Here is a 108,004-nt window from a genome sequence, read left to right as displayed (position 1 = left end):
CGCTGCGCAAGGCACCCCATCGACGTGTGCGTCATACGCGCTGGTCGTTGATCAGCGGTGCACCAGCAGCGTGCCCCAGTGCACAGGGCATCGGGTGCTCCGCGCAGCGAAATAAAGGAGGAGGCTGCAGGCCGGGGGACATTCGCGGAGGGGAGTACCCGGTGGCCTTTGCACTCGCCCAGGACGCAACTGACAAAATCACAAGATGACCTCACAAATGACAGCCCTGACCGATGCGCTCGTTGCAGCCCGCCGAAGCAACGCCCCCCTCGATGCCGCCCCCTGGACCGACGCGCTGCAAGACGCAACTCAGTCCTACGAAGTCCAGGACGCAGTAGCGGCTGCGCTCGGCTGGTTTGGTGACCGTGCCGTTCCGGCCCATTGGAAATCCGGCGGCGCCTCCAGAAGCGCGACGCTCACGCATGCGCCGCTGCCGCCACACGGCGTGCGCACGAGCCCGGCGGACTTCAGCGACTTGGTTTTTCACGCGCCCGGCATCGAAGCTGAGATCGCCCTGCGGCTCGGACAGGACGTGACACCCGCCATGGCCGCGAAGCTCGACCACCAAGACGCGGCTTCGCTGATCGATGCCATGGCGGTCTCGGTGGAAATCGTCGATTCGCGTTGGCAAGACCTGGCCGCTACGCCTCCATTGCTTCGCCTTGCCGACTCGCAAGTGCACGGCGCACTGGTTCTCGGCGAATGGCAGCCTTATGCGGCCGTCGATTGGGCTTCGCAACGCTGTGAAACCAAAGTCGGCAATGCGGAAACCGTGGTGCGCGAAGGCACCCATCCGCTGGGCGATCCCGCATGGTTGCTGCCCATCTGGCTGCGCCACATCACGCGCCATGGGCAAAGCGCGCCGGCCGGCACTGTGGTTACTACGGGTTCGTGGGTCGGCATCGTGCCTTGCCGTCGCGGCGATCAGGTAACCGCGGAATTTGCGGGCATCGGCTCGGTTCGCTTGATCGTGTAGCGCCCTCCTCCCACGCCCGAGCACGCCACCAGAAAGTCGAGCACCGCGCGCACGCGTGCTGGCAAGGTGCCGGCCTTGCCGATGTACACCGCGTGGATCGGCTCCACCTCGGCGGGGTTGAATTCCTGCAGCAGCGGCACCAGCCGGCCCGCATCGATGTCGTGCTGGATGTGATACAGCGACAGCCGCGCCACGCCCGCGCCCGCAATCGCCAACTGCCGCAAGGTTTCGCCGTCGCCCGCGCGCACCGGCCCGGCCACGGGCAGCGAGATCATTCGCCCATCGACACGCAACGGCCAATCAGGCGTATTGCGCCGGTAGCTCCAGCCCAACCTGTTGTGCGCTTCCAGTTCCTGCGGCGTGTGCGGTGTGCCGTACTTTGCAAGATAGTCGGGCGAGGCCACGATGGCCTGGCTGGTTTCGCCGAGGCGCCGCGCCACCAGGTCTGAGGGCGGCAACTGCCCCCAGCGGATCGCGATGTCCGCGCGCTCGTCCATCAGGTCGACGATGCGGTCGGTCAGTGCAATGTCCAGCGTGATTTGCGGATGCAGCTCGAGCAGCCTGGGCACCAGCGGCACCAGCTTGTGGTGCCCGAAAGACACGCTCGCGTTGATGCTCACCCGCCCGCGCGGCGCGGCGCCCGCGGCGGCGCAGCGCTCGGCCTCATCCATGTCAGCCAGCACGCGCGTGCTGCGCTCGTAGAAATGCAGGCCTTCGGGCGTAAGCTGCAGTTTGCGCGTGGAGCGGTGCACCAGCTGAATGCCAAGCCGCAGTTCGAGCCGCGCGACGAGCTTGCTTACCGCGGAAGGTGTCATGTCGAGCAGGCGCGCCGCGGCGGAAAAGCCGCCGGATTCGACCACCTGTACGAAGGCCTCCATTTCACCGGAGCGGTTCACATCGATACGCGGCATGGCGGCTCCTCGGCTTTCAGCTGTGACTTCAATTCACAAGTCTATGTACAGCCGGCATTCTAGTCATCCATGGGGATAACCCGCACAGTAGAGCCATCATGCCAATTGCTCTACTCGCCCTTACCGCCGGTGCCTTCGGAATAGGCACCACCGAATTCGTCATCATGGGCCTGCTCATGCAGGTCTCGGCGGATCTTCATGTCTCCATCACCGCCGCCGGCTTGCTGATCTCGGGCTATGCGCTCGGCGTTGCGGTCGGCGCGCCCATGCTCACCATTGCCACCCGCAAGCTGCCGCGCAAGACCGTGCTGCTGGCGCTGATGGCGATCTTCACGCTCGGCAACCTGGCCTGCGCGCTCGCGCCCAACTACGAGCTGTTGATGGCCGCGCGCGTCGTCACCTCGCTCGCGCATGGCACCTTCTTCGGCGTGGGCTCGGTGGTGGCCACGGGCCTTGTGGCGCCGGAGCGCCGCGCCTCGGCCATTGCCATCATGTTCACCGGCCTTACGGCCGCCACGCTGCTTGGCGTGCCGGCGGGTGCATGGCTCGGCCTGCAGTACGGATGGCGCGCCACCTTCTGGGCCGTGACGCTGATTGGCGTGCTGGCGTTTGCGGTGCTCTCGATCTTCGTGCCCCGCGTCAAGGGCGAGGCCAAGCCGGCGCCGCTGCGCGACGAGCTTGCGGTGCTCGCAAGGCCCCAAGTGCTGCTGGGGCTGGCGATGACGGTGCTCGGCTTTGCGGGCGTGTTCGTGGTGTTCACCTACATCCAGCCCTTGCTGACGCAAGTCACCGGCCTGCCGGAATCGGCCGTGTCGCCAATCCTGCTGGTGTTCGGCGGCGGCCTTGCGGTGGGCAACATCCTGGGCGGCAAGCTGGCCGACCGCGCAACGATGCCTGCCGTGATTGGCACGCTGGTGGCACTGGCCGCGGTGCTCGGTGCGATGCAGTTCACCATTGGCACGCCATTCACCGCCGTGGTGTTCGTCGGCCTGCTCGGCATCGCTTCTTTCGCGACGGTGGCGCCGATGCAGCTGCGCGTACTCGAGAAGGCCTCGGGCGCAGGCCAGAACCTGGCGTCGAGCCTGAACATCGCGGCCTTCAACCTGGGCAATGCGCTCGGCGCATGGGCGGGCGGCGCAGTCATCGACCACGGCCCTGGCCTGCGCTCTCTCGGCTGGGTGGCTGCGCTGCTCACGCTGGTGGGCCTGGCGATCGCGCTCTGGAGCCGGTCGCTCGACCGGCGCGAGAGCAACAACAGCGCTCCGGCCGACTGCGCCTCGTCGGCACAAGCCTGAAAACACTACTCAACAACAAATCCAAGGACACCATCATGGAACAACGCTTTCTCGGCCGCTCCGGCTTCAAGGTCCCGGCACTCGGCTTCGGCGCCGGCACTTTCGGCGGACAAGGCCCGCTTTTCAGCGCCTGGGGCAACACCGACGTGGAAGGCGCGCGCGGCATCGTCGACCTGGCGCTCGATGCGGGCGTGACGCTGTTCGACACGGCCGACGTGTATTCGAACGGCGCGTCCGAATCGATACTCGGTGCCGCACTCAAGGGCCGGCGCGACAAGGCGATCATCTCGACCAAGCTCTCGCTGCGCGTAGGCGACGGGCCGAACGACGTCGGCGCCTCGCGCCACCACCTGATCGCCGCAACGGAGGCCGCGCTCAAGCGCCTGGACACCGACTACATCGACATCCTGCAGCTGCACGCTTTCGATGCGATGACGCCGGTCGAGATGGTGCTCGACACGCTCGACGACCTGGTGCGCGCGGGCAAGGTGCGGCTCATCGGCGCATCGAACTTCTCGGGCTGGCAGCTGATGAAATCGCTCTCGGCCTCCGACCGACTGGGGCTGCAGCGCTTCGTGGCCAACCAGACCTACTACTCGCTGATCGGCCGCGACTACGAATTCGAGCTGATGCCGCTCGGCATCGATCAGGGCCTGGGCGCCATCGTCTGGAGCCCGCTGGGTTGGGGCCGCCTCACGGGCAAGGTGCGGCGCGGCCAGCCGCTACCCGTTGGCAGCCGCCTGCATGAAACCGCCGGCTTCGCGCCGCCCGTGGACGACGAGCGCCTGTACCGCGTGGTCGATGCAATGGACCAGGTGGCCGAGGAAACCGGCAAGACCGTGCCGCAGATCGCGCTCAACTGGCTGCTGCAGCGGCCCACCGTGTCGAGCGTGCTGATCGGTGCTCGCAACGCAGAGCAGTTCAACCAGAACCTTGGCGCACTTGGCTGGCAGCTCAGCGCGGAGCAGATCAAGCGGCTCGATGCGGCCAGCGCCGTGACGCCGCCCTACCCTTACTACCCGTACTGGAACGGGCAGTTTGCAGAGCGCAGCCCTGTGGCGGTATGAGCCGGCCGAGGTAGATGAACGCCTAGACCAGCGCGGCGTCGGCAGAGCGCTCGCTCGCCAGAGCTCCGCCAAGTTGGTCCACCAGCCGGTCGACTTCCTGCTCGGCCTTGCGAAGCGATTGCGCGAGCTCCTCGCCGCCGAATTCGTCGGACTCCACCGCCGCCTCGTACACATCGGTAATGCCGATGTAGCCGAACACGGAACGCACCGAGCTCTCGGTATGGTTCAGGTGCGCGATGCGTCCGCCCGGGCCATAGCCGTGATCGCCGCGCGCACCGAGCAGCACCATGCGCTTGCCCGCATCCGCGAGCATCGGCCAGTACGGCACGGCGCCGCGCGCACGGTCGAAACCAAAGGTGCGGCCCACACGCACGATGTTGTCGATGTAGGCCTTGAACTGCGCGGGCACGCTGAAGTTGTACATCGGCAAGCCCACAACAATCACGTCGGCGGCAATCAGCTGGTCGACGAGCCGGTCGCTCTCTGCCAGTGCCTCGGCCATCCAGGGCTCGCGCTCGGCGGGCGGTGTGAACGCTGCATGAATCCAGCGGCCGTTGACGTGTGCCGGCGGATGCTGGCCCACGTCGAGGTAGTCGATGCGGTCGCCCGGGCGGGCCTGGCGCCAACGCTCGACAAAGCGCGCGGAGAGCCGGCGCGTGTGCGAGCCGTGAGGGTCGATGCCGGAAAGCCCGGGACGGGCGCTGGTGTCGATATGGAGAAGATTCATGGTCGTCAATGAGTGAGTTGATCTGTTCTGTCTGGTGCGTTCAAAATGACTGCACGGGCCTCTAATCTAGAGACGAAACCAGACTCCTACAAACGATCATTTCTCCATCGATGAACGAAATCAGCTCACCTGTTCGCCGGCCGCGCAGCCTGCCGCCGCTGCTCTCGCTGCGCGCATTCGAAGCGGCGGCCGCGCATTTGAGCTTTCAGCGCGCGGCGCACGAGCTTTCCGTAACGCCTTCGGCCATCAGCCACCAGGTGCGCGCGCTCGAAGACACGCTCGGCCGGCCGCTGTTTCGCCGGCTCACGCGGCAGCTGGCTTTGACACTCGCGGGCCAGCGGCTTTTCGACGACTTGCGCACGGGCTTCGACGCGCTTGAAGCCGGAATCGAAAGACTGCGCCAGCCTGCGGCAATGCAGGCCGTCACGCTCACCACCAACACCGCGTTCGCCGCCCGCTGGGTGCTGCCGCGCATGGCCGGCTTTCGCAAGGCATGCCCCGGTATCGAACTGCGGCTGCACGCCAGCGATACGCTCGTCGACCTGGCGCGTGGCGATGCCGACATTGCCGTGCGTTCGGGCAGCGGCAATTGGCCCGGCCTCGTGGTGAGCGAATTGATGGCCGAGCAATACGCGCCGCTGTGCAGCCCGATGCTCGGCCTGAAGCGCGTGAGCGATTTGCCGAAGCACCAGCTGATTCACGCCGATTGGCAGCCCGGCGCCGCTGCGCCCGCAACCTGGCCCAGATGGTTTCGCGAGGCCGGCATTGCGCCGCCCCGTGGCCGATCGATGAAGGCTGCGGGCCTCTCTTTCTCCGACGAAACCCACGCCATCCTCGCCGCACTCGCAGGCCATGGCGTGGCGTTGCTCAGCCTCACGCTAGCGGCCGAAGAGCTGCGCAGCGGCGCGTTGGTGCAGCCCTTCGGGCCGGCGCTGGACACCGGAAGCTACTTTCTCGCGACGGCGCAGGGACGCGAAAATGAACCGGCGATTCGCGGCGTCTGGGACTGGATCGCATCGCAGCCCGCGACCGCTGCTTGATGCAGCCTCACATACCTGAAAGGCACCCAAGTTGAAGAACATGAACGTCGCACTGGCACGCCTTCTTCACGGCGTTGTCGCACTCGCCGCGCTGGCGGGCATCGGCCTCGAACTCGCAGCAGCAATCACCGGTGGCGCGGGAGCCGCCCCGACGCACCTCGAGCGCTTCGTGCGGCTCTTCAGCTACTTCACCATCGACGCAAACATCCTCATCGGCGGCGTGAGCGCCCTGCTCGCTTTTCGTCCCGCGCACGATGGCCGACTGTTCCGTCCGCTGCGGTTGACCGCCGTCTTGAGCATTGCCGTGACGGGCATCGTCTTCCACACCGTGCTCACCGGGCTGCGCGAGTTGACGCCGTCCGGGCAGCTGGCCAACTTTCTGCTGCACACCGTGACACCGGTCGTCGCGGTGCTCGGCTGGTTGCTCGTCGGCCCGCGGCCGCGCATCGACGGCGGCACCATCGGTCTTTCGGTACTGCTGCCGCTGGCATGGATCGTCTACACCTTTGCGCGCGGTGCGTTCGTCAGCTGGTATCCGTATCCGTTCATGGATGTCGGTGCGCTGGGGTTCGGGCGCGCGGTGCTCAACTCGGCGGTGGTTGCCGTGATCTTCCTGGCCATGGCATTCGGCTTGCGGCTGCTGGAGAAGCAGCTTCCTTCAGCGCCGGCGGCCTGAAAGCTTTCAGCGCAGCGGCAGCTCGATGCAGCCTGCAAGCGGCACCGCGGTGACGCGCTCGCTGCTCGCAACGACCACGGCTCGGCCGGGCTGCGCAGCGCGCCGGACCAGCGCATTCCACAGGTGATGAATCGATCGGGCATCGAGTGCACCCGTAGGCTCGTCGAGCAGCACCAGCGGACGTCCCGATGCCAGTGCTGCCGCCAGCCACACCTTGCGCTTCGAGCCGGTCGAGAGCATGTACATCGGTTTCTCGAGATGCGGGGTCAGTGCAAAGCCTTCGACGAGGGCTTGCCATGAAGCCTCATCGAAACCCGCATCACCTTCGCTGAGCGTTGCCGTGCATGCGTGGGCGGTGACCTGGTCGAAGGCTTCCGTCGTTGGGTCGCAGAAGAAGACGTTCTGGCGATAGGCATGGGGTGCGAGGTCGAGCCGCGCGCCCACTGCCGTCAGCCGCCCGGTCGCAGCCAGCGCGCCGGCCATCACGCGAAGCAAGGTGGACTTTCCGGTGCCGGTGTCGCCATACAGCAGCGTGACGCCCTCCCCAATGGCCACGGACCAACCGGACGCCAGCGCGGGCTGGTCCGGATATGCGAAGCCCAGGTCCTGAAGTTGAAGGATCGAGAGAGAAGTCGAAGGATTCATGCCCCGGTTGTAGCCGCAAACGATCAAGCCGCCCGCAACTGCTCCCGCAGCTTCTGCCCGATCTCGGGCCGCTCGAGAAACGGATCCGCCGGATTCTTGACGGCGACGATGTTCTCCATGCGGCTGCGCACATTGCCCAGCGCCTTCGGATGGCTGAACACGTAGAACTGGTTGTCGCTGATGGCCTCGAACACCTTCGCCGCCACCTCGGCCGCCGTGATCTTGCCGCTGCTCACCGCCTTGTTGCTCATGGCCTGGCCGATGAGTTGGCTCTTGGTGAGCTCGGTTTCCTTGGGAGCATTCGGGCGGTTGCGCTCGCTGCTCGTGATGCCCGTGGGCACGAAATACGGGCACAGCAGGCTCGCGCCGATCTGGTCGGTGACCAGGTTCAGGTCTTGGTAGAGCGTTTCGGTCAGGCTCACCACAGCCGCCTTGGCGGCGTTGTAAATGCCCATGTTGGGCGGCGTGAGCAACCCCGCCATGCTGGCCGTATTGGTGATGTGGCCGCGGTAGCCCGGGTCCTTGGCGGCGGCTTCGAGCATCATCGGCGTGAACAGGCGCACGCCGTGAATCACGCCCCACAAGTCGACGCCCAGCACCCACTCCCAGTCGGCCACGGTGTTTTCCCACACCAGGCCGCCCGCGCCCACGCCCGCGTTGTTGAACACGAAGTGCGGCGCACCGAAGCGCTCTTTCACCGCAAGGGCGAGCGCCTCCATCTGCGCGGCATCAGACACGTCGACCTTGCGGGCCAGCACCTGCGCGCCGGCAGCTTCCATCTCGGCCTGGGCCTTGTCGAGCGCATCTTGTTGCACGTCGACCAACACCAGGTTCATGCCGCGCGCGGCCCCGATGCGTGCGCACTCCAGCCCGAAGCCCGAACCCGCGCCGGTGAGTACGGCCGTCTTGCCCTTGAAGTCCTGAATCATTTGCCGCTGTCCTTCTTGCGTTGAAAGTTTGTCTCTGACTGACGTTGGTGCAGCAATTGAAATACGAAAAGCGCCGCGGCGCAGTCACGAAGGTGCCCCGCGCGAGAAGCTTTCAGGCTTCGGCTTGCTTCAGCACGTAGCCGATGCGCGGAAAATGCACGTGCACCGTGCCTACGCGCTCGTGGCTGCGCTCCAGCGTGTAGTGCGTGCGCGTGGCGGCCACCAGCGTGCCGGGTGTTTCCTCGAGGCCGAAGCTCTCGGCGCGGACCGTGACGGCGCTTCCCAGCGGAATACCGTGGTCGTCCTGAAAGGTGCTGTCAGTCAGCAGCGTGTGCGGCGTTGCGGCCTTGGCGACGGCAATGGCTTCGTCCGGGTTCGACTTTTCGGGCGCGCCGTGGCCGATGGCTGCCATGCGGTCCATCCAGTCGACCACCGCGGGCGTGAGGTCGAGAATGCCCCGCACCGAGTCGATGCGGCGCGTGTACCAGAGCGGGTGGTACGCCGAAAAGTCGGCAATGCACGGCGCTTCGCCCAGCAGGTAGGGCTTGTCGTCGAGCATGTCGGAAAGGCGGCGCAGGTAAGACTTGTACGCACTCGTCGCGTCGGCCGGGCGCAGCCGCGTCATGTTGCCCGTGCTCATCTTCGCGCGGTCTTCGCCGAAGGCCTTGGCGGCTTCGGGCGGCGCCTTGGCAAACACCTCGGCCACGCCGCGTGGCTGCAGGTTCCAGGCCATTGCGGCCCAGAACAGCGTGGTGTCGGCCCACTGCGAGAGGATGCGCGACATGCCCTTTTCGGGCTCCGGGTAGAGCGTCGCCTCGGGCTGGAGATGTTCCAGCACATCGGCGATGAGTGCGCTGTCGCAGTAGATGTCGGCGCCGATCTGCAGGAACGGCGTCTTGCGATAACCGCCGGTGAGTATTCCCACCTCGGGCTTGGGCATGATGGCCGGAATGAGGACGGACTTCCACGGCAGCTTCTTGGCGCCGAGGATGAGCCGCACCTTCTCGGAAAACGGCGAAGTGTTGAAGTGGTGCAGGATGAGTTCGGCCATCGGCGTCCTTGTGTTCTTTCTTTGAATTGTTCGGGGGATCTGCGATCAACGAGGGCTGGCGCGCTCGATGATCGAATCGAAATCGGTGCCCGCGCCCAGCGTGCCGAATGCGTTGCCCCAATCGCCGCCCAGGCGCGATGCGCAGAACGCGCCTACAACCGCGGGCGGCGCGGTCTGCGCAAGCAACGCAGCTTGCACCGCCAGGGCCACGTCCTGTGCCAGACGGCGCGCCTCGGTTTCGGAGGCCATTGCCTCGATGCGTGCAGGCAGCGCTTCGGCCAGCCGGTCGAGCGCGGCGTGCTGGCCGCGTGCGGGCGCCAGCTCTTTGGCGAGAGCCGCCACCGCATCGCCCTTGCGCAGGCCGCGCAGCATGTCGAGCGCCATGATGTTGCCCGCGCCTTCCCAGATCGAGTTGAGCGGCATCTCGCGGTAGATGCGGGCCATGGTGCCTTCGCCGCCCTCCTCCACATAGCCGTTGCCGCCCAGGCATTCCATGGTCTCTTGCGCAAAGTGGCTGCCGCGCTTGCAGATCCAGAACTTGGCGACCGGTGTGAGCAGCCGCGCCATCAGGCGTTCGTGTTCGTCGTCCTGCCGGTCGAATGCGCGGGCGAGGCGGATGGCGAGCGCGGTAGAGGCTTCGCTTTCGAGTGCAAGATCCGCCAGCACATTCTTCATGAGCGGCTGCTCCACAAGCGGCTTGCCGAAGGCGTTGCGCTGCACGGTGTGGTTGATGGCCAGGCTCAGCGCCTGGCGCATGAGGCCGCTGGTGCCCAGTGCGCAGTCGAGCCGCGTCATGGTGCCCATCTCGAGGATCTGCGGAATGCCGCGCCCCTCTTCGCCTACCAGCCATGCACTGGCGCCATGGAACTCGACCTCCGAGCTCGCATTGGCCTTGTTGCCGAGCTTGTCCTTCAGGCGCTGGATGTGAATGGCGTTGCGGGCGCCATCCCCCATCCATTTCGGCAACACGCGAGGCAGGAAGAAGCAGCTCAGCCCGGCAGGCGCCTGCGCCAGCACCAGGAAGGCATCGCACATCGGCGCCGAGAAGAACCATTTGTGGCCGGTGATCGCATAGCGCTCGCCCCAGGCATCGCTGCCCTCGCGCACGGCACTTGTGGTGTTGGCCCGCACGTCCGAGCCGCCCTGCTTCTCGGTCATGCCCATGCCCATGGTCACGCCGGGCTTGTCCTTGAACGACTTGAGCGCGGGGTCGTACCAAAGGCTGCCGAGCTTGGGCCCCCAGTCGGCATACACCTCCGCATTGCTGCGCAGTGCGGGCGTTGCGGCGTAGGTCATCGAAATGGGGCAAAGAACCGACGATTCCAGCTCGGTGAAGAGCATGAAGCCCGCCGCCCGCTGCACGTGCGGCGAGGCGGAAGTGCCGGTCCACGGCGTGCCGTGCAGGCCCGCGCCGACGGCGGCCTTCATCAGCGCGTGGTAGCTGGGGTGAAACTCCACCTCGTCGATGCGCCGGCCGAAGCGGTCGTGCGTATGCAGCTCGGGCGTATGGGTGTTGGCAAGACGGGCATGCGTCTGCATGTCGGCCGAGCCGACGGCGGCGCCCAGTTCATGCAGCTGCGCCAGCTGGAGCGCAGGCGCGTTGAACTGCAACGCATCGCGCAGGGGCCTGTTGGTTTCGAAGAGGTTGCAGTCCACCAGCGGCGCGGGCTGGTTGAACACCTCGTGCGTTCCAGCATTCTTCATACAGAACCTCCGAGAAGTCAGTTCCAGAAAAACCGCGGCACCGGGTTTGCCGGGCCGCTGGCGTGGCCCCGGCAGCCTAGATCAACTTGACCAGTTGCTTGCCGAAATTCTTGCCCTTGAGCAAACCCAGGAAGGCCTCAGGGGCGGATTCGATGCCCTGCGCCACCGACTCGCGTGGCTTGAGCTTGCCGGTGGCCACCAGCGTGCCGAGCTCGGTCAATGCCTCCGGCCACACTTCCATGTGCTCGCTCACGATGAAGCCTTCGATCTTCATGCGGTTGATGAGGATGAGCGCCGGGTTGGCCAGCGGCAGCGGCTGGCCGTCGTAGCCCGCGATCATTCCGCACAGCGCAACGCGAGAGAAGGCATTCGCGCGCAGCAGCACGGCGTCGAAGATATAGCCGCCCACGTTCTCGAAGTAGCCGTCGATGCCGTTCGGGCAGGCTTCCTTGAGCGCGGCGCTCATGCTCTTCACATCAGGGTGCTGGCGGTAGTCGATGCAGGCGTCGAAGCCCAGCTCTTCGGTCACGTACTTGCACTTGTCGGGGCCGCCCGCAATGCCGACCACCCGGCAGCCGCGCGCCTTGGCTAGCGCGCCGAATGCGCTGCCCACCGCGCCGCTGGCCGCGGTAACCACCATCGTCTCGCCGGCCTTTGGGGCAATGATCTTCACCAACCCATACCAGGCCGTGACGCCCGGCATGCCAACCGCGCCGAGGTAGTGCGACAGCGGCACGTGCGTGGTGTCGACCTTCTTCAGCGCGCCGGGCTGCGATGCATCGACCACGCTGTATTCCTGCCAGCCGCCAAAGCCCACCACCTTGTCGCCGGGGGCGAACTTGGGGTGCTTGCTTTCCACCACTTCACCGGCGGTGCCGCCCTGCATCACCTGGCCGAGCGGCTGCGGCTGCGCATAGCTCTTGGAGTCGTTCATGCGGCCGCGCATGTACGGGTCCAGGCTCATGTAGTGGTGGCGCACCAGCACCTGGTTCTCGGCCAGCGCAGGCGTTTCGGCGGTCACGAGCTTGAAGTTGCTGGCAACGGCTTCGCCATCGGGGCGGTTGTCGAGGTGGATCTGCTTGTTGGTGGGCATGTATGGCTCCTGGAGATTCGTTTCGGTGGTCGGTCAGTCGGTCGAGGGCGGGCGCATCGCGTTCGCGCTGGCGGGCCCTGTGGGCAGGCGTCGCTTCACGTACTTGAAGGTGCCGGTGGCATGGGCGCACACGCGCTCCTGCTCGTCGTAGATCTTGGCCTCGGTAAAAGCCAGCGTCGCGGTGCGATGAATGAGCGTGCCGCGCGCGTGCAAGGGGCCGACCGAAGGCTGCATGAAGCTGGTCTTCATCTCGATGGTGACCACGCCAGTCTCGGGTGCCACGCTGCGCGCCGCGGCCGCCATGGTGATGTCGAGCAGCGTCATGCAGGCGCCGCCATGGGTCACGTCGAAGGTGTTCAGGTGCTCGGGCTTGGCGGTGTAGACGATCTCGGATTCGCCGCCTTCGAACTTGGTGAGCTCGAAGCCCAGGTGGCGCGCGAAGGGAATCTGGCTCGTGTACGAGCGGATGTTGATGTCGGTGGAGTCTTCAGTCATTGCGTACCAAGCTTACGCACCCAGCACCACGCTCACACCGCCGTCCACCGCGAGCCACTGCCCGGTGATGTGCTTGCCGGCATCGCTCGCGTACAGCAGCGTCAGGCCCTTCAGGTCTTCTTCGTCGCCCAGCCGGCCAAGCGGCGCATGCGAGGCCATCTTTTCCTCGCCTAGCGATTTGATCAGCCCGGCGGCCATCTTCGTCATGAAGAAGCCGGGGCAGATCGCGTTCACGTTGATGTTGTACTTGCCCCATTCGGCGGCCAGCGTGCGCGTGAAGCCGATCACCGCCGTCTTCGAGGTGTTGTAGGCCAGCGTCTGCATCTCGGGCGGGTTGCCGTTCAGGCCGGCGATGGATGCAATGTTGATGATGCGGCCCGTTTTCTTGGGGATCATGTAGCCGTTGGCGACATGCTGCGACAGGATGAAATAGCCGCGCACGTTGAGGTTCATCACCTTGTCCCACGCCTCGACCGGATGGCTCTCGGCCGGCGCGCCCCAGCTGGCACCCGCGTTGTTCACGAGGATGTCGATGGCGCCCATGCGCTGCAGCGTTTCGTCCGCCAGGCGGCGCGTGTCTTCTTCCTTGGAACAATCGGCGGCAATCCAGCGCGCATCGATGCCAGCGGATTGCAGCTCGGCCGCGGCCTGCTCCAGGTCTTCGGCCTTGCGGGAGCTGAGCATGATCTTCGCGCCCGCCTCGCCCAGCGCATGCGCCATTTGCAGGCCAAGGCCGCGCGAGCCGCCGGTAATGAGGGCGGTCTTGCCGGTGAGGTCGAACAGCTGCTTGGTGGTGCGAGGGGTCATTGGGTGTCTCCGATATTCAGGATGTTCAGAAGAGATGCGTGCTACTTGTCGCCCAGGCGCGAGCGCACGTAGATGAGCACGACGCCCATAAGCGCGACCACCCCGCCAGGAATGGCCATCGACCAGCCGAGCGCGGGCTCGGTGCGGCCGGTGGCAATGCCCAGAATCACGAGAAACAGGCCGCCGTAGATCAGGATCCATATCCACTTTTCCAGCCGCGCGTGCGGCTTGGGTGGCTTGGCGGGGTTGGGGGTGTTGTTGTTTGGGGCGGCGTTGGCCATTATCAAAAAGCTTCCTCTGGCAATGCTGTACAGGTGGGATCGCGGCTTTCGACCACGTTGAGCCAGGCGCCGATTTTCGGCAGCTCGTAGTGGAAGAAATAGTCCGTGGCTCCAATCTTGCCAGCTGTTACCGCCCTCGCCTTTTGCGCGTCGATCTCGAGTGCCCGCTGCGCCACGTCCAGCCAGATCCAGGCCAGCACGGTGTGGCCGAACGCCTGCATGTATGGCACCGCATTGGCCAGCGCATCGGCCGGGTCGCCGGTGGACCAGGCAGCCTCGGTCGCGCTGCCGATGCGCTGCAAGGCCACCTTCAGGGTCTTGGCATGCGCCGCGAGCGCCGGCACCTCGGCCGCGCGGCCGATGGTGTCGGTGATGCGGCCGGCCAGCAGCTGCAGGCCACGGCCTTTTTCCATCAGCACCTTGCGGCCCAGCAGGTCGGCCGCCTGGATGCCGTGCGTGCCCTCGTGGATCATGTTCAGACGGTTGTCGCGCCAGTATTGCTCCACCGGAAAGTCGCGCGTGTATCCGTAGCCGCCGTGCACCTGAATGGCCAGCGAGTTGGCCTCAAGGCACCATTCGCTGGGCCAGCTCTTGGCAATGGGCGTGAGCACCTCGAGCAACAGGCGCGCGTCGTCCGCGGCCTGCGCGTTGCCTGTTTTCTGCTCGTCGACCAGACGGGCGCAGTACAGCTCCAGCGCCAGGGCGCCTTCGCAATACGCCTTCTGCGCGAGCAGCATGCGGCGCACGTCGGCGTGCTCGATGATGCGCACCTGCGGGCTGGCCGAATCTTTTGCGACTGCGGTGCCGGGCTGTTCGGCTTTTTTCACGAGCCGGCCCTGCGGCCGGGTCTTCGCATATTCGAGCGAGGCGTAGTAACCGGCCATGCCGAGCATGGTGGCCGCAGTGCCGACACCGATGCGCGCCTCGTTCATCATGTGGAACATGCAGTGCAGGCCCTTGCCGGGCTCGCCGACCAGGTAACCCACCGCACCCGCCTTGCCGCCGACGGGGTACTTGCCCTCGCCGAAGTTCAGCAGCGTGTTGGTGGTGCCGCGCCAGCCCAGCTTGTGGTTGAGGCCTGCGAGAGCCACGTCGTTGCGCTCGCCGGTCAGCTCGCCCTTTGTGTTCACCATGCGCTTGGGCACGATGAACAGCGAGATGCCGCGCGTGCCCGGCACCAGCTTGCCGTTGGCATCCGGAATCTTGGCAAGCACGATGTGCACGATGTTCTCGGTCAGCTCGTGGTCGCCGGCGGAGATCCACATCTTGTTGCCCGTGAGCCGGTAGCGTGGCCCCAGCGGATCGTTCTGGTAGTCATCGCCATCGGGCACGGCGCGCGTGGCCACGTCGCTCAGCGAAGAACCGGCCTGCGGCTCCGACAGGCACATGGTGCCCGCCCAGCGGCCCGAAAATTCGTTCTTGGCGAACACCTCTTTCTGCATCTCGGTGCCGTGCACCATCAGCAGGTTGGCGTTGCCGCTCGTGAGCATGTTGGAGCCGATGCTCACCGATGCCATTGCGAAAAAACTGTTGGCCGCGGCCTGCAGCGTGTAGGGCAGCTGCATGCCGCCGATATCGTAGTCCTGCGCCGCGCTCATCATTCCGGATTCGACAAAAGCCTTGTGCGCATCGTGCGTGGCCTGCGGCAAGACGACCTTCTCGCCGTCGAAGTGCGGCTCCTGCGTGTCGACGATGCGATTGGCCGGCGCGTACTTTTCGCGCGCGATGCGTTCGCAGGTGTCGAGCACCGCGTCGAAGGTTTCGCGCGAATGGTCTGAAAAGCGCTCGCGCTGGCTCAGCGATTCCGCGTCGAGCCAGTCGTAGAGCAGGAAGTCGAGGGTGGGACGCAGGCTCATGATCGATCTCGGTGTGAATGGATGCGCGGGTTCGGTGCCAGGAACACCGCTGAACCGGCTCAGCCGGGCCGCCGGTGTCGCCCCCTGAGCGGGGCTGGCAAAGGCGGCGACGCGCTATGCGCCGCCGGCCAGAGGAGAGTCAGAGAACTTCAAACACGCCCGCGGCGCCCATGCCGCCGCCGATGCACATCGTGACCAGCACCTTCTTCGCGCCGCGGCGCTTGCCTTCGATGAGTGCGTGGCCCGTCAGGCGCTGTCCGCTCACGCCGTAGGGGTGGCCCACGGCGATGGCGCCGCCGTCCACGTTCAGGCGGTCGCCCGGAATGCCGAGCTTGTCGCGGCAGTAGATCACCTGCACGGCGAAGGCTTCGTTCAGTTCCCACAGGTCGATGTCGTTGACCGTGAGGCCCAGGCGCTTGAGCACCTTCGGAATGGCGAAGACGGGGCCGATGCCCATTTCGTCGGGTTCGCAGCCGGCCACGGCAAAGCCGAGGAAGCGGCCCAAGGGCTTCAGGCCCTTTTGCTGGGCGTACTTCTCGTCGACCACCACGCAGGCGCCGCCACCGTCGGAGAACTGGCTGGCGTTGCCGGCCGAGATGAGGCCGCCGGGCAGTGCCGGGCGGATGCCGCTGATGCCTTCCTTGGTGGTACCGGGGCGAATGCCTTCGTCGTTCTCGACCGTGACTTCCTTGGTGCGCAGGCCCAGCACGGGGTCGGCCACGCCGGCCAGCACGGTGATGGGCGCGATCTCGTCCTTGAAGCGGCCGGCTTCGAGCGCGGCGGTGGCCTTCTGCTGGCTGGCGGCGCCGTATTCGTCCATGGCGTCGCGGCCGATGTTGTAGCGCTTGGCAACCTGCTCGGCAGTCTGCAGCATGTTCCAGTAGATCTCGGGCTTGTGCTTTACCAGCCAGGGGTCGGCCAGCATGTGCTTGTTGGCTTCGTTCTGCACGCACGAAATGCTCTCGACGCCGCCGGCCACGTACACGTCGCCCTCGCCCGCAATGATGCGCTGGGCGGCGGTGGCAATGGTCTGCAGGCCCGACGAGCAGAAGCGGTTGATGGTCATGCCCGAGGTGGTCACGGGGCAGCCGGCGCGCAGCGCGATCTGGCGCGCAATGTTGGAGCCGGTGGCGCCTTCGGGCGTTGCGCAGCCCATGATCACGTCGTCGACTTCGGCGGCTTCGATACCGGCGCGCGAGATGGCGTGCTGCACCGCATGGCCGCCGAGCGTGGCGCCGTGCGTCATGTTGAAGGCACCCTTCCAGCTCTTGGCGAGCGGCGTGCGGGCAGTGGAAACGATGACGGCGCTGGTCATGGTGAGGTCCTTTGAAGATGGAAGGGAAAAGAAGTCGTGGTCGTCATTGCGCCGGCGCAGCGTTGGTGTTGCGCAGGAGCTGGTGATAGAAGCCGATCATCTCGCCGTAGTTGGAGATGGCGAGGCGTTCGTTGTTGCCGTGGAAGCGCGCCAGGTCTTCGCTCTTCATGCGGAACGGCGAAAAACGGTAGACGGCGTCGCTCACCAGGCTGAAGTGGCGCGAATCGGTGGCGGCCGTCATGAGGCCGGGCGCCACCACCACGTCGGGGAACGACTGTCGCACCGCCTGCTGGATGGCACGGTAGCCGGTGCTGTCGGTCGGCGACACGGGCGAAGGCTCGGAGTTGCCCGGGTAGCGCTTGATCTTGATCTCGTCGTTGCCGAGCGCCTTGCGCAAGTGCGCTTCCACGCTGTCGATCGTGTCGCCCGGCAGGATGCGGAAGTTGACCGCCGCCTCGGCCCGGCCGGGCAGCACGTTGTCCTTGTTGCCGGCGCGCACGATGGTGAGCGCAGTGGTCGTGCGCAGCATCGCGTTGCTGCTCGGGCTCTTCTGGAGCTGGCTGCGCACCAGCGGCTCTGTGAGCCACAGGTTGGAAAGCATCACGCGGTTGACGCCGCCCATCTCGGGCGCGAGCGCGCCGAACATCTGCGCCGCCACGCCCTGGATCGCGCCGGGCATCGGGTTGGCTTCGAGCCGGGCGAGCGCTGCGCTCATGCTGCCGATGGCGCTGTGCTGCGGCGGCATCGACGAATGGCCGGGGGCCGTGTCGAGCGAAAGAAAGAATGTGCCGTAGCCCTTCTCGGCCAGGCCGATGAGCGCAGCCGGCTTCGAAAGGCCGGGCAGCACGCCGTCAAGGATGAGCAAGCCTTCGTCGAGCACCCAATCGAGGCGCACATTGCGCGACTTGAGCAGTTCGGCAATCGGCCGCGCACCGCGCAGGCCGCTCACCTCTTCGTCGTCGCCCATCACGAGGTAGACGGTTTGCCTGGGCTTGAAGCCGCTAGCAATCAGCAGCTCGATGGCTTCCATCTGAGCGAACAGGTTGCTCTTGTTGTCGAGCGTGCCACGGCCCCAGACGAAGCCGTCCTTGATCTCGCCGGCGAAGGGGTCCACGGACCATGCCTTCTCGGTGCCCGGTGCGATCGGCACCATGTCCTGGTGCGCCATCAGCGCGATGGGTTTGGCCGCCGCGTCGGTGCCGGCCCATGTGTAGAGCAGCGCCTTCTGGCCCACCACTTCCTTCTTCAGGGTGGCGTGGACCTTGGGAAACTGCTGCTCCAGGTAGGCGTGCAGCTTGTCGAACTCGGCCAGGTTGGCAGCCGGATCGTCAAGGCTGGAAATGGTCCGGATCGGAATCGCGCCGGCCAGCCGCCTGGCGGCGGCCTGCAGGTCCATCTCGAGCTTGGGTGCGGGCGCCACCGCCAGCTGCTGCGATGGCGTGGTCCAGGTCTTGACCGCCACGGCTGCCACCAGCACCACAAGCACCAGCAGCAATCCGGCAAAGATGCGTTTCAACATGGGCGGCCAGGCTTCCCGTATCAGCTGAAGGACTTGCCTTCGGCCACCAGCTTCTGGATCAGCGGCGCGGGCTGCCAGAACTCGGCGTCGTCGCGCGGGTTCTTGGCAAAGCGCTTCATGGTTTCGGCCACGTTGTAGAGGCCGACCTGCGACGCGTAGTGCATCGGGCCGCCGCGCCAGATTGGGAAGCCATAGCCGGTGAGGTACACCATGTCGATGTCGCCCGCCTTCGAGGCAATGCCGTCCTCGAGGATGTGTGCGCCTTCATTGACCAGCGCATACACCAGGCGCTGCACGATTTCTTCATCCGAAATCTTGCGCGGCGTGATGCCCAGTTCCTTGCGGTGGTCTTCGATCATCTTGTTGACCAGGTCCGAAGGAATCGCATCGCGCTTGCCGGCCTGGTAGTCGTACCACCCTGCCCCGGTCTTCTGGCCGAAGCGGCCCAGTTCGCACAGCTTGTCTGCCGTGCGGCTGTACTTCATGTTCGGATGCTCCACGGCGCGGCGCTTGCGAATGGCCCAGCCGATGTCGTTGCCGGCCAGGTCGCCCATGCGGAACGGGCCCATGGCAAAGCCGAACTTCTCGATGGCCTTGTCGACCTGCTGCGGCGTGGCGCCTTCGTCGAGCAGAAAGCCCGCCTGGCGCGAGTACTGCTCGATCATGCGGTTGCCGATGAAGCCGTCGCACACGCCCGAGACCACGGCCGTCTTCTTGATCTTCTTGCCGATGTCCATGACGGTGGCCAGAACATCCTTGCCCGTTTGCTTGCCGCGCACCACTTCGAGCAGCTTCATCACGTTGGCGGGGCTGAAGAAGTGCATGCCGACCACGTCCTGCGGACGCTCGGTGAACGATGCGATCTTGTCGACGTCGAGCGTGGAGGTGTTCGAAGCCAGGATCGCGCCCTTCTTGGCGACGCGGTCGAGCTCCTTGAACACCTTCTCCTTCACGCCGAGTTCTTCGAACACGGCTTCGATGATCAGGTCGGCGTCCTTCAGGTCGTCGTAGCTCAGCGTGGTGCTCAGGAGCGCCATGCGCTGCTCGTACTTGTCCTGCTTGAGCTTGCCCTTCTTGATCTGCGATTCGTAGTTCTTCTTGATGGTGGCAATGCCGCGGTCGAGCGCTTCCTGCTTCATCTCGAGAATCTTGACGGGGATGCCCGCGTTCAAAAAGTTCATCGAAATGCCGCCGCCCATGGTGCCGGCGCCGATCACGCCGACCGACTTGATCTCGCGCTTGGGCGTGTCGTCGGCCACGTCGGGAATCTTGGAGGCTGCACGCTCAGCCATGAACAGGTGGCGCAGCGCGAGCGACTCGGGCGTGAACATCAGCGACGTGAAGATGCGGCGCTCTTCAGCCATGCCCGCGTCGAACTTCATCTTGGTGGCGGCCTGCACGGCCTCCACGCACTGCAGCGGCGCGGGGTAGTTCTTCGACATGCCGCCCACCATGTTCTTGGCGAACTGAAAGTACGCATCGCCTTGCGGATGCTTGCACGGCAGGTTGCGCACCAGCGGCAATGCGTCGCCGGTCTTGCCGGCCACGCTCTTGGCAAAGGCCACGGCTTCTTCGAACACCGATTCGGGCGAAGCTGCGAGCTTGTCGAACAGCTTCTGGCCCGGCAGGCTGGCGAGCAGTTCGCTCTTGACCGGCTCGCCGCTCACGATCATGTTGAGCGCGGTTTCCACACCCAGCACGCGCGGCAGGCGCTGCGTGCCGCCGGCGCCCGGAATGAGGCCCAGCTTGACTTCGGGCAGCGCAATGCTGGTGCCGGGAGCCGCCACGCGATAGTGGCAACCCAGGGCCAGCTCGAGGCCGCCGCCCATGCACACCGAATGAATGGCAGCGACGATGGGCTTGGGCGAAGCCTCGAGCGAGAGGATCACGCTCAGCAGGTTGGGCTCTTGCAGCGCCTTGGGCGTGCCGAACTCCTTGATGTCCGCGCCGCCCGAGAAGGCCTTGCCGGCGCCGGTGATGACGATGGCCTTGACGGCGTCGTCGGCATTGGCTTTCGACAGGCCATCGGTGATGCCGATGCGGGTCGAGAAACCGAGACCGTTGACCGGCGGGTTGGTCAGTGTGATCACGGCGACATCGCCGAGCACTTTGTATTCAGCCGTCATGCTGCGTTCCTTGGTGTGTGAAGAAAAAGAAGAAAAAGCACGAGTGTTCTTTTTCGAGGGATTCTAGGCGTTTCGCGTGGCTCAACAATGGCACGCAGTCGCTGTTGGGACAAGAGGATCCGGGGCGCGGCCCGGATCCTCGGAGGGCTTCTTCAGACCTCGAGCCACTCTTTGCGAGTGGTGGCGTCGGCCCTGAGGCTATCGGGTGTGCCGTCGAACACGATGCTGCCGTGGCCCATGACCAGCGCACGGTCGGAGATCTGCATGGCAATGGTGAGCTTCTGCTCGATCAGCAGCACCGAAATGCCCTTGTCCTTGAGCGTCTTGAGGTACTGCCCCACCAGCTCGACGATCTTCGGCGCAAGGCCTTCGGTCGGCTCGTCGATGATGATGAGGTCGGGGTCGCCCATGAGCGTGCGGCACAGCGTGAGCATCTGCTGCTCGCCGCCCGAAAGCACGCCGGCCTCGGTGTGCTGGCGTTCCTTCAGCCGGGGGAACATGCTGTACATGTCGTCGAAGGACCAGCGGCTGCCCTTGCCCGAACCCTTTTGCCCGAGCAGCAGGTTCTGGTGCACCGTGAGCTTGGGAAAGATGTCGCGGTTCTCGGGCACGTAGCCAATACCCAGGTGGGCAATTTCGTAGGCCTTCTTGCGAAGGACGTCCTGGTCCTTCCAGCGCAGCGTGCCTTCGGCATGCACCAGGCCCATGATGGCCTTGGCGGTGGTCGAGCGGCCCGAGCCGTTGCGCCCCAGCAGCGCGACGATTTCGCCGGCGCCAACCTCGAAGGAAACGCCATGCAGCACATGGCTCTTGCCGTAGTAGGCGTGAATGTCGTGAAGCTTCAGCATGTGTCAGTGTCCCTGGCCCTGGCTTTGCGCATCGGCAACGGCCGAGCCAAGGTAAGCCTCTTGCACGCGCGCATTGGCGCGAACGGCAGCGGGCGTGTCGAAGGCGATGACTTCGCCGTACACCACCACCGCAATCTTGTCGGCAAGGCCGAAGACCACGCCCATGTCGTGCTCGACCGTCAGCAGCGTCTTGCCGACGGTGACGTGCTTGATGAGCGAGATGAAATGCGAGGTCTCGGTCTTGCTCATGCCCGCCGTGGGCTCGTCCAGCAGAATGACGTTGGCGCCGCCCGCAATGGTCACGCCGATTTCAAGTGCGCGCTGTTCGGCGTAGGTGAGGTTCACCGCCTGCACGTCGCGCTTGCGCTCCAGGCCGATCTGCTTGATGAGCTCTTCAGTGCGCGCATTGGCATCGTCCAGGTTGGAGAGAAAGCGCAGAAAGGTGTACTTGTAGCCCAGGCTCCACAGCACGCCGCAGCGCAGGTTCTCGAACACGCTCAGCTTCGGGAAGATGTTGGTGATCTGGAAGCTGCGCGAAAGGCCCAGCCGGTTGATCTCGTAAGGCTTCTTGCCGTCGATGCGCTGGCCGTTCAGCAGCACTTCGCCGCTGGTGGGCGCAAGGCGGCCGCTGATGAGGTTGAACAGCGTCGACTTGCCCGCTCCGTTGGGGCCGATGATGGCCACGCGCTCGCCGGCGTTCACCGCGAGGTCGACGCCGCGGATGATCTCGGTCTTGCCGAAATTCTTGCGCAGCGACTTCAGTTCCAGTGCATGTTGCGCGCTCATTACGCCGCCTCCCGACGCTTGATTTCTGCTTCGATCTCTTCCTGCGCACGCCCCCAGACGCGCACAAAGCGGCGCCGCGCCACCTCCAGCGCACCCAGGCCGACGGCCAAGATGGCCAGGGCGCCGAGCCAGCTGCCCACGCCCGCGGTGTCGAGCGCCACGCCGAAGAAGTTGAGCGTGGGCCCCATCGCTGCGTTCAGCTGGATGTGATAGATCATTTCGATGAGCGCAGCCGCGCCGATGACCACAGGCACCAGGGCCACTGCAAGCGCAAGGTACAGCAGCCAGAAGCGGTCGAACTTGCCGAACTTGGCAACGCGCAGGTTCATCATCACCAGGCTTGCAATGCCGCCGGGCGCGAACATGACCATGAACACGAACACCAGGCCGAAGTACAGCTGCCAGGCCTTCGAAAGTTCGGACAAAAGGATCGACGCGAACACCAGTAGCACCGCACCGATGATCGGTCCGAAGAAGAACACCGCGCCGCCGAGGAAGGTGAACAGCAGGTAGCCGCCCGAGCGGATGGCGTTGAGGCTGTCGGCCGCGTTCACGATCTCGAAGTTGATCGAAGCCAGGCCGCCGCCGATGCCGGCGAAGAAGCCCGCGATGATGAATGCGAAGTAGCGCACGCGCTGCGTGTTGTAGCCGATGAACTCGACGCGCTCCGGGTTGTCGCGCACCGCATTCAGCATGCGGCCGAGCGGGGTGCCGGTAAAGGCATACATCAGCGCGGTGCAAACGAAGCAATACGCGGCGATCAGGTAGTACACCTGGATCTGCGGACCGAAGTTGAAACCGAAGAAGGTCGGGCCGTAGACGCGGTCGGTGGTGATGCCGCCCTCGCCGCCGAAGAAGCTCGGGAACATCAGCGCCATGGAGGCCACGAGCTCGCCGATGCCCATGGTGATCATCGCGAAGGTGGTGCCCGACTTCTTGGTGGTCACAAACCCGAAGATCACGGCGAAGAACATGCCGGCCAGGCCGCCCACCAGCGGGATGAGCACTAGCGGAATCTGCAGGCCACCCTTGCCGCCCATGTTCATTGCGTGGATGGCAAGGAACGAGCCCAGGCCGACATAGACCGCGTGGCCGAAGCTCAGCATGCCGCCCTGCCCCAGCAGAATGTTGTAGCTCAGGCAGATGATGATGAGATAGCCCATCTGCGAGAGCATCGTGAGTGCCAGGCTGCTCTTGAACAGGAGCGGCGAGACGATCAGCACGATGGCAAAAAGCGTCCAGACCAGGTAGCGGCCGATGTTCCAGGGCTTGAAGCGGTAGTACTGCATTTTTTGCGTACCCTGTGTGCTCTGCACGCCCTGCTCGTTCTGGGTGGTGGATGTGGTTGCTGCGGTCATGGCGTCAGTCCTCCCGGGTTCCAAGAAGACCCTTGGGCCTGAAGATGAGGATCAGCACCAGGAACAGGTACGGCAGGATCGGCGCAACCTGCGAGATCGTGAGCTTGAGCAGCTCGTAGCCGAAGGTCTGGTCTGTCACGGCAACGCCGATGGCGCGCAGGCCCGTGGCCAGCGACTGGTCCATGGCCACCGCAAAGGTCTGGATGATGCCGATGAGGAGCGACGCGAGGAAAGCCCCCGCCAGCGACCCCATGCCGCCGACCACCACCACCACGAAGATGATCGAGCCGACCGAGGCGGCCATTGCCGGCTCGGTCACGTAGGTGTTGCCGCCGACCACGCCCGCCAGGCCCGCGAGCGCGGCGCCGCCGCCGAACACCAGCATGAACACGCGCGGCACGTTGTGGCCCAGCGCCTCGACCATGTCGGGGTGCTTGAGCGCCGCCTGGATGACCAGGCCGATGCGGGTGCGCGTGAGCAGCAGCCACACCGAGATGAGCATGAGCACCGCCACCAGCATGATGAACGAGCGGGACTTCGGAAATTGCGTGCCGTACAGCGAAAAGAGCGGCCCCTGCAGTTGCGGCGGCAGGCCGTAGGGCACGGTCGAGCGGCCCCAGGCCAGCTGCACCACTTCGAGGATGAGGTAAGACAGGCCGAAGGTCACCAAAAGCTCGGGCACGTGGCCGAACTTGTGGACCCGGCGCAGGCTGTAGCGCTCGAATGCGGCGCCCAGAAGGCCCACCAGCAGCGGCGCAATGAACAGCGCCGGCCAGAAGCCGATGATGCCCGACAGCGTGTAGGCGATGTAGGCGCCAAGCATGTAGAAGCTGGCGTGCGCAAAATTGAGCACGCCCATCATGCTGAAGATCAGCGTAAGGCCAGAGCTCAGCATGAACAACAGCAGGCCGTAGCTGACGCCGTTGAGCAGCGAGATGACGAAGAATTCGACGTTCATCGGTCTTTCGGATGCGTGAAAAAAGAAAGAGGCCCGAGTGTTGAAGTCGGGCCTCGACCGGTCAGGCGACCGAAGCGGTCACGAGGCGCCGCCGGGCCGCTTCATCTGGCACGACGTGGGCGTGCTCGAGACATAGGCCTCGTAGTACTTCACCGGTGCCAGCGTGTAGCCAGTGTTTTCCGGGCTGTACGGGTTCTTGGCGTCGGCCTTCTGCCAGCGCGTGATCCACAGGCCCTGCTGCAGCTGGTGGTCTGCCTTGCGCATTTCGACGTCGCCGTTGAAGCTCTTGAACTTCATGCCTTCCATTGCGGCCGCCACCTTGACGGGCTCGGTCGACTTGGTGCGCACGAAGGCTTCGCTCAGCATGGCGTACACCGTGTAGATGTCGGTGGTGTACATGTCGTCGTTGAAGCGCTTCTTGAACTCGTTCATGAGCGGCTGAACCGGGCCCGGCGCGTTGTAGTGGCTGTAGCCCACCTGGTAGACCTTGCCGTCGGAGGCCGCGCCCATGGCGGTCGGCGTGCCGTTGGTCACCGCGTAGTAGGTGTAGAACTTGACGTTCAGGCCCGAGTCATTGGCCGACTTGATGAGCAGCGCCAGGTCGGAGCCCCAGTTGCCGGTAATGACGGTGTCGGCACCCGAAGCCTTGATCTTGGCGATGTAGGGCGAGAAGTCGCGCACCTGGGCCAGCGGGTGCAGGTCGTCGCCGACCACTTCGACGTCGGGGCGCTTAGCCTTGAGGTTGTCCTTTGCGAACTTGGACACCTGCTGGCCGTGCGAGTAGTTCTGGTTGATGAGGTAGACCTTCTTGATGTCCGGCTGGTCCTTCATGAAGGTGGTCAGCGCTTCCATCTTCATGGAGGTGTCGGCATCGAGGCGGAAGTGCCAGTAGCTGCACTTGCTGTTGGTGAGGTCAGGGTCGACGGCCGCGTAGTTGATGTACAGCACTTCCTTGCCCGGGTTGCGGGCGTTGTGCTTTTCGAGCGCGTCGATGATGGCGAGCGCGGGGCCCGAGCCGTTGCCCTGCACCACGTAGCGCGCGCCCTGGTCCATGGCGGAGCGCAGCGCGGCGGTGGTTTCTTGCGGGCTGAGCTTGTTGTCGATGCCGATGATCTCGAACTTCACGCCGGCCGCGTTCTTCTTGTTGAATTCTTCGGCGAGGAACTGGAAGGTCTTGAGCTGGTTGGTGCCGACCGCGGCCATCAGGCCCGAGAGCGGGTCGAGCCACGCGATTTTGACGGTTTCACCCTTCTGGGCCAGGGCGCCGGTGGCGCTTGCGGCAAGGATGGCTGCGGTAGCGATTTTCAGAGCGAACTTCACGATCTATATCTCCTGGTCAAACCGAATCAAAAAGCCTTGCACGAGCGTACAAGCGTTCACTGACCCTCCCCTCAGGGAATGCCCGGAGGGGGCGGCCGCAAAGGCCCGTTTCTATCGCACAGGCGACAGCGCATTTCTCCAATTGCTACCCACGGGTAGATGTCTTCTACCCACGAGTAGGAAATGCGTTCACAAAGACGCTCAAGGGCGCTTCATCTGGCAGGTCGTCGGCGTGCTGGCCACATACGACTCGTAGTACTTCACGGGAACATTGGTGTAGCCGGTGTTCTCGGCGTCATAAGGGAACTTGGCGCTGGCTTTCTCCCAGCGCGAGATGTAGAGGCCCTGCTGCAGCTGGTGGTCGGCCTTGCGCATCTCGACCTCGCCGTTGAAGCTCTTGATCTTCATGCCCTCGAGCGCGGCCGCCACCTTGACCGGATCGGTCGACTTGGTCTGCACGAAGGCGGCATCGAGCAGCGCGAACGTGTGATAGATCGACGATTGCGTCAGGTCGTCGTTCATCTTCTTCTTGTAGCCGGCGAGCAGCTTCTGGATCTCGCCGCCCATGTTGTAGTGGCCATAGGCCACCGTGTAGATCTTGCCGGCCGAGGTGGCGCCCATGGCCGTCGGGGTGCCGGTGCCGAATGCGTAGTAGGTGAGGAACTTGACGTCCAGGCCGGAGTCGTTCGCCGCCTTGATGAGCAGCGACAGGTCGGAGCCCCAGTTGCCGGTAATGACGGTGTCCGCGCCCGAGGCCTTGATCTTGGCGATGTACGGCGAGAAGTCGCGCACCTGCGCGAGCGGATGCAGGTCGTCGCCCACGATCTGAATGTCGGGGCGCTTGGTCTTGAGGTTCTCCTTGGCGAACTTGGACACCTGCACGCCGTGCGCGTAGTTCTGGCCGAGGATGTAGACCTTCTTGATGTCGGTCTGGTCCTTCATCCAGGTGGTCAGCGCCTCCATCTTCATGGAGGTGTCGGCGTCCAGGCGAAAGTGCCAGTAGCTGCACTTGCTGTTGGTGAGGTCGGGGTCGACCGCCGCATAGTTCAGGTAGAGCAGTTCCTTGCCCGGGTTGCGTGCGTTGTTCTTCTCGATGGCGTCGATGATTGCCAGCGCCGGCCCTGAGCCGTTGCCCTGGGTGATGTAGCGCGCGCCCTGGTCCTGCGCGGAGCGCAACGCGGCGGTGGTCTCCTGCGGGCTCAGTTTGTTGTCGATGGCAATGATCTCGAACTTCACGCCCGAGGCATTCTTCTTGTTGAACTCTTCAGCCAGGAACTGCGTGGTCTTGAGCTGGTTGGTGCCAACCGCGGCCATCAGCCCCGAGAGCGGGTCCAGCCAGGCGATCTTGACCGTCTCGCCCTTCTGGGCGAATGCGGCCGCGGCGCTCACCAGCATGGCGCAAGCAGCTACGGACTTGATGGCAAATTGCATGAAGAGTCTCCTGGATGAATGGCGGGTATGAGGCGGGATGCCAGCGTACAAGCGCCCTTTTCTTCGCCGCACAGGGATTGCCCGGAAGGAAGGCCGCCGAAGCGGCCTTGCTATCGCGTGCGCGACAGTGCGGTGGGTCCAGGGCGGTGCGTCAGGCGGTCGGCAGCTTGTAGTCCTTCAGCATTTCGCGCAGACGGGTCTTGAGGATCTTTCCGGTGGCACCGAGCGGAATGGCGTCGACGAACACCACGTCGTCCGGCACCTGCCACTTGGCAGTCTTGCCTTCGTAGAACTTCAGCAGCTCTTCGCGCGCGACCTCCGCGTTGGGCTTCTTGACCACCGCGATGATCGGCCGCTCGTCCCACTTGGGGTGATACACGCCGATGCAGGCCGCCATGGCCACAGCCGGATGCGCAACGGCGATGTTCTCGATCTCGATGGAGCTGATCCATTCGCCGCCGGACTTGATCACGTCCTTGCTGCGGTCGGTGATCTGCAGGTAGCCCTCGGCGTCGATGGTGGCAACGTCGCCGGTGGGGAACCAGCCGCGGCCCTGCTCGTCGCGAACGAGCGGGTCGCCGCCTTCGCCCTTGAAGTACTCCTTCACGATCCACGGCCCCTTGACCAGCAGATCGCCGAAGGCCTTGCCGTCCCAGGGCAGCTCCTTGCCATTGCCGTCGACGATCTTCATGTCGACGCCGAAGATGGCGCGGCCTTGCTTCATGCGGATTTGCAGCTGTGCATCGGGCGGCAGCGACAGGTGCTTGTTCTTGAGCGTGCACAGCGTGCCGAGCGGGCTCATCTCGGTCATGCCCCAGGCATGCAGCACCTCGACGTTGTACTTCTCCTGGAACGCCGTGATCATGGCCGGCGGGCAGGCCGAGCCGCCGATGACGGTGCGGTTGAGCTTGCTGAACTTCAGGCTGTTGGCCTGCATGTGGCCCAGCATCATCTGCCACACGGTAGGCACGCCGGCCGCGAAGGTCACGCCTTCGGATTCGATCAACTCGAACACCGACTTGCCGTCCAGCGCCGGGCCAGGGAACACCACCTTGCAGCCCACCAGCGCGGCCGAGTACGGAATGCCCCACGCATTGACGTGGAACATGGGCACCACCGGCAGCACGGAGTCTTGCGCCGAAAGGCGCATCACGTCGGGCAGCGCCGCGGCGTAGGCGTGCAGCATGGTCGAACGGTGGCTGTAGAGCGCGGCCTTGGGGTTGCCCGTGGTGCCGCTCGTGTAGCACATGCTCGAGGCCGAGTTCTCGTCGAAGGTGGGCCAGTCGTACGCGGTGGGCTGCTCGCCCATCCAGCCTTCGTAGCTCACGAGGTTGGGAATGCCGCTGTCTGCGGGGAGCTTGTCGGCATCACACAGTGCAATCCATTTCCGGATGGTGGTGCACTTGGCATGCACAGCCTGCACCAGCGGCAGAAAGCTCAGGTCGAAGCACAGGATCTGGTCTTCGGCGTGGTTGGCGATCCATGCGATCTGGTCGGGGTGCAGGCGCGGGTTGATGGTGTGCAGCACGCGGCCGCTGCCGCTCACCCCGTAGTACAGCTCCAGGTGGCGGTAGCCGTTCCAGGCCAGCGTGGCGATGCGGTCGCTGAACAGCAGCTGCTCGCCGTCCAGCGCGTTGGCCACCTGCCGCGCACGCGATGCGATGCCGCCCCACGTCGTGCGGTGGATGTCGCCCTCTACCCGGCGCGAGACGATCTCGCCATCGCCGTTGTGGCGCTCGACGAACTCGATCAGCGACGAGATCAAAAGCGGTTGGTCTTGCATCAAACCCAGCATCTACGGACTCCTAAAGGAAATGACTTCATGAAAGCTTGCAAAGCACAGATTCACGCAAGCTTCGGCCGCTTCCACAATGACACAAACCCGCACTGCTGAATGGAACGAAGCGCCTCATCAAGGTGCGTTCACCGGCGTGATTCTGGCGGCCGTGGGCGTTGCGTCGAGCAACAGCTGCGAAGGCCATGTCCCCCACGTGACGCCGAGTTCGGGTGTGTTCGGATCGCCCTTGCGTAGGAAGGCACCCACGCTCGCCATCACGGCGCTGGAAAGCGCGAGCCGGCCGGGCTGGTTGGCCCTGCCGCCCATCACGTTGCTGAGCAGCGAGCCGCTGAAGTTGCCGAAGACGAATGGCAGGTCGAATGCGTGCGCCGCGCCGTACACGTCGTTCCACGGCGGTGCCTCCTGCGCCCAGTCAAGGCGGTAGTGCCAGATGTTCGACTGGCGCGTCTTCATCGTGTTGAGCAGGTTGTCGCGGCTCGCGCCGAAAAGCCCTTGGGTGATGACGTCGGTGGCCGCGTTGTAGCCCGTGCCCGGCTTGTCTACCGGAAGGTAGGACGCATCGATGATGTCGGCCACGGTGAGCGCGGACGGCGCGTCGGGGTCGAAACTGAACATCATCGAGAAGCGCTGCGCGTCGGTCACGATCCAGCCCGGCTTCGGAAAGCCGATGGTGCCCAGCAGCGAAGCGAAGAGCTTGCCCTCGTCGCGCGTGTTGCCCGCGAGCATGGGCACCTTGTTGTACTGGTCGGCCGCAATGGCGCCGATCGGATCGACCGGCAGCACCGTGCCGTCCGGAATGGGGGCGACCGAGCCCAGCCCGGCGGCAACCACCTTGGTGAGCAGTGCCCCGCCCTCCTGCGCCCTCATGTAGTCGGCAATTTGCGCCGGCGTGCGGGTGGCGATGTAGGTCTTGGCCGCGGCGGCATCAGCCACGGTGCCGTCGGCGACGAGCAGCCTCTCCAGGATCGCCTGGCCCTGCGCGAGCGAGGCCGACGCAGGCGCCAGCGTCGGGAGCGTCTGCGCAGGCAGGTTGCTCGCAAGCGAAATGCCACCGCTCATCTCGAAGGCCTTGTGGAACAGCCCCTTGGCCATGGGCGAGGTCATGACCGCCAGCAGGTTGGTGGCGCCGGCCGACTCGCCCGAGAGCGTGACGTTGGCCGCGTCGCCGCCAAAGCTCGCGGCATTGCCCCGGATGAAGCGCAGCGCCGCCATGATGTCCAGCAGCGCAAAGTTGCCCGAATCGTCGCCCGCCGTGCCGCCCGGGCGCAATTGCGGCATGTTGATGAAGCCGAGGATGCCCAGGCGGTAGCTGGTGGTGATGACCACCGCGTTGGCAGCCTTCGCCAGCGCCGCGCCGTCGTACAGCGGATCGGCCGTGTAGCCCGAGATGTTGCTTCCGCCGTGCACGAACAGCAGCACGGGCAGGTTCTTCTCTTCGGTGGCCGGGCGCCAGATGTTGACGAACAGGCAGTCTTCGCTGCCGACCGGCTTGCCCAGGTTGGTGCCGACAGTCGCGTCGAAGGTGTTGTTGGTGCCAGGGCTGAAGAGCCGGCCGATCTGCAGGCACGAATTGCCGAATTGGGTGGCCGGGCGGATGCCGCTCCAGGCTTCAGGCTCGACCGGCGCGCGCCAGCGCAGCGCGCCGACCGGCGGCTGGGCGAACGGAACGCCCTTCCAGAACCAGGTGCCCGTCCTGGCGCTGTCATCCACGCCCTCGATCTTGCCGGCGGTGGTCGTACGCACCATGGGTCCATCTGCGGGCGGCGGAGGCGGCGGCGCCGCGGGAGCGGTCGGGATGAACGAGAAACCGCCACCGGAGCCCCCGCCGCAGGCGGAAAGCGCGATGCAGGCTGTGACCGCTACCGCAACCGCTTGCGCCGCGGTTCTTGCCGCGTTCTGCAGGGTTGCGCCGCGGACTTCCGTTGTCTCTGCCGTGTTCATTGTTTGTCTCCACACCGGGTTAATCGGAATGACTCCATCGGTGTCCGCCCGCCATACTTCGCCGGGCTGGATCCGCCAGAAAATTCTAGGAACCGGCCGCCTTTTCCCCGCTATCGCAAGCGAGCCAATTCAATGACTTCAGGAGCCTCCATGCCGCATGCCCAGCGCCGCCCGCAACGTCGGCCGGGCTGCGCAGCGCAGCCGGAACTTCGAACCAGCTCTGCCGCGTGGCTCGAAGGCGTGCTCTCGATGTTTGCGGCCGAGGGCCTGGACGTGGTCTCGCTGCTGCGCGAAGCCGGCTTCGACCCCGATTCGCTGCACCGGCAGAACGCGCGCATCCCGGTCGACGAAGTCTCCGTGCTGTGGCAGCTGGCCGTGGCGCGTGCCGGCAAGCCCACGCTGGGCCTGCACCGCGACCTTGCGGCGACGCACAGCAAGCTCGGCACGGTGGGCCACGCCATGTCGTGCAGTGCCGATTTGAGCGAGGCACTCAACCGGCTCACGCGCTACATGGCCGTGATTTCGGATGCGACCGCCTTCTCGATGCAGCCCGACGCACGCGGCTCCTGGATGGTGATGGAGCACACCGGCGGCAGCCTGCCGATTCCGCGCCAGCGCGTCGAGTACGCACTGCTCACCGTTTTCATGCAGTGCCAGTGGCTCACCCGGCGCGAGCTGCAACCGTTGGCCCTCGAGTTCGTCTACCCACCGCCCGCCGACGACCGCCTGCACCGCGAGGCCTTCGGCTGCCCGATTCGCTACAACGCGCCGGCCAACCGCCTGCTGCTGTCAACGGCTGACTTGTCCATGCCGCTGCCTACCTACCACCCCACCTTGGGGGAGATGCAGGAGCACCTGCTCGACGAGCAATTGAACCTGCTGGGCCAGACCACCACCAGCACCCTGGTGTGCGCCGAGATCGCGCGACGCTTGCCGCATGGCGAGCCGCGCCGGCAGGACGTGGCCGCGGGCCTTGGGCTGGCGGAGCGCACGCTGCAGCGGCGGCTGCAGGAAGAGTCGGTGTCCTTCCAGTCGCTGCTCGACCGCACCCGCCGCGAGCTGGCTCAGCAGTACCTGGCCGAAGACCGCCACACGCTCACCGACGTGGCGGACATGCTCGGCTTTGTCGACAGCAGCAACTTCTTTCGCGCCTGCAAGCGCTGGTTCGGGCTGCCGCCCGCGCAGTACCGGGCGCGCATCTGGGACACGCCGGCACTTGCCCACTGAATAGGGTGGGGAGGGCGCGGCTTCTCCGATGGCCCGCGCCGCAAGGGGTCTCATGCTCTGCCGGACAATCCGGGCATGAGCTTGCTTGCTGAAGACACGGCCGCCGCCGACCTGGGGGTGCCCTGGAAAACCGGGTTCCGGGCGCTGGGCCCCGCCTTTCTTACCGAACTGCGGCCGACGCCGCTGCCCGATCCCTACTGGGTCGGCCACAGCGACGCAGTGGCCGGCTTGCTGGGTTTGCCCGCCGATTGGCGGCAATCGGACAGCACGCTGGCGGCCCTGACCGGCAGCCTGCCCGTGGCGGGCACCCAGCCCTTCGCCACCGTTTATAGCGGCCACCAGTTCGGCGTGTGGGCCGGGCAGCTTGGCGATGGCCGCGCGATCATGCTCGGCGAAACCGAGGGCGGCCTCGAGGTGCAACTCAAGGGCGCGGGCCGCACGCCCTACTCGCGCGGCGGCGACGGACGCGCCGTGCTGCGCTCCAGCATTCGCGAATTCCTTTGCAGCGAGGCGATGCACGGCCTTGGCATTCCCACGACGCGCGCTCTGTGCGTCACGGGCTCCGACGCGCGCGTGTACCGCGAGGAACCAGAGAGCGCGGCCGTCGTGACCCGCGTGGCGCCCAGCTTCATCCGCTTTGGCCATTTCGAGCACTTTGCGGCCAACCAGCGCGATGCTGAACTGCGTGCGCTGGCCGATTACGTCATCGACCGCTACTACCCGGCGTGCCGCACGACCGACCGCTTCGGCGGCAATGCCTACGCGGCTTTCCTGGAAGCCGTGAGCGAGCGCACCGCCACGCTGCTGGCGCAGTGGCAGGCCGTCGGTTTTTGCCATGGCGTGATGAACACCGACAACATGAGCATCCTGGGGCTCACCATCGACTACGGCCCGTTCCAGTTTCTGGACGGCTTCGATCCGCGCCATATCTGCAACCACAGCGACACCAGCGGGCGCTACGCATTCAACCAGCAGCCCAACGTGGCCTACTGGAACCTGTTCTGCCTGGCGCAGGCGCTGCTGCCGCTGATCGTCGACCAGGAGGTTGCCGTGGCCGCGCTGGAGTCCTACAAGACAGTGTTCCCGCGCGAGTTCGAGGGGCGCATGCGTGCCAAGCTCGGGCTCGGCGATTCGGCCGACGGTGACCGTGCGCTCATCGAGGGCGTGCTGAAGCTGCTGGCCGCGGAAAAGGTCGACTACACGATCTTCTGGCGCCGCCTTTCGCAGCACATGGCGGACGGCAACGCCGAACCCGTCCGCGACCTCTTCCTGGACCGCGCCGGTTTCGATGCGTGGCTGCTATCTTTTTCGGAGCGGCATGCAAAGGTGCCATCGCCGGGCCAACGCTCGGAGGCTGCCGATTTGATGCTCAAATCCAACCCCAGATTCGTGCTGCGGAACCACCTGGGCCAGCAAGCCATCGAAGCGGCTGCGCAGAAGGACTTCTCGGGTGTGGCAACCTTGCTCAACCTGCTCGAAACCCCATTTGAAGAACATCCCGGTGCCGACGCTTACGCCGGCTTCCCGCCCGACTGGGCTTCCACGATCGAAATCAGCTGCTCATCATGACCGCACCCATCCACAAAACCGATGCCGAATGGAAAGCCTTGCTCGCTGAAAAAGGTGCCGAGCCCGCGGCCTTCGAAGTGACGCGCCATGCGGCCACCGAGCGCCCCTTCACCGGCAAGTACGAGGCGCACTGGGAAGACGGCACCTACCACTGCATCTGCTGCGGCGCCAAGCTGTTCGAGGCCTCCGCCAAATTCGACGCGGGCTGCGGCTGGCCCAGCTTCTCGGAAGAAGCCGTGCCGGGCGCCATCAAGAACATCGTCGACCGTTCGCACGGCATGGTGCGCACCGAAAACGTCTGCGCGAATTGCGGCGCCCACCTGGGCCATGTGTTCCCCGACGGCCCGACCGAAACCGGCTTGCGCTACTGCATGAACTCGGCTTCGCTCGATTTCCAGAAGAAATAACCGAACAAACCACCACAGGCTCCCGCCCAGCGCATGAAACTGCTCCTCGACTTTTTTCCGATCCTGCTGTTCTTCGGCGCCTACAAGCTGGGCGACATCTACACCGCCACCGCCGTGCTGATGGGCGCCACCGTGGTGCAGATGGGCATCATCTATGCCACCGAGCGCAAGCTGCAGGCCATGCAGAAGGCCACGCTGGTGCTGATCCTGCTGTTCGGCACGCTCACGCTGGTGCTGCATGACGACCGCTTCATCAAGTGGAAGCCCACGGTGCTCTACGGCGCTATGGCCGTGGCGCTGGCGGTGGCGCTCTGGGCGCTGAAGAAGAACTTCCTGAAAATGCTGCTGGGCTCGCAGTTGCAGTTGCCCGACCGCATCTGGAGCCGCCTGAACGTGGCGTGGATCGGCTACTGCCTTTTCATGGCACTCATCAATGCCTACGTGGCGGCGTACTTCACCACCGAGGCCTGGGTCAACTTCAAGCTCTGGGGCTATGTGTTCCCCATCGTCTTCCTGGTGGCGCAGGGCCTGTACATCTCGCCGCACCTCAAGAGCGACGAGCCCACGGCATGAGCACCGCCGCGACCCACCCGCTGCCGACGGCAAATGCGCTGGAGGCGGTGCTGCGCCAGAAGCTGCAGCCCACCGTGCTGGAGGTGATCGACGAGAGCAGCGCCCACGCCGGCCATGCGGGCGCCAACGCCGAGGGCTACGGCACCCATTTCCGGGTTCGCATTGCCTCCCCACTGTTCGAAGGGAAGCCCCGCGTGGCGCGCCATCGCCTTGTGTATGATGCCCTCCAAGTTTTTATCGCGCAGGGTCTGCACGCCATCGCCATCGAGGTGCTCTGAGTCGTTCGGTCGACCAACGGGTCGATCAAGTGCCACGCGGTTTTCGCCGCGGCGGCTCCGCCCTCCTCATTTCCCTTTTTCGTTCTTTCGCCTTTCCCGCTTTTTCCACGCGCTTTTTTCTACACGCGCATTTCCCATCCAGCCTGATATTCATTCCATGAAAAAACAACTCTTGACGGCCGTTGCGGCCGCAGCGCTGCTCGGTGCGATTCCCCTGGCGGCAGTGGCGCAGAACGCAGCCATCGTCAACGGCAAGCCCGTGCCCAAGGCGCGCATGGACGTGCTGGCGCAGCAACTGGCGGCAGCCGGCCGGCCGGTCACGCCGGAAATGCAGGGCCAGCTGCGCGAGGAAGTCGTTGCGCGCGAAGTGTTCATGCAGGAAGCGCAAAAGCAGGGTCTCGACGCCACCGACGACTACAAGAACCAGCTCGAGCTCGCCCGCCAGGCCATCCTGATCCGTGCGCTGTTCGAGAACTACCGCAAGACCAACGCCGTGTCGGAAGCCGACGTCAAGGCCGAGTACGACAAGTTCGTGGCGGCCAATGGCGGCAAGGAATTCAAGGCCCGCCACATCCTGGTCGAGACCGAAGACCAGGCCAAGAAGATCATGGCCGACCTGAAGAAGGGCGCCAAGTTCGAAGACATCGCCAAGAAGCAGAGCAAGGACCCGGGTTCGGGCGCCAACGGCGGCGACCTCGACTGGGCCAACCCGTCCAGCTTCGTGCCCGAGTTCTCGGAGGCGATGATCAAGCTCAAGAAGGGCGAGACCACGGCAACGCCCGTCAAGACGCAGTTCGGCTATCACATCATCCGCGTGGACGATATCCGCCAGGCGCAACTGCCGAAGATGGAAGAAGTGCAGCCGCAGATCACGCAGCAGCTGCAGCAGCAACGCCTGCAGAAGTACCAGGAAGAGCTGCGCGCGAAGGCCAAGATCGAGTAAGCCTTCGGCCATCGCATCAGAAAAAAAGCCCCGCGGTCGCGGGGCTTTTTTTATTGCGGCGTGATGTCGAAGTCTTTCACGAACCGGGCGTAGTCGTCCGACTCCTTGCGCACGAAGCCCGTGAAGTCCGGCGCCGAGCCACCGATGACTTCGAGGCTGAGATCGGCGAGCTGCTTCTGCGTGTCGGCATTCTTGAGCAGCGCCTGCACTTGTTCGTTGAGCTTGGCGATGATCGGTGCCGGGGTTCCGGCCGGCGCCACCAGGCCGACCCAGCCCATGAACCTGTAGCCCGGCACGCCGGACTCGGCCACCGTCGGCACCTCGGGCAAGGTCGGAACGCGCTTGTCGCCCGTGACCGCCAGCGCCTTCAGCTTGCCGCTCTTGGCATAGGGCACCGCGGTGGGCGAGGTTTCGAACATCAGGTCGATCTGGCCGCCGATCAGGTCGGACAGCGCGGGCGCCCCGCCCTTGTAGGCGACGTTGAGCAGATCGGTGCCGGTCATGCGCATGAAGCGGCGCGCGGCCACGTCCTGCGGGCCGCCCACGCCCGAGGTGCCGACGCTGAGCTTGCCGGGGTTGGCCTTGGCGTAGGCCACCAGCTCGCTGACATTCTTGAACGACCACTTGGGATTCATGATGAGCACGTTGGGCTGGTCGGCCACGCGGATCACGGGCGCCAGGTCCTTGATCGGGTCGTAGGCCAGCTTGGCGAACATGTGCGCGTTGGAAGCCAGGCCGGTGTGCACCATCAACAAGGTGTAGCCGTCCTTGGGCGCCTTGGCGACGTAGTCCATGCCGATGTTGCCGCTGGCACCGGGACGGTTGTCCACCAGCACGGGCTGGCCCAGGGCCGTCGAGAGCTTCTGGCCAACCAGGCGCGCCGTCATGTCGATGCTGCCGCCCGGCGGGAACGGCACCACCATGCGGATCGGCTTGGACGGATAAGCGTCCTGCGCATGGGCCGCAGGCACGATGCCCGCCAAGCCGGCGGCAAGGCACGCGAACGAGACGAATGAGCCGAACGGGAAACGAAAACGCTTGTTCATGGAGTTCTCCGGGGTTTCTTGAGGGTTGGCAGACGGGTCAATCGGCGGTGGCGCGCAGGGCGCGTTCGATGTCGGCGGCCCAGGCGAGCAATGCGGCATCGCGCATCGGCAGGCCTGCAAGGCTCAGGCCCACGGGCGCTTCGCCGGTCGAATGGCAGGGCAAGGAGATGGCGCAGCCATCCATGAAGTTGACGATGGAGGGATTGCGCAGCATCGCTGCGTTGGCGGCGAAGTACTGCGTCTCGTCGGCTTCGAGCGCCTCGATGCGCGGCGCCACCAGCGGCACGGTCGGCATGAGCCAGCCGTCGAATTCGCCCAGGTGCACCGCTACGCGGCGCTGCCAGTCGGCCCGCTGCGCCTGCAGAGCGAGGTAGGTCCGCGCCGTGAAGTCCTTGCCGCGCAGGATGCGGCTGATCACGCGCGGGTCGTAGGCGCTGCCGCTGCGTTCGATCAGCTCGGCATGCCATGCCCATGACTCGGCGGCGCTGAAACCGCCCGCGGCGTTGATGGCTGCGAGCTCGTCGAACTCGGGCACCGCCAGCTCGACCAGCTGTGCGCCGGCGGCCGAGAGGCACTGCAGCGCACACCGGAACGTTGCCGCGACGTGGGCGTCCATGCCGTCTTGCACCAAGGTGGTCGGCACCGCGAAGCGCGCTTGCCGCAGGCGCTGCGGTCGGGGCAACTCAGACACACCGGACAGCACCGCATCCATTGCCGCGCAGCCGGCCACGTCGAGGGCCATCACGCCCACCGCGTCGAGGCTGTGCGACAGCGGCACGAGCCCGGTACTCGGCATGCGCCGCGCCGTCGGCTTGAAGCCGGTGATGCCGCACAGTGCCGCCGGAATGCGTGCCGAGCCACCGGTGTCGCTGCCCACGCTCGCGACGCACATGCCGTCAGCCACAGCCACGGCGGCGCCCGAAGACGAGCCGCCCGGAATGCGCCGTTCGCCGCGCTGCCACGGGTTGGCCGGCGTTCCGTAGTGCGGGTTGAGGCCGAGGCCGGAGTACGCGAACTCCGTCATGTTGGTCTTGCCGACCAGCACCGCACCCGCCGACAGCAGGCGCTGCACGGCCTCGGCGTCCTGCGCCGCGGGCGGTGTATCGCGCAGCACGACGGAGCCGGCAGTCGTCGTTTCGCCGGCCACGTCGAACAAGTCCTTGACCGACACCGGCAGGCCTTCGAGCGGCGAGCGCACGACGCCGGCCTTGCGCAGGCTGTCGGAGGCGCACGCTAGGTGCCCGGCGCGGTCTGCGAGCACACGGGTGAAGGTGCGCGAGCCTTCGCCGAAAGGGTCGGCGATGCGTTGCAGCGCCGATGCAGTCAGCTCGACGGAGGTGGTGCGGCCGGCTGCCAGTTCGGCGCGGGCAGCTTCGAGGGAGATCGCGGCAGGCATGTGCGGCCCCTTTACGTGTCAGGCGACAACCGGCAGCGAAACCGCCCGGTACTCGTGCGCAATGCGGCGGCCTGTGTGCTCGTCGGCCAGCTCCATGCGAAAGCGCGCGGCCGGTCGAATGCCGCCGATGGCACCGACGGTGCCGCAGGTCATTGCGAAACCGTCCGACGGCTCGCCATCGGCCGCTGCGCAGCGCGCCAGCAGATCGGCTGGCGGGCGCAGCGCGGCCAGCGTGCCTTCTTGGTACAGGCGCCATTCACCGCTCTCCTCGATCCACGAACGCAGCACCAGCGTGTCCCAGCGGTCCTGCACGTCCGCCAGCCGCCAAGCACTGCGTGCCACCGGCTTGGCGCAGATCTGCTTGGAGAGCGCCACACTGTGCGCTTCCAGCGCGCGGTCGGTGTGGTCCGAGCCGATGGAGACGAAGAACTCGCCCCGGTGCAGGAACAGCAGCGGCTCGACCTCGCCCGAGGTGTCGGCTCCCACCACTTGCACCGCGTCGGCCTGGCTCAGCTGCTGGGTGGCCACCCGGTAGAACAGCGGCACGGCGCTGGGTGCCGGCACGCCGAGTTCCGCAAGTTCCTCGATGTGATGCTCGATGGCGGCGGTGTCGCGCCCGGTCCAGCCGGCGACGACAAGGTGCCGGGCTTCGAAGTCGAGCGTTTGCGGGGCGCTTCCTTCGGGAAGTTCGAAAGACAGTTTCATGCGTGCTTTGTTGAAGTTTCAGTGAAATTTCACAACCATATTACAGCGAGTTCACAAAAACTTCAAAGAGAGTTGCCACAGGTACCATCAGCAACCCCAACCATGAGCACCGCGCGCCGATGAAAGCAGCCACGCCCGCCCGCAAAAGCCCCGCCCGGCGGCCCGAAGCAGCCATTTCCCTCAACGAGACCGCCTACCTGCGCCTGAAGGAAGCCCTGGTGACCCTGGCCTACAAGCCCGGGGAGTACCTGAACACCGCCCAAGTGATGGAGCGGCTGGGTGTGGGCCGCACGCCGGTCAACCAGGCGCTGCACCGCCTTTCGGCCGAGGGCCTGGTCCACATCATTCCGCGCAAGGGCGCGATGGCCTCGCCGCTGTCGATCAACGACGCGCTGGAACTCATCGAGGTCCGGCTGGTGAACGAGGTGCTGTGCATGCGCCTGGCCGCGGCGGCCATCACGGAGGCCGAGTTGGCCGAACTGCAGGCCATCGCCGAGCAGTTCGAGGCCGCAGCACAGCGGCGCGATGCAATGTCGGTCATGAACCTCGACCGGCTTTTCCACGAAAAAATTGCGGCGGCGGCGCGCAACGCGATGCTGCAGGACATCCTGAGCGTGCTGCATGCGCGCTCGCAGCGCTTCTGGGCGATTTCACTGGCTGCTGAGGGGCACTTGGCGGAGGTGATCGAAGAGCACCGCACCATCGTCGCTGCGCTGCAGCGGCGCGATGCTGAAGCGGCGGCCGAAGCGGCAAGGACGCATGTGCTGTCGTTCAAGGCGTCGATGCTGAACAGCCAGCGCTGACCGGCAGCGCTTCAGGCGCCATTCCCCATGAAAAATGCCCTCCAGACCCAGGTCTGGAGGGCATTTCTTTTGACTCGATTCAGGCCGTCAGCACGGCCTGACTGCGGCCGTGCCGACCGATCACCCCACCCACTTGCGCGCGTTGCGCCAGATCTCCATCCAGGGGCTGAGCTCGCTCCGGTCGCCCGGCGTCCAGCTCATCTGGATGTTGCGGAACACGCGTTCCGGGTGCGGCATCACGGCGGTAAAGCGGCCGTCTGGCGTGGTCACTGACGTCAGGCCACCGGCGCTGCCGTTCGGGTTGAACGGGTACTGCTCGGTAGGCTTGCCGTGGTTGTCCACGAAACGCATCGCCGCAATGGCCTTTGCCGCATCGCCGCGGTGCTTGAAGTTGGCATAGCCCTCGCCATGCGCCACGGCAATCGGCAAGCGGCTGCCGGCCATGCCCGAGAAGAAGATGCTGGGGGACTCGAGCACTTCGACCATCGACAAGCGCGCTTCGAAGCGTTCGCTCTGGTTGGTGGTGAAGCGCGGCCAGGCTTCGGCGCCCGGGATGATGTCGGCGAGTTCGGCAAACATCTGGCAGCCGTTGCACACGCCCAGGCCGAAGGTGTCTTCGCGGCCGAAGAAGGCCTTGAACTGTTCGGCGAGCTTCGGGTTGAAGGTGATGCTGCGCGCCCAGCCGATGCCGGCGCCCAGGGTGTCGCCGTAGCTGAAGCCGCCGCAGGCGACCACGCCCTTGAAGTTGGCGAGGTCCGCCCTGCCCGTCTGCAGGTCGGTCATGTGGACGTCGTAGGCCTCGAAACCCGCTTCGGTGAAGGCATAGGCCATTTCGACGTGCGAGTTGACGCCCTGCTCGCGCAGGATGGCGACCTTGGGGCGGTGCTGAAGGATGGCGGGGGCGTTGATGCTGCCGCCCTCACCCCTGCCCTCTCCCAGAGGGAGAGGGAGAAATACGTGCATGCCGGGGTCCGAAGGCTCGCCCGCTGCGGCGTGTTCGGCATCGGCGCAGGCCGGGTTGTCGCGCTCGCGGGCGATCTTCCAGCTGACCGAGTCCCACACCTGGTGCAGGTCGTGCAGGCTGGCGCTGAACACCGATTTGGCATCGCGCCACACTTCGACCTTGCCCTTGCCGGCGTCCATGGTCGAGCTGGCCGGACGCGTCTTGCCGACGAAGTGGCTATGGGCGCTGAGGCCGTGGGCGCGCAGCACCTGCATCACGTTGTTGCGATCGGCCGTGCGTACCTGCAGCAGCATGCCGAGTTCTTCGTTGAAGAGTGCCTTGAGCGTGAGCTCCTCGCGCCGCGCGCTGACCTGCTGCGCCCAGTTCTTGGCGTCGCCGGTTTCCATGCGGCTGTCGGAAATGCCGTCGCCTTCGGTCACCAGCATGTCGACGTTAAGCGCCACGCCCACATGGCCGGCAAAGGCCATTTCGCAGGCGGTGGCGAACAGGCCGCCATCGCTGCGGTCGTGCATGGCCAGGATCTTGCCGTCGGCACGCAGTACGTTCACGGCGTTCACCAGCGCCACGAGCTGAGCCGGATCGTCGAGATCGGGCACGGTGTCGCCGCTCTGACCGAGCGTTTGCGCGAGGATGCTGCCGGCCATGCGGTGCTGGCCGCGGCCCAGGTCGACGAGCACGAGCGTGGTGTCGGCCTCTTCCGCATCAAGTTGCGGCGTGAGGGTGCCGCGCACGTCGGCCAGCGTTGCGAACGCGGTCACGATCAGGCTGACGGGCGACGTGACCTTCTTGGCTTCACCATCGTCTTTCCACTGCGTGCGCATCGAGAGCGAATCCTTGCCGACCGGAATCGACACGCCCAGCGCCGGGCACAGCTCCAGGCCCACGGCCTTGACGGTTTCATACAGCGCGGCGTCTTCGCCGGGCTCGCCGCAAGCGGCCATCCAGTTGGCCGAGAGCTTCACGCGCGAGAGTTCGATCGGCGCGGCCAGCAGATTGGTGATGGCTTCTGCAACCGCCATGCGGCCCGAGGCCGGCGCGTCGAGCGCGGCCAGCGGCGTGCGCTCGCCCATGCTCATCGCCTCGCCTGCAAAGCCCTTGTAGTCCGCCAGCGTGACGGCGCAATCGGCCACCGGCACCTGCCATGGGCCGACCATCTGGTCGCGGTGGCTCAGGCCGCCCACGGTGCGGTCGCCGATGGTGATCAAAAATCGCTTGGAGGCGACGGTCGGGTGCGAGAGCACGTCGATGGCGGCCTTCTGCAGATCGACGCCGGTCAGGTCGAGCGGCTTGAAGCTGCGCGCGACGGTCTTCACGTCGCGGTGCATCTTGGGCGGCTTGCCGAGCAGCACGTCCATCGGCATGTCGACCGGCTGCACCGCGGCGCCTTCGTCGGCCACCAGCAGCTGGCGCTCTTCGGTCGCCACGCCCACCACCGAGAACGGGCAGCGCTCGCGCTCGCAGAAGGCCTTGAACTGCTCGAGCGATTCCGGCGCGATGGCCAGCACATAACGCTCCTGGCTCTCGTTGCACCAGATTTCCTTGGGCGCCATGCCCGATTCTTCGAGCGGCACGGCGCGCAGGTCGAAGCGCGCGCCGCGGCCGGCATCGTTGGTCAGCTCAGGAAAGGCATTGCTAAGGCCGCCCGCGCCCACGTCATGGATCGCAAGGATCGGGTTGGCCGGGCCCTGCTGCCAGCAATGGTTGATGACCTCTTGCGCACGGCGCTCGATTTCGGGGTTGCCGCGCTGCACCGAGTCGAAGTCGAGTTCGGCCGCATTGGCGCCCGTGGCCATCGAGCTCGCGGCGCTGCCGCCCATGCCGATGCGCATACCGGGGCCGCCGAGCTGAATGAGCAGCGAGCCGGCCGGGAACTGGATCTTCCTGGTCTGCGTGGCGTCGATGCTGCCAAGGCCGCCGGCGATCATGATGGGCTTGTGATAGCCGCGCTGCACCGTGTCGATGTCGCTCGCCACCGTTTGCTCGTATTCGCGGAAGTAGCCCAGCAGGTTGGGCCGGCCGAATTCGTTGTTGAACGCGGCGCCGCCCAGCGGGCCTTCGGTCATGATCTGCAGCGGACTGGCGATGTGCTCGGGCTTGCCGTAGTGGCCCTCTTCCGGCCAGAGCTTCGATACCGTGAAGCCGGTCAGGCCCGCCTTGGGCTTGGAGCCGCGGCCGGTAGCACCTTCGTCGCGGATTTCGCCGCCGGCACCGGTGGAGGCGCCGGGGAACGGGGAAATGGCGGTCGGATGGTTATGCGTCTCGACCTTCATCAGCACATGGCTCAGCGCGCTATTTTTTTGATAGCTCTGCGAACCCGAAGCCGGGATGAAGCGCTCGACTGTGGAGCCCTCCATGACAGAGGCGTTGTCCGCATACGCAACCACCGTGTGCTGCGGGTTCTGCTTCTCGGTATGGCGGATCATCGAGAACAGGCTCTGGGGCTGTGCCTTGCCGTCGATGGTGAACTGGGCGTTGAAGATCTTGTGGCGGCAGTGCTCGCTGTTGGCCTGCGCGAACATCATCAGTTCGACGTCGCTCGGGTTGCGGCCCAGGCGCGTGAAGGCGTCGACCAGGTAGTCGATCTCGTCCTCGGCCAGCGCCAGGCCGAAACCCGTGTTGGCCGCCACCAGCGCGGCACGGCCGCCGCCCTGCACGTCGACCAGCGCCATCGGCTGGGCCGGCAGTTCGCTGAAGAGGCTCGCGGCCTGATCGACGGTGGCAAGCACCGATTCGGTCATGCGGTCATGCAGCGGGCCTGCCACGGCGGCGAGCGTGTCGCCCTCGAGCACGGGCGCCTTGCCGATCAGCGGCGCCTTGAGCTTCAGGTGGTACTGGGTCACGCGCTCGACCCGGCGCAGCGCAAGGCCGCAGTTGTGGGCGATGTCGGTGGCCTTGGAAGCCCAAGGCGACACGGTGCCAAGGCGCGGCGTGACGACCATCGATGTGGCTGCCTTGGCCGATGGCTCGAAGGGCTCGCCGTAGGTCAGCAGCGCGGCAAAGCGATCATGCTCGGCAGCGCTCAGCGCGGCCTCGGTGACCACCAGGTGCACGAAGCGGGCCGAAATGCCCTCGATGCGCGGCTCGATGGCCTGCAGCTTGGGCAGCAGCTGCCGCGCGCGGAAATCGCTGAGTGCGCTGCCGCCCTCGAACATGGTTACGACAGGAAGGGCTTGGGATGCGGGCTGCGTCACGGTCGATGGGGCCTTGGGGCCGCGTTGGGAATCAAAGAATCGAGGCGGAAGACCGCTGACTGGGGTCATCCGCGTTAACCCGGAATTTTAGCTTGCTGAATGGGATAATTCCGGGATGAGCATTACCTACAAAGACGCAGCGGGCATCGCAGCCATGCGCGTCGCCTGCCGCCTGGCCTCCGAGGTGCTGGACTACCTCACGCCGTTCATCAAGCCGGGCATCACCACGAACGAAATCGACCGGCTCGCCGCCGAATACATGGTCAAGCAGGGCACCACCTCGGCCACAGTGGGCTACATGGGCGCGAGCAGCGTGCCCTTTCCGAAGTCTCTCTGCACCTCGGTCAACCATGTGGTCTGCCACGGCATTCCGAATGACAAGCCTTTGAAGAAGGGCGACATCATGAACGTCGACGTCACGGTGGTGAAGGACGGCTGGTTTGGCGACAACAGCCGCATGTACATCATCGGCGACGCCTCCATTGCGGCCAAGCGGCTTTGCAGCATCACCTTCGAAGCCATGTGGCACGGCATTCTGCAAGTGCGCCCGGGCGCCCACCTGGGCGACATCGGCTACGCAATCCAGAAATTTGCCGAAGGCCACGGTTTTTCTGTCGTGCGCGAGTTCTGCGGCCACGGCGTGGGCCAGCGCTTTCACGAAGAACCGCAGGTGCTGCACTACGGCCGCCCGGGCACGCTCGAAGAACTCAAGCCCGGCATGATCTTCACCATCGAGCCGATGATCAACGCCGGCAAGCGCGACGTGAAGGAAGACTTCAAGGGCGGCCAGTACGACGGCTGGACCATCGTCACGCGCGACCATTCGCTCTCGGCGCAATGGGAGCACACGGTGCTGGTCACCGAAACGGGCTACGAGGTGCTCACGCTGTCCGAAGGCAGCCCGCCCCTGCCCTCCTTCGTCACCTCAACGAAAACGTGAGCCGCGCGAGCGGCGCACGGCCCCGGACAAAGCCGTGATCGAACCAGCCAAGATCGACGTGGCAACGCTGCGCGAAGCCTATCGCGCAAAGAAGCTCGCACTCTTCGAAACCTTGCGTTTTGCACGCGCGCCCACGCGCAGCGTGCACACGGTGCTGCGGCAGTTGTCCGCGCTGGCCGACCAGACCTTGTGCGCGCTTTGGCGGGAGGCCGATTTCGGCGACTCGCTCACCCTGGCGGCCGTGGGCGGCTTCGGCCGCGGCGAGTTGTTCCCGTATTCCGATGTCGACGTGCTCCTGCTGCTGCCGCCCGAAGGGCACGCCAGCGAAATCGATCCGGCACGCATCGAAGCCTTCATCGGGCATTGCTGGGACGCGGGGCTTGAAATCGGCTCGAGCGTGCGCACGCTCGAAGAGTGCCTGGCCGAGGCAGAAAAAGACGTCACCGTGCAGACCTCGCTGCTCGAGGCACGGCTGATTGCGGGCAACAAGAAGCTCTTTGTCGCCTTCCGCCGCCGCTTTACCCGCGCCATCGATCCGCAGGCCTTCTTCGTCGCCAAGTCGCAGGAAATGCGGCACCGCCACCAGAAGTTCGACAACACGCCTTACGCACTCGAACCCAACTGCAAGGAATCGCCGGGCGGCCTGCGCGACCTGCAAACCATTCTCTGGATGACCAAGGCCGCCGGCTACGGCAGCCGTTGGGATGACCTGGCAAAGAACGGCCTGGCCACGCCGTTCGAGGCGCAGCAGATCAAGCGCAACGAAGCGTTGCTTTCGCTGATTCGCGCACGGCTGCACGTGATTGCCAATCGACGCGAAGACCGGCTGGTGTTCGACCTGCAGACGGCCGTGGCCGCGAGCTTCGGCTACGAGAGCGAATCGCAGCGCAAGTCGAGCGAAGCGCTGATGCGGCGCTACTACTGGGCGGCCAAGGCGGTCACGCAGCTCAACCAGATCTTGCTGCTCAACATCTCGGAGCGGCTGCAGCCCAGCGACGAACAGCACACGCCGATCAACGAGCGCTTCTACGAACGCGCCGGCCTTATCGAAATTGCGAGCGACGACCTTTACGAGCGCGAGCCGCGCGCCATTCTCGAGACCTTCCTGCTCTACCAGAAGACCATCGGCGTGAAGGGCCTGTCGGCACGCACGCTGCGCGCGCTCTACAACGCGCGCCATGTCATGGACAGCAAGTTCCGGAACGACCCGGCGAATCACGAGACCTTCATGCGCATCCTGCTGCAGCCGTACGGCATCACGCATGCGTTCAGGCTCATGAACCAGACCTCGGTGCTGGGGCGGTACCTGCGGGTGTTCCGCAGCATCGTGGGGCAGATGCAGCACGACCTTTTCCACGTGTACACGGTGGACCAGCACATCCTGATGGTGCTGCGCAACGTGCGGCGCTTCTTCATTGCCGAGCACGCGCACGAATATCCGTTCTGCTCGCAGCTTGCGGCCGGCTGGGACAAGCCGTGGATTCTTTACGTGGCCGCACTGTTCCACGACATTGCCAAGGGCCGCGGCGGCGACCACTCGACGCTCGGCGCGCGCGACGTGCAACGCTTCTGCAAGCAGCATGGCATTGCGCGCGAAGACGCGAAGCTCATCGAATTTCTCGTGGCCGAACACCTGGTGATGAGCCAGGTGGCGCAAAAGCAGGACCTGAGCGACCCGGAAGTGATCGGCGCGTTTGCCAAGCGCGTGGGCAACGAGCGCTACCTCACGGCGCTCTACCTGCTCACCATTGCCGATATTCGCGGCACATCGCCACGCGTGTGGAATGCCTGGAAGGGCAAGCTGCTCGAAGACCTTTACCGCTACACCCTGCGCGCCCTCGGTGGCCGCATGCCCGACCCGGATGCCGAGGTGGAGTCACGCAAGCGCGAGGCGCTGGTGCAGCTTGCACTGCATGCGCAGCGCTTCGAAGCACACAAGGCGCTGTGGGACACGCTCGACGTCGGCTACTTCATGCGCCACGAGGCCAGCGAGATCGCCTGGCACGCCAAGCAGCTTTCGCGCTTTGTGCCGCCACCCAATGTGCCGGTGGACCCCAAGGCACCGCCCATCGTGCGGGCGCGCCTTTCGCCCGTCGGCGAAGGACTGCAGGTGGTGGTGTACACGCCCGACCAGCCCGATCTCTTCGCGCGCATCTGCGGCTATTTCGACCAGTCGTCGTTCAGCATTCTTGACGCGAAAGTACACACCACCAGCAACGGCTACGGTCTCGACACCTTCCAGGTTGTAACTACTTTCCTGCCCGACCATTACCGCGATCTCATCAGCATGGTCGAGTTGGGCCTTGCTCAAACGCTCACAGAGGCCGGCCCCCTGCCCCCGCCCAGCGTGGGCCGGGTCTCGCGCCGGGTGCGCAGCTTTCCCATCAAGCCGCGCATCAGCCTGCTGCCCGACGACAAGGCGCAGCGCTGGCTGCTCAACATCTCGGCCAGCGACCGCGCGGGGCTGCTGTATTCGGTGGCGCGCGTGCTCGCGCGGCACCACCTGAACCTGCAGCTCGCCAAGGTCACAACGCTTGGCGAACGAGTGGAAGACACGTTCCTTATCAGCGGCCCCGAGCTGCAGGGACAGAAGACGCAACTGGCCATCGAGACGGAGCTGATGGAGGCGCTGGCCTCCTGAGGCGCTTGCTTTCCGCTTGTTTCGTTCGCAGGCGCATCCTGCGGCATGATGTTGCCGACTTGATTCAACTCGAACGGCAACACTCGACATGAGCCAAAAGACCAACCCTCTTGCGGGCCAGCCCGCACCGCTGGACCTGCTCGTCAACGTTCCGCGCCTCATCTCGGCCTATTACACGGGCCGGCCCGATCCATCGGTGCCCGCCCAGCGCGTGGCCTTTGGAACATCGGGGCACCGCGGCTCTTCTTTCGACGACGCTTTCAACGAATGGCATGTGCTGGCGATAAGCCAGGCGATTGCCGACTATCGGCGGCAAAAGGGCATCGACGGCCCGCTGTTCCTGGGCATCGATACGCATGCGCTCTCCACGCCCGCATTCAACAGCGCGGTGGAAGTGCTGGCCGCCAACGGCGTGGAGCTGATGCTCTCGAAGGACGACGAATACACGCCCACGCCCGCGGTCTCGCATGCCATCCTGGTCTACAACCGCGGCCGCACGACAGGGCTGGCCGACGGCATCGTGATCACGCCTTCGCACAACCCGCCCGAAAGCGGCGGCTTCAAGTACAACCCGCCCAACGGTGGCCCGGCGGGCACCGACATTACCTCCGCGGTCGAGGCTGCCGCCAACAAGATGCTGGCGAACGGGCTCGAAGGCGTGAAGCGCATGCCACTCGCGCAGGCGCTGCGCGCATCGACCACGCACCGCCACGACTACCTGAACACGTATGTCGAAGACCTGGCGCAGGTGCTCGACATGGATGCCATCCGCGGTGTGGAGATCGACCTCGGTGTCGACCCGTTGGGTGGCGCCGGCGTGCACTACTGGCCGGCCATCGCCGAGCGCTACAAGCTCAAGCGCCTTACCGTGCTGAACCAGGAAGTCGACCCGACCTTCCGCTTCATGTCGCTCGACTGGGACGGCCGCATCCGCATGGACCCGTCGTCGCCCGACGCGATGCACAAGCTGATCGCGCTGAAAGACCGCTTCGGCATCGCCTTTGCCTGCGACACCGATCACGACCGCCATGGCGTGGTCGCGCGCAGCTCGGGCCTGATGCAGCCGAACAGCTACCTCGCGGTGATGATCGACTACCTCTACACGCACCGACCGCAATGGCCGGCGCAGGCGGCCGTGGGCAAGACGGTGGTGAGCAGCCAGATGATCGACCGCGTCACGGCCCGACTCGGCCGCAAGCTCTACGAGGTGCCGGTGGGCTTCAAGTGGTTCGTCGACGGGCTGGTGGATGGATCGCTGGGCTTCGGCGGCGAAGAAAGCGCGGGCGCGACCTTCCTGCGCTTCGATGGCTCTGCGTGGACCACAGACAAGGACGGCATCGTGCCTGCCCTGCTCTCGGCCGAGATCGCCGCGCGCACCGGGCGCGATCCGGGCGAACGCTATGCGGAACTGACACAGGCACTGGGCCAGCCGGTGTCCGACCGCGTCGATGCGGCAGCCACGGTCGAGCAGAAGAAAAAGCTGTCGAGCCTGTCGCCGCAGCAGATCAGTTCGACCGAACTGGCCGGCGACAAGATCGAAGCCGTGCTGAGCCATGCGCCGGGCAACGGCGCGGCCATCGGCGGCGTGAAGGTCGTCACGGCCAACGGCTGGTTCGCCGCCCGGCCCTCGGGCACCGAGAACATCTACAAGATCTACGGCGAAAGCTTCAAGGGTGCGGAGCACCTGGGGCGCATCCTCGAAGAGGCGCAGAAGGTGGTGGACAAGGCGCTGTCGGCGGGCTGAGGAAAAAGCTACAAACACATGCGATCACAAACAATGCAGTTAGGCCTCGCATGCATGCTGGTGGCTTCCGCTGCCCCTGCGATGGCCTGCTCTCCTTCGAGCGATCCCACCGCCCGCCCGAACTATGAGGAATACCTCAAAGGCAAGTACCGGTTTTGGGGAGTGGTTGTCGCAGAGGAATCCGTGACGACTCCGGCAGCACCGCTGCGGCCCGCCGCGACGATGAAAGGGCTGCGCGTTCAGGGCTCACGCCATGCTCGAGGTCCGTTATGGTGCGCTGTGTAGAGGATTCGCGAATCCCTACAGGGGTGCCACGCAGCCATTGATCAACTGAGGATCAGGTTGCCCGGAACGACACGCTGCGACGTGGCCTTGCTAGGCATCACCCCGTCTTCGATCGCCTCAAGAGATCTGCTGCGGGGCTCGTGGTCGCCCTCACGCCTTACCGAAGGCCTGCGGGAGCACCCGCGTTGCCGCTTTTCGCAACCATCCCAAACGCCACGCACCAAGGAGCGTCAGTGGCAGAGATAGAAGGAGCGACAGCACCGCTGTGAGGAACAGTGCCCGAAAGTAGGCGCTATTGCCGCGATCGCGAAGTTCAAAGTATCGCTTGAGGGTGGCAACGGAGGGATCACGAGTGTCGTGGACAACCTGGTGATTCTCCTGGGCGAATCTTCTCGCCCCTTCTTCGTTGGTGGATGTCGTAGTCAGCCGAGTTCGAACCCTAGACGGGCCGTTCAGAACGCAAGTCCATGGATACACTGACTGCTCCAGAACGACGGACTGACAAAATGAGCGAGGACATCAAACGCCAGGCATTGGCGCATCTGAACGAGCAGCAAGCCGCACTCGACGCGCGAGAGCACGCCGCGAAGATCGCTCGCGAAGCAGCAGCAAAGAAAAGACAGGAAGCTTTGCAAAAGTTCTTGGACCTTTGCGCTTCCACTATCGAACCTGCAATGACGGAGTTTCGCGGCTACTTGGACGGACAAGCCATCACCGGCAGTTTTCACAAGGATTTTGAGGATCGACCCTACCCGAGGATGTCCTTTTTTTTCACGTCCCAAGAGCGGCGCAATCTGGCCTCGGTGGAGTTCAAGTACACGGGCGACGGAGATGTTGACGTACAGACCAAACAAGGCCCGGCGACTTCCATCGGCATCAGTATGGCCAATAAAGAAGTGACCAAGGAGGCCGTACAGCAAACTCTTCTAGATGTCTTGAAGAAGCTGAAGCTCTGAACCGCCAGGGCAGTCCTGACGGGTGAAGGTGCGATTGAAATGGTGCGAGGAGACAACTAGCTGGCGAAGCGCCTCGGTCATAGACCCATCCGGCTAAACGCGCAGTGTGCGCTGAACTGTGCGGTTCACGTATTGCCCTCCGTCCCCTGGGATGGGCAACGGGGAATGGTGGAGTGGCTTGCCGTCCCGCTCCAACGCCAGGGCCGCAGTGATGTTCGGGTCCGTAGTCGGTGAGTGATGTTCTCGCGGACATGGCTCTACCGCGAAACCGTATGGAGGTCCTGACCCGGTCAGAGACGCACCCACTCGGAAGTCAGCACACTGCATGCCTCCAACGCTCAACGAGTGGACTTTCGAGTTACCCGCTGCCTCGCCCATGAGGCTGCATTGCGCCACCAAGCGGCCGCCCCCGGCTCCTCGGCGCGGAGGCTTCCCTGGTGGTTCTTTATGCAGCGAAGCAAGGTGATTTGAATGCCTGCGAGCTCTTCGAGCGCTTCCGATCGGCTGGGCAGCGCAGCATTGCCAGCACGATGCTCCTTAAGCTGATAGCTGTAGGTCGTAAGGCGGTCCTGGAACCGATCAACATGTTCGCGGATGCTGACCGCAAGGGATGGATCAACAACGTTGAAGTTGCCGAATCCGACCGAGATGGCCTGAAGCTTCTCTTCTATCGTCTTAAAAACCTCTTCTTCCGCCTGCAAGTCTGTGCCTTGAGCAGGGGGCAGCGCCACCCACAGATTCGAAGTGAAGTCGAGAAGGGGTTCAGTAGTGCTCGGCGAGAGTACCTTCCGCAGCCAGTAGTCGTCATTGATCGACTGCGTGCGAGCATGGCTGTCCTTGGACCTGTTGTAGCCCAACGCCTTCCAGCTAACCACGAGAGCGAGAATGCTTATCAGAGCCGATGGAATACTAGGAAGAATTTTTTCCCAAGAAGCATCTTTCCCCGAGAGGCATACCACCAGGGCAGATTCCTTCAAGCCCTGCACCTGACGACAATCGAGACCCTCTACCCGCACTACGTCGGCTTGGCCGCTGGCAGTAGCGCCTTGAGTATCCAACGGTCCGGCCGCAGCGAAGAACCTGGCCATTTCAGCCTGCTCTGCTCTGCCAACGGACGAAGGGGGGAGCGTGCGTTCGACACGCAACTCTAGACCGTACGGGTCGTTCAACGTGACTGTCAGGCGAAGAGGTTACGCTGTTGAAGCGCTCGCGCTACGTAGCCCTCCACCTCGGGCTTTAGGAAGTCCGGAGCCTGAAAATGGAACCGATGGAAGAAGGCACCCTTACTGCCGCAACGAATCACGCTCGGCCCCAGAAGTCCAAGGAAAAATGAACTCGTCACTGTGTAGGTTCCCTCAGGAATCACGATGGTCACGTCGGCCTCTTCGCTGTCGAATTTGTCGAGCGCCAACTTCTCACGCAGCTGCTTACCACGCTCCCGTCCTGTGTAGACGGGGCCGTTGTACTTGGCAAGGTCGATGGTGACCGCGTTCATGATGGTGTTCCTGTGGATGGCACCGTGGTGGCTTGCTCTGCAGAGATCGGAAATTTTATGCTTAGTACGGTACCAGGGAATGTAGCCGAATCCATGTGCATCACACTGGTAGGGTCGGGCTTCTGGTGCAAGTCGTTGGCGTCATTGAATGCAATCACCCCTGAACCTGCGCCGTTCGGCTTCATCCGGTATCGACCATCGAAAAGTATGCGCGTTCCACCCGAAATCAAGGTCATGATTGGGTTTAAAGCCGAGCCTTCAGCGAGGCACTCCGAACAAACACGCTCGAAGAACATCATCAGGTCATAGGTTCCATTGCCTCGAGTATCGTCTTTTGTATAGTTCTTCGTGCTGACGTGCTGCTGCAGTGCTATCAATGTATAGAGATCATCAGGGTTCCAGCTCTTTTTGAACAGTTGCTTTTTTGAATGAGATTCAACATAGCGAGAAATCATATCTCTCGTGTACGAATCCGAATCCAAATCCCTGAAATTTTGCGAAAATGTTTTGCCAAAATTAAACAAAACTATTTCGCAGACCCAGGGTGCGCGATGAGTATCCAAGTACCCTTGGATTGACCAATCCATCATTCCTGCGTGCTCTTCCGCATTGTCCAGGATTTCACCTATGTATCGGCAGAGCAAATGTCTGGCAGCAGGCGTGAATTGCCGGCCAACGCGCTCCAAGCAGCCACTAAGGTGATCTGCAAACTGTTGTGTGACACGCGACTTCTTGTCGACCTCGGTGAGCCGCACCGCGCGCATGTAGTGGCGACACCTGTCGTCAAACGCCTCCAGCTTGGCAGCCTCTTCGGGCTCAGGGTACTCATGGACAATTTGTAATTTCTTGATGACACCCAAAGCTCGAATTAATCGTTTGAGCTTCTTGTCAGCTGGATATTGCCCAGTCCATCGAACCTTGCGTCTTTCCTTGCGCGCCTTAAATGAGACCTCTGCGACCAAGACATCCAAAATCGCGTTGGCCCCAACATCGTATTGCTTTACCTTCCCGAGATTAATGTGGATAGAGCGGGGTTTCTCAACTAACAAGTCGGCAGCCAGGCGACGTAGTGCATCGAGACATTCATCCGGATTTTCGATTATGGAAAAATTCTCAGGGGCCTCGAAGATCACGCGTCTTTTGCGCACCGCGCGAGCGCTTGGCACGAGTCCATCGGCGAGAAGTCGTATTACGGTCGAGTGCTCGCCATAATGCGCGTCAATCTCCTCTTGGTCAGACTGATTTGAAGCAGCGCGCCATTTTCTGTGGTTGCGCCTAAAGGCTTTTCTTTCTCTTTTTTCCTTCAGAAAGCGGGAGACGTCGACGGCGGCAAGAGATCGCATGCTGAAATGTAACAGTCAACTGCACCGATGTTTGAACTAACGGCTCATCAAGCCGCACACAGCTCGTTGCGTGGTTGCTTCGGTCTTCGACGCCGTCATCGGTCAGAGTGCCCAGGCGGTCGTCGATCACGCTCAGCTTCAGGCCGATGAGCTCGGCCAGCGTCTCGCGGGTGACGATCTGCTCCTGGGCTTGCAAGTCTTGCACGGCCTCAAGCACCGGGGCGGCTATTGATTTCCGGGCGTCAGCCATTCGGATGTCCAGCTATGTCGCGCCGGGCTGCATGGTGCGGGCCACGGCTGAGATCCTGGTCGCCTGGCTACCCGAATGGCGCTTCGCCCGCGAGCGCGATCCGGCAACCGGCTACGCCGAACTGATGCCGAGGCCTCAAAAGAAAGAACTGAACCCGGCAGCGCTGGCTATCTGCAGGGTTCAGGTCGGCGCGCCCGCCAGCCTTCGCTCCAGCCACACGCTGTAGCGCGAAAGCCCAAAGCACAGCACCCAATACACCGCCGCGATGAAGAGATAGCCCTCGAGGTAGAACGGCCGCCAGGTCGGATCGCCGCCTAAGGCCAGGCCCAATGCGCCGGTCAGCTCAAACAGCCCCACCACGGTGACCAGCGATGTGTCTTTCAGCGTGCCCACCACGTTGTTGGTCAGCGCCGGCACCACGAGCCGCAACGCCTGCGGCAGCACGATGTCCCGCTGCACCGGCCAGCGCCCGAAGCCGAGCGCCATCGCCACCTCGGTCTGTCCGCGCGGCACGGCCTGCAGGCCGCCGCGGATGATCTCGGCCAGGTAGGCCGCCACGAACAGCGTAAGCCCCGCCAGCACGCGCACCAGCACATCGGGCTGCCAACCCGCGGGCCACAGCAGCGGCAGCAGGAAAGAGGCCATGAACAGCACCGAGATCAGCGGCACGCCGCGCACCAGCTCGATGTAGCTCGCGCTGAGCGTGCGAACCACCGGCCAGCCCGAGCGGCGCCCCAGTGCGAGCAGCAGTGCCAGCGGAAAGGCCAGCGCCAGGCCCACCACCGCAAGGCCGATGGTGAGCGGCAGCCCGCCCCAGCGACTGGTCGGCACGGAGGCGAGGCCCGCCACGCCGCCGCGCATCAGCAGCACGAACAGCAGCAGCGCCGCAACCCACAGTGGCGCCAGCCACCAGCGCCAGCTGCGCGGCCAGGCGCTCAGCACCGTGACGGCCGACAACACCACCACGGCAATGGCAGGACGCCACTGCTCTTCATAGGGAAAGCGGCCGAACAGCATCGGCCGCCACTTCTCGGCCACCACACCCCAGCAGGCGCCGTGCTGTACCGCGCGGCAGGCTTCAGCGTCGGGCCGGAACACCGCGTTCAGCACGCCCCATTCGACGGCATGGAAGCCGCCCCACGCAAGCAGCGCAAGCAGCAGCACCGTGGCCAACGCGCGCAGCGGCGAACCCCAGAGCTCGCTGCGCCAGGCAATGGGGCCTTGGGCGACGTTTCTCATTGCCAGCCCCTGAGCGCAACCCTTGCGTTGTAGCAGTTCATGCCGAAAGAGATCAGCAGCGACAGCAGCAGGTACACCGCCATGATGATCGCGATGCACTCGAAAGCGCGCCCGTTCGAGCCGATGGTGGTGTTGGCTACCGACACCAGTTCGGGGTAGCCCACGGCGACCGCGAGCGACGAATTCTTGGTGAGGCTGAGCAGCTGGTTGGTGAGCGAAGGCACGATCACGCGCAGCGCCTGCGGCAGGATCACGACGCGCAGCTGCTGCACCGTCGTAAGGCCGAGCGCCTGCCCGGCCAACACCTGCCCCTGCGACACCGAGAGAATGCCGGCACGCACGATTTCCGCCACGAAAGCCGCCGAGTAAAACGACAGGCCCGCGACGATGGTCACGTACTCAGGGCTCAGCGCCGCACCGCCGCTCACGCCAAAGTCGCCCTTCTCGGGCCATTCGAAGTGCGTGGGCCACCAGCCGTCCTCGCCCGACACAGGCCAGGGCACGCTCAAACCGCCCTTGCTGAGCCACACCCCCGGCAGCAAACGCACCGGCTCGGTCGGGTCGGGCAACAGGTTGGCCATGGCAAAGGCCAGCATCAGCAGTTGCACCAGCAGCGGCACATTGCGCAGCACTTCGACATACGCCGTGCAAATGCCGCGCAACAGCACGTGCGGCGCGAGCCGGCCGATGCCGATCAAGGTGCCGAGCACGACCGCGAAGACGGCCGCGGGCACCGCCGCCCGCACGGTGTTGATCAACCCGGCAAGGAAGGCGCGCCAGAACGGCTGGCTGGCATCGAAGTCGAGCCAGCCTTCGCTGATGGAAAAGCCCGCCGGCTCGGTGAGAAAGTCGAACCCCGACCGCACCCCGCGCGAGCGCAGCACATCGAGCGCGTGGTTCATCACCCAGACGGCGCCGGCCAGCACGGCCAGCACCAGCAGCGCCTGGACGATCCAGGCCAGCCAGGCGCCGCGGCGCGAGGCTTGCCGGCTCATCGAACCGGTGGTGCGTAGATCAGGCCGCCCTTGTTCCAGAGATTGTTCGATCCGCGCGGCAGCTTGAGCACAGATTTCGGTCCGACGTTGCGCTCGAACATTTCGCCGTAGTTACCCACGGCCTTGATGGCGCGGAACGACCAATCCTTGTCGAGGCCCAGCAGCTTGCCCAGGTCTTCGCCGGTGCCGACCAGGCGCTGTTGCGCCGGGTCCTTGCTGTTGGCCTTCAAATCGTCTGCATTGGCTTGGGTAACGCCGAATTCCTCGGCCTCGATGAGCGCGTTGGGCACCCACTTGGCAATGGCAAACCATTCGTCGTCGCCGCGGCGCACCAGCGGCGCGAGCGGCTCCTTGGAAATGAGCTCGGGCAGGATGATGTAGTCGTCGGGGTTGGGTGCCTCCTTGTTGCGCAGCCCCGCGAGCGCCGAGGCGTCGGTGGTGAAAGCCTGGCAGCGGCCCGAGAAAAATGCCTTGAACGAAGCCTCGAAGCTTTCGAACACCACCGTCTTGACCGGAATGTTCTGGGCGCGGAAGTAGTCCGACACGTTCTTCTCGTTGGTGGTGCCCGACTGCGTGCAGATGGTCGCGTTCTTGAGCTGCTTGGCGCTGGTCACCTTGAGCTTCTTCGGCACCAAGAAGCCTTGGCCGTCGTAATAGGTGATGGTGGTGAAGTTGAAGCCCAGCGAAGCATCGCGCGTGAGCGTCCACGTGGTGTTGCGCGCAAGAATGTCGATTTCGCCGGCCTGCAGGGCCGAGAAGCGCTGCTGCGAATTGAGCGGCACGAAATCGACCTTTTTCGCGTCGCCCAGCACGGCGGCGGCAATGGCGCGGCAGGTGTCCACGTCCAGGCCCGACCAGTTGCCCTGCGTATCGGGCGCGGAAAAGCCGGCCACGCCGTTCGTCACGCCGCATTTCACGGTGCCGCGCTGCTTGACGGCGTCGAGCGTTTTACCGGCGAAGGCCGGCGCGGCGGCCGCAAAAGCAACGATGGATGCGGCAATGGCCAGCGCGGGACGGAATCGACTCTTCATTGGTGTGTTCTCCTCAACAAACAAGCAAAAGGCAGTGTACGGGGCAGCGCGCTACTCTGCCAAAGAACGGACGGTTGAATGCATATGCCGCATCGTGAGCTGCTCCGGGCTTTTCCTGCCCGTGGCACATTCACTAACATATGGCCCTTCAATCACTCTCACCAGGAATCTGCTCATGACCAAATCCGATGACACCGGCAAGCTCGTTCTGCGCGTTGCACTCGGCATCCTCATTCTGTTGCACGGCATCGCGAAGGTCGGCAAGGGGGTCGACGGCATCGGCGGCATGCTGGCATCCCACGGGCTGCCGGCGGCCATGGCATACCTGGTCTACGTGGGTGAAATCCTCGCGCCCGTGCTGCTTATCGTGGGCCTGTTCACCCGCCCGGCAGCGCTGATCGTTGCCATCAACATGGTGGTGGCGATCTGGCTGGTTCACCAGAAGGACCTGGGCGCGCTCAATGGGCAAGGCGGCTGGGCGCTGGAACTGCAGGGCATGTTCCTGTTCTCGGCAATTGCCGTCGCGCTGTTCGGCGGTGGCCGCTTCGGCCTGGGCGGCAAGTACAACTGAACGCATGCGGCCGGTGATGAACCGGCCGCTTTTTTTCAGTCGTCGTCGTTGGCGTCAAGCCCGGGAAACAGCACGTCGGTGTAGCCGAAGCGCGAAAAGTCGCGCACCCGCATCGGGTAGAGCTTGCCAAGCAGATGATCGACTTCGTGCTGCACCACGCGCGCATGAAAACCGCTCACGGTCCGGTCGATCGGATCGCCATACGGATCGAAGCCGGTATAGCGGATGCTCGAAAAGCGCGGCACCACGCCGCGAAGGCCCGGCACCGAAAGACACCCTTCCCAGCCCTCTTCTTCCTCGTCGCCGATCGGCGTGATGACGGGATTCAGCAGCACGGTGCGGGGCACCGGCGGCGCGTCGGGGTAGCGTGGGTTGACGACGTCTGTGCCGAAAATGACCAGCTGCTGGTCGACGCCGATCTGCGGTGCGGCCAGCCCGGCACCGTTGACCGCAATCATCGTCTCCAACATGTCGCGCACCAGAAGGTGCAGTTCGTCGGTGTCGAAAGCGCTGACCGGCTGCGCAACGCGCAGCAGCCGGGGATCGCCCATTTTCAGGATTTCGCGAATGGCCATGGCGGGATTATCGCGACAGCCGTGCGCCGAGGCTCAGTAGCCCGCCGCGCTCCGATCAGGGAGGCGTTTGATTCTTGGAGTCGGGCGACGTGTACAGCCGTTGACGAGCGTTCGGCGGTGGCGAGCGGTACTGCGGCAATGGCGAAACGCCTGTATTGCCGGTCGGCGGCACGATCGCGCCACCACCGGGCGGCCGTCCACCGCCGCCGCCCCAGCCCGGACGTCCCACCGGGTAGCCCGGCCGCACAGCCGGATAACCTGGCCGCCCGTAGTAGGGCCGGTCACCGTAATAGGGCCGCCCACCGTAGTAAGGACGACGGCCTTCGTAGTAGGCGCCGCCTTCAATGTAGACGGGCGCCGGCTGAACGACCACCGGGCTGTCGTAATACGGCTGCGAGTAGCCCCCGTTGTAGTAAGGATCGCCGGGCACCGCAACGCAGCCGCCGAGCAGCGCGATGCCGCCGATGGCGACGCAGGTACCGAGAACACGAATTTTCTGCATAAGGGACTCCTTGTCAGCCTTTTGTCTTCAACGCCAGCTTGTAGTCCCTGTTGACTGCGCTGGTGTGAAGTCACGTAACCAGCCGTAAGGACGCCGGACCTCCAAGCTCTCAACCCGGCACGCCGTTGGCGAGTATCTCCAGCATACCCGCCTCGTCGATCACGTTCACGCCGAGCTCGCGGGCCTTGTCCAGCTTGCTGCCGGCCTCCTCGCCCGCAACCAGGTAGTTGGTTTTCTTGCTGACGGAGCCGGCCACCTTGGCACCGGCTGATTCCAGTTTGTCCTTTGCTTCGTCCCTGCTGAGCGTAGGAAGGGTGCCGGTGATGACGAAGGTCAGCCCCGCCAGCGGCTTGGGCGCGCGGGCGGCAGGTTCGCCCTCTTCCCACGTCAGACCGCAGGCCCGCAACTGCTCGACCACCTCGCGGTTGTGCGGCTGGTCGAAGAAGGTGCGCAGGCTTTGCGCCACCACCGGGCCGACGTCGTTGACCTCGAGCAACTGTTCTTCGGTCGCATCCATGATCGCGTCGAGCTTGCCGAAATGCTTGGCCAGGTCTTTCGCAGTGCTTTCGCCCACATGCCGGATACCCAGCCCGAACAGGAAGCGCGGCAGCGTGGTTTTCTTCGATGCTTCGAGCGCGTCGACGAGGTTCTTGGCCGACTTCTCCGCCATGCGGTCCAGGCCCGCCAAGGTGGTGAAGCCAAGCCTGTACAGGTCGGGCAAGGTGCGGATCAGGTTGGCATCGACCAATTGCTCGACCAGCTTGTCGCCGAGCCCGTCGATATCGACCGCGCGGCGCGCCGCAAAGTGCAGGATGGCTTCCTTGCGCTGGGCGGCGCAGAACAGGCCGCCTGTGCAGCGGTAGTCGACTTCGCCCTCTTCGCGCAGCGCTTCCGATCCGCACACCGGGCACTGGCGCGGCATGGTGAACAACGGGCCGCGCTCGCCCTCGGGCTTGGCCAGGCTCTCGGGCACCACGCCGACCACTTCGGGAATCACGTCGCCCGCGCGACGCACGATGACCTGGTCGCCCACGCGCACGTCCTTGCGGCGCGCCTCGTCCTCGTTGTGCAGCGTGGCGTTGGTCACGGTCACGCCGCCGACAAACACGGGTGCGAGCTTGGCCACCGGCGTCAGCTTGCCGGTGCGGCCCACCTGCACTTCGATGCCGAGCACCTCGGTGAGTTGTTCCTGCGCAGGGTACTTGTGCGCCACGGCCCAGCGCGGCTCGCGCGAGACGAAGCCGAGCTGCCGCTGCAGCTCCAGGCTGTCGACCTTGTAGACGACGCCGTCGATGTCGTAGGGCAAGGCATCGCGCTGACGGCCGATGTTCTCGTGGAACGCGATCAACTCGATCGCCCCCCTCGCACGCGCCGTCTGCTTGGCCACCGGAAAACCCCATGCGTCGAACTGCTGCAGCCAGTCGAACTGGGTCGGAAAATCCGGACCGCCCTCGCTCGCCGGCGTGACCTCGCCGAGACCATAGGCAAAAAAGCTCAGCGGGCGCGCTGCCGCAATGGCCGGGTCGAGTTGGCGCACCGCGCCGGCTGCTGCGTTGCGCGGATTGACGAACACCTTCTCGTTCTTTTGGCCGGCCGCAATCTTCTCTCGCTGGCGCTCATTGAGCGCGTCGAAGTCGGCGCGCTTCATGTAGATCTCGCCACGCACCTCGACCACGGGCGGTGCCTTGCCGTTCAGCCGCAGCGGAATATCGCGCACCGTGCGGATGTTCTGCGTAACCTCTTCTCCCACCTCGCCGTCGCCGCGCGTTGCAGCCTGCACCAGCACGCCGTTCTCGTAGCGCAGGTTCATGGCGAGGCCGTCGAACTTGAGCTCGCAAACATATTCGACCTGAGGGCCGTCTTCAGCCAGGCCCAGCTCCTTGCGTACCCGTGCATCGAACGCACTGGCGCCGCCGGGCGAGATGTCGGTCTCGGTGCGAATCGACAACATCGGCACCTTGTGGCGCACCTTCACGAAGCCTTCGAGCACCTTGCCGCCGACGCGCTGCGTGGGTGAATCGGGCGTGCGCAGGTCGGGAAACTCGGCCTCGATGGCCTGCAGCCGCTGGAACAGCTTGTCGTACTCGGCGTCGGGCAGTTCGGGCGCGTCGAGCACGTAATAAAGGTGGGCGTGCTTGTGGAGCAGTTCGCTCAGTGCGGCGGCTTCGCGTGCCGCTTCGTCGCGCGTTGTCATGGGTGTCTCCCGAAAAATCGGATCAGCTGAAGAGGCGTCGCGCCAAAGGCGAACCGGCGGCCAGATCGCGCGACTCGAGCGTGTCGTAGAGCTGCTCGAGGTCAGCGCCGATCACGTCCATGGTTTCCTCGCGCAGCAGTTGCCCATCGCTGTCGGTCACCACGCCATCCATCTCGCGCGCCAGCGTGGCGGCGGCCTCGCGCATGCGGCGGAACGGCTGCTCGGCGCGGTCGACCTGCGGCACGTCCAGGCTCAGGCTGAGCTCGCGGATGGCCGACTGCGCCGGATCGTCGGCCAGGGCGGCCTGCGTGTCGAACGACAGCCCGAGGATCGGCGGCAGCCCGACTTCGCTGGTCGGCAGCACCATGCGGCCGGGAATGATGCCCGCCACAAAGCCCAGCCGCGCCGCGTTCTGCTGCACATAGCCGGGGCTCCATGCCGCGTGCAGCGCGCGCAGCACAAAGCCCAGCTGCGCATCGTGAGCACTGGCGAACTGGTCGAGCTCGCGCGCGCGCGCCACTTCATCGAGCATTTCAGGAAATTCGAGCGCGCCGTTGACGGCATCCGCAAAGGCCTGCGCCTTCACCACAAATTCGGAATACTCGATCTCGTTGAGCGCGCCGGTGCGGTTGGCCAACTGCACGCCGACCTGGAAGGCGCTGTAGCGCTGGCCCGCAACCGGCGGTTCCCATTGGCCGGTGTGCTCGTTCAGGCCTTCGATGGCCACGGGCTTGCTGCCCGCGCGGCGGGTGGGCGGCATGGCCGCAATGGCTGCGTCGCCCGATGCAAGGCCGTCCAGCGACACCGGTGCGATCACGTCGATGAGCGGATCGAGGCCGCCGCGACGCTCGGCCGTGGGCAAGGGGCTGGCGCCGGGCGCTGGCAGGTCAGGGTCGAACAAGGGCTCGTGCCGCTCCTGGCCCGGCGGCATCTGGTGCGGGTCGATGTGCAGCATCGGCTCCACGCCGTCGGCCGCGGACGCCGGCGAACGGTCGGCATCGGAAAAATCGTCGCTGGCGGCGTCGGGCTGCCGCGGCGCATTGCGGCGCGAAGTGACGGTGTTGTAGGCCACGACGGCCGCGAGAACGAGGCCGCCGAGGATGGCCAGGGCGAGAGTGAGATTGCTCATGCGCGCTGCTCGGCTTAAGCAGCTTCTACCATCGAGACGGCCGATTCCATGTCGACCGCAACGATGCGGGACACGCCCTGTTCCTGCATGGTGACACCGATCAGCTGCTCGGCCATTTCCATGGCGATCTTGTTGTGGCTGATGAAGAGGAACTGGGTTTCGCGGCTCATGGCGGTCACGAGTTTGGCATAGCGTTCGGTGTTCGCGTCGTCCAGCGGCGCGTCAACCTCGTCGAGCAGACAGAAAGGCGCCGGGTTGAGCTGGAAGATGGCGAACACCAGCGCAATGGCCGTGAGCGCCTTTTCGCCGCCCGAGAGCAGGTGGATGGTCTGGTTCTTCTTGCCGGGAGGCTGCGCCATCACCTGCACGCCCGAATCCAGGATTTCGTCGCCCGTCATCATCAGCCGGGCATTTCCGCCGCCGAAGAGCTCGGGGAACATGCGGCTGAAGTGCTCGTTGACGATCTTGAAGGTGCCGCCAAGAAGCTCGCGCGTTTCGCCGTCGATCTTGCGGATGGCGTCTTCGAGGGTGCCGATGGCTTCGTTCAGGTCGGCCGACTGCGCATCGAGGAAGGTCTTGCGCTCGCTGGCAATCGCAAGTTCGTCCAGCGCTGCCAGATTGACCGCGCCCAATGCGACCACTTCGCGGTTCAGGCGGTCGATTTCGCTTTGCAGGCCCGTGAGGCGCACCTTGTCGGTTTCGATTGACTGGGCGACCGCTTCGAGATCGGCACCGGCGTCGTCCAGCAACTGCTGGTACTGCTCGACACCCAGGCGTGCGGCCTGTTCCTTGAGCTGGAATTCGGTGATGCGCTGGCGCAGCGGATCCAGTTCGCGTTCGAGCTGGAGCCGGCGCTCGTCGCTGGCGCGCAGCTTCAGCGTGAGGTCGTCATACTGGCTGCGCGCGGCGCCCAGGGCAGCTTCGCGTTCGAGCTTGAGTGCCAGTGCGTCCTGCAGGCCCGCCTGGGCTGCGGCGTCCGACAGCCGACCGAGTTCGGCCCTGGCGCGCTCGTCTTCATCGGTAAGGGCCACCACCTGCTGCGATGCAGTTTCGATGGCCCGGCTCAGTTCACCGCGGCGGGCTTCGAGCGTGCGCTGCGAGAAGGTGGCTTCCTGCGCCTGACGCTCCAGGCTGCGATGCTGCTCGCGGCTCGCGGCGAGTGCACGGCCGGCTTCGATCACGCGCTCGTCGAGCTGCGCATGGCGCTCCTGGCTATCGGCCAACTGCATGTCGAGCTCTTCGAAGCGGCCCTCGGCGGCCATGCGCTTTTCCTGCAGCTCCTCGAGTTGCGCATCGACTTCGGCGAGGTCGGCGGCAAGTTGATCGCTGCGCGCCCGCGTCTGCTCGGCAAGCTGCGTCATGCGCAGGGTTTCGACCTGCAGTTCGTGAGCACGCGATTGCGTCTCGGCCGCTTCACGGCGCGCCGTCACAAGGCGCTGCGCGGCATCGGCGTAGGCGGCTTCGGCACGGACCAACGCGGTGCGCGCTTCTTCGCTGATGAGCGTCTGGGCGCGCAGCTGGCGCTCCAGGTTTTCCATTTCCTGCTGGCGCGCGAGCAAGCCGGCTTGCTCGGAATCCGGGGCGTAGAAGTTCACGCTGTGCGAGAAGACGGCGTGGCCGCTCTGCACGTAGATGACTTCGCCGGGCTGCAGCGTGCTGCGCTGCGCAAGGGCTTCTTCGAAACTCTGCGCCGTGTAGCAGCCGTGGAGCCAGTCGGTCAGCAAAGCTTGCAGACCTGCATCGTTCAGGCGCAGCAGGCTGGACAGGCGCGGTAGCGCGGCAGCGCCTTGCGGCAAGCCGGCATCAGGCGGGCTGTAGAACGCCAGCTTGGCGGGCGGCGCGTCGTTGCCGAAGGCGCGCACCATGTCGAGCCGGCTGACTTCGAGCGCGCCCAGGCGCTCGCGCAGCGCCGCTTCGAGCGCGTTTTCCCAACCCTGCTCGATATGGATGCGGCTCCACAGGCCTTGCATGCCTTCGAGCCCGTGCTTGGCGAGCCAGGGCGCCAGCTTGCCGTCGGTCTTGACCTTTTCCTGAAGGGCACGCAGCGCTTCGAGCCGTGCCGAGAGCTCGGCATGCCGGGCGCTCTCGGTATTGACGGCCTGTTGCTTCGTCCGACGGTCGTCGTCGAGCTGCGGCACCGATTCCTGCAACTCGTGCAGACGGGCTTCGGCTTCGCTCGCGGCTTCTTGAGCCGCGGCGTGTTCTTCCTGCATGGATTGCAGGCGGGCTTCGTCCGGCGCGGCCAGTGCGTTCTGATCGGCGCGCAGGCGTTCGCCGCGCTGCGTGAGTTGCCGGCTCTGGTCTTCGATGTTGCGCTGGTCGGCGGCCAGCACCTGAATCTGCTGCTGGATCTGCACCACGGCGGCGCGCTGCGCATTGGCCTCGTCCTGCGCGCGCTGCTGCGCTTCCTCGAGCTCGGGCATGCGCGCGTCGTGCTCTTCGAGTTGTGCGGCCAGCATGACGGCTTGCTCTTCGGCATCGACGCCCTGGCCGGCCAGGGTTTCGATTTCGGCCTCGGCCTCTTCACGGCGGCGGCCCCATTGGCCCATTTGCTCGCGCAACTGAACGAGCCGCTGCTCCACGCGCTGGCGGCCTTCGACCACGAAGCGGATTTCGCCTTCGAGGCGACCGACTTCGGCGCTGGCTTCGTAGAGCTTGCCCTGGGCCTGGTTGACCTGGTCTCCGGCCGCATAGTGGGCCTGGCGCACGGTTTCGAGTTCGGATTCGATGCGGCGCAGGTCGGCCGTGCGCGACTCCAGGTCGTTGATTGCCTTTTCGGAGTCGGCCTTGATCTTGGCCTGGTCTGCGTCGCTTTCGCTGCGCTTCAGGAACCACAGCTGGTGCTGCTTCTTGGTGGCTTCGCCCTGCAGCGTGTTGTAGCGCGCGGCCACCTCGGCCTGCTTCTCGAGTTTTTCGAGGTTTGCGTTCAGTTCGCGAAGAATGTCTTCGACCCGCGTGAGGTTCTCGCGCGTGTCGCCCAGGCGGTTCTCGGTTTCGCGCCGGCGTTCCTTGTACTTGGAAACACCCGCCGCTTCTTCCAGGAACAGGCGCAGTTCTTCGGGCTTGGACTCGATGATCCGGCTGATCGTGCCCTGCCCGATGATGGCGTAGGCGCGCGGGCCGAGGCCCGTGCCCAGGAACACGTCCTGCACGTCGCGGCGGCGCACCGGCTGGTTGTTGATGTAGTAGCTGCTGGTGCCGTCGCGCGTGAGCACGCGCCGCACGGCGATCTCGCCGAACTGGTTCCATTGGCCGCCGGCGCGATGGTCGGCGTTGTCGAACACCAGTTCCACGCTCGAACGGCTGGCCTGCTTGCGCGTGGTCGTGCCGTTGAAGATCACGTCCTGCATCGACTCGCCGCGCAGCTCCGACGCGCGCGACTCGCCCAGCACCCAGCGCACCGCATCCATGATGTTCGACTTGCCGCAACCGTTGGGCCCGACCACGCCGACCAGCTGGCCTGGCAGCAGGAAGTTGGTCGGTTCGGCGAACGACTTGAAGCCTGAAAGCTTGATGGAATTGAGACGCACGACTTGTCGGCCTGCCTTGGCATAGCGCCAAGGTATTGATTTGTAAGGAAAATTGCACGGGCCTGCCGCTTGAAGCAGGCCGCCGCCCCAGCTGTGGATGATAACGTCAGGGCATGAGCGATTCCCTGGTTTCACCCTTCACCGCGCGCCGCGGCTACCTGCTGGCTGGCGCAGCTGCACTGCTGGGCCTTGGCGGTTGCGCGGCCACCCGTTCCACCGAACGCGCCGAACCCTATGCCAACCAGGAATGGTTGCAATCGAGCGCCAACCGCATTGCCAACCTGTCCCTGCGCGACAACCTGCAATCGATCCGGCGCGTGCAAACCACGCTGTACCGGCGCAACCCACGCGAATGGCGCAAATCGGCGGCAAGCATCGAAGCGGCCGCCCAGCGCGCCTGGGACGCGGTGCTGACGGGCCCCGCCCTGCCCGAGTTGCGCGGCGCCACCGGCATCGATGCCATCCGCCTGGCTTTCGACACCAGTCAGCAGGGTTACCAGGGCGACCGGGTTGCGGCATTGGTCGTTGGCTGGGCATCCATGCTCAAGCAAGCCAATGGCGACACCTGGGACCAGACCATGCTCGATGGCGTCAACGCCGAGAACAGCTACCGCGCCGCGCGCAATTTCGAAATATCGCTCTGGCTGATCTCGTCGAAAACCGGCCCGGACGGCCAGCCCCTGCTGCTGGCCACCGAAATCAGCGAGCGCGGCCGCAACCTCGTGGCCGACCGCGAGTTGTCGAAAGTGGTGGCGCGGCTCGACCTGCTGGCCGCCCAGGCCGACGAAAAATACCGCCGCGCCGCGCTCGACTTCGGGCAGAACTGGATCATGGGCGTCGTCATGCCCTTCTTCACCTTGATTCCCAGATAGGGCAATGGGCACGTCCAGGAAATATATTTCCCAAACAGCGGTTTGCGGTAATATGTTTCCGTGATCAAACAGGAACTCATCACTGCTCTCACTGCCCGCCGCGATGCCGCGGGTCTCTCCAACGCGGAAATCGCGGAACGCTCCGGCCTGACCGAGCGCTCGGTTCGAAACGCGCTGAGCCTCAAGGGCAATCCGCAGCTGTCGTCGCTGCTGGCGCTGGTCGACGCCATCGGCCTCGAACTGCAGCTTGCACCCAAGGGCTTCGGCGAGAGCACGGCCCCCGATGACGGCTACCGCCCGGTTGCCACCCGCGTGGGCCACGCCATCGCGCAGGCGCCCTCCCCGCCTCCGTATGCCAACAAGCGGCGCCGTTCGCCATGAACGTCAAGATCCTCGAAATCTCGCTGGGTTCGCGGCGCTTCGGCAAGCTCTTTCAATACGCCGACCTGTGCCGCTTCGTGGCGGAACCCGAACTGGTGGCCGCTCCGCCGGCTGAAGTGCTGTCGCTTTCAATGGTGGCGAGCGATCCAGCCACCCAGGCGGCACTGTGGAGCGACGTGAAGAACCCGCTCTTCAATGCACAGGGTGGCCAGCTTCCGCGCTTCTTTCAGAACCTCTTGCCCGAAGGCGTTCTGCGCAGCCATATCGCGCAGTTGCGCGGCTGCCGCGAAAACGACCATTTCGAACTCCTCGCGGCTTGCGGCGGGGACCTCCCCGGCGCTGTGAGCGCCCGCCCGGTTTCGGTCGACCGCGGCACGCTGCAACGGCTCATCACGCAAGACCAGGACGCGCTCGAGATGTCCGTGGTAGAGCTGCCCATGCCCCAAGGCATTTCGGTATCGGGCGTGCAGCCCAAGCTCGGCCTGCGCCGCCAGGGCGGCCGCTATGTGGCCCGCACGCGTGCCGGTGCCAGCACGCGCGTGATCGCCAAGCTGCCCATGGCCGGCCGGCCGCACATGCCGCAACTCGAAATGCTTTCGCTCCAAATGGCGGGCGCAGCCGGTATCGAGGTCTGCCATGCCGAACTGGCACCGCTCTCCGCCATTGCGGCCGAACACAGCTATGCGCTGCCCGACGAGCCGGATTTTCTTGCGGTCACCCGCTTCGACCGCGAGGGCGCGCGCCGCATTCATTTCGAAGACTTTGCGCAGGTGCTTGCGGTTGATCCGATGCACAAATACAGCTCCAGCTACCTCGACATGGCGCTTGCCATGCGCGCCTTTCCTTCGATGGGCGAAGAGGCCGTGCTCGAACTCGTGCGGCGCCTGGCGGTGAACGACCTGCTCGGCAACCCCGATGCACACCTGAAGAATTTCGGCGTGATCTATCCGGACGGCATCGCGCCGCGGCTGGCGCCGGCCTACGACATCGTGGCATATGCCGCGCTCCAGGGCGTCGACGGCCATGCCTTGCCTCTTCTGCCCGCAGCGGGCGGAGGTGCCGCACCCAAACGCACGGCATTGTTCACGCCCGCCAACATACGCGCCTTCTGCTTCTCGACCGGGCTGCACGAGCCGATGGTCCGGCGCGTCATTGCAGATACCGCGCGGCTCGCGCGCAGCCAATGGCCCGCAATGATCGACGCATCGACGCTTCCCGCGCCGTGGAAAAAGCGGCTGCAGCAGCGCTTGCAGGCACATCCCTTGCTGCAAGGCATGGCCAAGCGCGGCAAATGAGAAAAAGAAAAGAAAACGCGCCCCCTAGAATGATTCAGCCCTTCACTCCTCAACCCATGCGAGGCAGCAGCAACTCATGAGCTCCATCAATTTCATCGGCGGCGAAAAAGGCGGTGTCGGCAAGTCGGTTACCGCGCGCGTGCTGGCGCAGTACTTCATCGACCACAGCCGGCCTTTCACTGGCTTCGACACCGACCGCTCGCACAGCTCGTTCACCCGCTTCTATGAAGGCTTTGCGTCGCCCATCGTGGTCGACAGCTTCGAGGGGCTCGACACCGTGGTGAACGGTTTCGAAACCAATCCGCAGCAAAGCGTCATCGTCGACCTCGCGGCCCAAACGCTGGCGCCGCTGTCGCGCTGGATCAAGGAATCCGACTTGTTCGACGTGTTCGTCGAACTGGGCGTGGCCGTCAACTTCTGGCATGTGCTGGACGACGGCAAGGACTCCACCGATCTGCTCGGCACGCTGATCGACACCTTCGGCAACCGGCCCAACTACATCGTGGTGCAGAACTATGGCCGCGGCAGCGACTTCGGCATGCTGCTCGCGTCGCAGTCGCTCTCCAAGGCCACCGCGAACGGCGCTCGCGTGATCACGCTGCCGCGCCTGCACGAGGCCAGCATGCGCAAGATCGATACGCAGAACACCAGCTTCTGGAAGGCGGTGAATGACCGCGAAGGGCCGCACGCGCTCGGCTTGCTGGAGCGCCAACGCGTGAAGTCGTGGCTTGCGACCGCCTACGCGGCCTTCGACACCTTGCCGCTTTAAGCGACTGGTTCAACGCGCTACGGGGCGCTTGCGGAAAATCAGCACAAGCAGCAGAACCGCAAGAACGAAGAAGGCGACGAACGACCAGTTCGCCAGCGTCAGGCCGAACAGCGACCAGTCGATCTTCGAGCAATCGCCGCCGCCACGAAAGATCATCGGCAGCGCCCGCTTGAGCGGAAAGGTCTCGATCATCCCATACAGGTCGCGGCCGCACGACACGACCTCGGGTGGATACCACTGCAGCCAGCTCTGCGCGGCGGCCGTGTAGGCGCCACCAATGGCCGACACCAGCGCCAGCACCCCGCCCGTCACCTGAAGGCCGCGGCTGCGGAACACGGCGGCCAGCCCGGTGAAGAGCGCCACCAACACCAAGGCATACCGCTGCACGATGCACATGGGACAAGGCTCGAGCCCGACCACGTGCTGCAGATAGAGCCCGAAGGCCAGCATAAGAACGCAGGCCAGGCAGATCAGCCCATACGCGCGGCGCGGCGCGCCGAAGTACCAATCGATCAAGGGGAAACCCAATCTTCTTCTACGAACACCCGGGCCTTGCGCGGCGTGGCGACCACTGTGTCGCCCTCGTTCAAGCCCAGTTCACGGAACTGTTGCGCAGGGATTTGCGCTTCGATGATGGTTCCGGAGCCCGGATTATCTGGATTCGTTTCTGTGGGCTCAAGTTCCAGCCGCGCGATCGGGCCGACCACGATGGCGCGCGACAAGGTGGCCACGATGCCGGTGGCGCCGGCGGTGTAGCGCTCCACGGTGAGGTCATGCGGGCGCACGTAGGCCATGGCCTTGGCGTCGCGCGCACCGCTGTGCTCCGGGGAGTCCAGGCGCATGCCGTCCAGTTGCACCGCGCCGTTGTCGGCCCGGCCATGGAACAGGTTCACGTCGCCCAAAAAGCCGTAGACGAAGGGGCTTGCGGGCTGGTCCCACACCTCTTGCGGCGAACCGACCTGCTCGATGCGGCCCTTGTTGATGACTACCACGCGGTCAGCCACTTCGAGCGCTTCTTCCTGGTCGTGCGTGACGAAGATCGAGGTGACGTGCAGCTCGTCGTGCAGCCGGCGTAGCCAGCGGCGCAATTCCTTGCGCACCTTGGCGTCGAGCGCGCCAAAGGGTTCGTCGAGCAGCAACACCTTGGGTTCGACCGCCAACGCACGCGCCAATGCAATGCGCTGCCGCTGGCCGCCCGAGAGTTGCGAGGGATAGCGGTCGGCCAGCCAGTCGAGCTGCACCAGCTTGAGCAGGTCGGTCACCTTCTGCTTGATCTGCGTTTCGCTCGGGCGCTCCTTGCGCGGCTTCACGCGCAGGCCGAAGGCCACGTTCTCGAACACCGTCATGTGGCGGAACAGTGCGTAGTGCTGAAACACGAAGCCCACCTGCCGCTCGCGCACATGCACGTCGGTGGTGTCTTCGCCCGAAAACAGAATGCTGCCGGTGTCGGCCGTTTCCAGCCCCGCGATGATGCGCAGCAGCGTGGTCTTGCCGCAGCCCGACGGGCCGAGCAGTGCGACGAGTTCACCCGATTCGACGTCGAGGTTGACGTTGTTCAGGGCGCGGAAGTCGCCGAACTGCTTGCTGATGTTGCGGATTTCGATGCTCATGATCTTGTTCTTTCTCTCTCAGGCCACCGTGGGCTCGGGCGGACGTTCCGGCGGCAGCTCGGCAATGGCTTTCATTTCACGCTCGTGGCGCCACTCGATAACCGACTTGATCACCAGCGTGACGAGCGCCAGGATGGCCAGCAGCGATGCCACGGCAAACGCCGCCACCGACTGGTACTCGTTGTAGAGCACTTCCACATGCAGCGGCATGGTGTTGGTCTGCCCGCGAATGTGGCCGGACACCACCGACACCGCGCCGAACTCGCCCATGGCGCGCGCGTTGCAAAGAATCACGCCGTACAACAGGCCCCACTTGATGTTGGGCAAGGTCACGCGCCAGAAGGTCTGCCAGCCGGTCGCACCCAGCACGATGGCGGCTTGTTCTTCGTCGGTGCCCTGTGCCTGCATCAGCGGCACGAGCTCGCGCGCAATGAACGGAAAGGTCACGAACACCGTTGCAAGCACGATGCCGGGCACCGCGAAGATGATCTTGATGTCGTGTTCCGCGAGCCATGGGCCGAACCAGCCCTGCGCGCCGAACACCAGCACGTAGATCAGGCCCGCCACCACCGGCGACACCGCAAACGGCAAGTCGACCAGCGTGGTCAGAAAGGCCTTGCCGCGAAACTCGAACTTGGCAATGGCCCACGCCGCGGCAACGCCGAACACCAGGTTCAGCGGCACCGAAATGGCGGCCGTGATCAGCGTGAGGCGAATCGCGCTCCAGGCATCGGGCTCTTTCAGTGCCTCGACATAGGCGCCCACGCCCTTGCGCAAGGCCTCCGTTGCCACGGCTGCCAGCGGCAGCACCAGGAACAGGAACATGAACGCGAGCGCAAGGCCGATCAGCAGCCAGCGCACCCAGGGCGACTCGGTGGTGCCGGCCTGCGCGCGGCGAATGATTTTGGAAGGGGCGCTCATCTCAAGCTCCTGCGCGGCGGCGCTGCCAGGCTTGCAGGCCGTTGATGACCAGCAGCAGGATGAACGAAATCACCAGCATCACGAGCGCGACCGCGGTTGCGCCGGCAAAGTCGTATTGCTCCAGCTTGCCGATGATGATGAGCGGCGTGATTTCCGAAATCATCGGCATGTTGCCGGCGATGAAGATCACCGAGCCGTATTCGCCGATGGCACGCGCAAAAGCCATCGCAAAGCCGGTAAGCAATGCGGGCGCAATCGACGGGAAGATCACCTTGGTGAAGGTCTGCAGGCGCGTCGCGCCGAGCGACGTAGCGGCTTCTTCAAGCTCTTTCTCGGCATCTTCGAGCACCGGCTGCACGGTGCGCACCACAAATGGCAGCCCGATGAAGATCAGCGCAATGACAATGCCCGCCGGCGTGAACGCCAGCTTGATGCCGTGCGGCTCGAGCAATTGCCCGATCCATCCGTTGCCCGCAAGCAGCGCCGTGAGCGAGATGCCGGCCACCGCCGTAGGCAAGGCAAACGGCAGGTCGACCAGCGCATCGACGATGCGCTTGCCCGGAAACTTGTAGCGCACCAGCACCCAGGCCACCAGCAAGCCGAACACCGCATTCACCATGGCCGCAAGCAGCGACGCGCCGAACGTGAGCCGGTAAGAGGCCATGACGCGCGGCGCGGTCACGGCCGTCCAAAACTGCTCCCAGCTCAGCGTGAAGGTCTTGAAGACCAGCGCCGACAGCGGGATCAGAACAATCAGGCAGAGATAAAAGATCGAAAAGCCGAGCGTGATGTGAAAGCCCGGCAGGACCCGCCTGGAGCCCCCTGCCCGGTTCACATGCGAAAGCGGCGCTCCCGCGGACGGGAGCGCCGAAGAAACAGCGCCGCTCATTTACTTTGCGCCGGGCGTGTAGAGCTTGTCGAACTGGCCGCCGTCGTTGAAGTGCACCTTCTGTGCATCGCCAAGGCTGCCAAAAAGCTCTTGCACCGTGAACAGCTGCAGCGGCTTGAACGTGGCGGCATGCTTCTTCAGCACCGCTTGCGAACGCGGGCGCAGCGCATGCTTGGCCGCAATTTCCTGCGCTTCTTCGGAATAGAGCCAATCGAGGTAGGCCTTGGCGAGTTCGCCGGTGCCCTTTTTCTTGGTCGTGCGCTCGACCAGTGCCACCGGGTTCTCGGCCACGATGCTGATCGACGGGTAGACCGAATCGACCTTGCCCGTACCGAACTCGCGATCGATCGACACCACTTCGGATTCGAAGGTGATCAGCGCGTCGCCGATGTTGCGCTGCAGGAAGGCGGTGGTCGCGTCGCGGCCGCCGCGTGCCAGCACCGGCACGTTCTTGAACAGCTTGCCGACGAACTCGGCCGCCTGGGCGTCGGTGCCGCCCTTTTTCTTCACGTAGCCCCAGGCCGCAAGGTAGGCATAGCGCCCGTTGCCGCCGGTCTTGGGGTTGACGATGACCACCTGCACGCCCGGCTTGACCAGGTCTTCCCAGTCCTTGATGCCCTTGGGGTTGCCGTTGCGCACCAGGAACAGCATGGTCGACGTGGTCGGCGATGCGTTTTCGGGGAACTGCTTGTTCCAGTCCTTCGCGACCACGCCGGTATTGGCCAAAAAGTCGATGTCGGTGGATGTGTTCATTGTCACCACATCGGCATCGAGGCCGTCGGCCACAGCGCGCGCCTGCGCGCTGGAGCCGCCATGCGACTGGTCGATCTTCACGTCCTTGCCCGTGGCCTTCTTGTAGTGGGCCACGAACGCCGCGTTGTAGTCCTTGTAGAACTCGCGCGCCACGTCGTACGAGGCGTTCAGCAGCGTCGTGCCCTGGGCAAAGGCGCTGCTGCCTGCGAATGCGGAGGACGCCAACGCGAGCACGGCGGCGAAGGTCTTGAGTCTGGAAGTCATGTGGTTGCCAAGGTTTCTGAAAATTCACGGCCCGCCGGCCAGGCGGCGGGCTCGTCGGTCAACGACTGGAGCAAGGCCAGGCCGAGCGGCCAGTCTCCATGCCCCGAATCGATGTTGATATGCCCCGCATTCTGCATGCGGACAAACTCACTGCCCCAGGCGCGGGAATATGCGCCGGCCAGGCGGATCGGGCAATACGGGTCGTTGCTGCTTGCCACCACGATGCTGCGGTACGGCAGGGCCGCATAGGGCACCGGCGCAAAGTCCGACAGCACGGCCCGGCGCTCGGGGTCTGCCGGCGCCACCAGGAGCGCCCCCCGGACCCGCGCGGCCGCTTCGGCCGGCAGGTGCGCCGTCGCAATGCAGCCCAGGCTGTGAGCGGCAATCACCACCGGGCCGGGGCTTTCGAGCACCAGCCTGGCCAGCGTAGACACCCAGGCCTCGCGCTTGGGCGACGCCCAGTCGTCCTGCACCACCCGTGCCGCGCCCGGAATGCGCTCCTGCCACAGGCTCTGCCAATGGCCGGGCCCGGAGTCGCGCCAGCCGGGCACGATGATCACGGAAGTCTGCATGGCGGCGCTGCCCTGGCCGCTTACCTGTTGGGCTGCGGCGTGATGCGCAGGTAGGGCTTCACGGCCTTGAAGCCCTTGGGAAAGCGCTCTGCCAGTTCGGCCGGGTCCTGGATGCTCGGGATGATGACCACGTCGTCGCCGTCCTTCCAGTTCACAGGCGTCGCCACCTTGTGGCTGTCGGTGAGCTGCAGCGAGTCGATCACGCGCAGGATTTCGTCGAAATTGCGGCCGGTCGATGCCGGGTAAGTGATGGTCGCGCGAATCACCTTCTTCGGATCGATGATGAACACGCTGCGCACCGTGGCAGTGGCCGATGCGTTGGGGTGAATCAGGTCGTACAGATCGGCCACCTTGCGGTCGTGGTCGGCCACGATCGGGAAGTTCACCGTGGTGTTCTGCGTCTCGTTGATGTCGCCGATCCATTCCTTGTGCTTGGTGGCCGGGTCGACGCTCAGCGCGATCGGCTTGACGCCGCGCTTGGCAAATTCGCCCGACAGCGCCGCGGTCTTGCCGAGTTCGGTGGTGCAAACGGGCGTGAAATCGGCCGGGTGCGAGAAGAACACGACCCACGAATCGCCGGCCCACTGATAGAAGTCGAGGGGGCCTTCGCTGGAGTCCTGGGTGAAATTGGGGGCTGTGTCGCCGAGTCGCAGGGTCGCCATGGTCGCTCCTTGAATTGGATGGGACCTGGGATTGTGCGAACGCCTGCTTCAATGCCAAACGAATATCTACTTGTTTGGTTATGGCGTTTTCCGCATAACGACCGCCTGACGCGGTCATTTAACGGACGCTAGTACATTCCGGTTTCGCTCCCGTGCAGATGCTCGGCCAGGAAGTCGATCAACCGTCGCACCGCGGGCACCAGCGCCCGCCGCGCTGGAAAAACCATGTGCGCAATGACGGCTGGGGGGCCCCATTCGGGGAGCACCCTCGCCAGGCGGCCCGCTTCCACGTCGTCACGGCACATGTAGCCGGGCAGCAGGGTTGCGCCCGCACCCTCGAGCACGGCCAGTTGCAGCGTCGCGAGATCGTCCGCCACATAGCGCGGTGTATGAACGTGCGTGTAGATCTCGCCATTCGGGCCTTCCAGCCGCCATTCGCTCCGCCCCTCGCCGTTGGCCGACATGGCCGCGGTCTGGAGCCGGACAAGGTCGGCGGGCGTTTTCACCGGCCCCTGGCGCTTCAGCAAGTCCGGCCTCATCACCAGCACCGCGCGGCTCGTTCCCAGCACCTTGGCCACCAGGGTGGTGCTGTCCTCGATGGCTGGCCGCACGCGCAAGGCGATGTCGATGCCCTCCTCGATCAGGTCGACCGGCCTGTTCAACACCCGCAGGTCGATACGCACGCCGGGGTAACGCTCCATGAACTGCGGCAGCAACCGGCCCAACCCGCTGTGCGCAATGGAAATGGGGCAGCTCAGCCGCACCGTGCCGCTCGGCTCCGTTTGCACCTGCGCCACGGCCTCGGCCGCCGCCTGCGCTGCGTCGCGCATGGCCGCCGAATGCCTCAGGTAGATCTCGCCCGCCGGCGTGAGCGAAAGCCGCCGCGTGCTGCGCTGCATCAGCTGCACACCCAGCCGCTCCTCAAGATCGGCCACGCGGCGCGACAGCCGCGACTTGGGGACGCCGAGCGCGCGGCTTGCCGCGGCAAAGCCGCCCCGCTCCGCCACTTCAGCGAAGAAAACCATGTCGTTGAGGTCTTGCATGCCTTCATTGTCCTGCAAATAGAACGATGTAGGCAAATTTCACCTACTTATCGTCGACTCGCATCAAAAATAGAATTCCCACATCGTCGGCCACTTTTGAGCGTCGACCCCCACACGAAAGCGATTCACCATGAAACTGCTCCACGTCGATTCCAGCATCCTGAGTACCAACTCGACCTCCCGCCTCCTCACGGCCGAGATCGTGGCCGCGTGGAAAGCCGCGCATCCGGACACCACGGTCGAATATCTCGACCTTGCCGTGAACACCCCGCCGCATTTCAGCGCCGATGCGCTGGGCATCAAGACGGGCGTGCAGGCCCAGCCGACCGAAGCGCAGCAACGCGAAAACGAGCTTTCCGAAAAGCTCGTGAGCCAGTTCCTCGCCTCCGACGTCATCGTGGTCGGCGCGCCGCTTTACAACTTCTCGATCCCGACCCAGCTCAAGGCCTGGATCGACCGCCTCGCCCAGATCGGCCGCACCTTCAAGTACACCGACAAGGGCCCCGTGGGCCTGGCCGGCGGAAAGACCGTGATCGTGGCGTCCAGCCGCGGCGGCGTCTACTCGACCACCGAAGGCGGCCGGGCCATGGAACACCAAGAGAGCTACCTGACGGCGATCTTCGGCTTCTTCGGCGTTACCGACGTGCGCTTCGTGCGCGCCGAAGGCCTGGCCATGGGTGACGCACCCAAGGCCGCCGCGCTGGCTTCTGCGCGCGCCGACATCCTCACGGCAACGGCCGAAGCCGCGAACCAGAAGGACGTGGCACAAGCTGCCTGAGCCTCGCTCGCGTCAAAACAAAAAGCCGCTCCCAGGAGCGGCTTTTTTTCATGCGTGCCCGATGACGGATCGGTGCATCAGACGGCCGAGTGGATCTTGATCCAGGCGACGTACTTGTCCATCCACCCCTGCAGGAACTTCTTCGTGCCCTCGTTGCCGATGTGGCCCTTGTCGTCGAACAGGCCGTCCTTGAACTGCAGGAATATCTCCGGCGAGCCCATCGTCGGAACGTCGAGGTAAGCCAGCACGTTGCGCAAATGCTGCTGCGCCAGCGCGGTGCCGGTCGCCCCGACCGATATACCGACCACGGCGGCAGGCTTGCCGCCCCAGGCACTCTGCCCATACGGCCGCGATGCATGGTCGATCGCATTCTTCAGTACACCGGGGAACGAGCGGTTGTATTCGGGCGTTACGAACAACAAGCCTTGCGCTGCCGCAATCTCGGTTTTCAGCCGCTTCACAGAAGCCGCCGGGTTGCCGTCGTCGTCCTGGTTGTACAGGGGCAGATTGTCGATGCGCAGATGCTCGAAGGTGAAGTCCGACGGTGCAAGGTGCGCCAGCGCAAGGGCCAACTTTTGGTTGTACGAATCCTTGCGAAGGCTGCCGACGATCACGGCAATTCGGGTCTGGCTCATGAATGAAGCTCCTTGAGATGAGTGAAGGGAAGGAATCCAAATGGTGAAAACCATTATGCGAAGCACCCAAGACCTTTTCCAGAAAAGCTCTTCCATTGCGCCCGCCTTTTCGGCGCCCCAAGCAGGCGCTTTGAATCGAAGGCATCATCGTCCCGGTCCTTTCGACCCCAGGAGCAATGCACGATGAGATTCTTGATGGTGGGTGCCGGCGCACTCGGCGGTTATTTTGGCGGCCGTTTGCTGGAGGCGGGACGCGATGTGACCTTTTTGCTGCGCCCCCGGCGCGCGGCGCAAATCGAGAAGACAGGCCTGGTGGTCCAGAGCCCGTTCGGCAACCTGCAATTGCCCTCGCCGCCCCACGTGCTGGCTGAAGACATCAAGGCGCCATTCGACGTGATCGTGGTCGGCAGCAAGGCCTACGACCTCGACTCGACCATGGAGTCGTTCGCACCGGCTGTGGGGCCGGACACGGTCATCCTCCCCCTGCTCAACGGCATGAGCCACATCGAGCGCCTGGTCGCACGCTTCGGCGACGAGCGCGTGCTGGGCGGCCTTTGCATGATCTCCGCCACGCTGGACAACGAAGGCCGCGTGCTGCATCTCAACGACATGCACGGCCTGAGCTACGGCGAGCGCGCGGGCGGCCGTTCGGCCCGCGTCGATGCCATTGCGGCCCAGTTCGCGGGCGCGAAGTTCGATGCCGCCGCAAGCGAAACCATCTCGCAGGACATGTGGGAGAAATGGGTTTTCATTGCCTCGGCGGCCGGCCTCACGAGCCTGATGCGAGCTTCCATCGGCGACATCGCCAGCGCGGGCGGCCAGGACGTGGCACTTGCGATCTTCGACGAATGCTGCGCCATTGCCTCGCACAACGGCTTCGCACCCCGCCCGGCGGCCATCGAGCGCGGTCGCGCCATCATGACGGCGCCGGGCTCGCCAATGACGGCGTCGATGTACAAGGACATCGTGCGCAGTGCACCGGTCGAGGCGGACCACATCGTGGGAGACCTGCTCGGCCGCGCACCGGCAGGCCGTTCGCCGACGCCTTCGGTGCTGCGCATCGCCTACGTTCACCTGAAAGCCTACGAGGCGCAGCGCGCCCGACAAGCCACCTGACGAGGGTTCCCCGATGACCGACGCCATCGCTTTTCTCCACACCGCGCAGGTTCATGTGCCAACCTTCGAGCGCCTCACCCGCGAGATTGCGCCCGAGCTGGAAGTGCGCCACCTGGTAAGGGAAGAACTGCTGCACGAAGCCCGCGCCTCCGGCATCGACAACCCGAAGTTGGCCGCCCGCGTGCACGACGCCATGCGCGAGGCTGCATCCGACGGCGCCGCCGTGGTTGCATGCACCTGCTCCACCATCGGAGGCATTGCGGAAAAAACCGCGACGGGCGGCGCCTTCACCGCCCAGCGCATCGACCGCGCAATGGCCGAGCGTGCCGTGCGCGCCGGTCCGCGCGTGCTGATTGCCGCAGCGCTCGAAAGCACCCTGGAGCCCACCACTGCGCTGATTCTTTCAACTGCGGCGCAGGCCGGCGCCGGTGTCAAACCGAGCGTGCTCTGGGTCGAAGAAGCCTGGCCGTACTTCGAGGCCGGCGACACCGCCCGCTACATCGAGATGTTGGCCAAGGCCATTCGCACTGCCGCTATCGCAGCCGACGCCGTGGTTCTTGCGCAAGCCTCCATGGCGCCCGTTGCGCATGAGCTCGCAGACCTTGGCATCGAGGTGCTCGCGAGTCCCGCCACGGGCGTCGCGCATGCGGTGGCAACGCTGCGCGCATCGCGCACGGCATGGGCGGCGCAGGCCTCTGCCTTTGCGAGCCCTGCGGCCCGCGCTACTCCGATTTGAGAATCGTCTCGCCCTTCAGCGCGCCCATGTCGCGGATGTTGAAGCGGTGCCGCTTCCATCCCTCCCACGTGCGGCGCATGTGGGTGATAGAGATGAAGTAGTAGAGAAACTTGAACATGCCGAGCGCCCGCCAGATCGGCGTGCCGCGGTAGATGTCGCCGGCCAGCAGCGACATCAGCCCTTCCTTCACGCGGAACGGATTGCCCGGGTGCATGAACATGTCGCGGATGGTCGGATTGGTCACGCGGTAGATGAACCACGAATACTCGCGCGGCCCCTTGCGCATCATGGCCTCGAAATCCTTGCGCGCGGGCGCCAGCTCGGCCGGTTTGTCGAGCGCCGTGGCGACCAGTTCGGCGCCGTCGAATGCGCTGTGCATGGCCAGGTACACGCCGGACGAGAACATCGGGTCGATGAAGGTGAAGGCGTCGCCCAGCATCAGGTAGCGGTCGCCGGTGGCATGGGTGCTCGAGTACGAGAAGTTGCCCGTGGCGTGCACCGCGTCGTCCACGAGCGTGGCGTTCTTCAGTCGGTCCACCAGCACCGGGCACAGCGCGATGGTGTCGTAGAAAAAGTCCTTCAACGGCTTGTCGCGCGTCTTCAGGTAGTAAGGCCAGCAAACCGCGCCCACGCTGGTGGTGCCATCGGCCAGCGGGATGAACCAGAACCAGCCGTGCGGAAACCAGCAGATGCTGATGTTGCCTTCCTTCTTGCCCTCGAGCCTTTCGGCATTGGTGAAGTGGCCGAACAGCGCGGTGCTGTTGTGGTCGGGGTTCTTTTCCTTGCAGCGGAATTTATTGGCCAGCAGCGTGTCGCGGCCCGTGGCATCGACCACAAAGCGCGCGCGCCAGCTGCGCTTGGCACCATCGTCCATCTCGGCCTGGACCGTGGCCCCGTCGGCGTCGAACGCCACGTCGCGCACCTTGCAGCCCTCGATCGTCTGCGCGCCGCGCGTGGCGGCATTGCGGAATAGCAGTTCGTCGAGCTCCGAGCGGCGCACCTGCCAGGCGGAGTCGAGCGACTTGTCCCAGCCTTCGGCAAAGTCCACGTAGCTGCGATGCTCATGGTCCGGCGAGACAAACTCGATGCCGAACTTGGGCATGCCGATCTTCTCGACCTGGTCGCGCACGCCGAGCTTCTCGAAAAGCTCCACGTTGGCCGGCAGCAGCGATTCGCCGATGTGAAAGCGCGGGTGATGCGCCTTTTCGAGCAGCACCACCTTGCGGCCCTGTTGCGCGAGCAGCGCCGAAATCGTCGAACCTGCGGGTCCGCCGCCGATCACGAGCACATCGCAGGATTCGTCGGCCGTCCGCGGCATGGAAGAAGCGGAAGAAGTAGCTTGGGGCGAGGACATGCGGGGGCAAGCACCATTGTTGACAACCGCGAAGCATAGCGCGGCCGGCCGCGGCCGGATCCGCGCGGCATTCCTATGGCGTGCCGGTCTTCGGCGCGTTCTGCAGGCTGGCCTGCGTCACGCTCGCACCAGCGGGCACGTTGTCGGTGATCCACACGTTGCCGCCGATGACGGCGCCCTTCCCCAGCGTCACGCGCCCGAGGATGGTGGCGCCGGCATAGATCACCACGTCGTCTTCCACCACCGGATGGCGCGGCAGGCCCTTCTGCAGGTTGCCCTCGGCATCGGTCGGAAAGCGCTTGGCGCCCAGCGTCACGGCCTGGTAAAGCCGCACGCGCTTGCCGATGACCGCCGTTTCGCCGATCACGACGCCCGTGCCGTGGTCCATGAAAAAGCCCGCGTCGATCTGCGCGCCGGGGTGAATGTCGATGCCCGTTTGCGCATGTGCCAGTTCGGCCACGATGCGCGCCAGGAGCGGCAGGTCGAGCTCGTAGAGCCGGTGCGCGAGCCGGTGGTGAATCATTGCCAGCACGCCCGGGTAGCACAGCAGCACTTCGTCCACGCTGCGCGCCGCAGGGTCGCCCTGGTAGGCCGCGAGCACGTCGCTGTCGAGCAGGCGGCGCAAACCCGGCAACGCGTTCGCAAACTGGCGAACGGCATCGGTGGCAATCTGATCGATCTCGCTCGCGGGGCGCGGATCGTGGCGGGCGTTGAAGTTCAACTCCAGGCGCGCCTGCACCAGCAGCGCGTGCAAGGCGGTGTTCAGCGTGTGGCCGACGTAGAAGTCCTCGCTCTCATGGCGCAGCTCCGGCGGCCCGAGCCGCATGGGAAACAGCGCACCCTTGAGCGACTCCACGATCTGCGCAAGCGCCTCGCGCGACGGAAATTCGCGCGCACCGGGCTCGCGCGAACGGCGCTGCGAGTCGCGCCACTCGTCGCGCGCACCGTGCAGTGCGCGAACGACGTCGCTCACTTCAAAATTGACCATGTTGCTTTCTCCGGGACATGTGTAGCCACACTGTAGAAGCCCCCGGCGCTTGTGCCAAGAACTGAAAACCCGGTGACGCGGCAACTCAAGAAAAGCCCGGCGCCAAAGCGGCGCCGGGTGTCGCAAGCCCGAGGGTCCGTCAGAGCTTTGCGATCGAAACCTCCGTGGACTTGACGAGCGCCACCACGTCGGAGCCCACCTTCAGCTGAAGCTCGTCGACCGAGCGGGTGGTGATGACCGAGGTGACGATGCCCCAGGCGGTTTCGACATCGACTTCGGAGACGACGTCGCCGCGGATGATCTCGCGGACCTTGCCCTTGAACTGGTTGCGTACGTTGATGGCTTGAATGGACATGGTGTTGCTTTCTCTTTCAGGTTGAACGGATGATTCGGGTGGGTGAATGGAAGCGCGCGCTCAGGCGGTCGCGGCGGCCAGCGCCTGGTCGAGGTCGGCCAGCAGGTCGTCGATGTGCTCGATGCCGACCGAAAGGCGTACCGTGTCTTCCGTGACGCCGGCCCGCGCCAACTCTTCGGGCGAGAGCTGCCGGTGCGTGGTAGAGGCCGGATGCGTGGCCAGCGAACGCACGTCGCCGATGTTCACGAGCCGCGTGAAGAGCTTCAGCGCATCGAGAAACTTCGCGCCGCCCTCGCGGCCGCTGCCAATGCCGAAGGTGAGCACGCCGCTCGACTTGCCGCCGAAATACTTCTTCGCCAGTGCGTGATCGGGGTGGTCTTCGAGCGCCGCGTAGTTGACCCAGTTGACGGCCTTGTGCGTCTTGAGGTGCTGCGCCACCGCAAGCGCATTGCTGCTGATGCGGTCCATTCGCAGCGCCAGCGTCTCGATGCCCTGCAGGATCAGGAAGGCATTGAACGGCGAAATGGCCGCGCCTGTGTTGCGAAGCGGCACCACGCGTGCGCGGCCGATGTAGGCGGCCGGGCCCAGCGCTTCGGTGTAGACCACGCCGTGGTAACTCACGTCGGGCTCGTTCAGGCGCCTGAAACGCTCCTTGTGCTGCGCCCACGGAAACTTGCCCGAATCGACGATGGCGCCGCCGATGCTGGTGCCGTGCCCGCCGAGGTACTTGGTGAGCGAATGCACCACGATGTCCGCGCCATGTTCGATAGGCCGGCTCAGGTACGGCGAAGGCACGGTGTTGTCCACGATCAGTGGCACGCCGTGGCGGTGCGCAATCTCGGCAATGGCTGCAATGTCCGTCACGTTGCCGGCCGGGTTGCCGAGCGACTCGACGAACACCGCCTTGGTCTTCTCGTCGAACAGCTTCTCGAAGCTTTTTGGATCGCGGTGGTCGGCAAAGCGCGTGGTAATGCCGAACTGCGGCAACGTGTGCGCGAACAGGTTGTAGGTGCCGCCATACAGCGCGGTGCTGCTGACGATGTTGTCGCCCGCCTCGGCGATGGTCTGGATCGCATAGGTCACGGCCGCCTGGCCCGAGGCCAGCGCGAGCGCCGCAATGCCGCCCTCGAGCGCGGCCACGCGCTGTTCGAGCACGTCCTGCGTCGGGTTGTTGATGCGGGTGTAGATGTTGCCCGGCACCTTCAGGTCGAACAGGTCGGCGCCGTGCTGCGCGCTGTCGAAGGCATAGGCCACCGTTTGATAGATGGGCGGCGCCACGGCGCGCGTGGTCGGCTCGGGCGAGTAGCCGGCGTGCACCGACAGCGTTTCGAATTTCCAGTTCTGCGACATGCAGCTGCCTTTCTGTTTGTGTGAATGAGCGGATTCAGACGGCCCAGCGCAGCGTGTGCGCCGAGGGCTGCAGCCAGGCGGCATCGGTTTCCGCGGGCTCCGTGTCTCCGGCCTTCTGCAGCACGCGGTCGAGAATGCGTTTCTCGATGGCGGCAAAGGCCGGGTCGCCCTGCGAGCGCGGGCGTGCGAGCGCAATGTTCTCGTCGAGCGCAATGCGGCCGTCCTCGATCAGGATCACGCGGTCGGCAAGGGCCACGGCTTCCTGCACGTCGTGCGTGACCAGCAGCGCCGTAAAGCGGTGGCGCTGCCACAGGTTTTCGATGAGCCGGTGCATCTCGATGCGCGTGAGCGCGTCGAGCGCGCCCAGCGGCTCGTCGAGCAGCAGCAGCCGAGGGTGGTGCACCAGCGCGCGTGCCAGCGACACGCGCTGCCGCTGGCCGCCTGAGAGGCGCGCCGGCCATTCGTTCTCGCGGTCCGCCAGGCCCACATGCGCGAGCACATCCTTGCCACGCGCCTTCGCCTCGCCGGGCAAGCCCAGCGTCACGTTGTCGAGCACGCGGCGCCAGGGCAAGAGGCGCGCCTCCTGGAACATGATCCGCGTGTCATCGTGCAAGCCGTCGATCGCCTTGCCGTCCGTATAGAGCCCGCCGGACGTAGCCTCCTCGAGCCCGGCAATGAGCCGCAGCAGCGTGCTCTTGCCGCAGCCGCTGCGCCCCACGATGGCGATGAACTGCCCCGGCTCGATGGTGAGCTGCGTATTGCGCAGCACCTCGCGTTCGCCGTAGCGCTTGTGCAGCCCGCGCGCCTCGAGGCGCACGCCGCCGGCGATGGCTGTTTGCTGGATGTCTTTCAGAACGGCACTCATGATGATTTCAGGCTCGGTTGAAACAGCGCCACATCGAGCGCGTTGATCTTTCTTGGCAACAGCTTTTCCGCGAAGAAGGCATCGGCGATGCGCTGCTGTTCGGCGAGTGCTTCGGCCAGCACCGGGCGTACCGCGTAGCTTCGGCGCGCGTTGGCCTGTTCGATCGTCGCGGCGTCCAGACCCCACACGGGCGACAGCAGGGCCGCCGCTTCCTTCGGGTTCTGCTTGACCCACTTGCCGGTTTTTTCGAGCTCGGCATACACCACGCGCAGTACATCCGCACGTGCCTTTGCGAACTTGGTGCTTGCAAGGTAGTAGCGCTGGTATGAAGCGATGCCCGTGCCGTCAGCCAGCACCCGCACCTTGGCCTGGCGTTGCGCCGCGGCAAGGAACGGATCCCACACCACCCAGGCGTCGATGGCACCGCGCTCGAAAGCGGCCCGTCCGTCGGCCGGTGTCAGGTAGGCGGGATCGATGTCCCTGAACGAGAGGCCGGCCTTCTCCAGCGCAGCGATCAGCAGGTAGTGCGCGCCGGCCGCCTTGGCGAAGCCGATCTTCTTTCCCTTCAGGTCGGCCACCGATTTGAGCGGTGAATCCTCGCGCACCAGAATGGCCTGCGCCGCGGGCGAAGGCGCTTCTTGCGCGACGAAGGTCAGGTCGGCACCGGCGGCCTGCGCAAACACCGGCACCGTGTCGGCCACATCGGCGCTGATGTCCAGGTTGTCGAGGTTCAGCGCCTCGAGCAGCGGCAGGCCGCTGGTGAACTCATGCCAGCTCAGCGTGGCGTTGATCGTTGCAAGCTGCTTTTCGAGCGTGCCCTGCACCTTCAGCAGCGCGATCAGCGTTGAAGACTTCTGGTACCCGAGCCGGACCGTCACAGGCCGAGCGGCCGTGCCCTGGGCCAGCACTGTGCCGGTGCCGAGCGCGCCCAGGCCGGCCAGCCCCGCAACGACGGTGCGGCGAGAGATCGTGGATTGTTTGATCATTCGCCCTGCCCTCACTTCGGCTTCTTCTGGTAGCCAGGGTGCCAGCGCAGCCACCACTGCTCCAGCCCGCGCGCGAACAGGTCGGCCAGCTTGCCGAGCAGCGCATACAAGAGGATGCCCACCAGCACGATGTCGGTCTGCAGGAACTCGCGGGCATTCATCGTGAGGTAGCCGATGCCTGCCTGGGCCGAAATGGTTTCGGCCACGATCAGGATCACCCACATCAGCCCGAGCGAAAAGCGCAGGCCCACCAGAATCGACGACAGCGCGCCCGGCAATATCACCTCGCGGTACAGCTGCCAGCGAGAGAGGCCGTAGGTGCGGCCCATCTCGATCAGCTGCGGATCGACGTTGCGAATGCCGTGAAAGGTGTTGAGATAGATCGGAAAGAACACCGACACCGAGATGAGAAACAGCTTGGCCGACTCGTCGATGCCAAACCACAGGATCACGAGCGGAATGAGCGCCAGCGCGGGAATGTTGCGCACCATCTGAATGGTCGAGTCGAGCAGCGTCTCGAAGAACTTCACCGAGCCTGTCAAGAGGCCCAGCACCAGCCCGGTTCCGCCGCCGATCGCAAGGCCCGCGAGCGCACGCCCCGCGCTTACCTTCACGTGCGTCCAGAGCTCGCCCGAAACCGCCAGGCTCCAGGCCGCCTTGACCACGTCCACCGGCGCCGGAAGCACCCGGGTGGAGAGCCAGCCCAGCGATGAAGCGATCTGCCAGAGGACGATGAGCCCCACCGGCACGAGCCACGGCACCAGCCGGCCCGCAACGTTGGCGCCGAAGGCCTTCAGCGCTCCAGGGGTGCTCTCTCGCGAAGGCGCGAGCGCCGGCAGTTCCTGCACTTGTTCGGTCATGACGGTCCTTAGCTTTGGGATGCGAAGCGCGAAGGCGCATCGAGATTGGCGACGACTTCGCCGAAGGGCCCGCTCAGCGAGCCGCCCGCGAGCCGCGTTTGCGCCTTGCGCGAAAGCAGCGGAAACACCAGCTCTGCGAATCGGTAGGCTTCTTCGAGATGCGGGTAGCCCGAGAGAATGAATTTGTCGAGGCCGAGCGCCGCGTATTCCTCGATGCGCGCCGCCACGGTCTTGGGGTCGCCCACGAGTGCGGTGCCCGCGCCGCCACGCACCAAGCCCACGCCGGCCCAAAGGTTGGGCGAAATTTCCAGGTCGGCACGGGAGCGCTTGGCCCCGCCCGCATGCAGCGCGGCCATGCGGCGCTGGCCTTCGGAGTCCATGCGCGCAAAGGCGGCCTGGGCGCGGATCACCGTGTCATCGTCGACACGGCTGATCAAATCTTCGGCGGCTTTCCATGCCGCGTCTTCGGTTTCGCGCACGATCACATGCAGCCGGATGCCGAACTCGACCTTGCGGCCTTTGCGCGCGGCGCGGTTGCGCACGTCGGCAATCTTCTTGCCCACTTCGGCGGGCGGTTCGCCCCATGTGAGATAGGCATCGACCTGCTCGGCCGCGAGTTCGTGCGCGGCAGCCGACGAGCCGCCGAACCACACCGGCGGATGCGGGTTCTGCACCGGCGGAAACAGCAGCTTCGCGCCCTTCACGCTCAGGTGCTGCCCTTCGTAATCGAAAGACTTGCCGTCGTGGCTGCGCGCAAGAATCTCGCGCCAGATGCGAATGAACTCGGCCGACTGCTCATAGCGCGCCCCATGGTCGAGATACACGCCGTCGCCTTCGAGCTCGGCCTGGTCACCGCCGGTGACCAGGTTCACCAGCAGGCGGCCGCCCGAGAGCCGGTCGAAGGTCGCGGCCATGCGCGCGGCCAGGCTGGGCTGGTGCAGGCCCGGCCGCACCGCGACCAGGAACTTGAGCTTCTTCGTCGCGCCGATCAGGCTCGATGCGATCACCCAGGGGTCTTCGCACGAGCGACCGGTGGGAATCAGCACGCCTTCATAGCCGAGGTTGTCGGCGGCGCCGGCAATCTGCTGCAGGTAGGCCAGGTCGACCTGGCGCGCGCCTTCGGTCGTGCCGAGATAGCGGCTGTCGCCATGGGTGGGTAAAAACCAGAATATCTGCATGTCTTCTTTCCGTCGGTTGGACCTGGCGTCAGATGGCGAAGGAAAAGCCGCGCACGCTGGGCGGTGCGAACCGCAGGCGCGGCAAGGCGGCACGCGAACGGCCGGCCTGCGGCTCGGAAATGCCCCACGCGCGCCTAGTGGTCGCGAGCACGCAATTAGCGCGGCTGCGCAAGGTTTCGCGCGTCACGCAATTCCCGCCGGAGCGGCCTCGAGCACGTTGATCCGCTTCGGAATCAGCTTCAGGTCGAAGAAGGTGTCCGCGATCTTTTGCTGCTCGGCAAGAATCGCCTTGGTGATGGGGCCGGTGCCGTAGACCGCGCGCGCCACCGTCAGGTCGGCCACCGGCTTCGGCAGGCCCCAGAGGGCGGCCAGCTCGGCGGCAAGATCGCTCTTGTTGGTGGTGCCCCAGGCGTCGATCTTGCCGATCTCCTCGGTCACGATGGCCAGCACGTCGGCGTTCTTCGCCGCATAGTCGAGCGACGAGAAGTAGTACGAGCGGTTGCCCACCACGCCGGTCGCGTCGGCCAGCACGCGCGCCTCGAGCGATTTTTCGGCGGCCGCAAGAAACGGATCCCAGATCACCCATGCGTCGACCGAGCCCTTCTCGAAGGCGGCGCGCGCATCGGCCGGCGGCAGGTAGACAAGGTTCAGGTCGCTGTACGCAAGGCCGTGCTTCTCGGCCAGCTTGACGATGAAGTAGTGAACGTTCGAGCCCTTGTTGAGCGCAATCTTCTTTCCCTTCAACTCGGCCACGGTCTTGATGCCCGAACCCTTGGGCACCAGCACCGCTTCCGACTGCGGGCGTTGCAGCGTGGCGGCCACATAGGCCAGCGGCGCCCCCGCGGCCTGCGCAAAGATGGGCGGCGCCTCGCCCACGTCGCCGAAGTCGATGGAGCCGACATTCAGCGCTTCGAGCTGCACCGGGCCGGCGGTGAACTCGGTCCACTTGAGCGACACGCCGAGCGGCGCGAGCCGCTTCTCGAGCGTACCGCGGCCTTTGAGAATGCTGAGCAGGCCTTTCTGCTTGCCGATGCGAAGCTGGCGCGCAGGCGCCTGGGCAAGCGCGCCGAAAGAAGGAAACGCTACCGCGGCGGCAGCGCCCTGCAGCAGGCGACGGCGTGGAATGGAGATCGAAGTCATGAGGTTGTTCTTTCGTGTGCGGAGGAGCAAACCGGGCTCAGGCCGAGATGAAACCGACGATGAGCGCAACGGCCGTGACCACGACCGTGCTGATGGCAAGGTCTCGCAACGCGTGCCAGATGGAACGAGGCGGCGTGTCGAGCGCGGAGTCTTCGGTGGCAACGGGGTTCACGTGTGGTTCCTTTGGGCAAAGCTGTCCCCTCGCCGCATACGGGCGAAAAAAGGGAACTGAGATGGAAGCTGAAGGCGGGGTCGACGGGGAACCCGTCAGACGCTACATCGCACGCGTGAGAACGGCACCGGTTCGAAGCCGTGCGTGGCCGGCAGCTTCAGCCCTTCGGTCGCCAGCACTTCGACGGCTTCGTTGAGCCGCTCGGCCAGGTCGGCATGCACCTGATAGGCGTTCTCGGGTGTCAGCGTGATCTGCGAATCGGTGGCGTAGACACCCGGAAGAATGTGCCGCGCCGAGAGCGCATGCAGCACGGGCCGCAATGCGTAGTCGAGCGCGAGCATGTGGTGCGGGCTGCCGCCGGTGGCCAGCGGCAGCACCGTCTTGCCCTTGAGCGCGTTCTGCGCCAGCAGGTCGAGAAAAACCTTCAGCACGCCGCTGTAAGCCGCCTTGTAGACCGGCGTGGCCACCACGACCACCCGCGCCTGCGCCACCTGCGCAATGGCGCGCTCGATGGCTGGGTGGTCCCAGTCGGCCAGCAGCAGCGCCTGTGCCGGCAGATCGCGGATGGCGAGCCGCTCGATGCGCGCATTGCGACCGGCGAGCCGCTCACCCACGGCCTCGAGCAAGGCGGTGGAACGCGACGGTGCCGAAGGGCTGCCAGCAATCAGGAGAACGGACACAAGAGGCTTTCTTTGCTGTTTTACTTGTAGATCTGGTCGAACGAGCCGCCGTCGGCAAAGTGCGCCTTGTCCGCCTTGGCCCAGCCGCCGAATGCTTCGTCGATGGAAACCAGCGTGAGCTTGGGGAACTGCTTGTCGTACTTGGCCTTGGCCTTTTCCGAGGTCGGGCGGTAGAAGTTGCGGCCCGCAATGTCCTGGCCCTCATCGGAGTACAGGTACTTGAGGTATTCCTCGGCCACGGCGCGCGTGCCCTTCTTGTCGACCACCTTGTCGACCACCGCCACGGTCGGTTCGGCCAGGATGGAAATCGAAGGCACCACGATCTCGAACTTGTCGGTGCCGAACTCCTTCAGCGCCAGGAAGGCTTCGTTCTCCCAAGCCAGCAGCACGTCGCCCACGCCGCGTTGCACGAAGGTGATGGTCGAGCCGCGCGCGCCGGTGTCGAGCACGGGCACGTTCTTGAACAGGCTGCCGATGAATTCCTTGGCCTTGGCATCACTGCCGTACTTGCGCTTGGCAAATTCCCACGCGGCCAGGTAGTTCCAGCGGGCGCCGCCGGAGGTCTTGGGGTTGGGCGTGATCACCTGGACGCCCGGCTTCACCAGGTCGCTCCAGTCCTTCAAGCCCTTGGGGTTGCCCTTTTTCACCAGGAACACGATGGTTGACGTGTACGGCGCCGAGTTTTGCGGCAGGCGCTTCTGCCAGCCCTCCTTGACGACCCCGCCATGCTTGACCAGCGCGTCGATGTCACCGCCCAGCGCCAGCGTGGCCACGTCGGCGTCGATGCCGTCGATGATGGAACGCGCCTGCTTGCCCGAGCCGCCATGCGACTGCTTGATGGTCACGTCCTGGCCGGTCTTGGCCTTCCAGTATTTGGCGAAGGCGCGGTTGTAGTCGACATACAGCTCGCGCGTCGGGTCGTACGACACGTTCAGCAGCGTCACCGGGCCCGCGCCCTGTGCAAACGACGGCAATGCTGTCAGGGCCATGGCACCGGCCACGCCGGCCCCCAGGGAAAGCTTGATAAAGTCGCGGCGAAGGCTCATGGTGTCTTACTCAAAAGGCATATCAATGAAGCTACGTATTCTGAATACGGCATATGGAAACTGGAACGACCGAGTTCTCAGTTCTAAATAGCAAAATCAACTAAGCAACCGCTTTCCCCACCAGAGGCAATCAAAAATGGCACGCATGGTTCAGTGCATCAAGCTCGGCAAAGAGGCCGAAGGGCTCGACTTCCCGCCCTATCCCGGGGAACTGGGCAAGCGCCTGTGGGAGAACGTCAGCAAGGAGGCTTGGGCCGCCTGGCTCAAGCAGCAGACGATGCTGGTCAATGAAAACCGGCTGAACCTGGCCGATCTGCGGGCCCGCCAATACCTTGCCCGCCAGATGGAAAAGCACTTCTTCGGCGAAGGCGCCGACGTCGCCCAGGGCTACGTTCCCCCGTCGAACTAAGACCGCCTTGGCCGCCGAGCCCGTCGCCTGGCGCGCCGACGGCGTGCCGTACAGCGAGCGCTTCGGCGGCATCTACCACACCGAAACCGGGGCACTGGCGCAGGCTCGCCATGTGTTTCTGGGCGGATGCGGCCTGCCCGAAGCGTGGTCTGGACGGTCGAAATGGCTGATTCTCGAAACCGGATTCGGGCTGGGCCTCAACTTTCTGACAACCTGGCAGGCGTGGCGCGCGGACGCGAACCGGCCGCGCGTGCTGCACTTCGTCTCGGCCGAGGCACATCCAGTCGGGCCTGAAGACCTGCTGCGCGCCGCCGGGGCCTACCCGGAGCTGATGCCGCTGGCTGAGGAGTTGGCCGCGCAGTGGCACGGGCTGCTGCCGGGCTTTCACCGGCTGGCCTTCGACCAAGGCCGCGTGCTGCTCACGCTGTGCATCGGCGACGTGCAGCCGATGCTGCGCGCGCAGCGCTTCGAGGCCGACAGCATCTTTCTGGATGGCTTCAGCCCAGAGCAGAACCCTGCCATGTGGTCACCCGACACGCTCAAGGCCGTGTCACGCTTTGCCCGCCAGGGCACCGGCCTCGCCACTTGGACCTGTGCCCGGGCCGTGCGCGATGCGCTTTCGCAGAACGGTTTCCAGCTTGAAACCCGGCCAGGCCTGCCGCCCAAGCGCGACAGCCTCGCCGGCGTGTTCGCGCCGGCCTGGACGGTGCGCCGCCGCGGCCCCGCGCCTGAACATGTCGAAACGCCTGGCCGCTGCGCGGTCATCGGCGCCGGGCTGGCCGGCGCGGCCGTTGCCGCCAGCGTTGCGCGGCGCGGGTGGCAGGTCACCGTGGTCGATGCAGCCGACCGCCCTGCCGCCGGCGCTTCGGGTCTGCCGGTCGGCGTGCTGGCGCCGCATGTCTCGCCCGACGATGCCCTGCTCTCGCGGCTTACGCGTGCCGGCATCCGCGCCACCTGGCTGGAGTTGGAGCGCCTGCTGCAAGAAGGCCGCGACTGGCGCGCCGCCGGTGTGCTGGAGCGCCGGCCCGAAGGCGACACGCGCGTGCCCGCCGGGTGGAGCGAGAGCGGCCCGAACGAATCGTGGCCCGCCAGCGCCGCGCAACTGGCGAATGCCGGCTTGCCCGCCGACGCACCCGCGCTCTGGCATGCGCGGGCGGGCTGGGTCCGTCCTTCAAGGCTGATCGAAGGCTGGCTGCGCGAGCCGGGCATCGAGTTTCGCGGCAACGCGCCGGTCGCACGCCTGTCACGCAGCGCGGCCGGCTGGCAGCTCTGGGATGCTGCCGACCGGTTGCTGGCTGAAGCCGACCGCGTTGTCATCGCAGCAGGCTACGAATCGGGCCGCTTCGCGCCCGAGCTTCCGCTGCAGCCGGTGCGCGGCCAAGTCGCGTGGGGCCGCATGGCGGACGACCTTGCATTGCCCGCCACGCCACTCAACGGCGACGGCCATCTGATCGCCCACGTACATGGAGGCGAAGGCGCCCTGCTCTGGCTGTGTGGCGCCACCTTCGACCGCGACAGTACCGACCTGGCACCCCACGCCAATGATGCCGAGGCAAACAAAGAGCGCCTGAAGCGCCTGCACCCCGGCGCCGCGGCAACTCTCGCACCGGCTTTCGAAAGCGGCGAGGCCGAACACTGGGTGGGCATCCGTTGCGCCTCGGGCGACCGCCGCCCGCTGGTCGGCCCACTGAACGAGGCCGGCCTCTGGGCCTGCACCGCGCTGGGTTCGCGAGGGCTCAGCTTTGCGGCGCTGTGCGCCGAACTGCTGGCCGCGAAATGGCACGGCGAGCCGCTGCCGCTGCCGGCCAACCTGGCCAAGGCCCTCGGCACCGAAAGAACCGCGCCCTAGGCGCCAACGTTGCCGGCCGGCGCCAGCATGTGGTCGATCTTGCTGTCGCCGTAGACGCGCACCACCTCGGCAATGACGACCTTGTAGCCGTCGAGCCAGTTGGCCTGCGCCGCCTTGGCTTGCTGGTGCACGGGGTGCCGGATCAGCGCCTGCAGCGCTTCGAGCGAATCCCAGTAGTAGACGTTCGACACCAACTCGTTGCTCGTGTTCTCCCATGTCTCCTCGCCCAGGTAGCCGGGCAGCGACTTCGCGGCCGCCGCAATGGTCTGGTCGAGACGATGGAACTCGTCGTCGAACTGCTTCTTGGCAAAGATGAAGGTGGCGGAGTACATGTGGCGTCGATGCGGTGGTGGTGAAGGCCGTTCGGGCGCCGATTCTGCGGCATAGGACCGCGGCAAGCCGACGGAAAGCCACCGCTCGCCCCGCCGACACGTGAGAATGCACCGCATGGCCATTCAGTACGACATCACGCACACCACCGTCTACCGCTACAAGAAACCGGTGACCTTCGGGCTGCACCGCGTCATGTTCCGGCCCCGCGACAGCCACGACCTGCGGGTGTTGGCCACCGACCTGCAGGTGAGCCCGCAATCTTTCACCAGGCTGATCCAGGACCCGCACTCCAACTCGGTTGCGCTGGTGCAGCCCATGGGCGAGGCCACCGAGCTGCGCATCGTGTGTTCCTTCACCATCGAGCATGTGCCGGCGCAGCAGGACCAGCTCGCGCTCGACCCAGCCGCCGAATTCCTGCCCTTTGCCTATTCGGTGCAGGAGCGCCTCGACCTTGAGCACTACCTGCGCCCGCATCATGACGACGATGCGAACGGCACGCTGATCCGCTGGGCCCACCAGTTCCTGCACACCGACAAGCCCAACAGCACGCGCGAAGTGCTCACGCGCATGAACGCGCACATCGGCCAGAGCCTCGAATACAAGGCACGCGACGAGGAAGGCACGCAGACGCCGCTGCAGACGCTGGCGCTCGGCAGCGGCAGTTGCCGCGACTACGCGCTGCTGATGATGGAAGCCACGCGCCGCCTGGGCATTGCCACCCGCTTTGTCTCGGGCTACATCTACGACGCCGCGCTCGACCGCGCGGCCCAGTCGCCCGGCGAATCGATGACCGGCGCCGGCACCACGCACGCCTGGCTGCAGGCCTACCTGCCGGGCGTCGGCTGGCTGGCATTCGACCCGACCAACAACCTCATGGGCAGCGGCCAGTTGATCCGCGTCGGCGTCACGCGAGACCCGGCACAGGCCGCGCCGATCTCGGGCAGTTGGTATGGCGACGCCGAGGCCTACGACGGTCTTGAGGCCACGGTGGTGGTCACGCGCCGCAAGGAATGACGCCTCCGCGCGCCGGCATGGCGCGGGTGTCGCGTACGAGATAGCAGCTACGGGAAAGCCCGGGCCGATGCGCCCGGCAACGCCCCTACGCTGCGCCGCCGGTCCAGCGAAATAGCACGGTCGTTCTCTACGGCCTGGCAATGCACCGCTGCGCCGGGCTTCTTCTTCCCAACACCACAAGAACGGAGAGAGACATCCCATGCATTCCGCGCGCCTGACACTTCTTGCCCTTGCAGCCAGCCTTGCCGTCGCATCCTGCGGCGGTGGTGGCGGTGGGGGCGGCTTTGCGTTCACCCCGCTGCCGCCGGCTCCGGCCCCCGCGCCGCCCCCTCCTCCTCCACCGCCCCCGCCGCCGCCGGAAGAGACGCGCCTGCAAGACAGCCGCAACTCGTTCGCGCCCGCCGATGCTTCAGCGACCACCTTCGCGGCGCTCGCCTCGGACGCCAGCGACACCATCGACAACGCCACCACCAGCCGCTGGGCCGGCATGCTCGGCGCCGCGCAATACCAAGTCGAGGTGCCTGCCAACTGGAACGGCAAGCTGGTGATGTATGCGCACGGCTATGCGGGTGAAAGCAACCTGCTGAAGGTGAACGCCCCATCGATCCGCCGCTATCTCATCCAGAACGGCTACGCCTGGGCCGCGTCGAGCTACAGCAAGAATTTCTATGACGTGCGCGCCGGCGTCGAAGACACCAACGCGCTGGCCCTGCAGTTCAACGCCATTGCCAAGGCCAACGGCCGAGAGCTTGCGGCGCCTTCAAAAATCTACATCACCGGCCATTCGATGGGCGGCCACATCACCGCGGCGGCCATCGAGGACGAGGCTTTCGCCACGGCCAACCACAAGGTCAGGTACAACGGCGCGGTGCCGATGTGCGGCGTGCTGGGCGACACCGAGCTGTTCGACTACTTTGCAGGCGCACAGATTGCCGCACAGGCACTGGCAGGTCTGCCCAAGTACCCGACCGTCAACTGGCTGGACATCAGGACGCAGGTCACGGCCACGCTCTACACGGCCTTTCCGGGCACACCCACGGCCACCGGCCTGAAGTTCGGATCGGTGGTGAAGAACCTCACGGGCGGCGAGCGGCCGATGTTCGATCTCGGGTTCACGCAGGGCGGTTCGTTCGCGGCGGTCTGGGGCGTGTTCGGCAGCGACGGCACGGTCAACGGCATCCTGAACAAGAGCACGCTCGACACCAACCGCTTCACCTACACCATCGACGGCGACGTGGCGGGAACGACCGCGCTGAACGCATCGGTGCTCAAGCTCACCGCGGCACCCGACGCCAACCGGTTGCGCACCGACGGCCTGCGCTGGATTCCCAAGGCGAACGGCGAATTCAAGATCCCGGTGGTTTCGCTGCACACGCTGGGCGACCTGTACGTGCCCTTCAGCATGCAGCAGATCTACAACCAGCGCGTTGCGGCCAAGGGCAACAGCGACTGGCTGGTACAGCGCGCCGTGCGCGGCATCTCCCATTGCGACTTCACGATCGCCGAGCAGGTCGAAGCCTTCGACGCCATGATCAAGTGGGAGCGCGACGGCGTGAAGCCGGCGGGTGATGACGTGGTCACGGCTGCCACGGTGGCGGATCCGGCCTATGGCTGCACCTTCACCCGACCTCTTGGCACGGTGGACGAAGGCCCCACGAGCCAGGCGACGCGGCCGGGCGCGGCGGCGGCGCGCCCTTGCCCACCGTAAAAAAGCGCAAGGGGTTCTGGCCGGCGTGCAAGCGCCGGTCGAGTGGCTGAACCGGCAGGTCGATAAACGTCGATAAAAGGCACGGGTACGCGGCATTGACGCACGCCACGTTCGGCGGCAATGTCGCTCCCATCGGCCTGGCATCGATGGCTCACTCGCACGGGACAGCACATGAGAACCCTCGCATTCACCGCAGCCGCGCTCACAGCCGCGGCGCTGGCCTGGCCTGTCGCGTCTTCGTCCACCGAGCCGCCCCGGCGCGTGCCCGCGCCCAAGGTCGACGTCATGGCCTCGCCCACCACCAAATACGAAACCGCCGTGTTCGCCGGCGGCTGCTTCTGGGGCGTGCAGGGCATATTCCAGCGCGTCAAGGGCGTGAACAACGCCGTGTCGGGCTATGCCGGCGGCGAATCGAAGACGGCACGCTATGAGCGCGTGGGTTCCGGCAACACCGGCCATGCCGAATCGGTGCGTATCACGTACGACCCGCAGCAGATCAGCTACGGCAAGCTGCTGCAGATCTATTTCTCGGTAGCGCACGATCCGACCGAGCTGAACCGGCAAGGGCCCGACACGGGCCCTCAATACCGCTCCACCGTGTTCGCCGAGAACATCGAGCAGGCCCGCGTTGCAAGGGACTACATCGTGCAGTTGAACCAGGCCAAGACCTTCGGCAAGCCGCTGGCGACCACCATCGAAATGTCGAAGCCTTTTTATGCGGCCGAGGCCTACCACCAGGACTTTCTCACGCGCCACCCGCGGCACGGCTATATCGTGATCCACGACATGCCGAAGATCGAAAACCTGAAGAAGCTGTTCCCGGAAAGCTACCGGTCGACCCCTGTGCTGGTGAACCCGGCAAAGGGCGGCTGAACTCAGCCGGGCCCGGGTGCGTCCGCCAGCGCGTCGTAGTTGCCGCGGCGCGCGGCCTGGTTGCAGCGGGCGCGGTGCACAAGCGCCTTCTGCGCCGCAGCGACATTGGCGGCGTCACCCTTCCATGCATCCAGCGCCGGCTGCTGAACGGCGCGCGAGTATGAGAACGCAAGCGCCCACGGCAGCCGCGATGCGAACCGCGCGTTCATGGCGTTCAACCGGGCCGAAGCAAGTTGCGCCGACTGCCCTCCCGAAAGGAACGCGATGCCCGGCACGGCTGCGGGCACGGTGCGCAGCAGGCAGGTCACCGTGGCGTCGGCCACCTCATCCACGCTCTCCTGGATCGGGCAGGCCTGGCCGGGCAAGACCATGTTGGGCTTCAAGAGCATGCCCTCCAGCAGCACGCCCTGCAAACGCAATTGAACGAAGACCGCATGCAGCGTTTCTTCGGTGATTTCCGCGCAGCGTGCGAGGAAATGGTCTCCGTCCATCAGCACTTCGGGTTCGACGATGGGAACCAGCCCGGCCTCCTGGCACAGGGCCGCGTAGCGGGCCAGCGCATGGGCATTGACCTCGATGCACGCACGGCTCGGCAAACCGGGGCCCGGTGTGATGACGCCGCGCCATTTGGCAAAGCGTGCCCCCATGCCGGCGTACTCGGCGAGCCGCTCGCGAAGGCCGTCGAGGCCCTCGGTCACCGTCTCGCCGGGGTGGCCCGCCAGAGGCTTCGCGCCCGTGTCGACCTTGATGCCCGGAATGATGCCCGCCGCCTCGAGTGCCGAGACAAAGGTCGCGCCCCCGCTCGTGCGCTGCCGGATCGTTTCGTCAAAAAGAATCGCCCCGCTGATGCTTGCGCCAAGGCCGGGCGCGGTCACGATCAGCTCGCGCCAGCTGCGGCGTGCGTCTTCGGTCTGGGGAATGTTCAGCTTCGCAAAGCGCTTGTGGCAGGTGGCGTTGCTCTCGTCCATGGCCAGCAAGCCCTTGTCGCCGGCAACCAGCGCCTGTGCGGTATCGATCAATGCCTGTGCAGTCATGATGCTGTGGCCCTCGCTTGCGAATGATCGTACGCCTCTGCCCGGCCTCCGGCTAGATCACGTTCTTCTCGACCAGCGGCCTGTTTTCGAGAATGCGCGTAAACGAAACCGGCGACAGGTCGAGGCTGCGGTATTCGCCGTAGCGGATGAGCTCCGCCACGCCCCGCCCCGCCGCAGGGCATTGCTGCAGCCCATGCCCTGAGAAGCCGTTGGCAAAGTAGAGGTTGTCGCAGCCCGGATGCAGCCCGAGGATTGCGTTGTGGTCGAAAACGTTCATCTCGTAGTAGCCGGCCCATGCGCTTGTCATGCGAATGGCCTCGAACGCCGGCACGCGCGCAGCCAGCGCCGGCCAGATGAAATCGTCGAACACGCGGTAGTCAACCTCGAGCGGCGCATCGTCGCGGTCCCGGTCCTGCGGCGGTGCAAAGCCGCAGATGAAACGGCGGCCTTCGGGGCGCAGCCAGATGCCCGAGGTGTCGATGATCAGCGGGCAGCCCGGCAAGGTGTCGGGGCACGAAAAGCTGAACACCATGCGCCGGCGCCCGCGCACCGGCAAGTCGATGCCGGCCCAGCCCGCCACCTTGGCGGCCCAGGCGCCCGCCGCGTTGACCACCACGTCGGCCTCGAGCGGATCGCCGATGTCCAGCTCCACGCCCGTCAACGCACGGCCGCTGCGCTGCAGCCCGGTTGCCTTTGCCTGCACATAGCGCGCGCCCTGTGAAATGGCCTTCTTCCGGAACGCCTGCAGCAGGCTGTAGCCGTCGTACCAGCCCTCACCCGAAAGGCCCAGCGAAGCCAGCGCGATGCCTTCGGTCGAAATCCACGGAAAGCGAGCCTTCAGCTGTTCCGGCGTCATCAGCACCACATCGACCCGATGCGCCTTCTGCGTTGCATGGTTCTCGCGCAGCACGTCCACGCCCTCCAGTGGGGCCAGGTACAAGTACCCGGGCTCGACCAGGCCGATGTCGGGCACGTTGTCGCCCACGCGCAGGGTTTCGCCAAGCCGGCGAAAAAACTCGATGCCGTAGAGCGACATCTCGATGTTGATGGCGGTGGAGAACTGCTGCCGGATCGAGCTCGCCGACAAGGCCGACGATGCCTGCGTGTACGAGAAGTCGCGCTCGACCACGGTCACGTCGAACGGCTCCTGCGACGGGTCCTGGTTCAGAAAATAGGCAATCGCAGAGCCGATGGCCCCGCCGCCGATGATCACCACACGACGCATGAAATCCCTTTCTTGCTGCTCGCCCACAGGTCCATTCTTACAAGCGCCGGGAAAAACCGCGAGACCCGCACGCAGAATAGCAACGATGAGAAAAGACATTCCCAACCTGGGCGCGCTGCAGGCCTTCGAGGCCTCGGCGCGCCTGGGGAGCTTTACCCGCGCCGCGGCCGAACTGGCGCTGACGCAAAGCGCCGTCGGGCGCCAGGTGGCCACGCTGGAGCAGCGGCTGGGGGTGCCGCTGTTTTCGCGCGTGCGCCGGCGGCTCACGCTCACCGACACCGGCCGTGAATACGCCGCGCGCATCCGCCGCCACCTGGACCAGATCCGCCGCGACACGCTCGAGATCAGCGCCGGCCACGACATGGGTTTTGTGCTCGAAGTGGCGGTGGTTCCCACCTTTGCCACCCAATGGCTGATTCCCCGGCTGCCCGACTTCAGCCGGCAGCACCCGAACATCACGGTCAATCTCTCGGTGCGCACGCAGCCCTTCTCTTTCCAGGAAAACGCCTATGACGCCGCCATCTATTTCGGCGACCAGTTCTGGCCGAGCACGCAGGGCGGGTTGATCTTTTCCGAAGGCGAGATGGTTCCCGTCTGCAGCCCGGCGTTCCGCGATGCCAACGGGCCGTGGAACGAAGCGGCCTTCGAGCGTTGCCGCCATGTGCACCTGAGCACCCGCGCGCACGCCTGGCGCGACTGGTATGCGCAACAGGGCTGGGACTACACGCTGCACGCCTCGCGCGGCCCGCGCTACGAGCTCTTCACCATGGTGACCGCCGCCGCGGCGGCCGGAATGGGCGTGGGCCTGGCGCCGCGCCTTCTGATCGAGCGCGAATTGCGAACCGGCGAACTCGTGGTACCGATCGACCGACACCTGGACGTCAGCCAGGGGTACTACTTCGCCTACCCCGAAGGCCCGCCCGCCTCCGGGGCGCTGGAGAAGTTCAAGGGATGGGTGCTCAGCCTCACGCCCGGTTGAAGAGGATCAGCCAGCCCCTCATAAGATTCGCCGACCACAAGAATCCTTCGCATGAACATTGCCCTCGAACACCCCGACCAGCCCGAGGTCGTCCAGCTCATCGAAGCGCTCGACGCCTACCAGAAGCCGCTCTATCCGCCCGAGTGCCACTACGGCATCGACATTGCCGCGCTGTCGGCGGCGCACGTGCTGTTTGCAGTTGCGCGCGACGAGTGCGGAACGGCCGTGGGCTGCGGCGCCATGGTGCTGGAGCCCGCATACGGCGAGCTCAAGCGGATGTTCGTGCGGCCGGAAAACCGCGGGCAAGGCATTGCCGCAAAAGTGCTGGCCTTTCTCGAAGCCGAGGCAATCGGCAAGGGATGCACGCGATTCGCGCTCGAGACCGGCATCAGCCAGCCGGAAGCGCTGGCTTTCTACGCCAGCGCGGGCTACGTGAAGCGAGGGCCGTTCGGGAGCTACCCGAACGACCCGTTCAGCGTGTTCATGGAAAAAAGCGCCGCCTAGCCCCGGGCCGGCGATCTTCGCGCCCCTCTCGCATCCGCCCCTCGCGGGCCCGAAATTTGCTCATTCGATCAAAAATGACAGAAAATTTTCTTTTTTGTCTTATATTTGTAAACTGATTTTCATCAAACACTCCCCTCCGGAGTGCACGGCCCACGAATGAGCACCAACGTAGACACCACCGGCACCACCGTGGCCCAGCGCATTGCGCAGGCGTTGCCGCGGCTGACGCGATCGCATCGCCAGGTGGCCGACTACGTGCTGGAGCATCCGCTGCAGGTCGCCACGCTGCCCATCGATGAGCTGGCCGCGGTGGTGGGCGTGTCGGTTGCCACGGCCAACCGCTTTGCCCGGGCACTGGATTTCGACGGCTATGCCACCTTTCGCGCCGAGCTCGTGCGCGGCTTCGAATCGCTGGTGGCGCCGGTGGAGCGCCTGCGCGGCAACCTCGAGCATCCGACCACGGTGGCCGAGGTGTTTGCCACCGCGCTGGACGAGAGCCGCCGCAACATCGAAGCCACGCGCCAGTCGCTGGACTACGCGGCATGCGAGGCGGCGGTGCAGCGCATCCTGAAGGCGCGGTCGGTGTACATCGGCGGCTTTGGTGCCAGCGCATGGCTGGCGGGGCTGCTGCAGCACGGCCTGGACGGCAGCTGCAACGACGTTCGAATGCTCTCCAGCGTGAGCGGCGTGACGCATGCGGCGCGCACGCTCATGCATGCGGGGCCGCAGGACCTGTTCATCGGCCTCACCTTTCCGCGCTACCTCACCGACACGGTGGCGCTGGCGCAGATTGCGCGCGGCCAGGGCTGCGCCGTGCTTGCGCTGACCGACAGGCCGAGCTCGCCGCTGGCGCCGTTGGCCGACGTGGCGCTCTATTGCCAGACCGAAACCAGCTACCGGCCGAATTGCGAAACCAGCGTGCTCGCATTGATCGAGGCGCTGACCAGCGCGGTGGCGCTGCGTGCGCCGCGCGCGGTGCAGTCCGCGAGCCGCATCCTGCAAGCGGTGCGCCCCTGGCTGCATGGCGCACAGGGCCTGGCGCGGGCGGAATTTGCCGCACAACCAGCCAGTGCCGCCCCGGCCGGCACCCGAAAGAAAAAGAAGAAATCCTCCTGATGAAGAACAGCAGCAACACCCCGGTCATCGCCATTCACGGCGGGGCCGGAACCATCAGCGCCGCAACGACCAGCGCCGCCCAAGCGCAGGCCTATCACGACGCGCTGCAGAACATCGTGCGCGCCGCACAGGCAGCGCTGCTCAAGGGCGCATCCGCGCTCGACGCCACCTGCCTCGCCGTCGAACTGCTCGAAGAGTGCCCGCTCTTCAACGCGGGCCACGGTGCGGTTTTCACGCACGACGAAACCCATGAGCTCGATGCCGCCGTGATGGACGGCGTAACGCTGGCCGCGGGCGCGATTGCCGGGGTCTGCCACATTCGCCGCCCGGTGCGCGCGGCGCGCGCCGTGCTCGAAGACGGCGCCCATGTGCTGCTGGCCGGCGCGGGCGCCGAAGCCTTTGCGCGCGAGCACGGTCTCGAAATGGTCGAGCCCTTTTTCTTTTCGACCGAAGCGCGTCGCCAGCAGCTCTACCGCGTGCGCGACACCGGCCGCGTGGTGACCGACCACGAAGGCGCGGCCATGACGCCGCCGCTGGACGAAGACAAGAAGTTCGGCACCGTGGGCGCCGTGGCGCTCGACATGCACGGCCACCTGGCCGCGGCCACCTCGACCGGCGGCATGACCAACAAGCGCGTCGGCCGCATTGGAGACACCCCGCTGATCGGCGCCGGCACCTATGCGGACGACCGCACCGCCGCCGTGTCTTGCACCGGCAGCGGTGAAATGTTCATCCGCGTTGCGGCCGCCTACGACGTTTGCGCGCGCATGGCCTACGGCGGCGCCACGCTCGAAGACGCCACCCGTGCCGTGGTGCACCAGTCGCTGCCCGCCATCGGCGGCACGGGCGGGCTGATCGCCATCGACCGCCACGGCAACCTGAGCCTCGCCTTCAACAGCGAAGGCATGTACCGCGGCCATGCCCGCGGCGACGAAGCCCCTGTGACGGCCATCTTCGCCTGACGCGCGCGCGCAACTCTCTTTTTCTCGCATCCCATGTCCTCCCCTGCCCTCGCCCTGCCAGACGGCCGCGTTCTCGCCGTCGACGACCTCACCGTTCGCTTCTCGACTTCGGAGCGCACGGTCGATGCCGTCAAGAAGCTGTCCTTCCACGTCGACCACGGCGAAACGCTTGCGGTGGTGGGCGAATCGGGCTCCGGCAAATCAGTCACCTCGCTCGCGCTGATGCGGCTGGTGGAGCACGGTGGCGGCCGCATCCTTGGCGGGCGCATGGCATTTCGGCGCCGCAACGGCGAAGTGCTCGACCTGGCGCAGGCGCGCGACGCGGAGATGCGCAACATCCGCGGCGCCGACATCGCGATGATCTTCCAGGAACCGATGACGTCTCTCAACCCGGTGTTCACCGCCGGCGAGCAGATTGCCGAGGCCATTCGCATCCACCAGGGCAAGAGCAACGCGGCCGCGCGCGCCGAGGCACTGCGCATGCTGGAGCTGGTGCGCATACCCGAAGCGCGCAATGTGCTCGACCGCTTTCCGCACCAGCTCTCGGGCGGCATGCGCCAGCGCGTGATGATTGCAATGGCGCTTTCGTGCAAGCCGCAGCTGCTGATTGCCGACGAGCCCACCACTGCGCTCGACGTGACAATTCAGGCGCAGATCCTCCAGCTCATTCGCGAGCTGCAGAAGGAAATGCGCATGGGCGTGCTCTTCATCACGCACGACATGGGCGTGGTGGCCGAAATTGCCGACCGCGTGCTCGTGATGTACCGCGGCGACAAAGTGGAAGCCGGCAGTTCCGACACGGTCTTCGCCTCCCCCCAGCACCCGTACACCAAGGCGCTGCTGTCGGCGGTGCCCAAGCTCGGCGCCATGCAAGGCACCGACCTGCCCGCCAAGTTCGAATTGCTGCGCACCGAAGGCAGCCCCGACACCGTGCCGATCACCGACACCACGCCGCAAACCACGGTGCGCGAAGAAGCCGGTCCCATCCTGCGCGTGCGCGACCTGGTAACACGCTTCGACGTGCGCAGCGGCTTCTTCGGCCGCGTGAAGCGCCGCGTGCATGCCGTTGAAAAAATCAGCTTCGACCTGTACCCCGGCGAAACGCTGGCGCTGGTGGGCGAATCGGGCTGCGGCAAGTCGACCACTGGCCGTTCGCTGCTGCGCCTGGTCGAAAGCCAGAGCGGTGCCATCGAGTTCGGCGGCCAGAACATCCGCGAGCTGCCCACGCGCGAGCTGCAGGCGCTGCGCCGCAATATCCAGTTCATCTTTCAAGACCCGTTCGCGTCGCTCGATCCGCGCGTGACGGTCGGCTTCTCGATCATGGAGCCGCTCTTGATCCACGGCATTGCCAAGGGCGCCGAAGCGCAGCAGCGCGTCGACTGGCTGCTGCAGAAGGTGGGCCTGCCGCCCGAAGTGGCGCAGCGCTATCCGCACGAGTTTTCAGGCGGCCAGCGCCAGCGCATCGCGATTGCGCGCGCCCTCGCTCTCAATCCCAAGGTGGTGGTGGCGGACGAATCGGTGTCGGCGCTGGACGTTTCGATTCAGGCGCAGATCGTCAACCTCATGCTCGACCTGCAGCGCGAACTGGGCGTGGCGTTTCTCTTCATCTCCCACGACATGGCCGTGGTCGAGCGCATCAGCCACCGCGTGGCCGTGATGTACCTCGGGCAGATCGTGGAGATTGGCCCGCGCCGCGCCGTGTTCGAGGCGCCCCAGCACCCCTACACCCGCAAGCTGATGGCCGCGGTGCCGGTGGCCGACCCGTCGCGCCGCCACAAGCCGCGCGCGCTGCTCGAAGGCGAGATCCCGAGCCCCATTCGCGCGGTGGGCGACGAGCCCGACGTGCCGCCGCTGGTGCAGGTGGCGCCCGGCCACTTCGTCGCACGGCACGCCGTGGGCGGAGCCTTCTGAGCGACAGGCAGATTTTTTCAACCCGCAGGCCCTCTCCTGCTTTTTTCCTCGAACCGACTGGAGTTCTTTCCATGAAGCAATCTTCTTCCTCCCTGCGATGGGCATCGGCACTGCTGGGCCTGGCCGCAATGGCGATGACCGGCACGGCATTGGCCGCGAAAGACGCGGTGCTGTCGATCGGCTACCAGCCCGAGACGCTCGACCCCTACAACACCAACACGACCATCACCACGGCCGTGACCAAGACCTTCTATGAAGGCCTGTTCCAGTTCGACAAGGACCTGAAGGTCCAGAACGTGCTGGCCGAAGGCTACGAAGTGTCGAAGGACGGCCTGGTGTACACCATCAAGCTGCGCCAGGGCGTCAAGTTCCACGACGGCACCGACTTCAACGCCGAGGCGGTGAAGTTCACGCTCGACCGCGTGCTGAACCAGGACAACAAGCTGCTGCGCTACAACCAGTTCAACCGCGTGAGCAAGGTCGAAGCGGTGAATGCCAGCACCGTGCGCATCACGCTGAAGGAGCCCTTCGGCCCCTTCATCAACTCGCTGGCCCACGCCTCGGCCGCAATGATTTCGCCCACCGCGCTGAAGAAGTGGGGCAACAAGGACATCGCCTTCCACCCGGTGGGAACCGGCCCGTTCGAATTTGTCGAGTGGAAGCAGACCGAAGCGGTCAAGGCCAAGAAGTTCGACGGCTACTGGAAGAAGGGCTACCCCAAGGTCGACACGGTGCAGTGGAAGCCCGTGCTCGAGAACAACACGCGCGCCGCCATGCTGCAGACCGGCGAAGCCGATTTCGCGTTCCCGATTCCCTACGAGCAAGCCGAGCTGCTGAAGAAGAGCGACAAGCTTGAAGTGGTGGCCATTCCGTCGATCATCACGCGCTTCCTGGCATTCAACATGCTGCAGAAGCCGTACGACAACCCGAAGGTGCGCGAAGCCATCGGCTACGCCATCAACAAGGAAGCCCTGGCCAAGGTCGCGTTCGGCGGCTATGCCTTCCCCGCGCAGGGCGTGCTGCCGCAGGGCGTGAAGTTTGCCGAGAAGATGGCACCCATTCCCTACGACGTGAAGAAGGCCAAGGAACTGCTGGCCGAAGCCGGCTACCCGAACGGCTTCGAGTCGGTGCTGTGGAGCGCCTACAACAACACGACCAGCCAGAAGACGATCCAGTTCGTGCAGCAGCAGCTCGCGCAAGTGGGCATCAAGCTGCAGGTGCAGGCACTCGAAGTGGGCCAGCGCACCGAAATGGTCGATGCATGGCCCGACGCCAAGACGGCCAAGGTGCGCATGTACTACACGGGCTGGTCGTCGTCGACCGGCGAAGCCGACTGGGGCCTGCGCCCGCTGTTCGCCTCTGAAGCCTGGGCGCCCAAGCTCAACAACATGTCGTTCTACAAGAGCGAGGTGGTGGACAACGCACTGGCCAAGGCGCTGATTACCGTGGACGACAAGGAAAAGGCCGCGCTCTACAAGACCGCGCAGGAAGAAATCCGCAAGGACCTGCCGCGCGTGCCGCTGGTGACCGAGCAGAACCTGTCGGCGCACTCCAAGCGCCTGTCGGGTGTGTACGTGATGCCTGACGGCAACATCAACATCGACGCCATCTCGATTAATTGACCCACCCCCGAAGCGGCTCACTTCGTGTAGCCGCCTCCCCCTCAAGGGGGCGACACCTGCGGCCCGGCGGAGCCGGTTCCGCGGTGTCTCCCGATGGGCCCCGAGGCCTTGACGAGGGTTGATTGTCTGTATGCCATGCTGAATTACTTTCTCAAACGACTGTTGGGGCTGATCCCGACGCTGCTCATCGTGGCAGTGCTGGTGTTCCTGTTCGTCCACATGCTGCCGGGCGATCCGGCGCGCCTTGCCGCCGGCCAGGAGGCCGACGAGCAGACCGTGGCCATGGTGCGCGCGGAGCTGGGCCTGGACAAGCCGCTGCCGCAGCAGTTCGTGAGCTTCTTCACCCACATGCTGCAGGGCGACTTCGGCACCTCGATCCGCACGCGGCGGCCGGTGGCGACGGAGATCGGCGAGCGCTTTTTCCCGACGGTGATGCTCACCATCACCAGCATGGTGTGGGCGGTGATTTTCGGCATGGGCATCGGCATTGTTTCCGCGGTGTTCCGCAACCAATGGCCCGACCGGCTCGGCATGACGCTGGCGGTGTCGGGCATCTCTTTTCCCGCATTTGCATTGGGCATGCTGCTGATGCAGATCTTCTCGGTTCAGCTCGGCTGGCTGCCCACCGTGGGGGCCAGCAGTTGGAAGCACTACATCCTGCCTTCGATCACGCTGGGCGCAGCGGTGGCCGCCGTGATGGCGCGCTTCACCCGCGCATCCTTCGTCGAAGTGATCCAGGAAGACTTTGTTCGCACGGCGCGCGCCAAGGGCGTGCGCGAGCGCACGGTCATCATCAAGCACTGCCTGCGCAATGCGCTCATTCCGGTGGTGACCATGATGGGCCTGCAGTTCGGTTTTCTGCTGGGCGGCTCGATTCTTGTCGAGGCGGTGTTCAACTGGCCCGGCCTCGGCCGCCTGTTGGTCGACGCGGTGCAGATGCGCGACTACCCCGTCATCCAGACGCTGGTGCTGCTGTTCTCGCTCGAATTCATTCTGATCAACCTGGTGGTCGATGTGCTGTATGGCTACATCAACCCCACCATCCGCTACAAGTGAGGCAGCCGACATGACGCAAGCTTCCGGCGTGTCTGCCGAAATCATCGCTCCGCCCGTGGTGGCGGTTCAAACCGCGGGCAAGGTCCGCACGCCCTGGGGCGAATGCTGGCGCCGCTTCAAGAAGCAGCCGGTGGGCATCGTGGCGGCAGTGTTCGTGCTGCTGCTGGTGTTCGTTGCGGTGTTCGCGCCGTGGATCGTGCCCTTCGACGCGGAGAACTTCTTCGACTACGACATGCTGAACACGGGCCCCTCGGCCACGCACTGGTTCGGCGTCGATCCGCTGGGCCGCGACATCTTCAGCCGCATCCTGATGGGTGCGCGCATTTCGTTGATGGCGGGTTTTCTCTCGGTGCTGGTGGGCGGCTTCGTCGGCACGGCCTTCGGCCTGCTCGCGGGCTACTACGAAGGCTGGTGGGACCGCATCGTGATGCGCATCTCCGACGTGCTGTTTGCCTTTCCGGGCATTCTGCTGGCGCTGGGCGTGGTCGCCATCCTGGGCAGCAGCATGACCAACGTGGTGGTGGCGGTGTCGGTGTTCAGCGTGCCGGCGTTCGCGCGCCTGGTGCGCGGCAACACGCTGGTGCTCAAGCAGCAGACCTACATCGAGGCCGAGCGCAGCATCGGCGCATCGGACTGGACGATCATCGTGCGGCACATCCTGCCGGGCACCATCTCCTCGATCGTCGTGTATTTCTCGATGCGCGTGGGCACGTCGATCATCACGGCGGCCAGCCTCTCGTTCCTGGGCATGGGCGCGCAACCGCCAACGCCTGAGTGGGGCGCCATGCTCAGCGAAGCACGCGCCGACATGGTGACCTCGCCCCACGTGGCGCTGTTCCCTAGCCTGGCCATCTTCTTCACGGTGCTGGCCTTCAACCTGCTGGGCGATGCGCTGCGCGACGCGCTCGACCCCAAGATCGACCGCCAGTAAACCGGGGCCTCGCATGCCATCGATTCCGCACATCGGCAGCCTGCCCTCGGGCACGCGCAACGCCATCACCGACGTGCAGGGCGTTTCGGTCGGGCATCGCACGCTGGCCGACGACGGCGTGCAGACCGGCGTCACGGTCGTGCGCCCGCATGGCGGCGACGCTTTCCGCGACAAGGTGCCGGCCGCGGCCGTGGTGCTCAACGGCTTCGGCAAGAGCGTGGGGCTGGTGCAGGTCGAGGAACTGGGCGTGCTCGAAACGCCGATTGCGCTCACCAACACCTTCTCCGTCGGCACGGTTGCGACGGCGCAGATCCGCGACTGCGTGGCGGCCAATCCGGAGTCGGGGCGCTCGCTGCCCACGGTCAATCCGCTGGTCTTCGAGTGCAACGACGGTTTTCTCAACGACATCCAGCGGCTGGCCGTGACCGAGGCCGACTACCTGCACGCACTGCAAAGCGCAGGCGCCGATTTCGAGCAGGGCTCGGTGGGCGCGGGCCGCGGCATGTCGAGCTTCCATTTCAAGGGTGGCATCGGCAGTGCTTCGCGCTGCGTGCCCTCGCGCCAGGGCGGCGTGCACACAGTGGGCGCGCTGGTGCTGGCCAACTATGGCCGGCTGCCGCAACTGGTGCTGGCCGGCCGAGCGGTCGGTGCGCAGCTCGCGGCACAGCTGGCTTCGCAAGACGCAGCCGCGCAAGCGACCACTGCCGCGGAGCCGGAAAAGGGCTCGATCATC

102 protein-coding genes (1 of these 102 running past the window's edge) are annotated in these 108,004 nt (G+C 65.2%); 39 read left to right on the top strand and 63 right to left on the bottom strand.

The features are described 5' to 3' along the window. Window positions 1–217 precede the first annotated feature (217 nt). The gene (locus tag V9K97_RS02435) at window positions 218–976 is read left to right on the top strand and encodes a fumarylacetoacetate hydrolase family protein (protein ID WP_337316019.1); all 759 of its coding nucleotides are present in this window, start codon (window positions 218–220) and stop codon (window positions 974–976) included. Here the strand turns inward: V9K97_RS02435 and V9K97_RS02430 are convergent. Beyond that, complete coding sequence (locus V9K97_RS02430; RefSeq protein WP_281150778.1) at window positions 925–1,887, bottom strand: LysR substrate-binding domain-containing protein; 963 nt, start codon at window positions 1,885–1,887, stop codon at window positions 925–927. The genes V9K97_RS02435 and V9K97_RS02430 overlap by 52 nt on opposite strands. Before the next feature lie 98 nt (window positions 1,888–1,985). On the opposite strand from V9K97_RS02430, the gene V9K97_RS02425 reads away from it, so the two are divergent. Together V9K97_RS02425 and V9K97_RS02420 are read left to right on the top strand one after the other, a co-directional pair. Next, window positions 1,986–3,182 (top strand): MFS transporter, encoded by a 1,197-nt coding sequence (locus tag V9K97_RS02425; protein WP_337316018.1) that lies wholly within the window; start codon window positions 1,986–1,988, stop codon window positions 3,180–3,182. A gap of 35 nt (window positions 3,183–3,217) precedes the next feature. Then, window positions 3,218–4,249 carry an aldo/keto reductase gene (locus tag V9K97_RS02420; protein WP_337316017.1) on the top strand — a complete coding sequence of 344 codons (1,032 nt, stop codon included), beginning with the start codon at window positions 3,218–3,220 and terminating at the stop codon, window positions 4,247–4,249. A gap of 22 nt (window positions 4,250–4,271) precedes the next feature. Here the strand turns inward: V9K97_RS02420 and V9K97_RS02415 are convergent, their stop codons facing one another. After that, entirely contained in the window at window positions 4,272–4,976 is a 705-nt protein-coding gene (locus V9K97_RS02415; protein ID WP_443302401.1) for an FMN-dependent NADH-azoreductase, read from the bottom strand. A gap of 110 nt (window positions 4,977–5,086) precedes the next feature. On the opposite strand from V9K97_RS02415, the gene V9K97_RS02410 reads away from it, so the two are divergent. Continuing rightward, window positions 5,087–6,016: a LysR substrate-binding domain-containing protein gene (locus V9K97_RS02410; RefSeq protein WP_337316015.1), complete on the top strand. Its 930-nt coding sequence runs from the start codon at window positions 5,087–5,089 to the stop codon at window positions 6,014–6,016. Between the two features lie 40 nt (window positions 6,017–6,056). Beyond that, window positions 6,057–6,692, top strand: a complete 636-nt coding sequence (locus V9K97_RS02405) for a Pr6Pr family membrane protein (RefSeq protein WP_337316014.1) — start codon at window positions 6,057–6,059, stop codon at window positions 6,690–6,692. A 6-nt stretch (window positions 6,693–6,698) separates the two neighbouring features. Here V9K97_RS02405 and V9K97_RS02400 read toward each other — a convergent pair whose 3' ends face one another. The 20 genes from V9K97_RS02400 to V9K97_RS02305 all read right to left on the bottom strand — a co-directional run bounded on the left by V9K97_RS02400 (window position 6,699) and on the right by V9K97_RS02305 (window position 30,953). Then, on the bottom strand, window positions 6,699–7,337 hold the full coding sequence (locus tag V9K97_RS02400) for an ABC transporter ATP-binding protein (protein WP_337316013.1): 639 nt from the start codon (window positions 7,335–7,337) through the stop codon (window positions 6,699–6,701). A gap of 23 nt (window positions 7,338–7,360) precedes the next feature. After that, on the bottom strand, window positions 7,361–8,266 hold the full coding sequence (locus V9K97_RS02395) for an SDR family oxidoreductase (protein ID WP_258506111.1): 906 nt from the start codon (window positions 8,264–8,266) through the stop codon (window positions 7,361–7,363). Window positions 8,267–8,378: 112 nt separating this feature from the next. Beyond that, window positions 8,379–9,317 (bottom strand): glutathione S-transferase family protein, encoded by a 939-nt coding sequence (locus tag V9K97_RS02390; protein WP_337316012.1) that lies wholly within the window; start codon window positions 9,315–9,317, stop codon window positions 8,379–8,381. Window positions 9,318–9,362: 45 nt separating this feature from the next. Further along, window positions 9,363–11,021: an isovaleryl-CoA dehydrogenase gene (locus tag V9K97_RS02385; protein ID WP_337316011.1), complete on the bottom strand. Its 1,659-nt coding sequence runs from the start codon at window positions 11,019–11,021 to the stop codon at window positions 9,363–9,365. A 76-nt stretch (window positions 11,022–11,097) separates the two neighbouring features. After that, window positions 11,098–12,114, bottom strand: a complete 1,017-nt coding sequence (locus V9K97_RS02380) for an NADP-dependent oxidoreductase (protein WP_337316010.1) — start codon at window positions 12,112–12,114, stop codon at window positions 11,098–11,100. Between the two features lie 33 nt (window positions 12,115–12,147). Then, window positions 12,148–12,609 carry a PaaI family thioesterase gene (locus V9K97_RS02375; RefSeq protein WP_258506108.1) on the bottom strand — a complete coding sequence of 154 codons (462 nt, stop codon included), beginning with the start codon at window positions 12,607–12,609 and terminating at the stop codon, window positions 12,148–12,150. 12 nt (window positions 12,610–12,621) lie between these two features. Then, a complete protein-coding gene (locus tag V9K97_RS02370; RefSeq protein WP_309957095.1) occupies window positions 12,622–13,416 on the bottom strand; it encodes an SDR family oxidoreductase in 795 nt (264 codons plus the stop codon). Window positions 13,417–13,457: 41 nt separating this feature from the next. Next, complete coding sequence (locus V9K97_RS02365; RefSeq protein ID WP_337316009.1) at window positions 13,458–13,697, bottom strand: hypothetical protein; 240 nt, start codon at window positions 13,695–13,697, stop codon at window positions 13,458–13,460. Between the two features lie 2 nt (window positions 13,698–13,699). After that, complete coding sequence (locus V9K97_RS02360) at window positions 13,700–15,553, bottom strand: acyl-CoA dehydrogenase (protein ID WP_337316008.1); 1,854 nt, start codon at window positions 15,551–15,553, stop codon at window positions 13,700–13,702. Window positions 15,554–15,692: 139 nt separating this feature from the next. Beyond that, window positions 15,693–16,868: an acetyl-CoA C-acyltransferase gene (locus tag V9K97_RS02355; RefSeq protein ID WP_258506104.1), complete on the bottom strand. Its 1,176-nt coding sequence runs from the start codon at window positions 16,866–16,868 to the stop codon at window positions 15,693–15,695. Window positions 16,869–16,911: 43 nt separating this feature from the next. Then, complete coding sequence (locus V9K97_RS02350; RefSeq protein ID WP_337316007.1) at window positions 16,912–18,387, bottom strand: M20 family peptidase; 1,476 nt, start codon at window positions 18,385–18,387, stop codon at window positions 16,912–16,914. Between the two features lie 20 nt (window positions 18,388–18,407). Next, entirely contained in the window at window positions 18,408–20,513 is a 2,106-nt protein-coding gene (locus V9K97_RS02345) for a 3-hydroxyacyl-CoA dehydrogenase NAD-binding domain-containing protein (protein WP_337295811.1), read from the bottom strand. A gap of 152 nt (window positions 20,514–20,665) precedes the next feature. Then, on the bottom strand, window positions 20,666–21,361 hold the full coding sequence (locus V9K97_RS02340) for an ABC transporter ATP-binding protein (RefSeq protein WP_258506099.1): 696 nt from the start codon (window positions 21,359–21,361) through the stop codon (window positions 20,666–20,668). Window positions 21,362–21,364: 3 nt separating this feature from the next. Continuing rightward, window positions 21,365–22,147: an ABC transporter ATP-binding protein gene (locus tag V9K97_RS02335; RefSeq protein WP_337295812.1), complete on the bottom strand. Its 783-nt coding sequence runs from the start codon at window positions 22,145–22,147 to the stop codon at window positions 21,365–21,367. Further along, window positions 22,147–23,436, bottom strand: a complete 1,290-nt coding sequence (locus V9K97_RS02330; RefSeq protein WP_337316031.1) for a branched-chain amino acid ABC transporter permease — start codon at window positions 23,434–23,436, stop codon at window positions 22,147–22,149. Before V9K97_RS02330 ends, V9K97_RS02335 begins: the two co-directional genes overlap by 1 nt. A gap of 73 nt (window positions 23,437–23,509) precedes the next feature. After that, complete coding sequence (locus V9K97_RS02325; RefSeq protein ID WP_258506096.1) at window positions 23,510–24,463, bottom strand: branched-chain amino acid ABC transporter permease; 954 nt, start codon at window positions 24,461–24,463, stop codon at window positions 23,510–23,512. Between the two features lie 78 nt (window positions 24,464–24,541). Continuing rightward, the gene (locus V9K97_RS02320) at window positions 24,542–25,783 is read right to left on the bottom strand and encodes a branched-chain amino acid ABC transporter substrate-binding protein (protein WP_126746377.1); all 1,242 of its coding nucleotides are present in this window, start codon (window positions 25,781–25,783) and stop codon (window positions 24,542–24,544) included. A 201-nt stretch (window positions 25,784–25,984) separates the two neighbouring features. Next, entirely contained in the window at window positions 25,985–27,214 is a 1,230-nt protein-coding gene (locus V9K97_RS02315) for a branched-chain amino acid ABC transporter substrate-binding protein (RefSeq protein ID WP_337311378.1), read from the bottom strand. Window positions 27,215–27,365: 151 nt separating this feature from the next. Further along, window positions 27,366–29,009, bottom strand: a complete 1,644-nt coding sequence (locus V9K97_RS02310) for a 3-(methylthio)propionyl-CoA ligase (protein WP_258506095.1) — start codon at window positions 29,007–29,009, stop codon at window positions 27,366–27,368. A 117-nt stretch (window positions 29,010–29,126) separates the two neighbouring features. Beyond that, window positions 29,127–30,953: a carboxylesterase/lipase family protein gene (locus tag V9K97_RS02305; RefSeq protein ID WP_337316006.1), complete on the bottom strand. Its 1,827-nt coding sequence runs from the start codon at window positions 30,951–30,953 to the stop codon at window positions 29,127–29,129. 150 nt (window positions 30,954–31,103) lie between these two features. Here V9K97_RS02305 and V9K97_RS02300 point away from each other — a divergent pair, with 150 nt between their 5' ends. The 6 genes from V9K97_RS02300 (at window position 31,104) to V9K97_RS02275 (ending at window position 35,950) form a co-directional block, all read left to right on the top strand. Further along, the gene (locus V9K97_RS02300) at window positions 31,104–32,180 is read left to right on the top strand and encodes an AraC family transcriptional regulator (RefSeq protein WP_337316030.1); all 1,077 of its coding nucleotides are present in this window, start codon (window positions 31,104–31,106) and stop codon (window positions 32,178–32,180) included. 75 nt (window positions 32,181–32,255) lie between these two features. Next, window positions 32,256–33,749, top strand: a complete 1,494-nt coding sequence (locus V9K97_RS02295; protein WP_337316005.1) for a protein adenylyltransferase SelO — start codon at window positions 32,256–32,258, stop codon at window positions 33,747–33,749. Further along, the gene (gene msrB / locus V9K97_RS02290; protein ID WP_337316004.1) at window positions 33,746–34,156 is read left to right on the top strand and encodes a peptide-methionine (R)-S-oxide reductase MsrB; all 411 of its coding nucleotides are present in this window, start codon (window positions 33,746–33,748) and stop codon (window positions 34,154–34,156) included. Before V9K97_RS02295 ends, msrB begins: the two co-directional genes overlap by 4 nt. A 33-nt stretch (window positions 34,157–34,189) precedes the next feature. Next, window positions 34,190–34,729: a septation protein A gene (locus V9K97_RS02285; protein ID WP_126746384.1), complete on the top strand. Its 540-nt coding sequence runs from the start codon at window positions 34,190–34,192 to the stop codon at window positions 34,727–34,729. Next, window positions 34,726–35,007, top strand: a complete 282-nt coding sequence (locus tag V9K97_RS02280; RefSeq protein WP_337316003.1) for a BolA family protein — start codon at window positions 34,726–34,728, stop codon at window positions 35,005–35,007. The genes V9K97_RS02285 and V9K97_RS02280 overlap by 4 nt, the downstream gene beginning before the upstream one ends. 157 nt (window positions 35,008–35,164) lie before the next feature. Then, entirely contained in the window at window positions 35,165–35,950 is a 786-nt protein-coding gene (locus tag V9K97_RS02275) for a peptidylprolyl isomerase (protein ID WP_258506089.1), read from the top strand. Window positions 35,951–36,000: 50 nt separating this feature from the next. On the opposite strand, the gene V9K97_RS02270 is transcribed toward V9K97_RS02275, so the two are convergent. From V9K97_RS02270 to V9K97_RS02260, 3 genes are read right to left on the bottom strand one after another with little or no spacing between them, the layout of a single operon-like run. Continuing rightward, window positions 36,001–36,996 carry a Bug family tripartite tricarboxylate transporter substrate binding protein gene (locus V9K97_RS02270; protein WP_258506087.1) on the bottom strand — a complete coding sequence of 332 codons (996 nt, stop codon included), beginning with the start codon at window positions 36,994–36,996 and terminating at the stop codon, window positions 36,001–36,003. A gap of 37 nt (window positions 36,997–37,033) precedes the next feature. Then, complete coding sequence (locus tag V9K97_RS02265) at window positions 37,034–38,392, bottom strand: amidase (RefSeq protein ID WP_337316002.1); 1,359 nt, start codon at window positions 38,390–38,392, stop codon at window positions 37,034–37,036. Between the two features lie 18 nt (window positions 38,393–38,410). Continuing rightward, window positions 38,411–39,097: a DUF2848 domain-containing protein gene (locus tag V9K97_RS02260; protein WP_337316001.1), complete on the bottom strand. Its 687-nt coding sequence runs from the start codon at window positions 39,095–39,097 to the stop codon at window positions 38,411–38,413. Between the two features lie 119 nt (window positions 39,098–39,216). On the opposite strand from V9K97_RS02260, the gene V9K97_RS02255 reads away from it, so the two are divergent. Continuing rightward, window positions 39,217–39,900, top strand: a complete 684-nt coding sequence (locus tag V9K97_RS02255) for a GntR family transcriptional regulator (RefSeq protein WP_258506080.1) — start codon at window positions 39,217–39,219, stop codon at window positions 39,898–39,900. A 120-nt stretch (window positions 39,901–40,020) separates the two neighbouring features. Here the strand turns inward: V9K97_RS02255 and purL are convergent, their stop codons facing one another. Continuing rightward, the gene (purL, locus tag V9K97_RS02250; protein ID WP_337316029.1) at window positions 40,021–44,016 is read right to left on the bottom strand and encodes a phosphoribosylformylglycinamidine synthase; all 3,996 of its coding nucleotides are present in this window, start codon (window positions 44,014–44,016) and stop codon (window positions 40,021–40,023) included. A gap of 154 nt (window positions 44,017–44,170) precedes the next feature. On the opposite strand from purL, the gene map reads away from it, so the two are divergent. The 4 genes from map to V9K97_RS02230 all read left to right on the top strand — a co-directional run bounded on the left by map (window position 44,171) and on the right by V9K97_RS02230 (window position 50,621). Beyond that, window positions 44,171–44,995, top strand: coding sequence for a type I methionyl aminopeptidase (gene map / locus V9K97_RS02245; RefSeq protein WP_337311357.1), 825 nt, complete (start codon window positions 44,171–44,173; stop codon window positions 44,993–44,995). 34 nt (window positions 44,996–45,029) lie between these two features. Further along, window positions 45,030–47,636 carry a [protein-PII] uridylyltransferase gene (locus tag V9K97_RS02240; RefSeq protein WP_337295823.1) on the top strand — a complete coding sequence of 869 codons (2,607 nt, stop codon included), beginning with the start codon at window positions 45,030–45,032 and terminating at the stop codon, window positions 47,634–47,636. A gap of 88 nt (window positions 47,637–47,724) precedes the next feature. Continuing rightward, window positions 47,725–49,380, top strand: a complete 1,656-nt coding sequence (gene pgm, locus V9K97_RS02235; RefSeq protein WP_337316000.1) for a phosphoglucomutase (alpha-D-glucose-1,6-bisphosphate-dependent) — start codon at window positions 47,725–47,727, stop codon at window positions 49,378–49,380. Between the two features lie 791 nt (window positions 49,381–50,171). After that, entirely contained in the window at window positions 50,172–50,621 is a 450-nt protein-coding gene (locus V9K97_RS02230) for a hypothetical protein (protein ID WP_337315999.1), read from the top strand. A 338-nt stretch (window positions 50,622–50,959) separates the two neighbouring features. Here the strand turns inward: V9K97_RS02230 and V9K97_RS02225 are convergent, their stop codons facing one another. From V9K97_RS02225 to V9K97_RS02210, 4 genes are all read right to left on the bottom strand, one after another. Continuing rightward, window positions 50,960–51,709, bottom strand: a complete 750-nt coding sequence (locus V9K97_RS02225) for a hypothetical protein (protein WP_337315998.1) — start codon at window positions 51,707–51,709, stop codon at window positions 50,960–50,962. An 89-nt stretch (window positions 51,710–51,798) separates the two neighbouring features. After that, window positions 51,799–52,116 (bottom strand): hypothetical protein, encoded by a 318-nt coding sequence (locus tag V9K97_RS02220; protein WP_337315997.1) that lies wholly within the window; start codon window positions 52,114–52,116, stop codon window positions 51,799–51,801. Further along, a complete protein-coding gene (locus tag V9K97_RS02215; RefSeq protein WP_337315996.1) occupies window positions 52,113–53,459 on the bottom strand; it encodes a hypothetical protein in 1,347 nt (448 codons plus the stop codon). The genes V9K97_RS02220 and V9K97_RS02215 overlap by 4 nt, the downstream gene beginning before the upstream one ends. Continuing rightward, entirely contained in the window at window positions 53,392–53,709 is a 318-nt protein-coding gene (locus V9K97_RS02210) for a hypothetical protein (protein ID WP_337315995.1), read from the bottom strand. Before V9K97_RS02210 ends, V9K97_RS02215 begins: the two co-directional genes overlap by 68 nt. A 4-nt stretch (window positions 53,710–53,713) precedes the next feature. Here V9K97_RS02210 and V9K97_RS27255 point away from each other — a divergent pair, with 4 nt between their 5' ends. Further along, window positions 53,714–53,935 (top strand): hypothetical protein, encoded by a 222-nt coding sequence (locus tag V9K97_RS27255; RefSeq protein ID WP_443302382.1) that lies wholly within the window; start codon window positions 53,714–53,716, stop codon window positions 53,933–53,935. Here the strand turns inward: V9K97_RS27255 and V9K97_RS02200 are convergent. Genes V9K97_RS02200 through V9K97_RS02190 form a run of 3 tightly spaced genes read right to left on the bottom strand, consistent with a single transcriptional unit; the run spans window position 53,890 to window position 56,974 of the window. Next, the gene (locus tag V9K97_RS02200; protein ID WP_337315994.1) at window positions 53,890–54,948 is read right to left on the bottom strand and encodes an amino acid ABC transporter permease; all 1,059 of its coding nucleotides are present in this window, start codon (window positions 54,946–54,948) and stop codon (window positions 53,890–53,892) included. The two genes, V9K97_RS27255 and V9K97_RS02200, sit on opposite strands and share 46 nt — an antisense overlap. Continuing rightward, window positions 54,945–55,943, bottom strand: coding sequence for an amino acid ABC transporter permease (locus V9K97_RS02195; RefSeq protein WP_337315993.1), 999 nt, complete (start codon window positions 55,941–55,943; stop codon window positions 54,945–54,947). The genes V9K97_RS02200 and V9K97_RS02195 overlap by 4 nt, the downstream gene beginning before the upstream one ends. Next, the gene (locus V9K97_RS02190) at window positions 55,940–56,974 is read right to left on the bottom strand and encodes an amino acid ABC transporter substrate-binding protein (RefSeq protein ID WP_337315992.1); all 1,035 of its coding nucleotides are present in this window, start codon (window positions 56,972–56,974) and stop codon (window positions 55,940–55,942) included. The genes V9K97_RS02195 and V9K97_RS02190 overlap by 4 nt, the downstream gene beginning before the upstream one ends. A 175-nt stretch (window positions 56,975–57,149) precedes the next feature. Between V9K97_RS02190 and V9K97_RS02185 the strand changes: the two genes are divergently transcribed. Then, window positions 57,150–57,545, top strand: coding sequence for a DoxX family protein (locus V9K97_RS02185; RefSeq protein ID WP_258506072.1), 396 nt, complete (start codon window positions 57,150–57,152; stop codon window positions 57,543–57,545). Window positions 57,546–57,580: 35 nt separating this feature from the next. Here V9K97_RS02185 and def read toward each other — a convergent pair whose 3' ends face one another. The 5 genes from def to smc form a co-directional block, all read right to left on the bottom strand. Further along, on the bottom strand, window positions 57,581–58,120 hold the full coding sequence (gene def / locus V9K97_RS02180; RefSeq protein ID WP_337315991.1) for a peptide deformylase: 540 nt from the start codon (window positions 58,118–58,120) through the stop codon (window positions 57,581–57,583). A gap of 55 nt (window positions 58,121–58,175) precedes the next feature. Beyond that, entirely contained in the window at window positions 58,176–58,622 is a 447-nt protein-coding gene (locus V9K97_RS02175) for a hypothetical protein (RefSeq protein WP_258506070.1), read from the bottom strand. 109 nt (window positions 58,623–58,731) lie between these two features. After that, window positions 58,732–60,816, bottom strand: coding sequence for an NAD-dependent DNA ligase LigA (gene ligA, locus V9K97_RS02170; RefSeq protein WP_337315990.1), 2,085 nt, complete (start codon window positions 60,814–60,816; stop codon window positions 58,732–58,734). 22 nt (window positions 60,817–60,838) lie between these two features. After that, entirely contained in the window at window positions 60,839–61,945 is a 1,107-nt protein-coding gene (locus V9K97_RS02165) for a cell division protein ZipA C-terminal FtsZ-binding domain-containing protein (RefSeq protein ID WP_157613769.1), read from the bottom strand. Window positions 61,946–61,959: 14 nt separating this feature from the next. Further along, entirely contained in the window at window positions 61,960–65,475 is a 3,516-nt protein-coding gene (gene smc, locus V9K97_RS02160; protein WP_337315989.1) for a chromosome segregation protein SMC, read from the bottom strand. Window positions 65,476–65,588: 113 nt separating this feature from the next. Between smc and V9K97_RS02155 the strand changes: the two genes are divergently transcribed. The 4 genes from V9K97_RS02155 to V9K97_RS02140 all read left to right on the top strand — a co-directional run bounded on the left by V9K97_RS02155 (window position 65,589) and on the right by V9K97_RS02140 (window position 68,792). After that, entirely contained in the window at window positions 65,589–66,347 is a 759-nt protein-coding gene (locus tag V9K97_RS02155; protein WP_337315988.1) for a hypothetical protein, read from the top strand. A gap of 60 nt (window positions 66,348–66,407) precedes the next feature. After that, entirely contained in the window at window positions 66,408–66,728 is a 321-nt protein-coding gene (locus tag V9K97_RS02150) for a helix-turn-helix domain-containing protein (protein ID WP_337295833.1), read from the top strand. Then, window positions 66,725–68,023 (top strand): type II toxin-antitoxin system HipA family toxin, encoded by a 1,299-nt coding sequence (locus tag V9K97_RS02145; RefSeq protein WP_337315987.1) that lies wholly within the window; start codon window positions 66,725–66,727, stop codon window positions 68,021–68,023. Before V9K97_RS02150 ends, V9K97_RS02145 begins: the two co-directional genes overlap by 4 nt. 76 nt (window positions 68,024–68,099) lie before the next feature. Continuing rightward, the gene (locus V9K97_RS02140) at window positions 68,100–68,792 is read left to right on the top strand and encodes a mobilization protein (RefSeq protein ID WP_337315986.1); all 693 of its coding nucleotides are present in this window, start codon (window positions 68,100–68,102) and stop codon (window positions 68,790–68,792) included. A 9-nt stretch (window positions 68,793–68,801) separates the two neighbouring features. Here the strand turns inward: V9K97_RS02140 and V9K97_RS02135 are convergent, their stop codons facing one another. The 8 genes from V9K97_RS02135 to V9K97_RS02100 all read right to left on the bottom strand — a co-directional run bounded on the left by V9K97_RS02135 (window position 68,802) and on the right by V9K97_RS02100 (window position 75,506). Beyond that, a complete protein-coding gene (locus V9K97_RS02135) occupies window positions 68,802–69,308 on the bottom strand; it encodes a disulfide bond formation protein B (RefSeq protein WP_258506062.1) in 507 nt (168 codons plus the stop codon). Beyond that, window positions 69,305–70,402 (bottom strand): sulfate/molybdate ABC transporter ATP-binding protein, encoded by a 1,098-nt coding sequence (locus tag V9K97_RS02130; RefSeq protein ID WP_337295835.1) that lies wholly within the window; start codon window positions 70,400–70,402, stop codon window positions 69,305–69,307. Before V9K97_RS02130 ends, V9K97_RS02135 begins: the two co-directional genes overlap by 4 nt. 18 nt (window positions 70,403–70,420) lie before the next feature. Then, window positions 70,421–71,323 carry a sulfate ABC transporter permease subunit CysW gene (gene cysW / locus V9K97_RS02125; RefSeq protein ID WP_337315985.1) on the bottom strand — a complete coding sequence of 301 codons (903 nt, stop codon included), beginning with the start codon at window positions 71,321–71,323 and terminating at the stop codon, window positions 70,421–70,423. A 1-nt stretch (window position 71,324) separates the two neighbouring features. Next, window positions 71,325–72,212, bottom strand: a complete 888-nt coding sequence (cysT, locus tag V9K97_RS02120) for a sulfate ABC transporter permease subunit CysT (protein WP_337315984.1) — start codon at window positions 72,210–72,212, stop codon at window positions 71,325–71,327. Beyond that, window positions 72,213–73,229, bottom strand: coding sequence for a sulfate ABC transporter substrate-binding protein (locus V9K97_RS02115; protein WP_126746407.1), 1,017 nt, complete (start codon window positions 73,227–73,229; stop codon window positions 72,213–72,215). After that, window positions 73,226–73,801: an RBBP9/YdeN family alpha/beta hydrolase gene (locus V9K97_RS02110; protein WP_337315983.1), complete on the bottom strand. Its 576-nt coding sequence runs from the start codon at window positions 73,799–73,801 to the stop codon at window positions 73,226–73,228. The genes V9K97_RS02115 and V9K97_RS02110 overlap by 4 nt, the downstream gene beginning before the upstream one ends. 20 nt (window positions 73,802–73,821) lie before the next feature. Further along, the gene (locus V9K97_RS02105) at window positions 73,822–74,463 is read right to left on the bottom strand and encodes a peroxiredoxin (protein WP_126746409.1); all 642 of its coding nucleotides are present in this window, start codon (window positions 74,461–74,463) and stop codon (window positions 73,822–73,824) included. Between the two features lie 128 nt (window positions 74,464–74,591). After that, window positions 74,592–75,506 carry a LysR family transcriptional regulator gene (locus tag V9K97_RS02100; protein WP_337315982.1) on the bottom strand — a complete coding sequence of 305 codons (915 nt, stop codon included), beginning with the start codon at window positions 75,504–75,506 and terminating at the stop codon, window positions 74,592–74,594. Between the two features lie 130 nt (window positions 75,507–75,636). Between V9K97_RS02100 and V9K97_RS02095 the strand changes: the two genes are divergently transcribed. Continuing rightward, window positions 75,637–76,284, top strand: a complete 648-nt coding sequence (locus V9K97_RS02095; protein WP_337315981.1) for an FMN-dependent NADH-azoreductase — start codon at window positions 75,637–75,639, stop codon at window positions 76,282–76,284. 77 nt (window positions 76,285–76,361) lie between these two features. Here the strand turns inward: V9K97_RS02095 and V9K97_RS02090 are convergent, their stop codons facing one another. After that, window positions 76,362–76,919 carry an NADPH-dependent FMN reductase gene (locus V9K97_RS02090; RefSeq protein WP_337315980.1) on the bottom strand — a complete coding sequence of 186 codons (558 nt, stop codon included), beginning with the start codon at window positions 76,917–76,919 and terminating at the stop codon, window positions 76,362–76,364. Between the two features lie 183 nt (window positions 76,920–77,102). Here V9K97_RS02090 and panE point away from each other — a divergent pair, with 183 nt between their 5' ends. Further along, window positions 77,103–78,035, top strand: coding sequence for a 2-dehydropantoate 2-reductase (gene panE, locus V9K97_RS02085; protein ID WP_337315979.1), 933 nt, complete (start codon window positions 77,103–77,105; stop codon window positions 78,033–78,035). A gap of 13 nt (window positions 78,036–78,048) precedes the next feature. Then, window positions 78,049–78,771, top strand: a complete 723-nt coding sequence (locus V9K97_RS02080) for an Asp/Glu/hydantoin racemase (RefSeq protein ID WP_337315978.1) — start codon at window positions 78,049–78,051, stop codon at window positions 78,769–78,771. On the opposite strand, the gene V9K97_RS02075 is transcribed toward V9K97_RS02080, so the two are convergent. From V9K97_RS02075 to V9K97_RS02015, 13 genes are all read right to left on the bottom strand, one after another. After that, on the bottom strand, window positions 78,758–80,125 hold the full coding sequence (locus V9K97_RS02075; RefSeq protein WP_337315977.1) for an NAD(P)/FAD-dependent oxidoreductase: 1,368 nt from the start codon (window positions 80,123–80,125) through the stop codon (window positions 78,758–78,760). The genes V9K97_RS02080 and V9K97_RS02075 overlap by 14 nt on opposite strands. Before the next feature lie 73 nt (window positions 80,126–80,198). Further along, the gene (gene epsC, locus V9K97_RS02070) at window positions 80,199–81,113 is read right to left on the bottom strand and encodes a serine O-acetyltransferase EpsC (protein ID WP_337315976.1); all 915 of its coding nucleotides are present in this window, start codon (window positions 81,111–81,113) and stop codon (window positions 80,199–80,201) included. Window positions 81,114–81,252: 139 nt separating this feature from the next. Next, a complete protein-coding gene (locus V9K97_RS02065) occupies window positions 81,253–81,468 on the bottom strand; it encodes a TOBE domain-containing protein (protein ID WP_007829250.1) in 216 nt (71 codons plus the stop codon). 60 nt (window positions 81,469–81,528) lie between these two features. Next, entirely contained in the window at window positions 81,529–82,818 is a 1,290-nt protein-coding gene (locus tag V9K97_RS02060) for an O-acetylhomoserine aminocarboxypropyltransferase/cysteine synthase family protein (RefSeq protein WP_337315975.1), read from the bottom strand. Between the two features lie 34 nt (window positions 82,819–82,852). Continuing rightward, window positions 82,853–83,683 carry an ATP-binding cassette domain-containing protein gene (locus tag V9K97_RS02055; protein WP_337315974.1) on the bottom strand — a complete coding sequence of 277 codons (831 nt, stop codon included), beginning with the start codon at window positions 83,681–83,683 and terminating at the stop codon, window positions 82,853–82,855. Further along, on the bottom strand, window positions 83,680–84,669 hold the full coding sequence (locus V9K97_RS02050; protein ID WP_337315973.1) for an aliphatic sulfonate ABC transporter substrate-binding protein: 990 nt from the start codon (window positions 84,667–84,669) through the stop codon (window positions 83,680–83,682). The genes V9K97_RS02055 and V9K97_RS02050 overlap by 4 nt, the downstream gene beginning before the upstream one ends. Window positions 84,670–84,680: 11 nt before the next feature. Continuing rightward, the gene (gene ssuC / locus V9K97_RS02045) at window positions 84,681–85,529 is read right to left on the bottom strand and encodes an aliphatic sulfonate ABC transporter permease SsuC (RefSeq protein ID WP_337315972.1); all 849 of its coding nucleotides are present in this window, start codon (window positions 85,527–85,529) and stop codon (window positions 84,681–84,683) included. Window positions 85,530–85,537: 8 nt separating this feature from the next. Then, window positions 85,538–86,707, bottom strand: a complete 1,170-nt coding sequence (ssuD, locus tag V9K97_RS02040) for an FMNH2-dependent alkanesulfonate monooxygenase (protein ID WP_337315971.1) — start codon at window positions 86,705–86,707, stop codon at window positions 85,538–85,540. Between the two features lie 28 nt (window positions 86,708–86,735). Beyond that, window positions 86,736–86,894: a hypothetical protein gene (locus tag V9K97_RS02035; RefSeq protein WP_337315970.1), complete on the bottom strand. Its 159-nt coding sequence runs from the start codon at window positions 86,892–86,894 to the stop codon at window positions 86,736–86,738. Next, on the bottom strand, window positions 86,891–87,847 hold the full coding sequence (locus tag V9K97_RS02030) for a sulfonate ABC transporter substrate-binding protein (RefSeq protein WP_337315969.1): 957 nt from the start codon (window positions 87,845–87,847) through the stop codon (window positions 86,891–86,893). The genes V9K97_RS02035 and V9K97_RS02030 overlap by 4 nt, the downstream gene beginning before the upstream one ends. Window positions 87,848–87,884: 37 nt before the next feature. After that, entirely contained in the window at window positions 87,885–88,019 is a 135-nt protein-coding gene (locus tag V9K97_RS02025; RefSeq protein WP_309957588.1) for a hypothetical protein, read from the bottom strand. A gap of 95 nt (window positions 88,020–88,114) precedes the next feature. After that, window positions 88,115–88,699 (bottom strand): NADPH-dependent FMN reductase, encoded by a 585-nt coding sequence (gene ssuE, locus V9K97_RS02020; protein WP_337315968.1) that lies wholly within the window; start codon window positions 88,697–88,699, stop codon window positions 88,115–88,117. Between the two features lie 20 nt (window positions 88,700–88,719). Beyond that, window positions 88,720–89,745: a sulfate ABC transporter substrate-binding protein gene (locus tag V9K97_RS02015; RefSeq protein ID WP_337315967.1), complete on the bottom strand. Its 1,026-nt coding sequence runs from the start codon at window positions 89,743–89,745 to the stop codon at window positions 88,720–88,722. A gap of 136 nt (window positions 89,746–89,881) precedes the next feature. Here V9K97_RS02015 and V9K97_RS02010 point away from each other — a divergent pair, with 136 nt between their 5' ends. Both V9K97_RS02010 and mnmC read left to right on the top strand, forming a co-directional pair. Then, a complete protein-coding gene (locus V9K97_RS02010; RefSeq protein WP_012748083.1) occupies window positions 89,882–90,154 on the top strand; it encodes an oxidative damage protection protein in 273 nt (90 codons plus the stop codon). A 7-nt stretch (window positions 90,155–90,161) separates the two neighbouring features. Then, window positions 90,162–92,003, top strand: coding sequence for an FAD-dependent 5-carboxymethylaminomethyl-2-thiouridine(34) oxidoreductase MnmC (gene mnmC / locus V9K97_RS02005; protein WP_337315966.1), 1,842 nt, complete (start codon window positions 90,162–90,164; stop codon window positions 92,001–92,003). On the opposite strand, the gene V9K97_RS02000 is transcribed toward mnmC, so the two are convergent. Next, a complete protein-coding gene (locus V9K97_RS02000) occupies window positions 92,000–92,335 on the bottom strand; it encodes an antibiotic biosynthesis monooxygenase family protein (RefSeq protein WP_337315965.1) in 336 nt (111 codons plus the stop codon). The genes mnmC and V9K97_RS02000 overlap by 4 nt on opposite strands. A 115-nt stretch (window positions 92,336–92,450) precedes the next feature. On the opposite strand from V9K97_RS02000, the gene V9K97_RS01995 reads away from it, so the two are divergent. The 3 genes from V9K97_RS01995 to msrA all read left to right on the top strand — a co-directional run bounded on the left by V9K97_RS01995 (window position 92,451) and on the right by msrA (window position 95,931). Further along, window positions 92,451–93,350 (top strand): transglutaminase family protein, encoded by a 900-nt coding sequence (locus tag V9K97_RS01995; protein WP_258506031.1) that lies wholly within the window; start codon window positions 92,451–92,453, stop codon window positions 93,348–93,350. Between the two features lie 199 nt (window positions 93,351–93,549). Further along, on the top strand, window positions 93,550–95,058 hold the full coding sequence (locus V9K97_RS01990) for an alpha/beta hydrolase family protein (protein ID WP_337315964.1): 1,509 nt from the start codon (window positions 93,550–93,552) through the stop codon (window positions 95,056–95,058). Between the two features lie 171 nt (window positions 95,059–95,229). Beyond that, window positions 95,230–95,931: a peptide-methionine (S)-S-oxide reductase MsrA gene (gene msrA, locus V9K97_RS01985; RefSeq protein WP_337315963.1), complete on the top strand. Its 702-nt coding sequence runs from the start codon at window positions 95,230–95,232 to the stop codon at window positions 95,929–95,931. Window positions 95,932–95,933: 2 nt separating this feature from the next. On the opposite strand, the gene V9K97_RS01980 is transcribed toward msrA, so the two are convergent. Together V9K97_RS01980 and V9K97_RS01975 are read right to left on the bottom strand one after the other, a co-directional pair. Then, window positions 95,934–96,965, bottom strand: a complete 1,032-nt coding sequence (locus tag V9K97_RS01980; protein ID WP_337315962.1) for a class I fructose-bisphosphate aldolase — start codon at window positions 96,963–96,965, stop codon at window positions 95,934–95,936. Between the two features lie 52 nt (window positions 96,966–97,017). After that, window positions 97,018–98,190 (bottom strand): NAD(P)/FAD-dependent oxidoreductase, encoded by a 1,173-nt coding sequence (locus V9K97_RS01975; protein ID WP_337315961.1) that lies wholly within the window; start codon window positions 98,188–98,190, stop codon window positions 97,018–97,020. An 85-nt stretch (window positions 98,191–98,275) separates the two neighbouring features. Between V9K97_RS01975 and V9K97_RS01970 the strand changes: the two genes are divergently transcribed. The 9 genes from V9K97_RS01970 to V9K97_RS01930 form a co-directional block, all read left to right on the top strand. Continuing rightward, window positions 98,276–99,169, top strand: coding sequence for a LysR substrate-binding domain-containing protein (locus V9K97_RS01970; RefSeq protein WP_337315960.1), 894 nt, complete (start codon window positions 98,276–98,278; stop codon window positions 99,167–99,169). 51 nt (window positions 99,170–99,220) lie between these two features. Further along, window positions 99,221–99,673, top strand: coding sequence for a GNAT family N-acetyltransferase (locus V9K97_RS01965; RefSeq protein WP_337315959.1), 453 nt, complete (start codon window positions 99,221–99,223; stop codon window positions 99,671–99,673). Between the two features lie 156 nt (window positions 99,674–99,829). Beyond that, window positions 99,830–100,789, top strand: coding sequence for a MurR/RpiR family transcriptional regulator (locus V9K97_RS01960; protein ID WP_258506018.1), 960 nt, complete (start codon window positions 99,830–99,832; stop codon window positions 100,787–100,789). After that, window positions 100,789–101,751 carry an isoaspartyl peptidase/L-asparaginase family protein gene (locus V9K97_RS01955; RefSeq protein WP_337315958.1) on the top strand — a complete coding sequence of 321 codons (963 nt, stop codon included), beginning with the start codon at window positions 100,789–100,791 and terminating at the stop codon, window positions 101,749–101,751. Before V9K97_RS01960 ends, V9K97_RS01955 begins: the two co-directional genes overlap by 1 nt. 33 nt (window positions 101,752–101,784) lie before the next feature. Then, window positions 101,785–103,662: a dipeptide ABC transporter ATP-binding protein gene (locus tag V9K97_RS01950; RefSeq protein WP_337295865.1), complete on the top strand. Its 1,878-nt coding sequence runs from the start codon at window positions 101,785–101,787 to the stop codon at window positions 103,660–103,662. 71 nt (window positions 103,663–103,733) lie between these two features. Further along, entirely contained in the window at window positions 103,734–105,284 is a 1,551-nt protein-coding gene (gene gsiB / locus V9K97_RS01945; RefSeq protein ID WP_337295866.1) for a glutathione ABC transporter substrate-binding protein GsiB, read from the top strand. A gap of 135 nt (window positions 105,285–105,419) precedes the next feature. Further along, a complete protein-coding gene (gene gsiC / locus V9K97_RS01940) occupies window positions 105,420–106,340 on the top strand; it encodes a glutathione ABC transporter permease GsiC (RefSeq protein WP_337315957.1) in 921 nt (306 codons plus the stop codon). Between the two features lie 10 nt (window positions 106,341–106,350). Next, on the top strand, window positions 106,351–107,271 hold the full coding sequence (gene gsiD / locus V9K97_RS01935) for a glutathione ABC transporter permease GsiD (protein WP_258506013.1): 921 nt from the start codon (window positions 106,351–106,353) through the stop codon (window positions 107,269–107,271). 13 nt (window positions 107,272–107,284) lie between these two features. After that, a protein-coding gene (locus V9K97_RS01930; protein ID WP_337315956.1) for a DmpA family aminopeptidase crosses the window boundary here: on the top strand, window positions 107,285–108,004 show its 5' portion. 348 nt of this gene lie beyond the right edge of the window; 720 of the gene's 1,068 nt are visible here — the first part of the coding sequence; its start codon is at window positions 107,285–107,287; its stop codon lies off the right edge, out of view.

Source organism: Variovorax sp. CCNWLW186, assembly GCF_037203865.1.
In the GTDB taxonomy this organism is placed as follows: domain Bacteria; phylum Pseudomonadota; class Gammaproteobacteria; order Burkholderiales; family Burkholderiaceae_C; genus Variovorax.
Note: the sequence above shows the minus strand (reverse complement) of the source record. Positions and strands in the feature narration are given on the sequence as shown.

Excerpts from the sequence above, each read along its gene's own strand:
- V9K97_RS02420 (WP_337316017.1), top strand. The coding sequence starts at position 3,218 with ATGGAACAACGCTTTCTCGGCCGCTCCGGCTTCAAGGTCCCGGCACTC.
- V9K97_RS01975 (WP_337315961.1), bottom strand. The coding sequence starts at position 98,190 with ATGCGTCGTGTGGTGATCATCGGCGGCGGGGCCATCGGCTCTGCGATT.
- V9K97_RS02030 (WP_337315969.1), bottom strand. The coding sequence starts at position 87,847 with ATGACTTCGATCTCCATTCCACGCCGTCGCCTGCTGCAGGGCGCTGCC.
- V9K97_RS02295 (WP_337316005.1), top strand. The coding sequence starts at position 32,256 with ATGAGCTTGCTTGCTGAAGACACGGCCGCCGCCGACCTGGGGGTGCCC.
- V9K97_RS02260 (WP_337316001.1), bottom strand. The coding sequence starts at position 39,097 with ATGAAACTGTCTTTCGAACTTCCCGAAGGAAGCGCCCCGCAAACGCTC.
- V9K97_RS02390 (WP_337316012.1), bottom strand. The coding sequence starts at position 9,317 with ATGGCCGAACTCATCCTGCACCACTTCAACACTTCGCCGTTTTCCGAG.
- V9K97_RS02315 (WP_337311378.1), bottom strand. The coding sequence starts at position 27,214 with ATGCAATTTGCCATCAAGTCCGTAGCTGCTTGCGCCATGCTGGTGAGC.
- V9K97_RS01990 (WP_337315964.1), top strand. The coding sequence starts at position 93,550 with ATGCATTCCGCGCGCCTGACACTTCTTGCCCTTGCAGCCAGCCTTGCC.
- def (WP_337315991.1), bottom strand. The coding sequence starts at position 58,120 with ATGGCCATTCGCGAAATCCTGAAAATGGGCGATCCCCGGCTGCTGCGC.
- V9K97_RS01950 (WP_337295865.1), top strand. The coding sequence starts at position 101,785 with ATGTCCTCCCCTGCCCTCGCCCTGCCAGACGGCCGCGTTCTCGCCGTC.
- V9K97_RS02430 (WP_281150778.1), bottom strand. The coding sequence starts at position 1,887 with ATGCCGCGTATCGATGTGAACCGCTCCGGTGAAATGGAGGCCTTCGTA.
- V9K97_RS02265 (WP_337316002.1), bottom strand. The coding sequence starts at position 38,392 with ATGCCTGCCGCGATCTCCCTCGAAGCTGCCCGCGCCGAACTGGCAGCC.
- V9K97_RS02080 (WP_337315978.1), top strand. The coding sequence starts at position 78,049 with ATGACCGACGCCATCGCTTTTCTCCACACCGCGCAGGTTCATGTGCCA.
- V9K97_RS02360 (WP_337316008.1), bottom strand. The coding sequence starts at position 15,553 with ATGAGCCTGCGTCCCACCCTCGACTTCCTGCTCTACGACTGGCTCGAC.
- V9K97_RS02415 (WP_443302401.1), bottom strand. The coding sequence starts at position 4,976 with ATGAATCTTCTCCATATCGACACCAGCGCCCGTCCCGGGCTTTCCGGC.
- V9K97_RS02175 (WP_258506070.1), bottom strand. The coding sequence starts at position 58,622 with ATGCAGAAAATTCGTGTTCTCGGTACCTGCGTCGCCATCGGCGGCATC.
- msrB (WP_337316004.1), top strand. The coding sequence starts at position 33,746 with ATGACCGCACCCATCCACAAAACCGATGCCGAATGGAAAGCCTTGCTC.
- V9K97_RS02090 (WP_337315980.1), bottom strand. The coding sequence starts at position 76,919 with ATGAGCCAGACCCGAATTGCCGTGATCGTCGGCAGCCTTCGCAAGGAT.
- gsiD (WP_258506013.1), top strand. The coding sequence starts at position 106,351 with ATGACGCAAGCTTCCGGCGTGTCTGCCGAAATCATCGCTCCGCCCGTG.
- gsiC (WP_337315957.1), top strand. The coding sequence starts at position 105,420 with ATGCTGAATTACTTTCTCAAACGACTGTTGGGGCTGATCCCGACGCTG.
- V9K97_RS02165 (WP_157613769.1), bottom strand. The coding sequence starts at position 61,945 with ATGAGCAATCTCACTCTCGCCCTGGCCATCCTCGGCGGCCTCGTTCTC.
- V9K97_RS02155 (WP_337315988.1), top strand. The coding sequence starts at position 65,589 with ATGAGCGATTCCCTGGTTTCACCCTTCACCGCGCGCCGCGGCTACCTG.
- V9K97_RS02130 (WP_337295835.1), bottom strand. The coding sequence starts at position 70,402 with ATGAGCATCGAAATCCGCAACATCAGCAAGCAGTTCGGCGACTTCCGC.
- ssuD (WP_337315971.1), bottom strand. The coding sequence starts at position 86,707 with ATGCAGATATTCTGGTTTTTACCCACCCATGGCGACAGCCGCTATCTC.
- V9K97_RS02285 (WP_126746384.1), top strand. The coding sequence starts at position 34,190 with ATGAAACTGCTCCTCGACTTTTTTCCGATCCTGCTGTTCTTCGGCGCC.
- V9K97_RS02310 (WP_258506095.1), bottom strand. The coding sequence starts at position 29,009 with ATGCTGGGTTTGATGCAAGACCAACCGCTTTTGATCTCGTCGCTGATC.
- V9K97_RS02305 (WP_337316006.1), bottom strand. The coding sequence starts at position 30,953 with ATGAACACGGCAGAGACAACGGAAGTCCGCGGCGCAACCCTGCAGAAC.
- V9K97_RS02055 (WP_337315974.1), bottom strand. The coding sequence starts at position 83,683 with ATGAGTGCCGTTCTGAAAGACATCCAGCAAACAGCCATCGCCGGCGGC.
- V9K97_RS02275 (WP_258506089.1), top strand. The coding sequence starts at position 35,165 with ATGAAAAAACAACTCTTGACGGCCGTTGCGGCCGCAGCGCTGCTCGGT.
- V9K97_RS02115 (WP_126746407.1), bottom strand. The coding sequence starts at position 73,229 with ATGACTTCCAGACTCAAGACCTTCGCCGCCGTGCTCGCGTTGGCGTCC.
- V9K97_RS02400 (WP_337316013.1), bottom strand. The coding sequence starts at position 7,337 with ATGAATCCTTCGACTTCTCTCTCGATCCTTCAACTTCAGGACCTGGGC.
- pgm (WP_337316000.1), top strand. The coding sequence starts at position 47,725 with ATGAGCCAAAAGACCAACCCTCTTGCGGGCCAGCCCGCACCGCTGGAC.
- V9K97_RS27255 (WP_443302382.1), top strand. The coding sequence starts at position 53,714 with ATGTCCAGCTATGTCGCGCCGGGCTGCATGGTGCGGGCCACGGCTGAG.
- V9K97_RS01955 (WP_337315958.1), top strand. The coding sequence starts at position 100,789 with ATGAAGAACAGCAGCAACACCCCGGTCATCGCCATTCACGGCGGGGCC.
- msrA (WP_337315963.1), top strand. The coding sequence starts at position 95,230 with ATGAGAACCCTCGCATTCACCGCAGCCGCGCTCACAGCCGCGGCGCTG.
- V9K97_RS02105 (WP_126746409.1), bottom strand. The coding sequence starts at position 74,463 with ATGGCGACCCTGCGACTCGGCGACACAGCCCCCAATTTCACCCAGGAC.
- V9K97_RS02435 (WP_337316019.1), top strand. The coding sequence starts at position 218 with ATGACAGCCCTGACCGATGCGCTCGTTGCAGCCCGCCGAAGCAACGCC.
- V9K97_RS02385 (WP_337316011.1), bottom strand. The coding sequence starts at position 11,021 with ATGAAGAATGCTGGAACGCACGAGGTGTTCAACCAGCCCGCGCCGCTG.
- V9K97_RS02210 (WP_337315995.1), bottom strand. The coding sequence starts at position 53,709 with ATGGCTGACGCCCGGAAATCAATAGCCGCCCCGGTGCTTGAGGCCGTG.
- V9K97_RS01980 (WP_337315962.1), bottom strand. The coding sequence starts at position 96,965 with ATGACTGCACAGGCATTGATCGATACCGCACAGGCGCTGGTTGCCGGC.
- V9K97_RS02230 (WP_337315999.1), top strand. The coding sequence starts at position 50,172 with ATGAGCGAGGACATCAAACGCCAGGCATTGGCGCATCTGAACGAGCAG.
- V9K97_RS02185 (WP_258506072.1), top strand. The coding sequence starts at position 57,150 with ATGACCAAATCCGATGACACCGGCAAGCTCGTTCTGCGCGTTGCACTC.
- V9K97_RS02145 (WP_337315987.1), top strand. The coding sequence starts at position 66,725 with ATGAACGTCAAGATCCTCGAAATCTCGCTGGGTTCGCGGCGCTTCGGC.
- V9K97_RS02200 (WP_337315994.1), bottom strand. The coding sequence starts at position 54,948 with ATGAGAAACGTCGCCCAAGGCCCCATTGCCTGGCGCAGCGAGCTCTGG.
- V9K97_RS01965 (WP_337315959.1), top strand. The coding sequence starts at position 99,221 with ATGAACATTGCCCTCGAACACCCCGACCAGCCCGAGGTCGTCCAGCTC.
- V9K97_RS02075 (WP_337315977.1), bottom strand. The coding sequence starts at position 80,125 with ATGTCCTCGCCCCAAGCTACTTCTTCCGCTTCTTCCATGCCGCGGACG.
- cysT (WP_337315984.1), bottom strand. The coding sequence starts at position 72,212 with ATGAGCGGCGCTGTTTCTTCGGCGCTCCCGTCCGCGGGAGCGCCGCTT.
- gsiB (WP_337295866.1), top strand. The coding sequence starts at position 103,734 with ATGAAGCAATCTTCTTCCTCCCTGCGATGGGCATCGGCACTGCTGGGC.
- ssuC (WP_337315972.1), bottom strand. The coding sequence starts at position 85,529 with ATGACCGAACAAGTGCAGGAACTGCCGGCGCTCGCGCCTTCGCGAGAG.
- V9K97_RS02410 (WP_337316015.1), top strand. The coding sequence starts at position 5,087 with ATGAACGAAATCAGCTCACCTGTTCGCCGGCCGCGCAGCCTGCCGCCG.
- V9K97_RS02015 (WP_337315967.1), bottom strand. The coding sequence starts at position 89,745 with ATGAGCCTTCGCCGCGACTTTATCAAGCTTTCCCTGGGGGCCGGCGTG.
- V9K97_RS02350 (WP_337316007.1), bottom strand. The coding sequence starts at position 18,387 with ATGTTGAAACGCATCTTTGCCGGATTGCTGCTGGTGCTTGTGGTGCTG.
- V9K97_RS02060 (WP_337315975.1), bottom strand. The coding sequence starts at position 82,818 with ATGTCGCAGAACTGGAAATTCGAAACGCTGTCGGTGCACGCCGGCTAC.
- V9K97_RS02195 (WP_337315993.1), bottom strand. The coding sequence starts at position 55,943 with ATGAGCCGGCAAGCCTCGCGCCGCGGCGCCTGGCTGGCCTGGATCGTC.
- V9K97_RS02405 (WP_337316014.1), top strand. The coding sequence starts at position 6,057 with ATGAACGTCGCACTGGCACGCCTTCTTCACGGCGTTGTCGCACTCGCC.
- V9K97_RS01995 (WP_258506031.1), top strand. The coding sequence starts at position 92,451 with ATGGCCATTCAGTACGACATCACGCACACCACCGTCTACCGCTACAAG.
- cysW (WP_337315985.1), bottom strand. The coding sequence starts at position 71,323 with ATGAGCGCCCCTTCCAAAATCATTCGCCGCGCGCAGGCCGGCACCACC.
- V9K97_RS02225 (WP_337315998.1), bottom strand. The coding sequence starts at position 51,709 with ATGGCCAGGTTCTTCGCTGCGGCCGGACCGTTGGATACTCAAGGCGCT.
- V9K97_RS02300 (WP_337316030.1), top strand. The coding sequence starts at position 31,104 with ATGCCGCATGCCCAGCGCCGCCCGCAACGTCGGCCGGGCTGCGCAGCG.
- V9K97_RS02325 (WP_258506096.1), bottom strand. The coding sequence starts at position 24,463 with ATGAACGTCGAATTCTTCGTCATCTCGCTGCTCAACGGCGTCAGCTAC.
- V9K97_RS02255 (WP_258506080.1), top strand. The coding sequence starts at position 39,217 with ATGAAAGCAGCCACGCCCGCCCGCAAAAGCCCCGCCCGGCGGCCCGAA.
- ligA (WP_337315990.1), bottom strand. The coding sequence starts at position 60,816 with ATGACAACGCGCGACGAAGCGGCACGCGAAGCCGCCGCACTGAGCGAA.
- V9K97_RS02330 (WP_337316031.1), bottom strand. The coding sequence starts at position 23,436 with ATGCAGTACTACCGCTTCAAGCCCTGGAACATCGGCCGCTACCTGGTC.
- purL (WP_337316029.1), bottom strand. The coding sequence starts at position 44,016 with ATGTTCGAGGGCGGCAGCGCACTCAGCGATTTCCGCGCGCGGCAGCTG.
- V9K97_RS02345 (WP_337295811.1), bottom strand. The coding sequence starts at position 20,513 with ATGACGGCTGAATACAAAGTGCTCGGCGATGTCGCCGTGATCACACTG.
- map (WP_337311357.1), top strand. The coding sequence starts at position 44,171 with ATGAGCATTACCTACAAAGACGCAGCGGGCATCGCAGCCATGCGCGTC.
- V9K97_RS02370 (WP_309957095.1), bottom strand. The coding sequence starts at position 13,416 with ATGACCCCTCGCACCACCAAGCAGCTGTTCGACCTCACCGGCAAGACC.
- V9K97_RS02355 (WP_258506104.1), bottom strand. The coding sequence starts at position 16,868 with ATGACCAGCGCCGTCATCGTTTCCACTGCCCGCACGCCGCTCGCCAAG.
- V9K97_RS02140 (WP_337315986.1), top strand. The coding sequence starts at position 68,100 with ATGAGCTCCATCAATTTCATCGGCGGCGAAAAAGGCGGTGTCGGCAAG.
- V9K97_RS02190 (WP_337315992.1), bottom strand. The coding sequence starts at position 56,974 with ATGAAGAGTCGATTCCGTCCCGCGCTGGCCATTGCCGCATCCATCGTT.
- V9K97_RS02010 (WP_012748083.1), top strand. The coding sequence starts at position 89,882 with ATGGCACGCATGGTTCAGTGCATCAAGCTCGGCAAAGAGGCCGAAGGG.
- V9K97_RS02220 (WP_337315997.1), bottom strand. The coding sequence starts at position 52,116 with ATGAACGCGGTCACCATCGACCTTGCCAAGTACAACGGCCCCGTCTAC.
- V9K97_RS02380 (WP_337316010.1), bottom strand. The coding sequence starts at position 12,114 with ATGCCCACCAACAAGCAGATCCACCTCGACAACCGCCCCGATGGCGAA.
- V9K97_RS02335 (WP_337295812.1), bottom strand. The coding sequence starts at position 22,147 with ATGAGCGCGCAACATGCACTGGAACTGAAGTCGCTGCGCAAGAATTTC.
- epsC (WP_337315976.1), bottom strand. The coding sequence starts at position 81,113 with ATGGTCAATTTTGAAGTGAGCGACGTCGTTCGCGCACTGCACGGTGCG.
- V9K97_RS02095 (WP_337315981.1), top strand. The coding sequence starts at position 75,637 with ATGAAACTGCTCCACGTCGATTCCAGCATCCTGAGTACCAACTCGACC.
- V9K97_RS02215 (WP_337315996.1), bottom strand. The coding sequence starts at position 53,459 with ATGCGATCTCTTGCCGCCGTCGACGTCTCCCGCTTTCTGAAGGAAAAA.
- V9K97_RS02280 (WP_337316003.1), top strand. The coding sequence starts at position 34,726 with ATGAGCACCGCCGCGACCCACCCGCTGCCGACGGCAAATGCGCTGGAG.
- V9K97_RS02425 (WP_337316018.1), top strand. The coding sequence starts at position 1,986 with ATGCCAATTGCTCTACTCGCCCTTACCGCCGGTGCCTTCGGAATAGGC.
- V9K97_RS02270 (WP_258506087.1), bottom strand. The coding sequence starts at position 36,996 with ATGAACAAGCGTTTTCGTTTCCCGTTCGGCTCATTCGTCTCGTTCGCG.
- V9K97_RS02340 (WP_258506099.1), bottom strand. The coding sequence starts at position 21,361 with ATGCTGAAGCTTCACGACATTCACGCCTACTACGGCAAGAGCCATGTG.
- V9K97_RS02050 (WP_337315973.1), bottom strand. The coding sequence starts at position 84,669 with ATGATCAAACAATCCACGATCTCTCGCCGCACCGTCGTTGCGGGGCTG.
- V9K97_RS02100 (WP_337315982.1), bottom strand. The coding sequence starts at position 75,506 with ATGCAAGACCTCAACGACATGGTTTTCTTCGCTGAAGTGGCGGAGCGG.
- V9K97_RS01960 (WP_258506018.1), top strand. The coding sequence starts at position 99,830 with ATGAGCACCAACGTAGACACCACCGGCACCACCGTGGCCCAGCGCATT.
- V9K97_RS02395 (WP_258506111.1), bottom strand. The coding sequence starts at position 8,266 with ATGATTCAGGACTTCAAGGGCAAGACGGCCGTACTCACCGGCGCGGGT.
- V9K97_RS02365 (WP_337316009.1), bottom strand. The coding sequence starts at position 13,697 with ATGGCCAACGCCGCCCCAAACAACAACACCCCCAACCCCGCCAAGCCA.
- V9K97_RS02375 (WP_258506108.1), bottom strand. The coding sequence starts at position 12,609 with ATGACTGAAGACTCCACCGACATCAACATCCGCTCGTACACGAGCCAG.
- V9K97_RS02065 (WP_007829250.1), bottom strand. The coding sequence starts at position 81,468 with ATGTCCATTCAAGCCATCAACGTACGCAACCAGTTCAAGGGCAAGGTC.
- panE (WP_337315979.1), top strand. The coding sequence starts at position 77,103 with ATGAGATTCTTGATGGTGGGTGCCGGCGCACTCGGCGGTTATTTTGGC.
- V9K97_RS02110 (WP_337315983.1), bottom strand. The coding sequence starts at position 73,801 with ATGCAGACTTCCGTGATCATCGTGCCCGGCTGGCGCGACTCCGGGCCC.
- V9K97_RS02000 (WP_337315965.1), bottom strand. The coding sequence starts at position 92,335 with ATGTACTCCGCCACCTTCATCTTTGCCAAGAAGCAGTTCGACGACGAG.
- V9K97_RS01970 (WP_337315960.1), top strand. The coding sequence starts at position 98,276 with ATGAGAAAAGACATTCCCAACCTGGGCGCGCTGCAGGCCTTCGAGGCC.